Source organism: Paucibacter aquatile, from assembly GCF_002885975.1.
GTDB classification, from domain to species: Bacteria; Pseudomonadota; Gammaproteobacteria; order Burkholderiales; family Burkholderiaceae_C; genus Paucibacter_A; species Paucibacter_A aquatilis.
On sequence record NZ_POSP01000001.1, the window covers coordinates 166,617 to 279,650 of the forward strand.

Below are 113,034 nucleotides of genomic sequence, written 5' to 3' on the forward strand. Positions count from 1 at the left end.
GCAGGGTCAGGTCGCCCGAGCTGATGGCCTCGGCGGCTTCCTGGGCGCGGCGGGCCGGCAGCACGATGGAGCGGGCAATCACCAGGCCGCCGCCGACGCCGATGACCACGGCCACCGCCACCAGCACACCGGTCAGCAGCACCGCGTTGCGGGCCATTTCGCCGCCGCTGACGGCCAGATCACGCGCACTCTCGAACTGCAGCTCGACCAGGCCCTTCAAGCCATCTTGGTAGGCCTGCTGGGCCGGGCGCACATCGGTGATCAGGCTCTCGCGGGCCTCGTCCGGGCTGCCGTCCTTCTGGATCTTCTGGAACTTGGCCACGGCCGCCACGAAGGCGGTCTTGCGCTCGCGCACCTGGGCCACCAGCTGCTTTTCCTTGTCGCCATCGAGGGCGGCCTCGACGGCCTCGATCTGCTTGTCGCTCTCGGCCAGGGCGGCTTCGATGGCGGCCTTTTGCTTCTTGATCTGACGCGCTTCGTCGAGCAGCAGCAGATCGCGCGAGGCGCGGGCGATCACATTGACTTGTTCTTCCAGGGCGTTCGCCGAGGCGATCTTGACCAGGCTGGAGTTGGCCGTCAGGTCCAGGTCCTTGGCCAGATGGCTGGCGGTGCGGGCGCCGTAGCTGCCGATGGCGATGAGCAGCAGGATCAACAGACCGTAACTCACGGCCAGGCGCTGGCTGATGCGCAGCTGGGTCAGAAAGTTCATGGATGAATCCCTCGTCTTCAAGAACTGGTTGTTGTGGCGGCCGGGCTGGCCTCGTGGACTGCCATCGGGCGCTTTGCCGCGCCTGGGAGGCTTTCGGCGCCAGCGCTGAAGTTCTTGATGCGGGATTTCATCGATTCCTGACCGGCTTGTGACATATGTCGCAGTGGCGGGTCGGGGCCGGAGGGGCCGGTCCAAAAAGGCGATCCGCACGGAAACTGCGGACGCCAGTCTGCCGCCGCGGCTGCCTCTCGGCACAGCGCGGCGCCAGGGTGCCGTGAAGAATTGCGCGGGCTCGCCGCGCATCTGCGCCCCAGCCCCTGGAACAGGGGCTTGTCGTCGGCACGGAAGCGACAGCCGGGCGGTCAAGCCCGTGGCTGAGCGCCGTGCCCTGACGCCGAATTCAGGCGGCGGTGCGGAACTGCCGCATATTGGCGGCCAGTCCGTGGGCCTGGTGGTGCAGGGCCGCGGAGGCGGCGGTGGACTGCTCGACCAGGGCGGCGTTCTGCTCGGTCATCTGCTCCAGGGCCTGCATGGCCTGTTCGACCTGGTCGACATGCTGGCTTTGTTCCTGCGCGGCGGTCTGCATGCTGTGCATGAGATCGCGCACCTCGAACACGCCGGCGACGATGGCGGCCATCTGCGTGCCGGCGCCGGCTGCGCGCGCCGCGCCGGCTTCGGCTTTGTCCACCGAGGTGGCAATCAGCTGCTTGATCTCCTGCGCGGCCTGGCTGCTGCGCTGGGCCAGCTGGCGCACCTCGGCGGCCACGACGGCAAAGCCCTTGCCCTGGGCACCGGCGCGTGCGGCTTCGATGGCGGCGTTGAGGGCCAGGATGTTGGTCTGGCGGGCGATGCCGTCGATCACGCCGGTGATCTCGCCGATCTGGTGGGCGGTGGCGCGGATCTCGCCCATGTCCTGCACCATCTGCTGCACGGCGCTGCCGCCGGCCTCGGCCTGGGCGGCGGCGGCGGCGCTCATGCGTGCGGCGGTGGCCGCGCTGCCCTGGCTCTGGCGCAGGCTGGCGGCCATGGCGCTCATGCGCAAGGTGGTGGCGTGCAGGCGCTCGGCCGAGCTTTCGGTGCGGCGCGACAGGTCCTGGTTGCCGCTGGAGATCTGGGTCGAGGTGATGCTGACCGTCTCCACGCCCTGGCGCACGGCTTCGACCATGTCGCGCAGGCGCAGGGTCATGGTGGCCAGGGCGCGGTTCATGCGGCCCAGCTCGGTGTTGTGCGCCTCGGCGCCGGCCGGCGTGCTGCGGCTCAGATTGCCCGCCGCCACATCGCTGGCCAGCTGCACCACATCGCGCAACGGCCGGGTGATTGCACGCGTGACCCGCCAGCCGAGCAGGGTGGCCGTGAGCACCAGGGCGGCAATCAGCCCCAGCATCTGGCGCCGGCTTTGCTGGTAGGTGGCATGGGCCTGGGCGGCCTCGGACTGCGCTGCCTGCAGGTTGAGATCGGTTAGCTGCAGCAGCAGGCTGCGCGCATCGGCAAAACGGCGCGCGCCTTCGCTGCTGATCAGGTCGATGGCCGCGCCGCTGGCGCCCATCTTGGCAAAGGCCTGCACGCCCTGGCGCAAGCTGCCGTAGTGGCGCAAGGCCTGCTCAGCATCGGCCAGGATGCGGCGCTCCGGGTGCTCGGGGGTCAGGTCTTGCTTCTGTGCGGCGTAGCGGCTGCGCAGCTGTTCCAGCTCGGCATCCACGGCGTGCAGCTGCGCCTCCACTTCGGGCAGGCGTTCGCGCTCGCTCATGGCCATCAGGTAGTCGAGGGAGTGCCGGCGCGTGGCCAGCTCGGCCAGACGCAGGCTGTCGGCCACGCCTTGCAGGTGCACGGCGCTGATGGCCTGGGCTTTGGCATCGATCTCCTGCTGGCGCAGGATGGACAGGGCGCCCAGGCCGGCCAGGGCCATTACCAGCAGGCCGAAGGACAGGGCCAGGCTGTGGGCAATCGACAGGCCGGCCCAGAACTTCAGGGCGGGCAGGCGGGACAAAAAGGCCGATCGCGAGGATCGAACCGGGGGCCGGGGATGCGGCATCACAACTCCAAGACGGGCAGCAGGCATCGGCTTGATGCCTGGAAACGCCGCGCAGTCTGAAGTTGCCGTGTGACGCTGCGGTTACGCGCAGGCCGGGCACGCGAGGCGAGCCGGCCTCGCGTGAAGAACTACCGTTTCGCGGGCCGCTCCGTCAGTCGACCCGCTGGTCCTTGGCCTGCAGCACATCGAGCGGCCGCACATCGGGCGCGCCCTGGGGCTGGTTGCCCCAGGCGGTGCGCACATAGCTGGCCACCGCCGCCAGCTCGGTGTCGCTGAGCACGCCGGCGAAAGGCGGCATGCCGAAGGGCCTCGGGTTGCCGGCGGTCGAGGGCGCGAAGCCGCCGCGCTGGATGATGCGCAGCAGATTGGCCGGGTTGGCCATCAGCAGCGCGCGGTTGCCGGCCAGGGCCGGGTAGATGCCGGGCACGCCCTGGCCCTGCCCGCCGTGGCAGCTGGCGCAGTGGTCGGCAAACAGCTGGGCGCCTTGCTCGCGCAGCTTGAGCTCGGGGCGGCGCTCCGGCGCTGCGGCGGGCTTGCTGTGCTGCGGCAGGCTTTGCAGATAACTGGCCATGGCGGACAGATCGGCATCGCTGAGGTGCTGGGTGCTGCCGCGGATCACCTCGCTCATGGGCCCGAGCGCGCTGGCCTGATCGTTGCGGCCGCTTTTCAGCCATTGCTGCAGGGCGGGTGCGCTCCAGTTGGCGACGCTGCCTTCGGCCGGATCGTGCAACGAGGGCGCGTACCAGCCCAGCGCATCGAGCATGCCGCCGGAGAAATCGTTCAGGCCAGCGGTGGCGCCCAGGCTGTTGCGGCTGGCGTGGCAGGCATTGCAGTGGCCCAGGCCCTGGCTCAGGTAGGCGCCACGGTTCCATTCGGCCGAGCGCTGCGCATCGGGCTGGAACACGGCCGGCCGGAAGTACAGCGCCCGCCAGACCGCCAGCGCCGCCTGCGTGTTGTAGGGGAAGCGCAGCTCATGTTCGCGCCGCGGCTGGGCCACGACGGGCAGGCTTTGCAGGTAGGCGAACAGCGCATCTGCGTCTTCGCGCGTGACCAGGGCGTAGTTGTCGTAGGGGAAGGCGGGCGTCAGCAAGCGGCCGTCGCGGCCACGGCCGTTGTGCAGGGCGGCCCAGAATTCATCGGCACTCCAGCGGCCCAGGCCGGTCTCGGCATCGGGTGTGAGGTTGGAGCTGAAGACGCTGCCGAAGGGCGTGGGGATGGCGCGGCCGCCGGCGTACTCGGTGCCGCCACGGGCGGTGTGGCAGCCCATGCAGTTGCCGGCGCGGGCCAGGTAGGCGCCGCGCTCGACCAGGGCCGGGCTCGATTGGAAGGGTGTGCTGCGTGGCGCGCTCTCGTCCAGGTGGTTGAGGCGCTGTACCGCCAGGGCGGCGAGCAGCAGGCCGGCAGCGAGCGTGCCCAGGAGTTTGCTGCGGAGCTTCATTTACTTCAGCCCCCCGCATTCCATGGGCAGGGGCGCGGGCAGGCTCTCGGCCGGGCGGGCACCGACGGGCATGGGCTGGCCGGCCAGCCAATGCGAGATGGCGTTGATCTCCTCTTCCTTGAGCCGCTTGGCGATCCAGGCCATGCAGTCGGGCGCCACGGCGCGGCGCTGGCCACTGCGCCAGGCGCCGAGCTGGCCGTTGAGGTAGTCGCGCGGCAGGCTCAGCAGGCCCGGGATGAAGGGCTGGACGCCGGTCAGCTGCTGGCCGTGGCATTGCACACAAGCCGGCAGCTTGCGCGCTGGGTCACCTTTGAGCACCAGCTCTTGGCCGCGGCTCAGCGCTGCAGCCGGCAGGGCCGGGGTTTGCGGCGGTGGGTAGGGCAGGTGCAGGTTGGCGAAGTAGCCCGCCAGCTCGTTCAGATAGGCATCGCTCAAGGGGTCGACCAGATCGCTCATCAGGCCGTAGTGGCGCCGGCCATCGCGGAAGTTGAGCAGCTGCTTGTAGAGATAGCCTTGCGGCTTGCCGGCCAGGCGCGGGTAGTAACCGTCGGCGGCGGCGCGGCCTTGCTGGCCATGGCATTGGGTGCAGGCCAGGGCGCGCTGGGCGATGCTGTCTTCGACGGTGGCGGCGGGAGCCGGGGAAACTGGAGCGGCGGAGGCTGAGGCGGCGCAGAACAGGCTCAGCAGCAGGCCCGCTGCGGCCAGGCGCGCACGGGCAAGAATCGGTAAGGAAGGCATGGCGGGATTATCCCCGTCACCTCCGGCCGGGCACAGGCGCAGAGCTGCCAGAAAACATATGGAGCAGCGGGTGCTCAGCGCTGCGCCAGCTGCGCTCGGGCCATGTCGCCGAGCGCGGCGATGGCAGTTTCCCAAGCCGGGCCCCAGGGGTGGCCGCAGTTCAGGCGCAGGCAGGCGGCAAACTCACCCTGCGCCGAAAACAGCGGCCCCGGCGCCAGGCTGAAGCCTTGTTCGCGCGCCCGCGGCAGCAAGGCCAGGCTGTCGCAGCCATCGGGCAGCTCCAGCCAGAGGAAGTAGCCGCCGGCCGGTTCGCTGACCCGGCTGCCGGCGGGCATGTGCTGGGCCAGGGCGGCGGCCATGCGGCGCATCTGGCGCGCCAAGGCCTCGCGCAGGCGGCGCAGATGGGCATCGAAGCTGCCGTCCTGCAGATACTCGGCCAGGGCGGCTTGCGCCGGCAGGGAGCTGCTCAGGCTGCTCATCAGCTTGCTGCGCTGCAGCTGCGGCGCCCAGCGCCCGCCCAGGGCCCAGCCGATGCGATAGCCCGGCGCCAGGCATTTGGAAAACGAGCCGCAGTGCATCACACCGCCGCGCTGCTCGAAGGCCTTGGCCGGCAGCGCCGGGTCCGCACCGTGGTGCAGCTCGGCGTAGACATCGTCCTCGATCAGGGCCACGTCTTCGGCTTCCAGCAAGGCCACCAGGGCGCGCTTCTTGTGGGGTGGCAGGGTGCAGCCCAGCGGGTTCTGGAAGCTGCTCATCAGCCAGCAGGCGCGCGGCCGGTGCTGCGCGATCAGGCGGGCCATGGCCTGCAGATCGGCGCCCTCGGCGCGGTCGGTGGGCACTTCGATGGCCTTGAGGCCAAAGCGCTCCAGCGCCTGCAGCGCGGCATAAAAACAGGGCGATTCCACCAGCACCGCATCACCCGGCCGGGTCACCGTCTGCAGGCAGAGCTGCAGGGCTTCGAGCGCGCCGTTGGTGATGACGATGTCCTCCGGCGCCACGCGCAAGCCCAGGCGCAGATAGCGCAGGGCGATCTGGCGCCTCAGGGTTTCCAGGCCCAGGGGCAGCTCGGCGCTGATCTGCCAGGGTTCCAGCTTGCGCATGCCGGCGCCCAGGGCCAGGCGCAGGCGCTCCAGCGGGAACAGCTCGGTGGCGGGAAAGGCCGAGCCCAGGGGCAGGAGCCCGCGCTCGCGGCTGCTCTGCAGCAGCTCGAAGATCTGCTCGCTGATGGTGTGAGGCGCGGCATCGCTTGCGGGCGACGGTCGCGTCGGACTTTGCGCTGAACCAGCATGGGCGCTGACGAAGTAACCCGAGCGGGCGGCCGCCTGGACCAGGCCGCGCGCTTCCAGCAGGCGGTAGGCCTGGAACACCGTGGCGGCGCTGAGGCCGCGGCTTTGGCAGGTCTGACGCACCGAGGGCAGGCGATCGCCGGCGCGCAGTGCGCCTTGCGCGATCATGCCGGCCAATTCATTGGCCAGCTGCTGGTAGCGCGGGATCACGCGGGAGTGCTGCTGCTGATGCTGGGGCTTTTGTCGGGATAGCTGCGCGCACCGAAGATGGCCGAGCCGATGCGCACCATCGTGGCACCTTCCAGCACGGCCGCCTCCAGATCAGCGCTCATGCCCATGGACAAGGTGTCCAAGCCGCCGAACAGGGGCGGGTCTTGCTGCTTCAAGTCGGCCAGCAGGCGGGCCAGGGCACGGTGCGGCTGGCGCTGTGCTTCAAAGTCTGCGGCCGCTTCCGGCACGGCCATCAGGCCGCGCAGGCGCAGGCGCGGCAAGGCGGCCACCGCACGGGCCAGCGTGGGCAGATCGGCCGGGGCGATGCCGCTCTTGCTGGCCTCGCCGCTGATATTGATTTGCAAGCAAATGTTCAGCGGCGGCAAGGTGTCCGGGCGTTGCTCCGAGAGGCGCTGCGCGGTCTTGAGCCGGTCCACGCTGTGCACCCAGTCAAAGGCCTCGGCCACCGGCCGGGTCTTGTTGCTCTGCAAGGGGCCGATCAGGTGCCAGGCCAGCTGGGATCGGAGGTCTGCGAGCTTGGCGATCTTGTTCAGGCCCTCTTGCACATAGTTCTCGCCGAAGGCGCGTTCGCCCGCGGCATGGGCCTCGCGCACCGCCGCCGCCGGGAAAGTCTTGCTGACGACCAGCAGGCTCACGCTATGCTGCGCGCGCCCTGCACGCTCGCAGGCGGCGGCGATGCGACGGTGCTGTTCTTGTATGTTGTTCGCTATCGTCGCCATAATGACCCAGGCTCTTTCTCTCAATCATGGACATCACCCAACTGCTCGCATTTTCGGTCAAGAACAAGGCCTCCGACTTGCACCTCTCGGCCGGCTTGCCACCGATGATTCGCGTGCATGGGGATGTGCGTCGCATCAATGTCGAAGCCCTGGAACACCGCCAGGTGCACGACATGGTCTACGACATCATGAACGACTCGCAGCGCAAGATCTACGAAGAGTCGCTGGAAGTGGACTTCTCGTTTGAGATCCAAGGCCTGGCGCGCTTCCGGGTCAATGCCTTCAACCAGAACCGCGGCGCCGGCGCCGTGTTCCGGACCATCCCGAGCAAGATCCTCTCGCTGGAGCAGCTCAACGCCCCCAAGATCTTTGCCGAGCTGGCCCTGCGCCCGCGCGGCCTGGTGCTGGTGACCGGCCCCACGGGCTCGGGCAAGTCCACCACCTTGGCCGGCATGGTCAACCACCTCAACGAGAACGAGTACGGCCACATCCTGACCATCGAGGACCCGATCGAGTTCGTGCACGAGTCCAAGAAGAGCCTGATCAACCAGCGTGAGGTCGGCCCGCACACCATGAGCTTTGCCAACGCGCTGAAGTCGGCGCTGCGCGAAGACCCTGACGCCGTGCTGGTCGGTGAAATGCGTGACCTGGAAACCATCCGCCTGGCCCTGACCGCGGCGGAAACCGGCCACTTGGTCTTCGGCACTTTGCACACCTCGTCCGCCGCCAAGACCGTGGACCGGATCGTCGATGTCTTCCCAGCTGCTGAAAAAGAAATGGTGCGGGCCATGGTGTCCGAATCCCTGGTGGCCGTGATCTCGCAAAGCCTGTGCAAGCTGAAGGACGGCTCGGGCCGGGTGGCGGCGCACGAGATCATGCTGGGCACCTCGGCCATTCGCAATCTGATCCGCGAGAACAAGGTCGCGCAGATGTACTCGGCCATCCAGACCGGCAACAGCGTGGGCATGCAGACCCTGGATCAGAACCTCACCGACCTGGTGCGCCGCAACATCATCTCAGCCGCCGAAGCCCGCGCCAAAGCCAAATTTCCGGAAAACTTCCCAGGATGAAATCCTGGGAAGTTTGACGTCACTCCTATGGCAAAGCCATGGGAGTGACGGCAGAACTTTCCGGGCAAATCAGCCCATCACCCGCTTGCGAGCCTGCTACATTGCCGCCGGTCAATTCAAGCAGACGGTTAGGACGACTCACTCATGGAACGCGATCAGGCCTCGAAATTCATCAACGATCTGCTGCGCCTGATGATCTCGCGCAAGGGCTCGGATCTGTTCCTCACGGCCGAGTTTCCGCCCGCCATCAAGGTCGACGGCAAGGTCACCAAGGTCTCGCCCCAGCCCCTGACCGGCCAGCACACGCTGCAGCTGGCGCGTTCCATCATGAACGACAAGCAGGCGGCCGAATTCGAGCGCAACAAGGAATGCAATTTCGCCATCTCGCCGCAAGGCATTGGCCGCTTCCGCGTCAATGCCTTTTTGCAGCAGGGCTCGGTGGGCCTGGTGCTGCGGACGATTCCAGCCGATCTGCCGACCATTGCCTCGCTGGACCTGCCACCGGTGCTGCGCGAGGTGGTGCAGTTCAAGCGCGGCCTGGTGATCGTGGTGGGCGCCACCGGCTCGGGCAAGAGCACCTCGCTGGCCGCCATGATCGATGAGCGCAACCAGACCACCTTCGGCCACATCATCACCATCGAAGACCCGATCGAGTTCGTGCACCCGCACAAGAACTGCATCGTCACCCAGCGCGAGGTTGGCATCGACACGGACAGCTGGGAGTCGGCCCTGAAGAACTCCCTGCGCCAGGCGCCCGATGTGATCCTGATGGGCGAGCTGCGCGACCGTGAGACCATGGAGCATGCCGTGGCCTTCGCCGAAACCGGCCACCTCTGCATGGCCACCCTGCACGCCAACAGCGCCAACCAGGCGCTGGACCGCATCATCAACTTCTTCCCCGAAGAGCGGCGCAGCCAGCTGCTGATGGACCTGTCTCTCAATCTGCGCGCCCTGGTTTCGCAGCGCCTGCTGCCGCGCCGCGAGGGCAAGGGCCGGGTGGCGGCGGTCGAGATCCTGCTCAACACGCCGCTGGTGTCGGACCTGATCTTCAAGGGCGAGGTCGGCGAGATCAAGGAGATCATGAAGCGCTCGCGCGAGCAGGGCATGCAGACCTTTGATCAGGCCTTGTTCGATCTCTACGAGAGCGGCAAGGTCACCTACGAAGACGCGCTGCGCAATGCCGATTCGGTCAACGACCTGCGTCTGCAGATCAAGCTCAACAGCGAGCGCGCGCGTTCCGGCGATCTGAGCACCGGCACCGAGCACTTCACCATCCTCTGAGCTCGCGGCCGACCTCGGCTGCGTTCCTGCCCTGGTTTAGAGTCGGGGCATGAACGCTGCCACCACCCACCCACATCTCCCCACCGGCGCCGCCGCGCGCGCTTACGACGACCTTCCTTCTCAGCCTGTGGCCTTCCTGGGCCTGGGTGTGATGGGCTATCCCATGGCCGGCCACCTGGCCCGCGCCGGCCACCAGGTGACGGTCTACAACCGCACGGCCAGCAAGGCCGAGGCCTGGGTCGCTCAAGAGGGGCAAGAGCGCGGCTGCGCCGCCGCCACGCCGCGCGAAGCGGCCCAAGGTGCGCGCATCGTGTTTGCCTGCGTAGGCAATGACGAGGACCTGCGCTCGGTGGTGCTGGGCGAGCAGGGCGCCTTCGCCGGCATGGCGCCGGGGGCGGTGTTTGTGGATCACACCACGGCCTCGGCCGAGGTCGCCCGTGAGCTGCATGCCGAGGCGCGCCGCCTGGGTCTGCACTTCATCGACGCGCCCGTCTCGGGCGGTCAGGCCGGTGCCGTCAACGGTGCGCTGACGGTGATGTGCGGCGGCGATGCCGAGCCCTTCGAGCAGATCCGCCCGGTGACCCTGGCCATGGCCAAGGCGGTGACACGGGTGGGCGAGTCGGGCGCGGGTCAGTTGGCCAAGATGGTCAACCAGATCTGCATTGCCGGCTTGGTGCAAGGCCTGGCTGAGGCCATCGCCTTTGGCGACAAGGCCGGCCTGGACATGAAGCAGGTGCTCGATGTCATCGGCAAGGGCGCGGCCCAGAGCTGGCAGATGGACAACCGCGGCAAGACCATGGTGGACGGCAAGTTTGACTTCGGCTTTGCCGTCGACTGGATGCGCAAGGACCTGGGTCTGGTGCTGGACGAGGCGCGTCGCAACGGTGCGCGCCTGCCGGTGACGGCCGTGGTCGACCAGTTCTATGCCGATGTGCAGGCTGCGGGCGGTGGCCGGCTGGACACGTCCAGCCTGATCCAGCGCCTGAAGTAAGCAAATCGCCGGCTTGTTGGCCGGCTCATTGGCTCGTTTACTTGCCGGTTTACTTACCGGCGCCCTCGACGCGCTTGGGCGTCAGCCGGGCCAGTTCTTCTTCGCTGATGATCTCGAAGGCGCGCACCACTTTTTGCACGCCGCTGACACCGCGGGCGATCTCGACCGCGCGGTTGGCTTCGCGTTCGGTGACGCGACCCATGATGTAGACCGTGCCGCGCTCCACCACCACGTAGAAGGCATTGGAGATCAGGTCGCGGGCGTCGACCAGGCTGAGCTTGATCTTGCTGGCCAGGGTCACGTCGCTGGCGCGGCTGCTCAGCGAGCTGTTGCCGAGCACGGCGGTTTCGTTCAACACCTGGCGCACGTTCTCGACCTCGGCGGCAATCTTCTCGACCCGGGCGCGTTCGGCTTCGCTGGCCACTTCACCCGTCAGCAGCACCATGCGGTTGTAGGCGTTGACGTTGACATGGCCTTTGTCGCCGATCTGCTCGCGGATGCGCGTGGAGGTCTTGAACTCGATGCCTTGGTCTTCGACCTGGGTGCCCGAGGTGCGGCGGTCGGTGGCGACCAGGGCGCCGCCCATCATGGCGCCACCCAGCACCAGGGGGGCGCAGGCGGTGGACATGAAGGCTGCGCCCAGCGCGAGCAGCAGGACCGAGGTTCGGGCGTTGCGGTGTTGAAGCAGTTTCATGGGCAGGGCTTGGCTGTGAGTCGGTGAAGAAGGGGCGCGGCGGGAACGGGCGGCGGAGCGTGAAGGCTCTGCCGGCTCATTCATTCACTCGCGCCCAGCAATTGCAGGTCGAGCGCATCGCACAGACAGTGCGCCAGCAGACGCTGGGCCTCGGACACGCGGGCGGCGCGGCTGTGCGGCACGCGGATCTGCACATCGGTGTCTTGCAGCAGGGCGCGCATTTCGTCGGTGGGGCTGCCGGTCAACGCGATCACGCTCATCTCCTGGGCGTGAGCGGCCTCCAGCACCGGTGCCCAGCGGGCTTGCTGATCGGGCTGGGCTTCGAAGATCAGCAGCAGATCACCGGGGTGGCCGTGGGTCTGTACCTGGCGGGTCAGGGCGGTCTCGGCGCTGCAGCCGTGGGCCTGGCCGTCCAGGGCCCAGGCGGCGAGGCCGGGGCGGTCTTGTTCAAAGCGGCCCACCAGCAGGGCGGCCATGTAGCTGGCATCCAGGGCCGACAGACCTTGGCCGCAGCAGAGCACGCGGCCACCGCTGGTGATGCCCTCGATCAGCATCTGCGCGGCGTCGGCCAGAGGGCGCGACAGGTTCTCGGCCACCTGGTACAGCAGGTCGGCGCTTTCGAAGAACTGGGTTTGGATTCTTTGCTCTAGCATGTGGCGGGATCATAAGCGAGTGCAGGCAAACCCTGGGTTCGCCGCCCAGGGCGCGCGATCCGGCACGCGGGGGCGTAGAGGCCGAGTCTTGAAGCAGGCCCCGAATTCCTCAAGCCGCATCGAAGGCCGCGACCAGCCACTCCACCTGATCGCCATCGATCGCCACCACATCGAAGCGGCAAGGCGGTGGGCTGGCATGCCGCAGCAGGTAATGCTGGGCCGCGTAAATCAGTCGGGCCTGCTTGCGGGAGGTGACGCTGGCCGCCGCGCCGCCGTGCGAGAGACCGGCCCGGGCGCGCACCTCGACAAAGACCAGGGTGCCGTCGCGGGCACGCAGAATCAGATCCACCTCGCCCGCGCGGGCGCGCGGCCCGGCGGCGACCCGATAATTGCGCTCCAGCAATTGCAGGCCCTGGGCCTGCAGATGGCGCAGGGCCGCGTCCTCGGCGGCCTGGCCCAGGCGCTGGCGCGCCGTCGGCGTGCCGCTGCTTGCTGTTGCGGCTGCCTTGCTGGCCGACGCGCCCGTCTTTTTCGGAGAAGCCCACTTGAACATCGATGCCTCCCTGCTCCTGCAGGCGGCTGCGGCCGCCGCGGGTGGCCAGCAGTATCCTGCAGCCACGCTCTATGTGGTGGCCACGCCCATCGGCAATCTGGCGGACATCAGCCTGCGGGCCGTCCATGTGCTGAGCCTGGTCGATGCGGTGGCCTGCGAGGACACCCGGGTCAGCGCCGGCCTGCTGCGCCATCTGGGCCTGCACAAGCCACTGGTCAAGCTGCACCAGCACAACGAGCATGAGGCCAGCGCCGACTTGCTGGCGCGGCTGAAGCAGGGCGAGCGCATCGCCTACATCAGCGATGCGGGCACGCCCGCCATCTCCGACCCTGGCGCGGTGCTGGTGGCGGCGGTGGCCGCGGCCGGGCTGCGCGTGCTGCCCTTGCCGGGTGCCAGCAGCACGGTCACGGCGCTCAGCGTGGCCGGTGACACGGCGGCCGAAGGTTTCGAGTTCGCGGGTTTCCTGCCCACCAAGACCGCGGAGCGCCGCAGCGCCATGCAGGCTTTGACGGGCAGCCGGCGCAGCCAGGTGCTGTTCGAGGCGCCGCACCGCATCGAGGCCCTGCTGGCGCTGCTGGCTGAGCTCTGCCCGGAACAAAGGGTGACGGTCTGCCGCGAGCTGACCAAGCAGTTCGAGACCGTGCACACCGCGCCGGCCGCCAGCCTGCCGGCCTGGCTGGCCGCCGATGCGCAGCGCGAGCGCGGCGAGTTTGTGCTGGTGCTCCACGCCGTGCGCGCCAGCCAGGCCGCAGCCGAGGACCTGCCGGCCGAGACCCTGCGCACGCTGGATCTCTTGCTGCGCGATCTGCCGCTCAAGCAAGCCGTCAGCCTGGCGGCCGAGTTGAGCGGCGCTTCGCGCAACCGCCTCTACGAGCTGGCCTTGGAACGAAAGAAGAACCCCGCTGAGGATTGATCCTGGCGGGGTGTGGGCTGGCGTCTGGCGCCAGCACGTCAGCGCTCAGGCCCTTATTGACCCGTCGCGGTCTTTTCGTTGTGCTTGGCGCGGTGGATGGCCGCGCTCTTGCGCTCCTGCATGCGGTGCAGATGGCGGCGCTCTTGCTGGGTGACGGTGCCATCGGCCTTGGCCTGGGCTTCGGCGTTCTGCACGGCGGCCTGGCCGCGCTCCAGGCGCTGGGTTTCCTGGGCGGTCAAGGCGCCCGAGGCGGCGCCCTGGGCGATGCGGGCCTGTTGGTGGGCCTGGCGCTGGTCCACGCGCGGGGTGGCCGGCGTCTGGGCCTGGGCGGTGCTGGCGATCAGGCCCAGCAGGGCCGTGCCGATCAGGGAGAGGCGGAGCTTGCGAGTCATCATCGTGGCGGCAGCGTTCATGGGGTGAAGACCTTGTGTCGATCCGGCCCGAGGGCAGGGGGTGGTGGGGTGGGATCAAGCTGCGGATGTGCGGGCTTGATGCTGTTCACAACGCCGCCTTCTCGCGCTGCGGTGACTGTTGGGCGGTAAAGATCCGTGAAGCTCTGTGTGCCACTGTGCCTGTCGGGTTCAGGGCTCAGGGCTCAGGGTTCAGGCTTCAGTCATCAGGCCTCACGCCGCAAGCGCTGCGCGGCGCTGTCGCGATGCGGCTGCACCGGTTGCAGTGCACCTGCCCGAGCCAGGCCAAAGGCCGGCATGTTCAGGTAGATGCTCTCGTGCTCGCCGGCTCGCACCGAGTAGGTCTCGTGCCAGACGCCGACGGTGCCGTTGTTGCCGACGGCCTTGTTGAAGGCCGCCCAGGCCGGCAGGTGGGCCGATTGGCGGTCTTTCGCGTAGGCCAGCAACTGGTCCATCGAGCGCCAGTACTGCACGCCGATGACGGTGCGGCTGAACCACATCTCGGCGTGCAGCAGGCCGCGCTCGGGCTGGGCGCGCAGCTCGGCCAGCATGCGTGGCATGACGGCCGCCACTGGCCACCATTTGTGCAGCAACCAGGGTTTGTTGATGCGCATGCCAATCAGGAAGACGACAAAGTCGCCGTCGATCTGGGCCGTCATTCTTTGAGCGTGGATCATGAAGGAGGGAGTCAGGGAAACATCGACAGGGCTGCAGTGTCGGCGCCGGCTTCGTGTTTCGGAACTGGCTATATTGCGACCCAGATATTCATTTTTGAATTGGGGGCCGCATGGCACTGGATTGGTCGCATGTGCAGATTTTTCTAGCCCTGGCCGAAGCCGGCTCGCTCAATCGGGCTGCGCCGCAGCTGGGTCTGAGCCAGCCCACCCTGGGCCGGCAGCTGGTGGCGCTGGAAGAGTCGCTGGGCCAGGCCTTGTTCGAGCGCCACAGCCGGGGCTTGAGCCTGACCGAGGCCGGCCAGGCCTTGCTGCCGGCCGCACGGCGCATGCGCGAGGGCGCGCAGGAGCTGGCCCTGGCCTTGGCCGCGCGCGATCAATCGCTGGCCGGCACGGTGCGCCTGACCGCCAGCGATACGGTGAGCACCTATTTTCTGCCGCCGGTCTTGCATGCCCTGCGCCAGCGCTACCCCGAGGTGCAGATCGAGCTGGTGGTCAGCAACGAGCAGGAGGATTTGCAGCAGCGCAGCGCCGACATCGCCCTGCGCATGGTGCGGCCCGAGCAGGAGATGCTGGTGGCGCGCAAGCTCAGCGAATGGCCGGTTGGCGTGTTTGCCCACCGCGACTACATCGCCCGTCGCGGCCTGCCGCAGATGGCCAATGTCCTGGAGCACGACTGGCTGGGCTACGACCGCTCGGACCGCATGTTGCGCGGCTTTGCCGCGGCCGGCATGCCGGTGCCGGTGAGCTTCTTTGGCCTGCGCTGCGACAACCAGGTGGTGGTCTGGGAGGCCATGCGCGCCGGCATGGGCCTGGCCGTCAGCGCCGTCGCCCTGGGTGAACGCGACCCGGCGCTGCAGCAGGTGCTGCATGAGCTGCCGATCGAGCCGCTGCCTCTGTGGCTGACCGCCCACCGCGAGCTGCGCGACACGCCGCGCTTGCGAGTGATCTACGACGCCCTGGCCCAGGCCTTCGCGCGGCCGTTCTGATTCAGCGGCAGGGCCAATCGGGCGCCGCCCCTGCGCGGCCGCGCCCGCTCCTACAATGGCTCGCATGATCTCGCGCGAACCCACTCTTGCCCGCCTGGTAGCAGCCCGCAGCCAATTGCTGGAGCCTTACGGCCTCAGTGAACATGTTCTGACCAAGGCCTTGCGCCTGATCACCGAACACCGGGTTGACGATGCCGACCTGTATTTCCAGACCACCCGTGCCGAGGGCTGGAGCCTGGAGGAGGGCATCGTCAAGAGCGGCTCCTTCAGCATCGACCAGGGCGTGGGTGTGCGCGCTGTGGCCGGCGAGAAGACCGCGTTTGCCTACTCCGACGATATTTCCGAAGCGGCCCTGATGGACGCCGCCCTGACCGTGCGCAGCATCGCCGCCGCCGGCCAGAGCCGCCGCGTCAAGGTGCCCAGCGTCGGCACGGTGGCGCCCAGCCGTGCGCTTTACGGCGCGGCCGACCCGATCGCCAGCCTGGACAGCACCGAGAAAGTCGCCCTGCTGGAGCGCGCCGAGCGCATGGCCCGGGCCAAGGACCCGCGTGTGGCCCAGGTCATGGCCGGCCTGGCCGCTGAGCATGATGTGGTGCTGGTGGCGCGCGCCGACGGCACCCTGGCCGCCGATGTGCGGCCCTTGGTGCGCATGTCGGTGACCGTGATTGCTGAGAGCAACGGCCGCCGCGAGGTGGGCAGCGGCGGCGGCGGCGGCCGCTTCGGCCTGGCCTATTTCACCGACGAGATGATCGCCAGCTATGTCGATCAGGCCGTCAATGCGGCCCTGACCAACCTCGACTCGCGCCCGGCCCCGGCCGGCGAGATGACCGTGGTCCTGGGCCCGGGCTGGCCCGGCGTGCTGCTGCACGAGGCCATCGGCCACGGCCTGGAAGGCGACTTCAACCGCAAGGGCTCCAGCGCCTTCGCCGGCCGCATCGGCCAGCGTGTGGCCGCCAAGGGCGTGACGGTGCTGGACGACGGCACCATCCCCGACCGCCGCGGTTCGCTCAATGTCGACGACGAGGGCTGCGCCTCGCAGCGCAATGTGCTGATCGAGGACGGCATCCTCAAGGGCTACATCCAGGACGCGATGAACGCCCGCCTGATGAAGGTGGCCCCGACCGGCAATGGCCGCCGCGAGAGCTATGCCCACCTGCCCATGCCGCGCATGACCAACACCTACATGCTCGGTGGCGACAAGGATCCGAAGGAAATCATCGCCAGCATCAAGAAGGGCCTGTACGCCACCAACTTCGGCGGTGGCCAGGTGGATATCACATCGGGCAAGTTTGTCTTCTCGGCCAGCGAAGCCTTCTGGGTGGAAAACGGCCAGATCCAGTACCCGGTCAAGGGCGCGACCATCATTGGTAACGGTCCAGATGCACTGACTCGCGTCACCATGATCGGCAATGACATGCAGCTGGACACGGGCGTGGGCGTCTGCGGCAAGGAAGGCCAGAGCGTGCCCGTGGGCGTGGGCCAGCCGACCCTGCGCATCGATGGCCTGACCGTAGGCGGCACCGCCTGAGACCTGTTGTGCCAAGACCTCAGTGCCCCGATCGGCGCTGAGCGTTTGTCAAAAGCTGCGTGCTACATTCCAGCCCATGCACTCGCCGAAGACCTATTTCTTTAGCTTTTTTTGGTTCTCTGACCGCACCGGCGGCCGAGAGGTGAGCGCGTAAGCCAAGCACGACAAGCAAGCACAGCGCACAAATCTCAAGAAACCGCCGGGTCCACCACCCGGCGGTTTTTTTTCGTCTCTTGAGCCGCGCTGCATCGAACACAGACCACGGAAAGTGAGAGTCACGCCCATGAATGCCAAGTCCGCCAAACCGGAGATTCAGGCTGAACGCTGGTACTCGCAAGAGGACAAGACCAGCGCGACCGATGACGAGCGCATCGTCGACATCACGCCGCTGCCGCCGCCGGAGCACTTGATCCGTTTCTTCCCGATCCGCGGCACGCCGATGGAGCAGCTGATCGCCGGCACGCGCCAGAGCATCCGCAAGATCATGCAGCGCAAGGATGACCGCCTGCTGGTCATCATCGGCCCCTGCTCCATCCACGACCCGGCCGCGGCGCTGGAGTACGCGCGCCGCCTGTTGCTCGAGCGCGAGAAGTACGCCGACACGCTGGAGATCGTCATGCGCGTCTACTTCGAGAAGCCGCGCACCACGGTGGGCTGGAAGGGCTTGATCAACGACCCCTACCTCGACGAGAGCTACCGCATCGACGAAGGCCTGCGCATCGCCCGCCAGCTGCTGCTGGAGATCAACCGCCTGGGCGTGCCGGCCGGCTCGGAGTTCCTCGACGTGATCTCGCCCCAGTACATCGGCGACCTGATCTCCTGGGGCGCCATCGGCGCACGCACGACCGAGAGCCAGGTGCACCGCGAGCTGGCCTCGGGTCTTTCAGCACCGATCGGTTTCAAGAACGGCACCGACGGAAATATCAAGATCGCCACCGACGCCATCCAGGCGGCCGCCCGCGGCCACCATTTCCTCTCGGTGCACAAGAACGGCCAGGTCGCCATCGTCGAGACCAAGGGCAACAAGGACTGCCATGTGATCCTGCGCGGTGGCAAGGCGCCCAATTACGACGCCGAGAACGTGGCTGCTGCCTGCAAGGACCTGGCCGCCTCCAAGCTGGACACCACGTTGATGGTGGACTGCTCGCATGCCAACAGCTCCAAGCAGCACCTGCGTCAGCTCGAAGTGGCGCGCGATGTGGCGGCGCAGATCCGCGCCGGCAGCCAGAGCATCTTCGGCGTGATGGTGGAAAGCCATCTCCACGACGGCGCCCAGAAGTTCACGCCGGGCAAAGACGATGCCCGCAAGCTTGAGTACGGCAAGAGCATCACCGACGCCTGCCTGGGCTGGGACGATTCGATCGAGGTGCTGGAGGTGCTCAGCGCTGCGGTGAAGGCGGCGCGCGCGTGATTTGAGTCCCTGCCCGGCGGCCCGGTTCTGAGCCAGAATCGGGCCGTTCCAGCCCCGAAAGGCCCGCGATGCGCAGTGAAGTGAAGGTCGTGTTCAGCCCGCTCCAGCAGTTCGATCTGGTGGTGGATGCCGAGGAAGTCTTGAGCTTTGAGGCCGCCCGCAAGTGGCTGGATGAGCAGTACGTCAAGAACGAGTGCGAGCCCATGCGCGGCTCGGGCAAGGTCTTGCTGGCCGACAAGATTCTCGGCGTGGCCGCGGCCGTGGGCCCGGCGGCCTTTAGCGACCCGGCCTGGGCCATGGACTACGCCCGTGCCACCAGCGGGGCCTTGAGCAAGGCCTTGCTCAAGGTCGACGTGGCCAAGCGCACGCTGTCTTACTGAAGCTGCGGCGCCGGCAGCTGCCAGCCCAGCTGCAGTGAAGCCAGGCGCAGCGCCGCCACCACCAGCATGCCGCTGAAGAAGGCGATCTGGCGCGGCAGGCCCAGGGCCCGCAGCAGCAGATAGGCCGCAATGCCGCCGATGGCCGCGCTGGCGTAGATGTCCCGGCGCAGCAGCAGGGGCACCTGGCCGGTCAGCAGATCACGCAGCACACCGCCGCCGCTGGCGGTGATGGTGCCCAGCAGCACCACGACCAGACGTGGCTTGCCGGCCTCTTCGGCGATTTCGGCGCCGCACAAGGCGAACAAGGCCAGGCCCAGGGTGTCGGCCAGCACCAGGGCGACATGGCCGCTGGCCAGGGCCTGGCTCCAGCGGCTGGCGGCCAGGGCGGTCAGCAGGGCGGTGAGGCCGATCACCTTGATGTAGCGCGTGTCCGTCATCCAGAAAATGGGGTGGCGACCGAGCAGCAGGTCGCGCAGGGTGCCGCCGCCGATGGCGGTGATGGCGGCCAGCACCAGCACGCCGAACAGGTCCAGCCCGGCCTGCATGGCGGCCAGGGCGCCGCTGCTGGCGAACACGGCCACGCCTGCGAGATCCATCCAGTACAGGATGGCGCGGGCGCGCGGGGTCAGGGATTCTTTGTCGTCGGCAGCAGCGGGATTCATGGGGCCGGATTTTCGCAGCCCCACCCGGCCGCCCGGCAAAACTTGCAGCCCGGGCTCTTGAAGCCCCGGGCTGCGTCCCCACATCCCGCTCACCAGCGCGGGCGGCAAGCCGTTCCGCGCCCATCGTCTTTTTGTTTGTCTTTTGTTTTTCAAAGATCCACGGGCACGCCATGACACAAAAACAAACCCATGCCTTCCAGGCCGAGGTCAAGCAGATCCTGCACCTCGTCACCCATTCGCTGTATTCCAACAAGGAGATCTTCCTGCGCGAGCTGGTCTCCAATGCCTCGGACGCCTGCGACAAGCTGCGCTTCGAGGCGCTGGACCATGCCGAGCTCTTCGAGGACACGCCGAACCTGGAAGTTCGGGTCTCGTTTGACGAGGCTGCCCGCACCGTCACCATCAGCGACAACGGCATCGGCATGAGCGCCGAGGAAGCCATCGCCCACCTGGGCACCATCGCCAAGAGTGGCACGCGCGAGTTCATGGCCAAGCTGGAGGGCGACCAGAAGAAGGATGCCAACCTGATCGGCCAGTTCGGCGTGGGCTTCTACTCGGGCTTCATCGTCGCCGACCGCATCACCGTCGAAACCCGTCGCGCCGGCCTGAAGGCCGAAGAGGGCGTGCGCTGGACGTCGGAAGGCACGGGCGACTACGAGGTGGAGACCGTCACCAAGGCCGGCCGCGGCACCGATGTGATCCTGCATCTGCGCGAGGGCGAGGATGAGTTCCTCAAGACCTGGCGCCTGAAGTCGGTCATCAGCAAGTACTCCGACCACATCTCCCTGCCCATCCTGATGAGGAAGGAAGAGTGGGACGCCGAGGCCGCCAAACAGGTGCTCAAGGACGAGTGGGAGTCGGTCAACAAGGCCTCGGCCCTGTGGTCGCGCTCCAAGAGCGAGATCACGCAAGAGCAGTACGACGAGTTCTACAAGCAGATCAGCTACGACACCGAGGCGCCGCTGGCCCACACCCACAACCGCGTGGAAGGCCGCAGCGAGTACACCCAGCTGCTCTACATCCCCAAGAAGGCGCCGTTTGACCTGTGGAACCGCGACAAGCGCGGTGGCGTCAAGCTCTACGTCAAGCGCGTCTTCATCATGGATGACGCCGAGGCGTTGATGCCGGTCTATCTGCGCTTCGTCAAGGGCGTGATCGACTCGGCCGACCTGCCGCTCAACGTCAGCCGTGAGCTGCTGCAGGAAAGCCGCGATGTGAAGGCCATCCGCGAGGGTTCGACCAAGCGTGTGCTGGGCATGCTGGAATCGCTGGCCGACAGCGAGGATGCAGCCGATCGCGCCAAGTACGCCGATTTCTGGAAGGACTTCGGCCAGGTGCTCAAGGAAGGCATCGGCGAAGACCACCAGAACCAGGAGCGCCTGGCCAAGCTGCTGCGCTTCGCCTCCACCCAGGCCGACGAAGGCGTGTCCCTGGCCGACTACCTGAAGCGCGCCAAGGAAGACCAGGAGGCGATTTACTACATCACCGCCGACAGCTTGAGCGCCGCCAAGAACAGCCCGCAGCTGGAGATCTTCCGCAAGAAGGGCATCGAGGTGCTGCTGCTGACCGATCGTGTGGACGAGTGGATGCTCTCCCACCTGTTCGAGTTCGAAGGCAAGCCGCTGCAATCGGTGGCCAAGGGCGCCATCGACCTGGGCAAGTTGCAGGACGAAGAGGAAAAGAAGAAGGCCGAGGAAGCCGCCGAAACCTTCAAGCCCCTGCTGGACCGCCTGAAGGAAGCGCTGAAGGCCCGTGCCAAGGATGTGCGCGTGTCCACCCGTCTGGTCGATTCGCCCGCCTGCATCGTGGTGGAAGAGGGCGATATGAGCGGCCATCTGGCCCGCCTGCTCAAGCAAGCCGGTCAAGCCGCGCCCACCTCGCTGCCGACCCTGGAGATCAACGCCGAGCACGTCCTGATCAAGAAGCTGGACGGCGCCGCCCAGTTCGACGATCTGGCCCAGGTGATCTTCGACCAGGCCGTGCTGGCCGAGGGCGGTCATCTGGAGGACCCGGCCGCTTACGTGCGTCGTGTCAACGCCATGCTCTTGGGCTGATGTTTCCTCAACGTCCTGCTCGATGAAAAAAGCCCGCCATCTGGCGGGCTTTTTCATGCGGAGCGCGCGCTCAGACTGAGCGGCGACGGCCGGCGCAAACGCCCAGCAAGGCCAGGGCCACCAGCGACAGCGTCGCGGGCTCTGGCACGTGGTTGGATGCGGGGGCAGCGCCAGTCAAGGAGATCGAATCGACTCCAAAGTCGTTGCCGTAGCCCCAGTCGAGCCAGCCGCCGCCTTGGTAGTAGCCCGACAGTTGGTATTCGTTCTTCAGTGTGATTTGAGCTGTTGTGGCAGCGCCAGAATTCCAGCTCAAGCTGATTAGGTTCCAGCCGCCTGTGGCAGCCTTGACGATGCCACCGACATTGCTGCCGTTGATCTGCGCTTGGATGGGCACGTTGTAGGGTGCATAGCCTGCGTAGTCGTCCTGCACGTAGAACTGGAGCGTGTAATCGCTGTTGGCGGCAATGTCGAAGACGGAGCTGATGAAGAAGCGATGGTCGGGTTCCGGGCCTGTGCGGGTGCCCAGGTTGAAGTAGGCGCCACTCTGCCCGCCGGAGCCGACAACGCAATTGCCTTGGCCTTGGCAGTCCGACCAGTAGGCATCACCGCGAGTCCAGCCGTTGAAACCGTTGTCAAAGCCTTCGCTATAGACAACGCCAGCTTGTGCGCCACCGGTGAAGAGGCCCCCAACGAAGGCCAGAGTCATGGCGCTGAAGAGTTTTTTGGATTGCATAAGTTGCTCATTCAAAGAGGTTTGAACCAGAACCCGACAGCTCAGCGCCACGTCCCGCGCAGCGCCTGAGCGCTGGCTTGACATGGCCTCCGTTCCATGGGGAGAAGGCAACATTCAGTTACAAGTTCCGTGCCAGCTTGATACAGCTCAATGAATCAAGGAGTTAGGGCCCGGAGCTTGTTGGGCTGCGGGATTCTGTAAAGCTGACCGACAGATCCTGGATGCCAGGGGGCTCGAAAGACGCGCACCTTCCTAGCGGAAACCCTCATCGAACTGAACCCCGCCTTCATCGAGGAAGTCATCCACGGGGCGTTCGTCCTTGGGCGTCATGGCCTCCAGTTGCTCGCCCAGTTTGGCGACCTGGTCATGCCAGTAGTTGGACGTACCGAACCAGGGGAAGGCGAGCGGAAAGGCCGGGTCGTTCCAGCGTTTGGCCAGCCAGGCGCTGTGGTGAATCATGCGCAGGGTGCGCAGCGGTTCGATCAGGCGCAGTTCGCGGCGGTCGAACTCGGCCACCGTCTCGTAACCGTCCAGCACCCAGGAAAGCTGCTGGCGCGCCGCCACTTCGTCGCCGGAGAGCAGCATCCACAAGTCCTGCACCGCCGGGCCGGTGACGGCGTCGTCCAGGTCCACAAAATGCGGCCCATGGTCGGGCGTCCAGAGGATGTTGCCGGGGTGGCAGTCGCCGTGCAGGCGCAGCACCTTCAGCTCCGGGATGCTGTCGAAGATGTGCTGGATGCGGCTCAGGCAGGCCTGCACCACCGCGTCCCAGGCGGGGAAGACTTCGATGGGCACGCAGTCCAGGGCGACCAGCAGATCGCGGGCCATGCGGCCGGGCTCGGCACCGGCCCAGCGCAGGCGGTGCTCGAAAGGGCGCTGCCGGCCGACCGTGTGCAACCGGGCCAGCAGGCGGCCGATCCAGCGCAGCACCTCAGGGTCTTCCAGCTCGGGCGCCCGCCCACCTTGGCGCGGGGTGACGGCAAAGCGCTGGTCGCCGAAATGCGCCAGCGTCGCCGGTGTGCCGGCCAGGTGCAGCTGGCCCTTGATGTCTTGCAGCGCCCAGGGCGCGGCCACGGGCACCTCGGCCTCGGCCAGCTCGCGCGCGAACTGGTGCTCTTCGAGGATCTGCGCGTCGCTCCAGCGCCCGGGCCGGTAGAACTTGGCCACCGCAATGCGCCCATCCTCCAGGTGCAGCTGCAGCACCCGGTTCTCGTAGGAGTTCAGCTGCAGCATGCGGCCGTCGCCGTAGAGGCCGGCGGCGTCCAGCGCATCCAGCATGAATTCGGGGGTCAGGGAGCCGAAGCTGCGGTCCAGGTCTGGGTTCATGGGTGGGGAAAAGAAAAAGCGGCGCCGGACCTCGTTCGGTCCGGCGCCGCAGTATCGCCTGGGCGCTGTTGGGGCTGTGGGGGCTGAGGCTTTGGCCGAAGGGCCTGCGCCTTCAGCGGGGCAGCCGGCCGCCGTAGCGCGGCGAGTCGACCACCAGGCCGACGATGTCGTTGGGCGCCTCGTCCGGGTATTGCGCGTCGGCGTTCAGCGGCTCACCGAAAGGCACCGAGTTCTGGAAGGCCGGGCCGCCACGGTGGCTGCTGTGTCCGCGGGGCGGGGCATCGACCATGCCGTTGTTGTCGAAGCGGCTGTCGGGCGCGAAGAAGGAGTCGTGGAACACGGCCGAGTCTTGCCACAAGCCTTTGCGGCTGGCGCGGCGCGGGGTGCTGCCGTTGAGGCTGGGGCGCGAGGGCGACACAGCGCCAGGCATTGGCGCGGCCTGCGGGCCACGCGAGTTGCTGTTGCTGAAGGGCACCAGGAGTTGCAGCTCGGCCGCGCTGGGCAGGTTGTCGATGGCGCAGCGCAGGTAGCGCACGCGGCAGGCGCCCAGCACCGACTGCTTGATCTGCAGGCCGCGGCCCGAAATGCCGCGTTCGCTGTCCAGGTCGACGGCCGCCAGCACGCGGCCGTTGGGGCTGCAGATGGCGAAGGTGACGTTGATGGCGCCCAGCAGGTCGAACCAGTAGCGCACTTCCTGCGCCTCGGTCGGCTGGCAAAAGCGCACCAGGGGCAGCTTGGACAGGATCACATGGTGGGGCAGGGCTTCCTTGAGCAGGCGGTAGACGCGCCGCTCATCGCTGCTGAACACCGGCCGGGCCGTCAGCGACCATTCGGTCGGCAATGGCTTGGTCGGCGGCGCCGAGCGCCGCAGCACCCACAGCAGGGCCAGCGCCAACAGGCCGAAGCCCGAGGCGAGCGCGATGATCCACGGAATGGTGCTTTGCATGCCCTCGACAGCCCCAATGGGTTTGAATTCTTTGCGCCTGTGATCAGGTGCTTATTCACCAAATGTAGCGCAGGAAGATGACATGTAACTGGGTGTATCCCCTGGTTCAGGGGCGCCAGTTCGCGGGGTCGGTGGGTGAAGCGAAAGGGTGTGCGAAACGCGACTTTCGCTGTTCCTCAGGCGGCGCCGTTCGGGCCGGTGAGCGGCCCTGGCCATGCTCAGAGCTTGGCGCCCTTGCCGGCGTCGCCGATCTTGGCCTTGACCTCGGCCACGCCATCGAGGATGTCGCCAATCACCCGCACATGGCGCTTGAACTGGAAGTCCAGCTCGGCCAGGTGGCGCTCGATCGCTTCGTCCACATGCGAGGACACGGTGTCGGGCGGCAGGCGCAGCCAGGCTTCCGATTCCGAGCCATCACGCTCCACGGTCGCGCCGGCATTGCGGGCGATCTTGAGCATGGCGGCGTTCTCGCTCAAGGCGTGGATGAACAAGGTGTCGATACCGCGGTTGCGGGCATGCAGGGCCGCGCATTCAAACAGTCGCGCGCCAAAACCCCGGCCGCGCACCTGGCTCAGCACCGAGACGCCGAATTCGGCCATGGCGGCCTTGCCCGGGCGCTGCGGTCGCGGCGCGTAGGCGAGGTGGGCCATGGCCACCAGCTCCAGTTTGCGGTTGAAGATGCCCAGCACCTCGTCGCGCTCGAAATCCAGCGACATGGCGTAGCGGCTGATCTGCTCGTCCGAAGCGGGGTAGCCGAAGCGCAGATAGCGGTCGCGCTCGCTCAAGGTCAGCAGATGCTGGGCGATGCGGTGGCGGTGGCGGCGGGCCAGCGAGCGGATGGGCACCCAGCTGGACATGCGGCGCAAGGCGGCGACCGGATTCCAGGCGGATGATTCCTCGGCGGCGGCGGGCGCGGTCTTCAGATCCTTGTCGGTGCTGTCAACGTCGGGTTTCATGGCTGGACCCTGGGGATCGTACGTAATAACCCGGATGGTAACCCGGGATCTGGCAGCCCGCCTCCCCTTGATCGGTGGATCAGCCTTTCCTTTTTGGGTCAGCTGCTGCTACAATCGTGGGCTTCCCCTGATTTGGCTGTGGGGAAGAAACCCATGCGCCTTGTGTGAGAGGTCGCGAGATGCGTTCAGGCTTGGAGGCAGCTTCAGGCCGGCAGCATCCCGATAAGCGGCACCGAATGTAGCGCGTGTGGGTATGAATCAGCCATCCGACCGCCGGGCAGATGTTCTGCCGGGCATTCGAAAGAAACTCATGAAGACCTTCAGCGCCAAGCCGGCAGAAGTGACGCACGAGTGGTTTGTGATTGACGCCACCGACAAGGTGCTCGGACGTGTTGCCAGCGAAGTGGCACTCCGTTTGCGCGGCAAGCACAAGGCCATTTACACGCCTCACGTGGACACCGGCGATTTCATCGTCATCATCAACGCAGACAAGCTGCGCGTCACTGGCAACAAGGCCAATGACAAGGTGTACTACCGTCACTCGGGTTTCCCGGGCGGTATCTACGCCACCAAGTTCAAGGACATGCAAGCCAAGCACCCGGGCCGCGCCCTGGAGAAGGCTGTCAAGGGCATGCTGCCCAAGGGTCCTCTGGGCTACGCCATGGTGAAGAAGCTGAAGGTCTATGCCGGTGACACCCACCCGCACGCCGCTCAGCAGCCCAAGGCTCTCGAAATCTAAGGAGCGGTGATGATCGGAAACTGGAACTATGGTACCGGCCGCCGCAAGTCGTCGGTCGCACGTGTCTTCATCAAGAAGGGCACGGGCCAAATCGTCGTCAACGGCAAGCCTGTCGAGAACTACTTCGGCCGTCAAACCTCGATCATGATTGCCAAGCAGCCCCTGCTGCTGACCAACCATGGCGAAACCTTTGACATCAAGGTCAACGTTCACGGTGGTGGTGAGTCGGGTCAAGCCGGTGCTGTGCGCCACGGCATCACCCGCGCTCTGATCGACTACGACGCGACCCTGAAGCCCGAACTGAGCCGCGCCGGCTTCGTCACGCGTGATGCGCGTGAAGTCGAGCGTAAGAAGGTCGGTCTGCACGGTGCTCGTCGCCGGAAGCAGTTCAGCAAGCGCTGATCGACTCTCAGATGGGCTGGCTTTCGAGCGGGCTCATCACACAACAAGGCCGCTTTTCAGCGGCCTTGTTTGTTTCTGGAAGAGATAGAGAAGACCCCAGTGTTGCGCCCTGGCGCGATTGCCTGCACCTGGCATGGGGTCTTGCTGCCGCGACCGCGGTCCCGCAGGCTTTTGCATGGACAATGCGGCGTATAACGCCAACATCAGGAATACACATGAGCGCAGTGCTTGAAAATCCCGCCACCGGTGCCGACGAGATGCCCGTGCCGCTGGTCTTCACCGACAGCGCGGCCGAAAAGGTGCGCGATCTGGTGGCCGAGGAAGGCAACCCCGATCTGAAGCTGCGCGTGTTTGTGCAAGGCGGTGGCTGCTCGGGCTTCCAGTACGGTTTCACCTTCGATGAAGCCGTCAATGAAGACGACACCCAGATGAACAAGAACGGCGTGACGCTCTTGATCGACGCCATGAGCCTGCAATACTTGGTTGGTGCCGAGATCGACTACAAGGAAGATCTGCAAGGCGCGCAGTTCGTGATCAAGAACCCGAACGCGACCACCACCTGCGGCTGCGGTTCCAGCTTCTCGGTCTGATCGACGTGCGCGCGTATCGCGCAAGATAAAAGCCGCCTTCGAGGCGGCTTTTTCATGGGCGCTTTCCTGGGCTTGAGCCGGGATCAGGCCGGATGCAGGGCGCCCAGAATCCGCGGCCCGGCCGCACCGGTGACGGCGGGCAGATTGCCGGGCAGGCCGCGCACAAAACGCATGGCCAGCCAGGCGAAGGCGGCGGCCTCGACCTCCATCACCGGCAAGCCTGCCTCGTCGCTGCGCGCCACCTGGGTGCCAGGCAACAAGGCTTGCAAGCGCTGCATCAGCTGGCGGTTGAGTGCGCCGCCGCCGCAGACCAGCAAGCGGCTCAAGACCTGCTCCTCGCTCCGAAGACTGTCGGCGACGGCTCGTGCGCTCAGTTCCAGCAAGGTTGCTTGCACATCCTCGGCCCGTGGTGTGGTGCTCAAGCGATCCAGGTGTTGCTGCAGCCAGGCGCGATGGAATAGGTCGCGCCCTGTGCTGCGTGGTGGTGGCTTGGCGAAGAAGGGCTCGGCCAGCAGGGCGAGCAAGAGCTCGGGCACGACCTGACCCTGGGCGGCCCAGCTGCCCTCGGCGTCGTAGTCCTGACCTTGGTGCTCGGCGATCCAGGCGTCCATCAGGCAGTTGCCGGGGCCGCAGTCGAAACCGAGGGTGCGGCCGTCCGCAGGCAAGAGGCTGATATTGCTGATGCCGCCGATATTGAGCACCGCAAGGCTTTCGTCGGCGCGCCCGAAAACCGCGCGGTGGAAGGCGGGCACCAGGGGCGCGCCCTGGCCGCCGGCGGCCACATCGCGGCTGCGCAGGTCGCAAACCACGGAGATGCCGCTTTGCTCGGCCAGCAGGGCGCCGTTGAGCAGCTGGCTGGTGTAGCCGATGCCGTCAAATTCTCCCGGGCGATGGCGCACGGTTTGGCCATGGGCGCCAAGTGCCCGGATGTCCTGAGGGCGCAGTGCGCATCGCTCCAGGAGCTGGGCCACCAGATCCGCATAGCTGCGCGCCAGCGCATTGGCAGCCAGCGCGGCACGGTGAAGCTCGTCGGGCCCGCTCTGGTTCAGGCTCAGCAGCTCCTCGCGCAAGGCTTTGGAAAAAGGCTGGTGGGCGTGGCCCAGGCTTTGCATGGCGCCGCCGGCCTCGGGAAAGCGGGCCAACACCGCATCGACCCCGTCCAGCGAGGTGCCGGACATCAGGCCGATGAAGAGATCGCTCATGGGGTGTGCGGCGTGAGATGCTCGCGGCGAGGTTTGCAGGCGAGGTGCGCAGGTGAGTTGCGAGATCAGTCGGCGCCGAGCACGCCCGATTCCATGCTCTGCGCGACGCTCAGCTGCGTTTTCACGCTGGCCACGGTTTGCTGGAACTGGTTGCGCGCGTAGTTGGGCAGGGTGACCGCTTCCGAGGCCCGGGCAATGATGCGCGGATCCTGGTGCGAGCCCTTGACGCGGAACTCGAAATGCAGATGCGGGCCGGTGGCCCAGCCGGTGGCGCCCACGGCGCCGACGCGCTGGCCTTGTTCGACGCGCTGACCCTTCTTGACGTCGATGCGGCTCAGGTGGGCATAGACCGTGGTGCGGTCGCCGCTGTGGCGGATGTGAACGACGTTGCCAAAACCGTTCTGCCAGCCAGCAAACTCGACCTGACCATCACCCACCGTGCGAACCGGCGTGCCTGTGGGCGCGCCGTAGTCCACGCCCAGATGACGGCGCCAGGTTTGATGGATCGGGTGGAAGCGCATCGCGAAACCCGAGGTCACGCGCGAGAACTCCATGGGGCTGGCCAGGAAGGCGCGGCGCTTGCTCTGGCCGTCGAAGGCGTAGAAATTGCCCTTGCCGGTGGCGCTGTCCTTGAACCACACGGCCGTGTGGCTGCGGCCGTTGTTGACGAACTCGCCGGCGATGACACGGCCGGCGGCGCCGTTCCAGTTGATGGGCTCGCCGTCGGCGGTCAGGCTCTCGTAGACGATGGAGAAGCGGTCGCCCTTGCGCAGTTCGCGGTGAAAGTCGATCTCGCCCGAGAACATATCCGCCATCTGGGTGGCGATGGCGTCGGGGATGCGGGCTTCGTCGGTGGCGGCGAACAGCGAGCTCTGGATGGTGCCGCTGCCGAGGCGAATCTGCGCTTGCAGCGGCGCGGTCTCCAGCTTGGCGCTGAACTGGCCATCGGCGCCGCGGCTGATGCTCAGGCGGCTGAAATGGGTGCTTTGCTGATCGCTGGAGTCGGCCGGAAAGCGGGCCACCAGGGTTTGGACCGTGCCCGAGGCATCGGCCGTCAGCTGCACCATCTTGCCGGCGCGGCCTTGCAGCAGGCGCTTGGCCAGGGGATCTTTGCGCAGGAACTGGGCAGCTTCAGGGTCGAAGGCGCCCAGGCGCTTGAACAGGCTTTCGACCGTGTCGCTGCTGCGGGTCAGCTCATTGCGGCTGAGCGCGATCGAGTGGCTGGCCAGGGCGCTGAGCTGCGCATCCAGGTCGTCGATCTGGATCTGTTCGGTCAGCGTGCGCTGGGGCAGGTCGGCGGCATTGGGCGCCAGCGGCGCGATACCGAAGGCGGTGATGGCAAAGCCGCTCAGCAGGGTGACCACACCGCCGGTCAGCGCACGCGGGTGGCGCGCGGCAAAGGCTTCGGCTCGCGCCAGAGCCATCTTCACGTCGTTCAACCGGAATTTCACGCTGTCGCTTCCCAGGGTCTTCTTGTAGAGGTCACCGGGGCCGCTTGCACAAACGCTGCCGGTGCCGTTCGAGAAGGATCACAGTGCGCCCGCAGGCCTGTCCACTAGAATCCGCCGCTGTGCCGCCCCCTCCTCAAGGGTGAGCCGTCACAAAACCAGGCGCGAGTATAACGAGCCCATCCCCGCGTCAACGCCACGAAAACCCGATAAATCAGGGCTTTACCCAGGCCCCACTCGCTCCCATGTCCGATCCGCGAACAAACGCCACGCCTGCCGCAAAAACGCAGTTCCCCATCACCGATCGCGTGCGTGAGGCCTTGGCGATCTCCCAGCGTGGCTGCGATGAGCTGCTGCCCGAGTCCGACTGGGTGCAAAAACTGGCCCGCTCCGAGGCCACCGGCGTGCCGCTGCGCATCAAGCTGGGCCTGGACCCGACGGCGCCCGACATCCACATCGGCCACACCGTGGTGCTGAACAAGATGCGCCAGTTGCAGGACCTGGGCCACCAGGTGATCTTTCTGATCGGCGACTTCACCTCCATGATCGGTGATCCGTCCGGCCGCAACGCCACCCGGCCGCCGCTGACGGCCGAGCAGATCAAGGCCAATGCCGAGACCTACTACGCCCAGGCCAAGCTGGTGCTGGACGAAAGCAAGACCGAGATCCGCTACAACTCCGAGTGGAGCGACCCGCTGGGCGCGCGCGGCATGATCCAGCTGGCGGCCAAGTACACCGTGGCCCGCATGATGGAGCGTGACGATTTCACCAAGCGCTTCGCCGCGCAGACCCCGATCTCGGTGCACGAGTTCCTCTACCCGCTGATGCAGGGTTACGACTCGGTGGCGCTGAAGAGCGATCTGGAGCTGGGCGGCACCGATCAGAAGTTCAATCTGCTGATGGGCCGCCATCTGCAGCAGGAGTACGGCCAGGAGCCGCAGTGCATCCTGACCATGCCGCTGCTGGAAGGCCTGGACGGCGTCGAAAAGATGTCCAAGTCCAAGAACAACTATGTGGGCATCAGCGAGCCGGCCAACTCCATGTTCGCCAAGATCCTGTCCATCAGCGATGAGCAGATGTGGAAATGGTTCAAGCTCTTGAGCTTCAAGAGCCTGGCCGAGATCGCCGCCCTGCAGGGCGAGGTCAGCGCCGGCCGCAACCCCAAGGAAGCGAAAGTGCTGCTGGCCAAGGAACTGACGGCGCGCTTCCACAGCGCCGCGGCGGCCGAAGCGGCCGAGGCCGATTTCAACAACCGCGCCAAGGGCGGCATCCCGGACGAGATCCCCGAAGTCAGCCTCAGCGGCGCGCCGCTGGGCCTGGCCCATGTGCTGAAGTCCGCCGGCCTGGTGGCTTCGAACAGCGAAGGCATGCGCATGATCGAGCAAGGCGGCGTGCGCATCGACGGCACGGTCGTCAGCGACAAGGGCTTGAAGCTGGAGGCCGGCACCGTGGTCGTGCAAGTGGGCAAGCGCAAGTTCGCGCGCGTCAGTCTCGCCTGAGTTTTTAGACTCAGCCCCAGGCAACAAGGGGAGGCCCGGTGTATCACCGGACCTCCCCTTGGTCTTTCAGCGGCGCGGCAAGCCTGCCCGCTGCGTCAGCTCTTACTTCAGACTCACGGGCCGCGGATAGGCGCCGGGCTTGGGTTCGGCGCGCGGCTTCTCGGCCATGGCCTTGTTGAGCGTGGCAATCGCGGCATCAAGCTGGGCATCAGCACCCATGAAGCTGGCGCGAGGCAGGTTGTCGACCTCCAGGTCCGGCTTGACGCCGATGCCTTCCACCAGGAAGCGGCCATCGGGCGCGATCTGTCCGGTTTCGGCCGCGCGCATGATGCCGTTGTCCATCAAGCGGTTCTGGTCCGACAGCCACACGCCCGCACCCGAGGTGGTGGTGCCGATCAGCGGGCCCAGGCCCAAGCGCTTGAAGCCCTCGGCAAAGGTTTCGCCGTCGGAGTAGGTGTGCTCGTTTTGCAGCACCACGACCTGGCCGCGGAAGGTCTGCTGCATGTTGGAGCGCACCGGCGCGCCGCCCGGCGAGCGGGGCTGCCAGTAGGCCCAGGCGCGGCGCAGGAGCTTTTCCAGGATCCAGCTGTCGATGCTGCCGCCACCGTTGAAGCGCACGTCGATGATCAGGCCTTCGCGGTCCACATGGGTGTAGAACTCGCGAGCGAAATCGGCGATGTCGGCCGGTCCCATGGCACGCAGATGCACATAGCCGATGCGGCCGTTGGAGGCCTTCTCCACCGCCTGCGCGCGGCCAAAACGCCAGTCGGCATAACGCAGCTGTTGCTCGCGCTGGCGCGTCACCGGCGTGACGATGCGTTGCAGTTCGGGCCCGCCATGGGCCGGTTTGATCTGCAGCAGCACCTGCTTGCCGGCCTGGCCGCGCAGCAGCTCCACCTCATGTGCCACTTCATTGGCCTTGCGGCCGTTGATGTGGGTGATCAGGTCGCCGTCCTTCAGGCCCAGCTCGGTGCGGGCCAAGGGGCCCAGCTCGCTGGGCAGCTCCGGGTCGGCGCGGTAGATGCGCTCGATGCGCAGGCCCTCGGCCGTGCGGGCCAGTTGGGCGCCCAGGCCGGCCAGGCCGGGTTCTTCGGGCGCCTGGCGCTGGTCACCGGCATTGACCTGGCTGTGCAGGGCGCCCAGCTCACCGATCATCTGCGCCATCAGCTCGGCCAGTTCGGCGCGGTCACTGACGCGCTCGACCAGGGGCTCGTACTTGGCGCGCATGGCGGGCCAGTCGACGCCGTGCATGGCCTTGTCGTAGAAGTAGTCGCGGTGCATGCGCCAGCCATCGGCGAACATCTGGCGCCATTCGGCGCGCGGGTCGGTGGCGATCTGCCAGTCGCTCCAGCGCACCTGGAACTTGGCCAGCTCGGCCGGCAGCTTGGGGCCGGCGTCGCCGAGGATCAGCTCGGGCGCCGCGCCCGGCGCGCCATTGCGCACCACCAGCATCTTCTTGCCATCGGCGCTGAGCTCGATGCTGCGCACATCGCTCGCCACGGTTTCGATGTTGCCGCCCTGGTTGTCGATGGCCGCGGTCTTGAGCACCGATTTGCGCTCGCCGCCGTTGATCTCGGCGTCGAGGAACCACAGGCGCTTGCCGTCGGTCGTCAGGCCGCTGTAGTTGCCGGCGGGCAGAGGCAGCTCGAAGAGGCGCTCGCGCAGGCCGGCGAAGTGAATGGGTGGCTTGGGCTTGGCTTCAGGTTTCGCCTCGGGCTTGATTTCGGCCTTGGTGGGCTCGGCTTTGCCGTCAACCTTGGCGGCATCGGCACGTTGCTCGGGTTTCAACTCGGGCTTGAGTTCGGGCTTGGGCTCCGGCGGCTCCAACTCGTCCTTGGGTGCGAAGGGGAAGCGCAGGCCCGGCTGCAGGGCCAGGGCGAAGAGCTTGCTGCCGCGGTCGAAGTAGGGGCCCATATTGCGGTCGCCCCAGGGCGAGCCGCGGCCGGTGGCCGTGAACTGGCGGTTGGAGACGAAGTAGAGCCAGCGTCCGTCGGGCGAGAAGGCCGGCGAGTCGCTGTCATAACGCTCACTGCTGACGGTGTGGATCTTGTTGTCGGCCAGGTTGAAGAGTTGCAGCTGATCGCGGTTGATGTCGCTCAGGGCTTGGGTGAAGGCCAGGCTGCGGCTGTCTGGTGACCAGGTCAGATTGGCGATGCTGGCGTTGCGACTGTCTCGCGTGATCAGACGGCCGCTGTTGCCCTTGAGGTCGCTCAAGTACAGATGGCCCTCCTTGTCGGTGTGGGCCAGGTAGCGACCATCGGGTGAGAGGGCCATGTCCTTGCGCTGGGCGCGCGCGTCACGGGTGATCTGCTCGGGCTTGCCCAGGCCATTGGCGGCGAAGCGCCAGACCTCGCGCTCACCGCTGAAATCGCACAGGGCCAGCACCTGCTTGCTGTCGGCGCTGAAGAGGCCTTTCAGGCAGCGGCTGTCGGGTGCCTGCGGCAGCTCGGCGCGGCGCAGCTGGCCCAGGCCCTGGGTGGCCAGGCGGCCACGGCTGGCCAGCAACACGCGCTCGCCATTGGGTGCCAGGGCCACCGAGGTGAGAAAGTCCTGTGGCTTCTTGACCCAGCGCTGGCGCTGCTGTTCAAAGTCGCCGCTGAGCTGGATGGCGATTGGAGTGGGCGCGGCACTGGTGGTGTTGGCGTTCAGGTCGACCCGGTAGAGATCGGCGCCGAGGGCATAGACGGCCACGCCGCCGTCCACCGAGGCGTGGCGGATGTCCCAGCCCTTGTGCGTGGTGTGCTGCCGCAGGTCCTGGCCCTGGGCATTGACCGACCAGAGGTTGATCGTGCCGTCGCGGTCCGAGAGGAAGGCGATGCGTTCGCCGGCTGCCGTGCGGTAGGGCATGGGCAGGCGATCGTTGGCGCCCTCCGTGACCAGGGGGCGGGCCTCGGCCGTGCCCGTCAGGTCCAGGGTCCAGAGCCGGGCCAGGGCGCCGCCGCGGTACTGGCGGGCGTTGTCGCCGCGCAGGCCGTTGCGGGTGAAGAAGAGCTGGCGGCCATCGCTGCTGATGGCGCCGTCACTGGCCTGGGCCACGGGCAGGGCGCGGCGCGTCTGCGTGACCGGGTCCACGGCATAGAGCTGGGTCACCGGCTGGCCGCTCTGCGAGGGGCCGGAGTAAATCACTTCGCCCAGGGCGCTGAAGCCCCAGACGCGCTGGCCGGCATTGCCCTCCCAGCTCAGGCGCTGCGGCAGGCCGCCCTGCACAGGCATCAGGTAGACATCGCCCGGGCCGTCGTACTGGGCGGTGTAGGCCAGCCAGCGGCCATCGCGCGACAGCACCGGCGAGCCTTCCTGGCCGGCGTGGGTGGTGATCCGCTCGGCGCGGCCGCCCCGGGCGTTGACGCGCCAGAGGTCGCCTTCGGCGACGAAGACCAGGTTCTCACCCTGCAGGGTGGGCTGGCGGAAGAAACCGGGGTTGGGCGTGTTGCCGCCAGACGCGGCGGTGGTGGCGGCCAGGCTGCTCAGGGCGGCGCAGCTGATGGCGGCGGCCAGGGTCAGGCGGTGCAGCCGAAGCGGGGTGCGAGGGTTCATGCGCATGAGGCTCGGATCGCGAGCGCTGAAAGTGAGCGCCGATTATCTCGGCCGCCCGCGCGTCTTCAGACCCGTGTAAGCCCCGTGGCCGTCCAGGCTTGTGCGCAGAGCGCGTGCCCGGTTCGCGGGGCGCTCAGTGGTTGGTGATGCCGGCGCTGACATGGCCTGCCGGCACATGGGCGGCGGCACTGGCGATGTGGCCGGCCTGGTCGTCAAAGAAGAAGTCGGGCTCGAATTCGCGCAGGAATTCGCCCTTGGCCAGGCCGCCCAGGAACATGGCTTCGTCCACCTCAATGCGCCAGTCCATCAGGGTGCGAATGGCGCGCTCATGGGCCGGTGCGCTGCGTGCGGTGACCAGGGCGGTGCGCACCTTCATGCCGCCGCCACCCTCCTGTTGCAGCCGGTGCAGGGCTTGCAGCACGGGCTTGAAGGGGCCAGCCGGCAGGGGCGTCTTGGCATGGGTGATCTCATGGCTCTGGAAGGCATCCAGACCCTCGCGCTGGAACACCTGCTCGGCCTCGTCGGAGAACAGCACGGCGTCGCCGTCGAAGGCGATGCGCAGCTCCTGCGGGTGGGCGCTGGAAGCATGGGCCGAGAGCGGCAGCACGCGCGCCGCAGCCACGCCGGCCTGCAGGGCGCTTCGCACATCGGCCTCATTGGCCGAGAGGAAGAGCTGGGCCTTGAGCGGGCGCAGATAGCGCCAGGGCGATTCGCCACGGGTGAACACGCCGCGCTGGATGTTGAGGCCGTAATGCGTGGCCGAGCGGAACACCCGCATGCCCGAGATCGGGTCGTTGCGCGAGAGCACCACCACCTCGACCTTGGGCGCGCCTTCGCTGTTGAAAGCCAGCAGCTTGCGCACCAGGGAGAAGGCCACGCCGGGCTTGGCCGGCTGGTCCAGGCGCGTTTGCTGCAAGGCCATGTAGTCGCGGTCGTTGCCGGCCTCGAAGAACTGGTTCTCTTCCTCGAAGTCGAACAGCGCCCGCGAGGAAATCGCCACCACCAGCTGTCCGTCGAGATTGGCCGGCATGTCTTCGCCTACGTCTTTGTTTACTTCACAAAGCTGTTCATCTGGATGATGGGCAGCAGCACCGCCATCACGATCAGCAGCACCACCGCGCCCATGCCGACGATCAGCAGCGGCTCCAGCAAGGTGGCAGCCGCCAGGGCACGGCGCTGCACTTCGACGCTGAGCTGTTTGGCCGCGCGCTCCAGCATCTGCGGCAGCTGACCCGTCTGCTCACCGAGGCGGGCGAACATGGCCAGGATGCCGGGGAAACGCTTCTTGCCGGCCAGGGCCGAGCCCACCGGCGCGCCCTCGCGCACCTGTACCAGGGCATCGAGCGCGTCGGCGCGCATGGCGTGGTTGGACAGGGTCTCGGCCGCCGCCTGCAAGGCCTTCAGGATGGGCACGCCCGAGCCGGCCAGCATGGCCAGGGTGCCGGCAAAACGGGCCGCGTTGTAGCCGCGGGCCAGGCGGCCCAGCAGCGGCACCTTGAGGAAGGCCGCGTCGAAGCGCAGGCGGAAGGCCGGGCGCTTGAGTGCCCAGGACAGGCCGCTGCCGCCGCCGACGGCCGCCAGCAGCATCAGCCAGCCCCATTCGCGCACGAAGTCGCTGGTGCCCAGCATGGCCACGGTCAGCCAGGGCAGGGCGCGCTTGGAACTGGTGAAGGTGGCGGCGATCTGCGGCACCACATAGGTCACCAGGAAGATGATGATCATGAAGGCGATCAGCGAGACGATGGTCGGGTAGGCCATGGCGCCGATCAGCTTGGACTTGAGGTCCTGGCGTTCTTCCAGATCGTCGGCCAACTTTTCCAGCACCGGCCCGAGTGCGCCGCTCTGCTCACCGGCCGCGACCACACCGCGGTAGACCTCGTCGAACTCGCGCGGCGCCGTGCCCAGGGCGCGGGCAAAGCTGGCGCCGGCATTGACCTCGGCCTTGAGCTGGGACAGCAGCTCGCGCTGGCGCGGGTCTTCGCATTCATCGGCCAGGGCCGTCAGCGCCCGCTCCAGCGGCAGGCCCGAGCCGACCAGGCCGGCCAGCTGTCGCGTCCAGACAGCCAGGGCCGTGGGGCTGAACACGCGGCGGGCAAAGCGGCTGCCGCCGTCCTGCCCCTGCTGTTGCACCGGCTCCAGGCTCAGCGGCACCAGGCTCTGGGCGCGCAGCTGGGCGCGCGCGGCGCGCGGGTTGTCGGCCTCGATCAGGCCGCTGCTGGAGCGGCCCGCCGGGTTCAGGGCTTCGAATTTATAGGCCGGCATGGCAGCGGGGCACTCAGGATTCGCGCGTCACGCGCAGCACTTCTTCGACCGAGGTGATGCCGGCGTCGATCAGGCGCTGGCCGTCCTCACGCATGGAGCGCAGGCCACCTTTTTGCGCCGCCGCCTGCAGCTCGCTCTCGGCCGCGCGCTGGTGCATGAGGTGGCGTACTTCTTCGTCGGCCACCATCAGCTCGTAGACGCCGGTGCGGCCCTTGTAGCCGGTGCGGCTGCAGGCTTCGCAACCGACCGGATGCCAGCGGCCTTCGCCGTCCTGGCGCTTGCACACCGGGCAGAGCTTGCGCACCAGGCGCTGGGCCAGCACGCCCAGCAGCGAGCTGCTGAGCAGGAAGGGCTCGACGCCCATGTCCGTCAGTCGAGTGACGGCGCTAGGGGCGTCATTGGTGTGCAAGGTGGCCAGCACCAGGTGGCCGGTCAGCGAGGCCTGGATGGCGATCTGCGCGGTTTCGTAATCGCGGATTTCGCCGATCATGATCACGTCCGGGTCCTGGCGCAGGATGGCGCGCAGGGCCTTGGCAAAGGTCAGATCGATCTTGGCATTGACTTGCGTCTGGCCGACGCCGGCCAGCTCGTACTCGATCGGGTCCTCCACCGTCAGCACATTGGTGGTGCTGGTGTCCACGGTCTGCAGCGAGGCATACAGGCTGGTGGTCTTGCCCGAACCGGTAGGCCCGGTGACCAGCACGATGCCGTGCGGCTGCTGCACCAGGCGCTTGAAGGCCTCCAGCACATCGCCGCTCATGCCTAAGCCTTCGAGCGTGAACTTCGATTCGGTCTTGTCCAGCAGACGCAGCACGGCGCGCTCGCCGTGGGCGCTGGGCAGGGTGGAGACGCGCACATCGATGGCACGGCCGCCGATGCGCAGGGAAATGCGGCCGTCCTGCGGCAGGCGCTTTTCGGCGATATCCAGCTCGGCCATGATCTTCAGGCGCGAGATCAGGGCGGCGTGCAGACCGCGGTTGGGCTGCACCACCTCGCGCAGCGTGCCGTCGACGCGGAAACGCACCGAGCTGGCGCGCTCGTAGGGCTCGATGTGGATGTCGCTGGCGCCGTCCTTGGCCGCCTGCGTCAGCAGCGCGTTGAGCATGCGGATGATGGGCGCGTCATTGGCCGCTTCCAGCAGGTCTTCCACAGCGGGCAGGTCCTGCATCATGCGACTCAGGTCCACCGCGCTCTCGACCTCGCCGATCACCACGGCCGCGCTCGATTCGCTGCCGGCATAGGCGGCATTGATGCGCTCGGCCAGGCTGGCCGCGGCCTCCTGCTCGAAGCGGTCGATCAGGTAAAGGCGTTGCACCTCGGACAAGGTGGCCAGGCTGATCTCGGCCGGGGCCCAGAGCACGAGGCTGGCGCCGTCGTCCTCCAGCAGCACCGAGTTGGCCTTGGCGTAGGCGTAGGGCAGCGGGTGGCGCATGGCGCTCACGGGCCCACCTTTTCAGCAGCACCCGCGGGCGGCTTCGTTGCGCCCATGGGTGACTCCTTGGCCGCGCCGATGGGTGCGGTGGGATTGGCCGGCAGCAGCGGCGTGCCGGTGTCCGGCAGGGCGAATTTGGGCTCGGGCTTGACCGATTCCTGCAAGGTGCGGAAGTGGTCGTAGCGGTCCATGGTGATGCGGTCGGCCGCGTCTTGGCTGCGCATGATGACCGGGCGCAGGAACACCATCAGATTGGTCTTGACGCGGCTGCGGCCGGTGTTCTTGAACAGATTGCCAATCAGGGGGATGCTGCCCAGGCCGGGCACGCGGCCCTCGCTGTCGGCGAACTCGTCCTTCAGCAGGCCACCCAGAACCAGGATCTGACCATCGTCCACCGAGACCGTGGTTTCAATCGAGCTCTTCTCGGTCGAGGGGCCGCTGGTGTCGGCCTTGGTGGTCGGGTCCACCGAGGAGTTTTCCTGGTAGACCGTCATGCGCACCGTGCCGCCCTCGCCAATCTGGCTGCGGATGCGCAAGGTGATGCCCACGTCCTTGCGGTCGTAGGTCTGGAAGGGGTTGACCGCGCCAGTGCTGCTGCCGCTGCCGGTGTTGGTGTAGGAGCCGGTCACAAAAGGCACCGAGCGGCCGACCACGATTTTGGCTTCCTCGTTGTCCAGGGCCACCAGATTCGGCGTCGACAGCACATTGGCGCCGGCCTCGGCTTCCAGGAAGTTGGCGATGGCGCCCAGGGTGTAGCGTTCGCCGAACTTCTTCAGCACGCCGACATTGAGGCCGGTGGGCACATCCTTGACCACGCTGGCGATGGCGTTGGTGCCGCCGAAGAGGGCGGCCGTGCCCTGGATGATGTTGCCCGGGCCGCTGCCGAAATTGGTGCCGGCGCCGGTGATGTTGCTGTCGCCCTTGTTGCCGAACAGGTTCTGCCACTGCACGCCGAAGTTGCCGCTCTTGCTGGCGTCGACCTTGACGATCAGGGTCTCGACATAGACCTGAGCACGGCGGCCGTCGAGCTGGTCGATGACCTGACGGATCTGGCGGTAGAGCGGATCGGGTGCGGTGATGATCAGCGCGTTGGTGGACGGGTCGGCCTGCACAAAGCCGCCGGTCGAGGGGCCGGCCGAGGCGCTGACCGGCGTGGTGGCCGCAGCCGACGCGGTGTTGCCGCTGCTGTTGCCCATGCCAGCCTGCTGCGCACCGCTGAGGTTGCCAGCGCCCAGGCCACCGGCGCCGCCGAGGCCGCTCAAGCCACCGCTGGCGCCGCTGCTGCCGCTGGCATTGCCGCTCGCTCCGCCGCCATTGGCTGCAAAGGCGGCGCGCAGCACGGTGGCCAGCTTCGTGGCATCGGCATTCTTGAGATAAACAACGCGGATATTGCCGGCCGGATTGTTGTCCAGCGAGGGTTGGTCCAGCTTGGCGATGATGCCCTTGGTGTAGGCCAGGCGGGCCGGGTTGGCAGCGCGCACGATCAGGGCATTGCTGCGCGGGTCCACCACCACATTGACGTTGCCGCTGCCGCCCTGTCCCGGGGCGCCGGCGGCAGCATTGCCGCCCTCGGTCAGACGCAGCACCAGGGGCGCCAGATCGGCGGCCACGGCATGCTTGAGCGGCACCAGCTCGATGTCGGTGGCGCCGGCCGTGTCCATGGCCGCAATGATGCGGCCCAGGCGCTGCAGGTTGTCAGCGTAGTCGGTGATGACCAGGCTGTTGTTGCCCGGGTTGGCGTTGATGGTGTTGTTGGGGCTGATCAGCGGGCGCAGCACCGCCACCAGGTTGTTGGCGTTCTCGAAGTTGAGGCGGTAGACCTGGGTCAGGATCTGGTCGCCGCGCTCCTTGCTGCTGTCCACGGCCACCGAGCCGGCTTGCAGCTTGGCATCGGCCTCGGGCACGACCTTCCACAGCCCGGCGCTTTCCACCACGGTGAAGCCCAGGCCGCGCAGGGCGGCCAGGTAGTTGAGGTAGGCCTCGCGCGGCGTCACCGGCTGCTCGCTGTAGACCGTGATCTGGCCCTTGACGCGCGGGTCGATGATGAACTGGCGGTTCATCATCACGCCCATGGCCCGGGTCACGGCCTCGATGTCGGCGTTGACGAAGTTCAGGGTCACCGGCGTCGGCGCCTTGACGGCCGGGCCGCTGCCGCGCGGCTTCTGGGTCGCTGCGGGGCTCAGGGTCGGTGTGCTCAGCAGGGCCAGGGTCAGAAGGGAGACGCCAGCTTGCCGTCCCCGGGACGCGATGCGCGCTCGCTTGTCGTCGTTCATGCTCATCCGATCGAAAAGACGGACCGTGCGCCTTGGCGCCGGCCGATGATGTTCAGGAGGTTGTTCAGTGCCGCTTCGCGGCCCGGGGCGGCGGTCGCCTCCAGGGTGAAGCGCGGCTTGCCGGCCGTCAGCGTGCCCTGGCCGTTCAGCATCAGCGCGCCTTCCAGCGTGCTCAAGCTCATCTGGCTGGTGCCGCCGCCGGTTTCGCCGGGTGCCACCGGCTGGGCGCTGAGCGAAAAGCGGTAGCTGCCCAGCGGCGCCAGGGTCGAGACGCGGGAGGACAGGTTCAGCAGATCCAGGTCCAGCTGGCCGAACTGGCGCCAGCGCCCGCCCACCCATTCCAGGCGCAGATCGCGTGCGCTCAGGCGCAGCGAGCCGCCCAGCTGCAAGGTGTTCCAGGGTGTGCCCAGGCCCGAGAGCAGGCCGGCCGGCAGGCGCGCCAGCCAGTCGCCGCCACTGGCCACGGCCAGCTCGAAGCGGCCCCAACCCGGGCGCAGCAGCAGCTGCAGCTCGCCGTTCAGGCAGCAGTCCTGGCGCGCGTTCAGGGCCAGGCCCAGGCCTTTGAAGCCCATGGTCCAGCGCAGGCGGCCGGGCAGGATGGCGGCGTCGCGGCTGCCCGCGCCACCGCTGAGCACCAGCACGCCGCTGCCGTTCCAGATGCTGCCGCGGCTGTCGGTGATCAGCACATGGTCGTTGCTCGCCGCGGCCAGGCCGCGCGCCAGCCAGCTGGCCGGCGCGAAGGCCACCAGGGCCAGGCTGGCGCCGAGCAGGGCGCCGGCCAGGCTCCAGCGCCGGGGCAGGCCTTGGCGGTTGCGCTTGTTCAGCAAGTCCTGGCTGGGGCTGTCCTGCCAGTGGCTCAGCGGGCCGCTGGCGGAAGCGGCCTCGCTGTTCGCAGCGCTGGCCTTGTCGCGGCCGAATTTCAGCGAGAGGCTCATGGCGCCGAGCCTCCTTGCAAGCTCAGCACGATGCTGCCGTTGAAGCCCTGCGGGCCGCGTTGCAGCTTGGCCTCCAGCGGCCGGGCGCGGGCGGCGCTGCGCGCCTCACCGAGCCAGGCTTGCAGGGCCTCGCTGCTGACGCCGTTGAGCATCAGCACGGCGCGGTCGCCGTTGATCTGCAGGCGGGCGGCCGGGCCCAGGTGCTCGCTGGCGGCTTGCAAGGCTTGTGTGGCCTGGGCGGCGGGCACGGCCGGGGCGGCGCGCAGCTCTTGCGCTTCTTGCGCCAGGGCTTGCATCTCCTGCAACTGGCGCTCCAGGCTCTCGGCCTGGGCCGGCGCCTGGCTGAGGGTGCGCCAGGCGGGCTGCACGGCCACAAACCAGAGCAGGGCCAGGCCCAGCAGCAGGGCGATCAGCTGCGCGGCATGGCGCTCGCGCTCGCCCATCTGCTGCCACTGCGCCTGGGCCTGGGCTTGCAGGCCGGCGAGGGCGGAGGGTTTCTTGTCGAAGCTCATGTCTTGGATCCGGGCACGGCCTGGGTGGAGAGGGCGTTGCGAACCGCCGCCGGGTTGCTGGGTGCATCGGCAGGCAGGCGGCTCAGGGTCAGCTGGCCTTCACCGCTTTCCAGCTGCCAGCCTTCGCTGCGCAGCTGGCTGCGGAACTGCTGGATCTGGGCCTCGCTCCAGCCGGCGCTGGACAGCTGCAGGCGGCCGGCTTCAAAGCTCAGGCTGTCCAGCGGGCCGCGGTCTTGCGGCCAGGCGGTGGCGGCGGCGGCCAGCAGGGTTTCGAAATCCTTGTCGCCGCTGCGGCCGGCCAGGGCACGCAGGCCGTCGATCTCCCGCTGCATCTGCGCCGGCGCGTCGAGTACCGCGCGCACATGCGGGAAGGTCTGGGTCAGGGTCTGGGTGATGGCGGCGCGCCGGGCCTTGAGCTGGGCGTTCTGCTGCCAGGCCACCAGGTTCAGGCCCAGCAGCTGCACGGCCACCAGGCCGGCCAGGCCGATGCGTACCGGCCTCCAGTTGCGCCGCATCAGGCCGCGCGAGAACTGGCGCAGGGCACGGATGCCGCGGGTGCGCGGGGCCAGCTCGAACTGGCGCAGGTTCCAGGGGCAGTCGATCACGGCCAGGGCGCGTTGCGCCGGGCTCAGCGGGGTGACGGCCGTGCCCAGCCAATGCTCGGCGGCGGCGGCCACCTCGGGCGCGGCGCTCCACTGCGAGCTTTGCACCAGGGTGGCGGGGAAGAGCTGGCGCGACAGGCTGCCTTCCAGCGGCAGATTGGTCACGCCCTCGGGGTGGTTCCAGCGCAGGGCCACGGGGCTGAACTCCTGGCCGGTGCTGTAGAAATGGCCGCGCGGCGGGCTGTCGGGCCAGCTCAGCGGGCAGATGCGGTCGACCACGATCTGCGCCGCGTCCAGCACGGCCAGCTGTTGCTGCAGCCAGGCGCGCGAGCACACGGCCACCCAGGCGAGGTCACCGCCCTGGGCGTCGGCCTCGATGGCGAAATGCAGGCTCTCGGCCTCGTCCAGCAGGCTTTCTTCCAGCAGGCCGGCCAGGGCGCTGCGCATCTGCCGACCGGCGCGCGGCAGGGTGACACGCTGCCAGGAGACATCCGATTCGGCCGGGATGGCGATCACGGTGTCGGCATGGGGCAGCTGCGCCGCCGGCAGGCTGCCTTGTTCGCTGAGCTCGCGGCCATCGCTGCTGAGCACGTAGTCGAAGTCGCGGCCGGCGGCGCTGGCGCCATGGCCGAGGGTGGCCGCGCGGCCCAAACCGTCCACGGTCGTGGCCGGGCGGCCTTGGGCGTGCAAGCGGCTGCGCGGGGGCAGAAACAGGAGCAGGGTACTCATGGAGTCAGGGTGGCCTGGCGCATTCTAGGTGGCGTATTTTGCGGGATCATGTGGAATCAATCAGTTAGCGCTTATCTCTATAAAACCTGAGGTTCTGAGGCCTGCATCGCCTGGGCTCGGGAGCTGCGCCCTGGCGCTCGTTTTCAGGCGCCGCGCCCCTTGTTCGCCGTGGCCGAAGTGACTTGATTGACGCGCTGCCGCTCGACCACCAGCATGTCCAGATTGCGCCGCTGCACCAGGGCGCGTTCCTCCAGCACCCGCTCGTCCAGGCGCAGCCGGCCCTTGACCAGAAAGTAGGACGATTTCACATCGACCCGCTCCGAGCTCAGCGTGACGGTGCCGGGGAAGAAGCTGCTGGCGTCCTGCACCTTTTTCAGCGGCTGGTTCTGGCGGCTGCGCACCAGGCGCTCGGCCGAGGCCAGGTCCATGCCGTCGAACAGGGCGGCGATCACCTCGCGCGGCGCGGTGTTCAGATTGACCGGGGTGTTCTGGGGCAGCAGGGTCAGCACCGGGCGCAGGCGCTCGATGGTTTCCGGCGTCAGGCCGAACCAGGCCAGCTGCTCGAGGTTGCGCGGTGGCAGCGGCGGGTTCTTGCTGTCGGCGCTGGCGGTCTTGCTGGCATCCTTGTTGCTGGCATCGGCCGCCAGTCGCAGTTTGCGAATCAGGGTCTGCGCGGTGCCGGGCGGGGCGCCGACGTTGTCACACAAGCGTTCCAGCACGCGTTGCTCCTGCGCCGGCACCTCCGTGCCACCGAGCAGGTGGCGCAGGTTGTACTGGGCCTGGGCATCGTGCAGGCTGCCGGAGAGAAAGGCTTCGGGGCCGCTGTCTTCGGCATTGTTGGCATCGGCCGCGAGGAAGGTGGACAGGCGGGCCTCGGCCAGGGGCACGGCCCAGACCTCGCCCAGGTGGTCGACCGGCTCGTTGAGGTTGGCGCGTGCATCCTCGCGCAGGATCAGGCGGGCCCAGTCGAGCACGCCTTGCAGAATCCAGGCCGATTGCGCGCGTGCGCGCTCGGCCGCCTCGATCTGCACCGCGCGGTACTGGCGCCAGACCATGGCCGAGGCCAGGCTGGCCACCAGGGTCACGATCAACATGGCGGTCAGCAAGGCGGCACCGCCTTGCCGTGTCGTGCGGGGGCGACTCATGACTGCGGCCCCAGGATGATTTGCCGGGTCAGCTTGCCGTTGAAGCCGCTGTCGGGCGCGAAGTCCAGCACCATGCGCACGCCGCTGGGCAGAATTTGTCGTTTGGGGCCGCTGTCGTCCTTGTTGGCCCCGTCACCCTTTCCGTCAGCTTTGCCCTCGCCCTTGCCATTGCCGTTCCCCGATGCCGGCGGGGCGACAGGGGGCGCAGCTTCGCTGCTGAAGTCATCGCTGGACTGGGCATTGCTCCAGCCATTGCCGCGGTAGAAATACAGCTGCCAGCCGCCGACGCCTTCCAGGGTGCGCAACTGGCCGCGGTCTTGCGGCTGCAGGCGTGCGCTGCGCTCGAAGCTGTCGCCCAGCTCGGTGCTGCTCTGCACCACCGGGCCTTCCCAGCGCAGCAGGCGGCCCTCGCGCAAGCTCCACACCACCACCTGCATGCCCAGGGGCTGCTGGCGGGTCATGCGCAGGGCGGCGCCGTCGAAGGTCAGGGCCGGGGCAGCGCCGCTGTCCTGTACGGCGCGCAGATCGGCCTCCCACTGTGCCATCACGGTTTGCAGGCGGGCGCTGTGGTCGAGGTGGGCTTGGGCGATCTCGCGGCTTTTGAGCAGGCCGTTGATGCCGCTCCAGGCCATCACCGACATCAGGCTCATGATCAGAAGTGCGACCATGACTTCGATGAGGGTGAAGCCGCGTCCGCTCAGGCTTGGCGTCAGGCGCGGCATCAGAAGCGCCCCATGATGGTGGAGATGGTCAGCAGGTTGTGCTCGCCATCGGCGCTGACCAGGGCATCGACGCGCCGGAAGTTGGGGTTGGGCGTGGGCCGCACGACCAGCCGGCCGCGGTAGCTCTGGCCGAACTGTTCGCAAGCAAACTCGCTGTCGCCGATGCCGGGGAATTGCTTGCCCAGGCGCAGCTCGGTCAGCTGGTTCTCGGCACACCACTGGGCGGCGCTCATCTCGCGCAGTCGGCTGGCGTTGTCGGTCAGCGCGCCGGCAGCTTTGACGCCGGCTGCCAGGGCGATGGCGACGATGACCAGGGCCACCATCACCTCGATCAGGGTGAATCCGGCATTGCGGCCGAATTGGCTACGCTGGAGGCGCTGCTTCATGGCGCTGGCGCCGGGCTGACGGTGAAGGGCGCCAGGCCGTCGGTGCTCAGCAGCAGACGTTTGGAGCCCAGGGTCAGCAGCAACTGCTGCGGCCCGATCATGGGCTCAGGGCCCAGGCGCACGCTGCGGGCATTGGCGATCTGCACCGCCACGCCTTCCCCCAGCCAGCGGCGCGGCAGCTGGATGGTGGGGGGCAGGCCGGCGAAGCGGAAATGGTCGCGGGCGTCCTGCTGCAAGGGCGCCCATTGCACGTCGATGCCGGCAGTGCGGCTTTCGGCCCGCGCGGTTTCAAACAGGGCGACCAGGCGCTCCGCTTCGCGCTCGAGCTGGGCCTCGGCCGGGTCGCGCACGGCCATGCTGACGGCGGCCGAGGCGATGGCCACCATGGCCACCACCACCAGCAACTCGATCAGCGTGAAGCCGTGCTGCAGCCGGGTGCGCAACGAGGGCTGCTTATTGCCAGGAGCCGATGTCGGCGTCATTGCCTTCGCCACCCGGGCGGCCGTCGGCGCCGAAGCTGTAGATGTCGATCTCGTTCTTCACGCCGGGGTTGGCGTACTGGTAGGGGTTCTTCCAGGGATCGAGCGGCAGCTTGTCGATGTAGGGCTTCCAGTTGGCCGGCGGCGTGCCGGTGGTGGGCTTGCGCACCAGGGACTCCAGGCCCTGCTCGCCGCTGGGGTAGCGGCCGTTGTCGATCTTGTAGAGCTTGAGCTGCTGCATCAGATCGTTGATGGTGGCGCGGGCGGCCGTGACCTTGGCTTCATGCAGGCGGTCCATCACATTGGGCACGATCAGGGCACCCATCAGCCCGATGATGAGGAACACGACCATGATCTCGATCAGGGTGAAGCCCCGGGCGAGGCGGCGAGAGTTCGTTGTATTCATGTGTGAACGTGACGGGCTGCGTGGTGAAGAGAAGGGTTAGCACCGGGGCGCGGGGCCTCGGCTCGTCAAAGCGCTTGAATCATAATCGCCTCATGCTTGCACGAATGATGGCTTTTCTGGTCTGGGGTTTGCTGGCTTGCGCCGCGGTCTATTGGCTGATCCAGCTGATGGCAAAACCCTTGTCGGCGCCGGCGCACGCTCTGGCGGTGGTCGAGCAGCGCAGCGCTGGTGCGGACCTGACCCGTTTGCTCGGCGCTGCCCCGGCGGCGGCGGCCGAAGCGCCGCCGGTGGCCGAGAGCCGCTTCAGCCTGCTCGGCGTGGTGGCACCCAAGAGCCTGCAAGCCAGCCAGGCCGGCGAGGGCGTGGCCCTGATCGCCGTGGACGGTGTGCCGCGCACGGTGCGCATCGGTGCGGTGCTGGAGGGTGAATTGCGCTTGCTCGCCGTCGACGCGCGCTCGGCCCAGCTGGGGCAGGGCGGGGCGGTCACCTTGACCTTGAATCTCGCCCCGCCTCTGCCGGCTGCCACCGGCAGCCTGCCAACCGCCCAGGTGTCGCCCACCGTCATCGGGGGGCAGCCACATGTCCTGGGCGAGAACAGCCAGCCCGGTCAGCCGCCTTACCGACCGACACCGCCTCCGCCGGGCTCTCCGCAGCCATTGCAGCAGCACAATGGCGTGGACGCGAACGGTCTGCCGACGCGCTGAGCGCCGGCCACGGGCCGTTTCACATCATGCGCTGAGGCGCGGATCGCCGCCGCTGTCGCGGTAGACACCGCCGCTCAATGAATCGACGCCGCTGCCGGTGTTTGGCGGGCGCGCTTCGGCCAGATCGTGCAGATCGGTCAGCAAGGCCGCCGCGGCGCGGATCATGGGCCAGGCCAGGGTGGCCCCGGTGCCATCGGCGCTGTCCATGCCCAGCTCGAGCAGGGCCGAGGCATGGAAGGTGGCCAAGGCTTCGTCCAGGCCGCGGTGCACATGGCTGCGGCAGAACACGGCGTAATCGGTCACCGGTGCGGCGATGCGCGCGGCCAGTTTTAGCGCGGCGCAGGCGGTGATGCCGTCGACGATGATCAGGTGGCGCTTGGACGCGGCCACCAGCATGGCGCCCATCATCACCGCCAGCTCGAAGCCGCCGAAAGCCGCCAGCACCTCCATCGGATCGCTGACCTCGCGGTGCCGCGCCTGCGCGGCATGCAGCACGCCGAGGATGTGGTTGAGCTCGTCCTGGCGCATGTCGGGGCCGGAGACCACGAACTCACGCACGGGCAGGTCCATCAGCCGCGACAGCACCAGGGCGGCGCTTTCCGCCGAGCCCTGGCCCATGCTGGCGCAGGCCAGCACATTGCCGGGCAGGTTGTCCGAGATTTCCATGCCCACGCGCACGCCGGCATGGGCTTGCTCCAGCGTCATGGCCGGGCCGGTGCGGGTGTTGCGGGTGCCGTGGGCGATCTTGCGTGCCATCAGCCGGGCGTGCGGCGGCAGCGATTCGGCAATGCCGCAGTCGACCACGGCCAGTTGCAAGCCCTGCAGGCGCGCGAACACCGAAACCGGCAGGCGGTTCTGCAGGGCCAGCTGGGCTTGCTCGCGCGTGCTGCGGCCCCATTGTTGGCCGATGCGGTCCACCACCAGGCCATGGTCGGCGGCAAACAGGGCCAGCACCGGGTCGCGGAAACGCGGGGTCAGGGAGTTCTGCACCAGGCCCAGGCGCACCGCCAAAGGCTCCAACTCGCCCAGGCCGCCGGCAATGGCGGCATGCCGGTCGACGCGGTCGCGCAAGGCCTTTTCCAGCTCGGGATTGGCGGTGGGCGAGATCAGGGACTGGTTCAGGGACATGGGCAGTGTTCAGCTCACCCGGGGCGGGTGCGGGCGCTGGATTGTCGGGCCTGCGGGCCGGCCGGGGCATCCGCACTTGCCCTGCGCCTTTTTGGGGCGCCAGGGCCGGGGTGGGGCGGCCCCGCGTCAACGCAGGAAGAGCTGATAGACCGGGTTGTTGCTCTCGTCTTCGAAAGGGTAGTTCAGCGACGCCAGGAAGTCGCGCAGCGCCGCATTGTCGCCGCGCGGCACCTGGATGCCGACCAGGATGCGGCCGTAGTCGGCGCCCTGGTTGCGGTAGTGGAAGAGGCTGATGTTCCAGTCCGGGTGCATGGTGGACAGAAAGCGCATCAGGGCGCCCGGTCGCTCGGGGAAGATGAAGCGGTAGAGCCGCTCGTTGCGGGCCAGCTCGGAGCGGCCGCCGACCATATGGCGCACATGCTGCTTGGCCAGCTCGTTGTCGGTCAGGTCCAGGGCGTCGAAGCCTCCCTTGGCGAAGGCGCGTGCCAGCTTGGCCGCTTCCTCGCGCTTTTGCGTGGCCACGCCGACCAGGATGTGAGCCTGGGCCGAATCCGAGATGCGGTAATTGAACTCGGTCACGCTGCGCGGCCCCAGCAGCTCGCAAAAGCGCTTGAAGCTGCCGCGTTCCTCAGGGATGGTGACGGCAAACAGGGCCTCGCGGTGCTCGCCCACCTCGGCCCGCTCGGCGACAAAGCGCAGGCGGTCGAAGTTCATATTGGCGCCGCAGGTGATGGCGATGAAGGTCTGGCCCTTGCAGCCGTGGCTGGCCGTGTACTGTTTGACGGCGGCCACACCCAGGGCGCCGGCAGGTTCCAGAATGCTGCGGGTGTCTTCGAACACGTCCTTGATGGCGGCGCAGACCGCATCGGTGTCCACCAGCACGAAGTCGTCAACCAGGGCGCGGGTGATGCGAAAGGTTTCTTCTCCGACCAGCTTCACGGCCGTGCCATCCGAGAACAGGCCGACATCGCTGAGCTGCACCCGCTTGCCGGCGCGCACCGAGCGCACCATGGCGTCGGAATCCTTGGTTTGCACGCCGATGACCTTGATCTCCGGGCGCACCGCCTTGATGTAGGCCGCCACGCCGGAGATCAGGCCTCCGCCGCCGATGGCGACAAAGATGGCGTCGATCGGGCCGGGGTGCTGGCGCAGCAACTCCATGGCGATGGTGCCCTGGCCGGCGATCACGTCGGGGTCGTCGAAGGGGTGAACAAAGGTCAGGCCCTGGGCCTGCTCCAGCTCCAGGGCGTGGCCGTAGGCGTCGCTGAAGCTGTCGCCGAAGAGCACCACCTCGCCGCCATGGCCTTGCACCGCGTCGATCTTGACCTTGGGCGTGGTGACCGGCATCACGATCACGGCGCGGCAGCCCAGCTTCTTGGCCGACAGCGCCACGCCCTGGGCATGGTTGCCGGCCGAGGCGCAGATCACGCCTTGCGCCAGTTGCTCGGCGCTCAGGTGCGCCATCTTGTTGTAGGCGCCGCGCAGCTTGAAGCTGAACACCGGCTGCTCGTCCTCGCGCTTGAGGTAGACCTTGTTGCCCAGGCGCTTGCTCAGGTTCTTGGCCGGGGTGAGCGAGGTTTCCTTGGCAATCTCGTAGACCCGCGCATTGAGAATGCGCTGCAAATAGCTGTTGTCGGAGGGAATCAGGTCGGGCATGCCGGCCGCGGCCATGGTCTTGGCGGCGGGTTTGCGGGCGTGGCGGGTGCCACTTTTGAGCGTGCGGGCGGGGCCGGCCATGAGGTCTCCGATACAAATCTGTTGCGGCGCAACATGATAAGCGAGGGTCAGCCCCAGCCCGGTTCAGGCGGGTTTCAGCATCATTTCGGCGCTGTTTGGCTCGCAAGAGGCCAAAAAAAACCCGAGCTTTTGCAAGCTCGGGTTGAATCCACCATGGAGGCGGTGGAGGAGACAAACGGTGCGAGAGCCCGAGGCTTGAATCTGCAGCAGGCCAGGGTTTTGACGCCGGGCGGCTGCGCGCAAGGGGATCGCGTGGCTAGAATTTTAGCTGCAGCAATTGCTGCGGTGCAATATTTCTGGCGCCTTTAATTAGTCCAAGAGCTCTAGTGCAAAGTCGGCTGGGCTCGCCACTTTCGTTTGGAGCACACACAAGATGGAATGCACGATCAACTGGATGGGCGCCGATGGCATGGCCTTTGTGGCACAGACCGGCAGCGGTCACATGCTGACCATGGACGGCGCGCCGCAAGGCGGTGGTCACAACCTGGCGCCGCGCCCGATGGAAACCGTGCTGGCCGGCACCGGCGGTTGCACGGCCTACGATGTGGTGCTGATCCTCAAGCGCGGCCGCCACGATGTGCGGGGCTGCCAGGTGCAGCTCAAGGCCGAGCGGGCTGAAGAGGACCCCAAGGTCTTCACCGCCATCCACATGCACTTCGTGGTCAGCGGCCGGGGTTTGAAGCAGGAGGCGGTAGAGCGGGCTGTCGCCCTGTCGCACGAAAAGTACTGCTCGGCCAGCATCATGCTGGGCAAGACGGCGGCCATGACCACCTCGGTGGAGCTCGTCGAGGTCTGAGCCGGCACGGGAGCTCTGGAACGACATCCTGGCGTCGCCTTGGCTCCCGAACCTGGGCGGGGCCGATTTCAGAGCCTCACGGATCCGAATGGATCAGATGTGGTGGGCCGTGCGGGTCATGACGCGCGCGGCCAGGCGCATCAGCTGCTGAACCGGCGCCGGCAAGGGCAGCGCGCCTGCGGCCTGGGCTTCATCGGCATGGCGGGCCTCTTCCAGCTTCATTTGCGCGACGATGGCGCGAGAAGCGTGATCCGCCTCCGGCAGATCTTCCAGATGTGAGGCCAGGTGCTGCTCGACCTGGCGTTCGGTCTCGACCACGAATCCCAGGCTGACGCGATCGCCGATCAGGCCGGCAAGACTGCCGATGGCAAAGGCGCCGCCGTACCAGAGCGGGTTGAGGTGGCTGCGGCGGCTGCCCAACTCGTCCAGGCGCTGCTGGGTCCAGGCCAGGTGATCGACTTCCTCCTGAGCTGCGGCCTTGAAGTGCTCGCGCAGCGCCGGGTCGCGGCTGAACAGGGCTTGCGATTGGTACAGCGCTTGGGCGCAGACCTCGCCGACATGGTTGACCCGCATCAGGGCGCCCGCGAGCCGGGTCTCTTCGGGGCTCAGTGCCCTTGGTTCGCAGTCACGGGCGGGCGATGGGCGACCGGCGCGCGCCTGGGCAAACACCGTGCGCATGCCATGGTCGACGCTGACCAGCAAGCGGTCCAGCGGCGAGAGGCGGTCGGCGGCGGATGAAGAGCGTGACGAAGCGGACATGGAATCTCTGGGGAGCGGACCCGCAGTTTAATGAGGAGTGGCACAGACTGATCCTTCGGGGCTTGTCAGAAAGCATTTATGAATAGTTTGTGAACAGCCTTTCTCGTTGTGTGTCAACAACGCAAACCCTGAATATGACAGTCCGAGGTGTTCCGGGGATCTCAAGGTCTTGTGTAATACGGCAACTTCCGCTGCAGGGGGTTGGCGCAGCGGGCTTTTTCGGAGCGCACGACTTGAATATGGAGTCGGAAGCTCCAGATCCCACGCGAGGAGGTTGGCAGGTCCAACCTGGAGGCGTCTTTTTAGCGAGGCCGAGCTCTCAAGCAAGGCCTGACTTATTTTTTGTGGAGTATCGAATGAAGAAATCAATCGTTGCACTGGCAGTCCTGGGTTCGTTCGCGAGCGTGGCATCGGCCCAATCGTCGGTGACCCTGTTCGGCGTGATCGACGTGGCCGCTCGCTACACCAAGGCCAACGGCCAAACCCTGAAGAGCCTGGCCACCGATGGCAACACCAGCAGCCGCCTGGGCGTGCGCGGTGAAGAAGCCCTGGGCGGCGGCCTGAAGGCTGGTTTCTGGCTGGAAGGCGCCGTGAACGCTGATGCTGGTACCGCTGACACCAGCAAGTTCTGGGGCCGTCGCGCCACCGTGAGCCTGGCTGGCGAATTCGGTGAAGTGCGTCTGGGTCGCAACAAGTCGGTCGCTCAACTGCACATCGAAGCCTTCGACCCGACCTCGACCACCGGCCTGGGCAAGGCCAACCAGCTGTACAGCACCTTGGGCAGCGGCGTGAGCGTGGCTCGTTTCGACAATATGGTGTCGTACTCGCTGCCGGGCAATCTGGGTGGCTTCTACGGCGCTGCTGATGTGGCTGCTGGTGAAGGCAACAGCGCTGGTAAGGCATTCAGCGGCCGTGCTGGTTATGCCGCTGGCCCTCTGCATGTCAGCGCTGCATTCCTGCAAGCTGGCGTGGGCACCAAGTACAAGCTGAGCTCGTTTGGTGGTTCGTACGACCTGGGCGTCGCCAAGCCTTCGCTGACCTTCTCGACCAACAAGTTCGGCGCCGCCAAGCAGACCATCATCACTGCTGCTGTGACCGCTCCTCTGGGTGCCGGCAATGTCTGGGCTTCGTGGACCAAGGCTGATGCCAACGGCGCTGCTGAAACACTGAAGGCTGCATACGATGCAACCCATCTGTCGGCTGGCTACATCCACAACCTGTCCAAGCGCACTGCGCTGTACACCACGGTGTCCAAGATTGAGAACAAGGGTGCTGGCAAGATTGGCGTGCTGAACACCCCGACCGTGGCTGCTGGCGGTGGCTCGGGTGGCTTCGACGTCGGCGTGCGTCACAACTTCTGATCCCGGCCTGCGAAAGCACGCTTGGTTTGAAAGCCGCCTTCGGGCGGCTTTTTTGTTTTCGAACGCAGTCAAACTTGCTTGCGCCTGACGCGTGATGGGAGGGTTTGCGCTTGTAGGAGGGTCGCAACAGCAGGCTCGCTTGGTGGGTGTCATTCGCACAGAATGGTTTTGTCGTCACATGACGTTCACTACAAGGAGACAACGATGATGAAGAAGAAGACTGCGGTGGTCCTGGGCCTGCTGGCCGCTTTCTCGTCCTCTGGCTGGGCTCAATCCAGCGTGAGCCTGTATGGCATCCTCGATGTGGGTGTTCGCTACACGACCAACTCAGGGACCACGGCTGCCAGCAAGGGGGATTCCTTGTCGCAAGTGATTCCCGGCGGTATGTCCAACAGCCGACTTGGCATCAACGTCACCGAAGACATGGGTGGCGGCCTGAAGGCCATTGCCAATTTGGAGCATCGTCTCAATTCCGACACCGGCACGCAGACGGCTGCTGAATTCTGGCGTCAGTCCTGGGTGGGCTTGGAGTCCAAGGACTATGGTCGCTTGACCTTGGGGCGTCAGTACAACGTGCTGTTCGATGTCTACACCAGCACGTATTCCTCATTCAAGTACTCGCCCTATATTGAAATCTTCCGCCCTGAGACCGTGATGGCCATGGCTGGACGCCAGAGCAATATGGTCAAGTACCTGGCGGAGGCGGGCCCGTTCCGAGGCGAACTTCAGATCGGCGCCGGGGAAGGTGCCTCGCCGGACAAGACCCTGGGCGGCATGTTGCGCTATGCCAAGGATGAGTTGGCTTTGGGCGCCGGTGTGCTGGAGGTCAAGGACACGGCTGGGCGCAAGGTGCGTGGCTTGACGGTGGGCGGCGCCTACACCGCCGGGCCCTTGTACTTCAATCTGTCCTTCGGACAGAACAAGTTCGACTTCGGGACCGACGCCTTGCAGGCGGCCTACACCGCCAACTACACCGTCAGCCCGAGCAGCCGCCTGAATGCGGCAGGCCTGGATGTGAAGAAGCGCGACATGATGGCCGCCGGCTTCACCTACCAGATGAGCAAGGAGCTGAATCTGGGCTTGCAAGCCTGGTACGCCAAGCAAAGCCACCATCGCCTGAGTGGCGAGAGCAAGGCTGGCTTTGTGGCAGCCGTGGCGGATTACGCCTTCTCCAAGCGTACCGATGTGTACTTCGAGGCGGATTACTCAAAGCTGGGCGGCGCTGTGGCCTTTGACAACACGGCCAAGACACGTGTGGGCCTCAGCAGTGGCATCCGTCACCGTTTCTGAGTCCGATCTGTGTTTGAATCCAGGCCGCCTCGTGCGGCCTTTTTTCTTTTTCAGCGGCCGTGGGTGGCAGGATCGTTGAGAAAAAGGTGCGGTGATGGCGACGGAAATCATGGGTGAGCGATCGACCTGGCAGTTGCGGGCATGCAGTGCTGCTTTGGCTGTGGTGATGGCTGGCTGTGCTCACAGCCCGTCGATGGAGTCGGAGCGGTCAGAAGCGGTGGAGGCCGCAGCCGCCGCCATGCCCGAGCTGCTTGCCGACTGGTCGCCGCGCCCCCTGCCGGGCAAGCGGTCCACGGCCTACTCCTTTGTTCAACGTGATGGTCGTGATTGCGTGTTGGCCCAGGCTCGCCAGTCGGTCAGCCTCTGGCGTCGAAGTCTCGACCTGGCGCCAGAACATGTGGAGCAGTTGAAGTTTGATGTCTGGATTGGTGAACATTCGCCCAAGGCCACGGTCCAGGCTCCCGAAACCGATGACGCACCGGCGCGCCTCTTGCTCGGGTTTGCGGGGGACGAGTCTCGGCTCTCGCTGGCGAACCGCATGCAATTCGAGTTGGTTCGCACCCTGACCGGCGAGGCTCCGCCCTACGCCACTTTGATGTACGTCTGGGATGCCAGTGCCGCACCGGAGACCGTGGTTGTCAGTGCGCGCAGCGACCGCATTCGCAAGATCGTGGTGGGCTCGGGTGGCTTCAAGCGCGCGCCCGCTTGGCAACACTTGCGCCGTGATCTGCGCGCCGATTTTCAGCGCGCCTTTGGCGAGGCCCCCGGCCGTTTGGTGTCCATGGCCATGATGACCGACGCCGACAACACGCGCAGCCGTTCCGAGGCCTGCTACGGCGATATCTTGCTTCTGGGGGCTGAGCAACAGCCATTGGCGGGCAGCTTGCAGTTCTGAGCGCCTCTACAAAGCGCAATGCGGCGGGACGCCGCATGCACGGCGCATCGGGACTTTCCCCTTTGTGGTCTGATGCGCTCTTCGCCATGATGGCGCGACCTTGAGGCCGCAACTGCCCCGGTGGCGGGTGGTGGCTTCATCGGTATTCATTCCAATCACAGACCGAACCGGGGCAGGGTGTGCCCGGAAGAGGCCGATTCATGCATGGGGGAGCGCCAAGCGCTTGACAGACCGTGTCGGGGTCCGCCTTTGCCAAGGCCGCCAACCGAACCTACCGACATGCTAGTTTTCATCCTCCGCCGCCTGGTCCAGTCTCTCATCGTGATGCTCACGGTGGCCTGCGTGTCCTTCATGCTGTTCCAGTATGTGGGCGATCCCGTCACCAACCTGCTGGGCCAGGATGCCACGCAAGAGCAACGCGAGGCCTTGCGCCGCGACCTGGGCCTGGATGCGCCGTTTCCCGTGCAGTTCGCCCGCTTTGTGGGCAATGCGGTGCAGGGCGAGTTTGGCTTGAGCCTGCGCCAGGGCCGCAAGGTGTCGGACCTGATCGCCGAGCGCCTGCCGGCCACGCTGGAGCTGGCCCTGGTGGCCGGCTTGATTGCGCTGTCGGTGGGCATCCCGCTCGGGGTCTATGCCGCTTTGCGGCGCGGCAAGGCCAGCTCTCAGCTACTGATGATGCTGTCCTTGCTGGGGGTGTCCCTGCCGACTTTTCTCATCGGCATCCTGCTGATCCTGGTGTTCGCGGTCTGGCTCAAATGGCTGCCCAGCTTTGGGCGCGGCGATGTGCTTGCGATCGGCAGCTGGACCACGGGCTTGTTGACGGCCGACGGCCTGCGCCATGTGCTGCTGCCAGCCATCACCTTGTCGGTGTTCCAGCTGACCCTGATCATGCGCCTGGTGCGGGCCGAGATGCTCGAGGTGCTGCGCACCGACTACATCAAGTTCGCCCGCGCCCGCGGCCTGAGCAACCAGGCCGTGTATTTCGGCCATGCGCTCAAGAACACCTTGGTGCCGGTGATCACCATCACCGGCCTGCAGCTGGGCCAGCTGATTGCTTTCGCCATCATCACCGAGACGGTGTTCCAGTGGCCGGGCATGGGCTTGCTCTTCATCCAGGCCGTGCAGTTCGCCGACATCCCGGTCATGGCTGCCTACCTGTGCCTGATCTCCTTCATTTTCGTCAGCATCAATCTGCTGGTGGATCTGCTGTACTTCGCCGTCGACCCGCGCCTGCGCACCCAGGGCAAAGCACATTGAACCGGCCCTGCCGCCCTGCTTGACCTTTGATTTCAGAGAAGACTCGACCCGATGAGCCAAGCTTCCATCCCGCCCGTGCCTGCCGCGCCGAATGCGCTGCAGCGCTTTTTTGATGGCGATGTCTGGTACTCCTTCCGCAGTTCGCCGGTGGCGATGGCTGCGGCCGTGATCGCCTTGATCTGCGTGTTCTGCGCCGTCTTAGCCGAGTTCGTCGCGCCGCACAACCCCTTCGATCTGGCCACGCTGGAGCTGATGGATTCACGCCTGCCACCGGCCTGGATGGAAGGCGGCAGCAGCAAGTACCTGCTCGGTACCGACGACCAGGGCCGCGACATCCTCTCGGCCCTGATGTACGGCGCCCGCATCTCTCTCTTCGTCGGCCTGGCCTCGGTGATGTTGAGCATGGTGATGGGCGTGGGCCTGGGCTTGCTGGCGGGCTTTGTTGGCGGCAAGGTCGATGCGCTGATCATGCGCGTGTGCGACGTCATGCTGTCCTTCCCCTCCATTCTGATCGCGCTGCTGATTGATGGTGTGGGCCGGGCCATGTTCCCGAATGCCCATGACACTTTGGCGTTTTTGGTACTGATTCTGGCCATCTCGCTGACCGGCTGGGTGCAGTACGCCCGCACGGTGCGCGGCACCACCATGGTGGAGCGCAACAAGGAGTATGTGCAGGCGGCCCGCGTCATCGGCGTCACGCCGCTGCGCATCATGCGTCGACATGTGCTGCCCAATGTGTTGGGCCCGGTGTTGGTGCTGGCCACCATCCAGGTGGCCTCGGCCATCATCACCGAAGCGACCCTGTCCTTCCTCGGCGTCGGCGTGCCGCCGACCAGCCCCTCGCTGGGCACCTTGATCCGTGTGGGCAACGACTTTTTGTTCTCCGGCCAATGGTGGATCACCATCTGGCCCGGCGCCATGCTGGTGCTGATCGCCCTGTCGGTGAACCTGCTGGGGGACTGGTTGCGCGATGCGCTCAATCCCCGCCTGCGTTGAATTGCAAACCTCTCCTGCCCATGAGCACACCCTTGCTTGAGGTCCGCCATCTGCGGGTCGAATTCCCCACCCGGCGCGGCACCTTGCTGGCGCTGGACGACATCAATTTCGACATCGCGCCGGGAGAGATCCTGGGCGTGGTGGGCGAGTCCGGTGCCGGCAAATCCCTGACCGGCGCGGCCATCATCGGCCTGCTGGACCCACCGGGGCGCATTGCCTCGGGCGAGATCCTGCTCGAAGGCCAGCGCATCGACAACCTGCCCTACGAGCAGATGCGCAAGATCCGCGGCCGCCAGATCGGTGCGATCTTTCAGGACCCGCTGACCTCGCTGAACCCGCTCTACACCGTGGGCCAGCAGCTGATCGAAACCATCACCACCCATCTGGATCTGAGCCAGGCGCAGGCGCGCGCGCGGGCCATCGATCTGCTCGAGCAGACCGGCATCCCGGCGGCTGCCGAGCGCATCGATCAGTACCCGCACCAGTTCTCGGGCGGCATGCGCCAGCGTGTGGTGATCGCCCTGGCCCTGGCGGCCAGCCCGAAGCTGATCGTGGCGGATGAACCGACCACAGCGCTCGATGTCTCCATCCAGGCGCAGATCATTTCCCTGCTCAAGCGCATCTGCAAGGAGCAGGGCGCAGCGGTGATGTTGGTCACCCACGACATGGGTGTGATCGCCGAAACCTGCGACCGCGTGGCCGTGTTGTATGCCGGCCGCGTGGCCGAGATCGGGCCGGTGCACGATGTGATTCACAAGCCCGCCCATCCCTATACCGCGGGGCTGATGGGCTCCATCCCGGCCATGGACGAAGACCGTGAGCGCCTGCTGCAGATCGACGGCGCCATGCCGCGCCTGAACGCCATTCCCAAGGGCTGCGCCTTCAACCCGCGCTGCACGCAGGTGTTTGACCGTTGCCGCAGCGAGCGACCGGAGTTGGTGCCGGTGGGCGCCGGTCGTGCGGCCTGCTGGCTGCATGCCGCAACTCAAGCGGAGGCCGCACGATGAGCCGCCCCTTGGTGGAGGTGAAAGACCTCGCAAAAATCTTCGACGTGTCCCCGCCCTGGCTGAACCGGGTGGTGGAGCGCAAGCCGCGCCAGTTCGTCCATGCGGTGGACGGCGTCAGCTTCTCGATCGAGCGCGGCAAGACCCTGGCTCTGGTGGGCGAGTCGGGCTGCGGAAAAAGCACGGTGGCACGCCTGCTGGTGGGCTTGTACGAGCCCACCCGCGGCAGCGTGGAATTCGACGGTGCCGACACGGCCAAGACCCTGGCGTCCAGCGGCGCCCTGGCGCTGCGCCGGCGCATGCAGATGATTTTCCAGGACCCGTATGCCTCGCTGAACCCGCGCTGGAAGGTGCAGGACATCATTGCTGAGCCGCTGCGCGAGCACGGGTTGATTGATGGCGTCGATGCCCAGCGCGCGCGCGTGGCCGAGTTGCTGCAATCGGTGGGCCTGACGGCGGCGGACCGCGAAAAGTTCCCGCACCAGTTCTCGGGCGGCCAGCGGCAGCGCATCTCGATCGCGCGCGCCTTGGCCACGCAGCCGGAGTTTCTGGTCTGCGACGAGCCGACCTCGGCCCTGGACGTCTCGGTCCAGGCCCAGGTGCTCAACATCATGAAGGAGCTGCAGCGCGAGCGCGGCCTGACCTACCTTTTCATCTCCCACAACCTGGCGGTGGTACGCCATGTCTCGGACCAGGTGGGGGTGATGTATCTGGGCCGCCTGGTCGAGCTGGCCGACAAGGCCGAGCTCTTCGCCCGGCCGCGCCATCCCTACACGCGCATGTTGCTGGATGCGATTCCCGACATCCACATGACGGGCCGTTCACGCACCCCGGTGCAGGGCGAGGTACCGAATCCGCTCAACCCGCCCAGCGGCTGCAGCTTCCACCCGCGCTGCCCACATGCCAGTGCCCGCTGCAAGAGCGAGCGCCCGGCCATGCTGGAGTTCAAGGGCGTTCGCGTGGCCTGCCACGCGGTGGAGGAAGGCCGGATCTGAGGCCTCGGCTGGCGAGGCTCGGCAGGGCTCGCGGGGTTCGGCTTCAGGGCCGGGCGGCGCTGGCAGTCGGGCTGGGCGCCTTGGCCGCTTGGCCTTGGGTGGAAGGAGCGGGCGCCTGGGACTGAGCTTGGGCTTGTGGCTGGGGCAAGTAGAGCGGCCCTTTCTGGCCGCAGGCGCCGAGCAAACTCAGGCTCAGGCATAGCGTGAGGCTTGCACCCGCGCGGCGCAAAGACCCTGGCATCTGCGGGCCCGCGGCCCGCGGGCCTACACTGCGAAGCTGTTCGTTGTTTGCTTTCATGGCCGCAGTTTATCGCTGCCTGCCTGGAGCGCTTTCCCCTTCCGCATCACCATGTCCCAGCCTGCCGAATCCTCCAGCCCGTCTGCCGTTCCTGCCGCCACGCCGCTCAGCGATGTCGACTACCAGGCGCGCACCCGCGCCGTGTTGGACCGGATCGAGGCGACGGTGGACGCCTGGCTCGATGGTGATGTGATCGACATCGACAGCCACCGCAGTGGCGGGTTGCTGGAGCTGAGCTTTCCCGGTGGCAGCAAGATCATCCTGAACACGCAGGCGCCGCTGCAAGAGATCTGGTTGGCGGCGCGTGCCGGCGGCTACCACTTCCGGTTTGTGAATGGCCACTGGCTGGACACGCGCAGCGGTGTCGAGTTGCACCAGCTGCTGTCCGAGCAGGCCAGTGCTCAGGGCGGCAAGGCCTTGCAGTTCACGCCGAACTGAGTGGTGCCTTGAAGCGCAGGCGCAAAAGGGCGTGTAGTGCGCCCGCGCTTCAGCGCTTGAACAGGTCGAGGATGCTCTTCTTCTCGTCCTCGCTGGCAGCGCCCGGCAGCTTGCCTTCGGACTGACTCAGCTCGCGCACGCCGGCAGTGCCGGTGTACTCGTCGTAGTACCACTCACCGTTGCGATTGACCACGCCCTCGGGCACCGCCATTTCACTGACCGGCACGCCCTTGAGGGCCTGGCTCATGTACTCGATCCAGATCGGTAGCGACAGCCCGCCGCCGGTTTCACGGTCGCCCAGCTTCTTGGGCTGGTCGTAACCCATCCAGACAACGGCCACCACCTCCTGCTGGTAGCCGGCGAACCAGGCGTCCATCGAGTCGTTGGTGGTGCCGGTCTTGCCGTAGATGTCAGGTCGCTTGAGCTGGGCTTGAGCTCGGGCGGCCGTGCCGCTGCGCGTCACCTCTTGCAAGAGGCTGGTCATCAGGAAGGCATTGCGCGCTTCGATCACACGGCTGTCTTCGCCCACTTCCAGCTGCGGAGCTTCGTACAGCAGGCGGCCCTTGTTGTCGGTCAGCTTGGCGATCAGCTGGGGCGTGACGCGGTGACCGCCGTTGGCGAAGACGGCATAGCCCTGTGCCATCTGCATGGGCGTCACCGAGCCGGCGCCGAGCGCCATGGTCAGGTAGGCCGGGTGCTTCTCGGCCTCGAAGCCAAAGCGGGTGATCCACTCCTGCGCGTAATGGACGCCGATGGAGTTGAGCACGCGGATGGACACCATGTTCTTGGACTTGGCCAGCGCCCTGCGCAAGGGCAGGGGGCCGTCGAAGGTGCCGTCGTAGTTCTTGGGCTCCCAGGGCTGGCTGCCGGTGGTGGAGGCGTCGAAGAACAGTGGCGCGTCGTTGACGATGGTGCTGGGGGTGAAGCCTTTTTCCAGCGCGGCCGAGTAGATGAAGGGCTTGAAGCTGGAGCCGGGTTGACGCCAGGCCTGGGTCACATGGTTGAATTTGCTCTTGGCGTAGTCAAAACCGCCCACCATGGCGCGCACGCGGCCATTGCGTGGGTCGAGCGAGACGAAAGCGCCTTCCACCACGGGCAGCTGGGTGATGGTCCATTCCTCCTGGCTGGGCTTGGCGGCCAGCGGTGCCTTCACCACGCGGATGATGGCGCCGCGGCGCACGCGGGTCTTGGGGTTGCCGTTTTCGGCCAAGCCCGAGGTGGCCGGCTTCAGGCCTTCGCCGGTGATGGTCACGGTTTCGCCGCTTTGCAGGGCCGCCACCACCTTTTTCGGGCTGGCTTCCAGCACCACGGCGGCCAGCAACTCGTCGTTGGCGGGATGGTCGTTCAGCGCCTCTGCGATGCGGCTGTCCAGGTCGGCCGGGTTGCCCGGCAGGTCGGCATAGGCTTCGGGGCCGCGGTAGACCTGGCGGCGCTCGAAGTTGAGGATGCCGCGGCGCAGGGCGCGGTAGGCCACGTTCTGTTCTTCGGCCTTGAGGGTCAGGTAGACATTCAGGCCTCGGGTGTAGGCCTCATCGCCGTACTGGTTGTAAATCAGCTGCCGTGCCGCTTCGGTTACGAACTCGGCGTGGCTGGGCGTTTCGTTCACCGGGCGCAGGCGCAGCTTTTGGGCCTTGGCCGCGTCGCGTTGTTCCTCGGTGATGTAGCCGTTTTCCAACATGCGCTCGATGATGTACTGCTGGCGGATGGTGGCCCGGCGCGGGTTGTTGATCGGGTTGTAAGCGGAAGGCGCCTTCGGCAGACCGGCCAACATGGCCGCCTCGGCGATGGTGATTTCCTGAATAGGCCTGCCGAAATACACCTCGCAGGCAGCGGCAAATCCATAGGCCCGGTGGCCCAGGAAAATCTGGTTCATATAGATCTCGAGGATCTGCTCCTTGCTCAGCGCGTTCTCGATCTTCAGGGCGAGCAGGATCTCGTAGATCTTGCGGGTCAGAGTCTTCTCGGTCGAGAGGTAGAAGTTGCGCGCCACCTGCATGGTGATGGTGGAGGCGCCCTGGCTGCGGGACTCGCTCACATTCGCCAGGCCGGCGCGGATCACGCCCAGATAGTCCACGCCGCCATGCTGGTAGAAGCGGGCGTCTTCGATCGCCAGCACCGCGTCCTGCATGACCTTCGGAATTTCCCTGATCGGCAGAAAATTTCGTCTTTCATCGCCAAATTCAGCCAAAAGTTGGCCTTCGGCCGACAAGACCCGCAAAGGCAGCTTGGGGCGGTAGTCGGTCAAGCCGCTGATGTCCGGCAAGTTTGGGTAGGCCATGGCCAGCGCCAAGGCCACCAGCATGAGTATGGCAACGCCACCCGCCGCGGCCAGGCCCAACAGCCAAGCCAGCATCCGAACGAGGCCTTGCATGGCGCCGGAGGGAGGGGCGTTTCGGGACTCAGACGCTGCGGACTGAGAGGTGTTCTTTTTGGCGTCGCTCATGGGCCTCCGGATGGGTCGGCGCATTATAGGAATGGCTTTTTGGCCGTGAAGCCTGCGCCAAGACGGGCGCTAACGCGCGCCAGAAGAGATGCGCACCGGGCTTCGCCGATGCCGGATGGTTTAACTCGCCTTGTTTCGGCTTTGCCCCGTTCCGTATTTCGGGAAAATTAGGTCTGGCTTTGAATCAAAGGCCTCAGCGATGATTTGAATGCGACGTCTTCTCGGTGTTTTTCGGGGCATCCGCGGCCTTCTTGCTCGTGTATGTTACGCAACGAGCTGTTACCAGCTGTGACCGCTTTTCCTTGGGCGGTCAAGGCCTTTGCTGCTAGCATTCAAGTAACTTATTAACAGTCCGGCGCAAAAACGTTGGGGGATTCGCGTCATGGGCATACTTGACGTTTTGTTGGGGCGCAAGCACCCGCCGATGATTGGGCTTGATATCAGTTCTTCGAGCGTCAAGCTGGTCGAGCTGGGTCAGACCGCCAGTGGTGAATTTGTGTTGGAGCGTTTTGCCACCGAGTCCTTCGAAAAGGGCTGGATCACCGACGGCCAAATCGAGAAATTCGACGAAGTGGCTGATGCCGTGCGCCGTGTGGTGGCGCGCAGCGGCAGCCGCACCCGCGACGCCGTGCTGGCCATGCCGCAATCGGCCGTCATCACCAAGAAGATCATGCTGCCCGCCGGCCTGCGCGAGGAAGAGTTGGAGATCCAGGTCGAAGCCGAGGCCAACCAGTACATTCCCTTCTCCCTCGACGAGGTGAGCCTCGATTTCTGCGTGATCGGTCCCAGTCCGACCTCGGTCGGCGATGTGGAAGTGCTGATTGCAGCTTCGCGCAAGGACCGCGTTCAAGACCGTCAAGGTCTGGCTGAAGCGGCCGGCTTGCGGCCAGTGGTGCTGGACATTGAATCGCATGCCTCGCGCATGGCCATGGGTCGCCTGATTGCCAACCTGCCCAATGCCGGCAAGGATGCGCTGGTCGCGCTGTTTGAGATCGGGGCCGACACCACCAGCCTCAAGGTGCTGCGCGACGACGAGATGCTTTACGACCGCGACCAGGCGTTTGGCGGTTCGCAACTGACCCAGTTGATTTCGCGCCAATACGGCTTCTCTTTCGAAGAGGCGGAGCAGAAGAAGCTCTCCAATGACCTGCCCGAAGATTTCGAAGTGGCGGTGCTGAACCCCTTTGTGGACAGCCTGTCCCAGGAGATCGGCCGCGCGCTGCAGTACTTCTTCACCAGCACACCCCACCACAAGGTGCACTACGTGATGCTGGCCGGGGGTACGGCCACCTTGCCGGGACTGAAGGAGCGCGTGACCGAGCTGACGGGCTTTGCCTGCATGGTGGTGAACCCCTTCGAGAACATGGAGCTGGGTTCGGCCGTGCGTGAGCAGAAGCTGCGCCGCGAAGCTCCGGCCTACCTGACCGCTTGCGGCCTGGCGATGCGGAGGTTCTACCAGTGATTTTGATCAATCTGCTTCCCCACCGGGAAGAGAAGCGCAAGCGCCGCAAGAACGCGTTCTTCGCCGGCCTGGGCTTGGCAGCCCTGATTGGGGTGGGCGCCGTCATGGCAGGCTACGCCTTGATCCAGCACATGACCAACGATCAGCGGACGCGCAACCAATTTTTGAGCGACCAGATCGCCAAGCTGGATGAGCAGATCAAGGACATTGCCAACCTCAAGGCTGAGATTGAGTCCTTGAAGTCGCGCCAGCGTGCGGTGGAAGACCTGCAAAGCGATCGCAACACGCCTGTGCAACTGCTCAACGAGCTGGCACGTCACACGCCAGAAGGGGTTTACCTGACCGCCATCCGTCAGGCCGACAAGGTGGTGACCATCAGCGGCATTGCACAGACCAACGAGCGGGTGTCGGAGTTCATCCGCAACACCTCGCGCAGCTCGGATTGGCTGGAGCGGCCCGATCTGGTGGAAATCAAGGTGGCCAATCTGACCACCAGCAGCCGTGACCAGAAGCGTTTGTTCGACTTCTCCATGCGGGTGTCGATCAAGGAGCCCGTGCGGGAAGCCGCACCCGGTGCACCGGCCAAGCCGGCCTCGGCACCCAAGTCTTGATGAAGGCAAGCATGGCCAGCACGTCTTTGAATCTGAAATTCGACCTCAACGCCTGGGGCGCCCAGGTGGCGGACCAGTTCCGAGGTCTCAATCCCAATGAGCCGGGTCAGTGGCCGGTGTTGCCCAAGCTGGCGGCCTCGCTGGCCGTCACGCTGATTGTGATGGTGTTGGGCTGGTTTTTACTTCTGTCCGACGAGCAGGCCTTGCTCGACGCCGAAGTGGCGCGCGAACCGAATCTGCGCCAGGACTACACCGCCAAGTTGGCGCAGGCGGTCAACCTGCCTGAACTGCGCAAGCAAAAGAGCCAGGTCGAGGAATACGTGACCCAGCTGGAAAAGCAGCTGCCGGGCAAGGCTGAGATGGACGCCCTGCTGTCCGACATCACCCAAGCCGGCGTGGGTCGCAGCCTGCAGTTCGAGCTGTTCCGCCCCGGCCAGGTGGTCGTCAAGGACTATTACGCCGAGTTGCCGATTTCATTGCGGGTGTCAGGGCGCTACCATGACATCGGCTCGTTTGCGGCGGATGTGTCCAACCTGTCCCGCATCGTGACATTGCACAACCTCAATGTGCTGGCATCGACTGGCAAAGACGCGGGCAGCGGCACGCTGAGCATGGAGGCCACCGCCCGCACGTACCGCTATCTGGATGCCATTGAAGTGGCCGAGCAGAAAAAGGCTGCGGCCAAGGCGGCTGCAGGAGCGAAGAAGCCATGAACGCGGCGATGAATCTGAACCCGTGGTTGCTGCGTGCTGCGGCACTGGCCGTCTGCGCCAGCTTGGCCGCCTGTTCGACCGATATGGATGAGCTGCAGCAGTGGATGGAGCAGCAGCGCAAGGAAGCGCGGGCGACCATTGCGCCCCTGGTGCCGCCCAAGAAATTTCAGCCTCAGCCCTATGAGGCGAGCTTGGGTGTCGAGCCTTTCAGTCCTCAGAAGTTGAGCGTGGCCGTCAAGCAGGAAGCGTCCCTGCCCAATTCCTTGCTGGCCAAGGAAATGAGCCGGCGTCGCGAGCCGTTGGAGGCTTACCCGCTGGACAGCATGACCATGGTCGGCAGTCTGACCCGACAGAACCAGCGGTATGCCTTGCTGCGGGTGGACAACCTGCTCTATCAGGTCAAGAGCGGGGACTACCTCGGTTTGAACTTTGGACGGGTGATGAAGATCAGCGAAACCGAAATCGGATTGCGAGAAGTCGTCCAGGACGCTGCGGGCGAGTGGATTGAACGCACCAGTACCCTCCAGCTGCAGGAGAAGGGACGATGAAAAATTTCCAGGAGACATCGAGGATGACGAGCCAATGGCGCAAGTGGGCGACGGCCTCGGCCCTAGTTCTGGCCACGGCGGCCACGGCCGCGCCGGCCTGGGCGCAGACCGCCATTCGCTCCATCAACAGCACGCAGCAAGCGGGCGTCGAAGTGGTGCGCATCGAGTTGAGCCAGCCGCTGACGGAGATCCCGCGCGGCTTCACCGTGCAGACGCCCCCGCGCATCGCCATCGACTTGCCAGGCGTGGTGAACGGCATCGGCCGCTCGATGGTGGAGATCAACCAGGGCAATCTGCGCTCGGCCAATGTGGCCCAGGCGGGTGAGCGTTCGCGCGTGGTCCTGAACCTGCGCACGCCCTCGGGTTACCGGGCCGAGCTGCAAGACAGCGCGCTGCTCTTGATTCTTGAGTCCACTTCCGCGCAGGCACCGGCGCCCAATGAACCGGTGCACTTTGCCCAGAGTCTCAACTCCGAGGCGCAGTCCATTCGTGACATCGACTTCCGCCGCGGACAGGACAACTCCGGCCGCGTGATCGTCAACCTGCCGAGCAACCAGGTCGGCGTGGACATTCAGCAGCAGGGCCAGAATCTGGTGGTGGAGTTCCTGCGCTCGACCGTGCCCGAGGGCCTGCGTCGCAAGCTGGACGTGGCTGACTTTGGCAGCCCGGTGCAGTCGGTGGTGACCACACAGAACGGCGACCGCGTGCGCATGGTCATCGAGCCCAAGGGAGCCTGGGAGCACAGCGCCTACCAGAGCGACAACCAGTTTGTGCTGGAAGTGCGCCACCAGAAGCAGGATCCCAACAAGCTGACCACAGGCCCCGGCTATGCGGGCGACAAACTGTCGCTGAACTTCCAGAACATCGAAGTTCGTGCGTTGCTGCAGGTGATTGCGGATTTCACCAACTTCAATGTGGTGACCAGCGATACCGTGACCGGCAATGTGACCTTGCGCCTCAAGGATGTGCCTTGGGACCAAGCTCTGGACATCATCATGCAGGCCAAGGGCCTGGGCCTGAAGAAGTCCGGCAATGTGCTCTGGATTGCACCCAAGGATGAACTCTCGGCCAAGGAGAAGCTGGATCTCGAGTCCAAGGCGCAAATTGCCAACCTCGAGCCCCTGCGCACACAGTCTTTTCAGCTCAATTACACCAAGGCCGAAGAAGTCTTCAAAGGCTTGACGGGGCAGAACAACTCCGGCGGCAGCGGTGGCTCAGGCGGTCAGAACGCTTCTCGCATCTTGACCCCGCGAGGCAGTGCGATCTCGGAGAGCCGTACCAACCAGCTCTTCGTCACCGACATTCCTTCCAAGCTGGAGGAAATTCAAGCGTTGATCGCCAAGATCGACGTTCCGGTGCGCCAGGTCCTGATCGAGGCCCGCATTGTGGAAGCGGACGACAAGTTCGGCCGCGCGCTCGGTGTGAAGCTGGGCAGTGCCGATTTGCGCGGCACCCGCGGTGGCATTCCGGGCTACTCGGTCGGTGGCAACAACTACCTGACCCTGGGCGGCAACCTCAACGGCATCGCAGGCCAGACCTTGCAGCCCGGCGGCAGTGTTGGCGCTGGTGGCACCGGCCCGGATGGCAAGCCCGTCTTCAATACGCAGTTCGTCAATCTGCCGGCCAATGTGTCTTCGGACAGTTTCGGTGGATCCAATGTGGCGAACTTCGCGCTGTCCTTGTTCAATGCCACGGCCAACCGATTCCTGAACCTGGAACTTTCGGCCCTGGAAGCCGATGGCAAGGGCAAGATTGTGTCCAGCCCGCGCGTCATCACGGCCGACCAGGTCAAGGCCTTGATCGAGCAAGGTGAAGAACTGCCTTACCAGGTCGCCACCTCCAGCGGCGCCACGTCCATCCAGTTCAAGAAGGCCGTTCTGAAGCTGGAAGTGACGCCGCAAATCACGCCCGAGGGCAATGTGATCCTGGACGTGGATGTCAACAAGGACAGCCGCGGCACGCTGACGCCCCAGGGCTACGCCATCAACAACAAGCATGTGAAAACCATGGTCTTGGTGGAGAACGGTGGCACCGTGGTGATCGGCGGCATCTTCACTCAGGATGAACGTGAAGACGAATCCAAGGTCCCGGTGCTGGGTGACATTCCCTACCTGGGCAATTTGTTCAAGAACAAGAGCCGCACCACGAGCAAGACCGAACTCTTGATCTTCCTGACCCCCAAAGTGGTCAGCGAGCGTGCGCCGGTCCGGTGATGGACATGTTGGTGGGAACTTAATCAATCGGGAGAAGGTAGCGTCCGCCGTGGCGGCGCTGCCATGCAGGAGTTTGCAGAGATGAGTACATCCATGGTGTGGGCGCGACCTTCCTGGCGCCAAGCGTGGCGAGCGGCGGGTGCGATGGTGCTGGGCTTGGCCTTGGCTGCCTGCGGCGGCGGCGGCGGTGGTGCCGGCACGTCGGTTTTCGATCCGGGCACGGGCACCAACCCGAATACACCCAGCACCTTGGCTGATCTGGCCGTGGTGGCGGACAAGACCTCGGTTCCCAACTCCGGTGCTGAAGTGGTCACTTTCACCATCACCGCCCTGACTTCGGGCAACGCCGCTTTGACGGGCGTGGAAACACCCGTCACCGTGGAAGTCGAAAGTGGTGCCATCGTCACGCCCTCGGCCAAGGTGACCAGCAAGGACACCGGCAAGATCACGGCGGTGGTGCAGATCACCGACAAGACCAGCCGCACCGTGAAGCTGAATGTCAGTTCGGGTTCAGTCAAGAAAACGGCCAGCTTCGAAGTGGTGGACAGTGTGAACGGCAGCAAGGTGGCTGATTTGCGCCTGGTTGTGGACAAGGTCACGCTGCCCAATGACGGCACTCAAGTCGCCAAGTTGAGCGTGACTTCGGTGGATGCGTTCAACAGCGCCATCGGCGGTTCGCCGGTTTCCCTGGCTTTGATCGACCCGGTCGCCGGGGGATCCATCATCAACGCTTTTGGCAAAACGTCGACCGATGACACCTCAGGCGTGCTGGCGGCTGACATCAGCCTGGTGACCAGCAAGGGCAAGACCAATCGTTCCATCACGGTTCAGGCCACCAGCGGCACGGTGGTGCGAACCATCAGCTTTGACGTGGTCGAGGCGGTGTCCATCGTGCCCAAGGCCAGCGATCTGACCATCGGCTTGAGCAAAAACACGGTGGGTAATGCCGGCAGTGAGACCGTGGACGTGGTGGTCACCGCTGTAGATACTTTGCGAAATGCAGTTCCCGGCATCAAGGTGACTTTCACGGTGGACAGTAACGCGATTCTCGTACCGGGAAATTTGGTCACCGATGCAAATGGTGTAGCAAAGGCCTCGGTTTTGGTTGGGGCTGATCGCTCCAATCGCACGGTGACTGTGACTGCTACGAGCGATGCATTGGTCCGCCGGGCCTCATTCAAGGTCACCGGTGCAAAGCTTCAGGCCCAGCTTTTGCCCGCGACACTTCGTGCAGGGGATCTGGGAGCGGTGGAATACACGCTGACCGATGTCAATCTCAGCCCGATGGTCGGCGTGGCGGTCGCTGTTGGTGGCAGCCAAGGTGCTGCGGTGGCCTGCGTCGGCAGCGCTACTCCATCTGAAGCAGTAACGGACAGCAAAGGCAAATACACCTATTGCTACAAGGCGACAGGCAGTGGCCCTACTGAAATTTCGGCGATGGCTGGCGGTACTTCGGTTAAGAGCACGGTGCAGATAGATGCCACTGTATCTGACGTCCCTGCGGCAACGCCCATCGGCTCTGCAACGTTCACGGCCTCGCCCGCAGTTGTCGCGGTCAATTTGGTTGGAAGCAGCGAAAATCGCGTTGAACTGCGCCTCCTGTTCCGCAGTGACAAGAACGAGCCTATTCCGAATGTCCGCGCACGTATCGGCTTGGGCGGCAATAATTCCGGCACCGATGGCTCAATCAGTTCCGGCAACGACAAAATCATCATTTCGGATGCGACAGGTATTGCCGTGACCAGTTTTGTGGCCGGCCAAAGGCCGAGCCCGCCGGACCAGGTTAAGGTTTATGCTTGCTTCTCCAAGACCGATGCGGTCGAGACTATTGCCGCATGCCCTACGGACCGACTTCGCACGGTCTCGCTAACTGTGGTGGAGCAGCCTGTCTCGGTGACCATCGGCACCAATGGCCTGATCGGGACTGGCACCAATAAGCTGACCTACTACCAGGAGTTCACGGTATTGGTGGTCGATTCAGCCGGCAAGCCCAAATCCGATGTTCAGATCGCTCCTCTGATCGACTTGCCGAGTTACCTCAAAGGCTATTACCGCTGGGACGAGGGCTTGAAGAAGTGGATTCAAGTCGTGAGACAGCATTGTTTGGCTGAGGACATTTCACCGGGCAAGGGTTTTCGGAATGGCACCATTGAAGTCGGTGAAGATCTCAATGACAACAATCAGCTTGACCCCAGGCAGTCAGATGTTGCTGTCACATTGATTGGCAGCACACGCACCGATTCGAATGGACTTGCAGTGATACGTATTGAGTATCCGCAGAACTACGGCAGTTGGACGGAGTACTCAATTAGAGTCAGCGCCTCTGGTGTGGTCAGTCCTCCGGCATTTTTCGGCCGCATCGCCTCTGAAGGGGATACTCTTCAAACGCTGAAGGGTACCTCGCGATTCACGGCTGTGCCGGTCGACGTGATCAAGGCGGAAGGCGACCCGCCATTTGGCCTTAGCCCATACGGTCAAATTGCGAACTGCTCCAGCCCAAACTGATGTTTGTGTCGTTGGCATGAGCGCAGCTCGCCTTGTGATCTCCCTTGTCGGCATGCCCGGCGGTGGCAAGTCCACCGTCGGCCGTCAGCTGGCGCGGCAGCTGGGTGTGCGCTTTGTTGACAGCGACACGGAAATCGAAGCGCGAATCGGGGAGCCGATTCGCGCTTTTTTTGATCGCTCGGGTGAAGCTGCGTTTCGAGACATCGAGTCGCAGGTGCTGAACGAGTTGCTGGCACGTGAGGGGGAATTCGTGCTGGCCACCGGCGGTGGCATCGTGCTGCGAGAGGCCAATCGCCACCTTTTGCATCAAGCCAGCACCGTGCTCTACCTCCGCTCCACGCCGGAAGAGCTGTTCCGACGTTTGCGCCACGACACGCAGCGCCCACTGCTCCAGGTGCGAGATCCTCTGCAAAAGCTGCGCGAGCTGTATTTGCAGCGCAATCCGCTGTATCGAAGCGTGGCGCATTACGTGCTCGAGACAGGTCGTCCGTCTGTGCACGGCCTGGTCAATATGGCGCTGATGCAGCTCGAATTGGCCGGCATCATCGATCCGGCCCGGGTTGCGGCCACCGTTGGTGCTGAGCCCGCCGCTTGTTGATTCCGAGCGGATCGGTCCGTCGGTTCCATCCCTTGCGCGATGCTGAGTCGGGCGCGAGCGGCCCTTACACTTGACGCATGACTTCCTCGACGGCCCCGACTTCCGCCTCCATCGCCTCATCGGCCACTGCCGCACCGGCCTTGCATTGCGTGCCGATCGCCCTCGATCAGCGCAGCTACGACATCCACATCGGCCCCGGTCTGTTGGACTCGGCGCAAAGCTGGCAAGGCCTGCCCAAAGCGGCGTGCGCACTGATCGTCAGCAACGAGGTGGTGGCGCCGCTCTATCTCGAACGCCTGCGTTTGCAACTGGCCGCTCATTACCGTCGGGTCGAGTTCGTCCAGCTCCCCGATGGCGAGAGCCACAAGGATTGGGCCAGCCTCAACCTCGTGTTTGATCACCTGCTGGCCCAGGCGGCCGATCGCAAGACCGTGCTGTTCGCGCTGGGCGGCGGCGTCATTGGTGACATGACAGGTTTTGCCGCTTCGATCTATATGCGCGGTGTGCCCTTTGTCCAGGTCCCGACGACCTTGTTGGCCCAAGTCGACTCGTCAGTGGGCGGCAAGACCGCCATCAACCATCCCCTGGGCAAGAACATGATTGGCGCGTTCTACCAGCCCGAGCGGGTGGTTGCCGACCTCGACACGCTGGATACCTTGCCGCAGCGTGAGCTGGCGGCTGGCTTGGCCGAAGTCATCAAATACGGCCCGATCGCGGACGCTGAATTTCTGGCCTGGATCGAGGCCAATTTGGACGCTTTGCTTGCCCGCGACAAGCGGGCCTTGGCCTATGCCGTCAAGCGCTGCTGCGAGATCAAGGCCTGGGTGGTGGGCCAGGATGAACGTGAACAGGGCTTGCGTGCCATCCTGAATTTTGGCCACACCTTCGGACACGCCATCGAAACCGGCATGGGCTATGGCGCCTGGCTCCACGGCGAAGCGGTGGGTTGCGGCATGGTCCTGGCGGCCGATTTGTCGGTCCGAAAGGGGCTGATGCCGCCCGAGTTCTTGCCTCGCCTGCGCCGCCTGATCGAGCGTGCGGGCCTGCCGGTGCAAGCGCCGCGTTTGGGTGCCGAGCGCTATCTGGAATTGATGCGGGTGGACAAAAAGGCCGAGGCGGGCGAGATCCGCTTCGTGCTGATCGAAAGCCTGGGCCGCGCCGGCATGCACGGGGCCCCCGATGAACTGGTCGCCGCTGTGCTGAGCGATCACTGCGGCTGAGTCGCAATCACTCGGTCACGGTCTCCTCAGTGCAGCAGCCCCAGCTTTTCTTCTGAACCCGGACGGTGTCGCGATATGGCTGTTGAGTTTTTGTCAGGGCTGCACCCGGTGACCTCTTCGGGGCTGGCACCTTACGCTTGCCACCCGAATCAAACGCGGGGCCGGCGTTTCCCCGAGCCATCAGCGCCCACGCGAAGCGAGTACCAACGCGACCGAGACCGCATCATCCACAGCAGCGCCTTTCGCCGCCTGGTCTACAAGACCCAGGTCTTCATGAACCATGAGGGCGATCTGTTTCGAACCCGGCTGACGCACTCGCTGGAGGTGGCCCAGCTGGGCCGTTCCATCGGCCGCAGCCTCGGCTTGAACGAGGATTTGATCGAGGCCGTCGCACTGGCTCATGACCTCGGTCACACGCCCTTCGGTCATGCGGGGCAGGATGTGCTTGATGAATGCATGAAGCCCCACGGCGGCTTCGAGCACAACTTGCAGTCCTTGCGGGTGGTCGACAAGCTGGAGCTGCGTTACCCCGCGTTCGACGGCCTCAATCTGTGCTTCGAAACCCGTGAAGGCATCCTCAAGCACTGTGCGCGCCGCAATGCCGAGTTGCTGGAGGCGGCTGAGCCCGATGGCGTGGCTCGCCGCTTTCTTCATGGCGGTCAGCCCAGCCTGGAGGCGCAGCTCTGCAATCTGGCGGACGAGGTGGCCTACAACGCCCATGACATCGATGACGGCGTGCGCTCGGGGCTGCTCGCCCTGGAACAGTTGGAAGAAGTGCCCCTGGTGCACCGCTATCTGCGAGAAGCTCTGAGCGAGTTTCCGCAGCTGGACAGCAAACGGCTTTTGTTCGAGACCATCCGGCGCATGCTTTCGGCCCAGGTCTACGACATCATCGACGCGACCCGCGCTGCCTTGCAGCAGGGGCAGGGCGTGCAGGACCTGGCTGCCGTGCGGGCAGCGCCGGCCCTGGTGCGTTTCAGCCCCGAGATGCGCGCGGCAAGCACCGAGCTCAAACGCTTTCTGTTCGCCAAACTCTACCGTCACCCACAGGTCCAGCAGACCCGCCAGCGCGCCGACCAGGTGCTTCGTGACCTGTTCCGGATCTACACCAGCGAGCCGGCTCAACTTCCGCCAGATTTCGCTGGTGCTGCCGATGCACCGCGTGCCTGCGCCGATTACATCGCCGGCATGACCGACCGATTTGCCCTGCGCGAGCATCAGCGACTGACAGGCTTCAGCTTGTTCTGAGAATCACGCGCGGCTCGGCAGGTCCGTGGGCGATCTGGCGCTCCCGGACTTGCCTCGCGCCTGAATCACTCTCAAACTAGGGTCAGTGTCATTTTGAGAGTGGATTCCTGTATGGCTCGCCTACCTCGCTTGGTTCTGCCAGGCCAAGCTCACCACCTGATGTTGCGCGGCAACAACCGCCAACCCATCGTCCATGAGGATGCGGACCGTCGCCAGTTCTTGGATCTGCTGCGTGACTGCGCCCGCACCCACCGCGTTGCCGTGCATGCCTACGTCTTGATGGACAACCACCTCCATGTGCTGGCCACGCCCGAGGACGAGCCCGGCCTTGGCAAACTCGTTCAGTCCATCGGCCGACGCTATGTGGCCTGGTTCAATCACAAGTACGGCCGCAGCGGCACGCTCTGGGAAGGGCGCTATCGCGCGACCGTGATCGACAGCGAGCGCTACTTCCTGGCCTGCATGCGCTACATCGAGCTGAATCCGGTCCGTGCCGGGCTGTGCAGCTCGCCCGAAGAGTTCCCTTGGTCCAGCTGCGCCAGTCACTTGGGCCGCCGAAGCGACAGCCTTCTCAGCGAACACCTGCTGTACTGGACCCTGGGCAACACACCCTTCGAGCGTGAGGCCGCGTACCGCGAGTTGTTGGCGGAAGGTTGTGCAGATGCGGAGCGCCTACGCTTCACCGATGCGACTTTGAAGGGCTGGCCGCTGGGCTCCGAAGGCTTTCTGCGAGCCTTGGCAGACCAGACCCAGCGCAGGCTGGAGCCATTGCCGCGAGGGCGTCCTCGCAGAAAACTGGAGGCGTCCGATCCTTCAGGCGATTCTTGATTTGGCAAGCGAAAACTCACTCTGACCCTATTTAAATCATATTGAAGCTACAGGTGTTTGATTAATAGACTCTGACCCTATTTAGTTTTTCTTGAGCGTTTTGCTGCGCCGCAGTAACCTCCGTCTCCGTAACTGAATTACGTCGGAGAGCGCCATGAGCCACAACGCAGCAGAACATCAGGCCGAGATCCAGGATTTGGCCGCCCACGGGCTCTACCGTCCGCAAAACGAGAAGGACGCCTGCGGCCTGGGTTTTGTGGCGCACATCAAGGGTCAGAAGGCGCATTCCATCGTTCAGCAGGGTCTGAAGATCCTTGAGAACCTCGACCATCGCGGTGCCGTCGGTGCTGACAAGCTGATGGGCGACGGCGCCGGCATCCTGATCCAGATTCCCGACGAGTACTTCCGGGCCGAGATGGCCAAGCAGGGCGTGGAGCTGCCCCCGCCCGGCGAGTACGGCGTGGGCATGATCTTCATGCCCAAGGAACATGCCTCGCGTCTGGCTTGCGAGCAGGAGCTGGCCCGTGCGATCAAGGCCGAGGGTCAGGTCTTGCTGGGTTGGCGCGATGTGCCGGTGGATTCGGAGATGCCCATGTCGCCCACGGTGCGCGACAAAGAGCCCATCATTCGCCAGATCTTCATCGGTCGCGGCCCGGACATCATCGTGCCTGATGCCCTGGAGCGAAAGCTCTACGTCATCCGCAAGACCGCGTCGAGCGCCATCCAGGCGCTCAAGCTGACTCACAGCCGCGAGTACTACGTGCCCAGCATGAGCTGCCGCACCATCATTTACAAAGGCCTGCTGCTGGCCGACCAGGTGGGCAGCTACTACAAGGATCTGGCCGATCCGCGTGTGGTGTCCGCCATCGCCCTGGTGCACCAGCGTTTCTCGACCAACACTTTCCCAGAATGGCCGCTGGCCCACCCCTACCGCATGGTCGCCCACAACGGCGAGATCAACACGGTCAAGGGCAACTTCAACTGGATGCGCGCCCGCGAAGGCGTGATGAAGTCGCCGGTGCTGGGCGATGACCTGAACAAGCTCTATCCGATCAGCTTCGAGCACCAGTCCGACACGGCCACCTTCGATAACGCCATCGAACTGCTGACCATGGCCGGCTATCCCTTGGCGCACGCCGCCATGATGATGATCCCGGAAGCCTGGGAGCAGCACGAGCAGATGGACACGCGTCGCCGGGCGTTCTACGAGTACCACGCCGCCATGATGGAGCCCTGGGATGGCCCGGCCGCCATGGTCTTCACCGACGGCCGCCAGGTCTGTGCCGCGCTGGACCGCAACGGTCTGCGCCCGGCGCGCTACTGCGTCACCGACGACGACCTCGTCATCCTCGCCTCCGAGTCCGGCGTGCTGCCGGTGCCGGAAAACAAGATCGTCAAGAAGTGGCGCCTCCAGCCAGGCAAGATGTTCCTGATCGACCTGGAGCAGGGCCGCATCATCGATGACGAAGAGCTCAAGAACCAGTACGCCAACGCCCGTCCTTATCGCCAGTGGATCGAGAACGTGCGCGTCAAGCTCGACGATATCGAGGTGGCCGAGGCGCCTGCGGCGCCCTTCAGTGCCAGCCTGCTCGATCGCCAGCAAGCCTTCGGATTCACCCAGGAAGACATCAAGTTCCTGATGGCGCCCATGGCCGTCACTGGCGAGGAAGCCCTGGGTTCCATGGGCAATGACTCGCCCCTGGCCGTGCTGTCCAGCAAGGACAAGCCGCTGTTCAACTATTTCAAGCAGCTGTTCGCCCAGGTGACCAACCCGCCGATCGACCCGATCCGCGAGGCCATCGTGATGTCGCTCAACAGCTTCATCGGGCCCAAGCCCAATCTGCTGGACATCAACGCGGTCAATCCGCCCATGCGCCTGGAAGTCTCGCAGCCGGTGCTGGACTTCAAGGACATGGCCCGTCTGCGCCAGATCGAAGCCCACACCCACGGCAAGTTCAAGCCCTACGAGCTGGACATCACCTATCCGCTGGCCTGGGGTCATGAAGGTGTGGAGGCCCAGCTGGCCTCGCTGTGCGCCGAATCGGTGGATGCGATCAAGAGCGGCCACAACATCCTCATCATCACCGACCGCGGCCTGAGCGACAGCCGCGTGGCCATCCCTGCCTTGCTGGCGCTGTCCGCCATCCACCACCATCTGGTGCGCGAGGGCCGCCGCACCACCGCCGGTCTGGTGGTGGAAACCGGCAGCGCCCGTGAGGTGCACCACTTCGCCGTGCTGGCCGGCTTTGGCGCCGAGGCGGTGCACCCCTATCTGGCCCTGGAAACGCTGACGGACATCGCAGCCGGCCTGCCAGGCCAGCTGTCTGCCGACAAGGCCATCTACAACTACATCAAGGGCATCGGCAAAGGCCTGTCCAAGATCATGTCCAAGATGGGCATCTCCACTTATATGTCCTACTGCGGCGCGCAGATCTTCGAGGCCATCGGCCTGAAGACGGACTTTGTGGAGAAGTACTTCCGCGGCACGCCCACGCAGGTTGGTGGCATCGGTGTCTTCGAGGTGGCCGAAGAGGCCATCCGCCTGCACCGCGCGGCCTTCGGCGACGATCCGGTGCTGCACACCATGCTGGATGCCGGCGGCGAATACGCCTGGCGCGCCCGCGGTGAAGAGCATATGTGGACGCCGGACGCGATTGCCAAGCTGCAGCACAGCGCGCGCAGCGGCAAGTTCGACAGCTACAAGGAATACGCGCAAATCATCAACGACCAGAGCAAGCGCCACATGACGCTGCGTGGTCTGTTCGAGTTCAAGTTCGATCCCAGCAAGGCGATCCCGCTCGATGAGGTCGAGCCCGCGGCAGAGATCGTCAAGCGTTTCGCCACCGGCGCCATGTCGCTCGGCTCCATCTCGACCGAGGCCCATGCCACCCTGGCCGTGGCCATGAACCGCATCGGCGGCAAGAGCAACACCGGCGAAGGTGGCGAGGATCCCGCGCGTTATCGCAACGAGCTCAAGGGCATCAAGATCACGGCAGGCACCAAGGTGTCTGATGTGATTGGCAACAAGGTCATCGCCGTCGACTACGAGCTCAAGGAAGGCGACTCCCTGCGTTCTAAGATCAAGCAGGTGGCCTCGGGCCGCTTCGGCGTCACCACCGAGTACCTGGTCAGCGCCGATCAGATCCAGATCAAGATGGCCCAGGGCGCCAAGCCCGGTGAAGGCGGCCAGCTGCCCGGCGGCAAGGTCAGCGAGTACATCGGTTTCCTGCGTTACTCGGTGCCGGGTGTGGGCTTGATCTCGCCGCCGCCGCACCATGACATCTACTCCATCGAAGACCTGGCCCAGCTGATCCACGACCTCAAGAACGTGAATCCCAAGGCCGATGTGTCGGTCAAGCTGGTCTCGGAAGTCGGCGTGGGCACCATCGCTGCGGGCGTCACCAAGGCCAAGGCCGACCACCTGGTCATCGCCGGCCATGATGGTGGCACGGGCGCCTCACCCTGGAGCTCGATCAAGCATGCCGGCACACCCTGGGAGCTGGGCCTGGCCGAGGCGCAGCAGACCTTGGTGCTGAACCGCCTGCGCGGCCGCGTGCGCGTTCAGGCCGACGGCCAGATGAAGACCGGTCGCGATGTGGTCATCGGTGCGCTGCTGGGCGCGGATGAATTCGGCTTCGCCACGGCGCCGCTGGTGGCCGAGGGCTGCATCATGATGCGCAAATGCCACCTCAACACCTGCCCGGTGGGCGTGGCCACGCAAGACCCACTACTCCGCGCCAAGTTCACCGGCAAGCCCGAGCATGTGGTGAATTACTTCTTCTTCGTGGCCGAGGAGGCGCGCCAGATCATGGCCCAGCTGGGCATTCGCAAGTTCGAGGATCTGGTCGGCCGCAGCGATCTGCTGGACACCAAGAAAGGCATCACCCACTGGAAAGCCAAGGGCCTGGATTTCAGTCGTGTCTTCCACCGCCCGGCCTTGCCCGCCGAAGTGGCCCGCACCCATGTCGATGTGCAAGACCATGGCCTGGATCGCGCACTCGATGTGAAGCTGATCGAGAAGTGCCTGCCCGCTTTTGAGAAGGGCGAGAAGGTGCAGTTCATGCAGGAAGTCAGCAATGTGCGCCGCACCGTGGGCGCCATGCTGTCCGGTGAGCTGATCCGCCGCCGCCCCGAGGGCTTGCCCGACCACACCATCTTCATCCAGATGGAGGGCACGGGCGGCCAGAGCTTCGGTGCCTTTCTGGCCCAGGGCATCACTTTCTACCTGATCGGAGACGCCAACGACTACACCGGCAAGGGCCTGTCCGGCGGCCGCGTGGTGGTGCGCCCCAGCATCGATTTCCGTGGCGACGCGACGCAGAACATCATCGTCGGCAACACCGTGCTTTACGGTGCCACGCGCGGCGAGGCCTTCTTCCGCGGCGTGGCCGGTGAGCGCTTTGCGGTGCGGCTCTCTGGCGCCTCGGCCGTGGTCGAGGGCACGGGTGACCATGGTTGCGAATACATGACCGGCGGCACCGTGGCCGTGCTGGGCAAGACCGGACGCAATTTCGCGGCCGGCATGAGCGGCGGCATCGCCTACGTCTACGACGAGGACGGTCAGTTCGCCAAGCGCTGCAACACAAGCATGGTTGCGCTGGACAAGCTGCTGCCCGTACACGAGCAGGAAGCCACCGTGGACCGCGCCATCTGGCACCACCTCGGTGACGCCGAGGCGCAGACCGACGAAGCCATCCTCAAGAAGATGCTGGAAGACCACCACCGCTGGACCGGCAGTGCCCGTGCCCGCCACATCCTGGACCATTGGGCCGACTCGCGCGCCAAGTTCGTCAAGGTCTTCCCGCACGAATACCGCCGCGCACTCGGCGAGATCCATGCGGCCAAGGAAGCGGCCTCGACCATCGAGCAGGCCAAGGCTCCCGCTGCGCCCAAAGCGGCGCTCAAGGCCTGAGCGGAACGAGCACGGAAACCGTGATCACCGGGTCAGAAGAATGAATCTGAATCTGACCCTATTAAATGAATTTCTTCGGGTTGAGTTTGCAAAATGACTCTGACCCCAATAAAGAGTTTTAGGAGCGAAGCATGGGCAAGGTTACGGGCTTCATGGAGTACCAGCGGCTGGAAGAGGGCTACGAGCCGGTTGGCACGCGGGTCAAGAATTACAAGGAATTCGTGATTGGCTTGAACGCCGAGCAGTCCAAGCAGCAGGCCGCCCGCTGCATGGACTGCGGCACGCCGTTCTGCAACAACGGCTGCCCGGTCAACAACATCATTCCGGATTTCAACGATCTGGTGTACCGCGGGGATTGGGCCAATGCCATCACCATCCTGCACAGCACCAACAACTTCCCGGAGTTCACCGGCCGCATCTGCCCCGCGCCCTGTGAAGCAGCTTGTACGCTGAACGTCAACGATGACGCCGTGGGCATCAAGTCCATCGAGCACGCCATCATCGACCGCGCCTGGTCCGAGGGCTGGGTCCAGCCGCAAGTCGCCAAGCGCAAGACCGGCAAGACCGTGGCCGTCGTCGGCTCCGGCCCGGCCGGCTTGGCGGCTGCGCAGCAACTCGCCCGCGCGGGCCACAGCGTGACCGTGTTCGAAAAGAACGACCGTGTCGGCGGCCTGCTGCGTTACGGCATCCCCGACTTCAAGATGGAGAAGTCGCACATCGACCGCCGCGTGGCGCAGATGGAAGCCGAGGGCGTGGTCTTCCGCACGGGCGTGCTGGTCGCCTCCCTGCCGGAAGGCTCCAAGGTCACCAACTGGGCCAAGGACAGCATCAGTCCGGACGAGCTCAAGGCACAGTTCGACGCCGTCTTGCTCAGCGGTGGCGCCGAATCCAGCCGTGACCTGCCGGTGCCGGGCCGTGATCTGGCCGGCATCCATTTCGCGATGGAATTCCTGCCGCAGCAGAACAAGGTCAACGCCGGGGACAAGCTCAAGGGCCAGATCCGTGCCGACGGCAAGCATGTGGTCGTCATCGGCGGCGGCGACACCGGCAGCGATTGCGTCGGTACCAGCAACCGCCACGGTGCCAAGAGCGTCACCCAATTCGAGCTCATGCCCCAGCCGCCCGAGGTGGAAGACCGCCCGCTGACCTGGCCTTACTGGCCGCTCAAGCTGCGCACCTCCAGCAGCCACGAGGAAGGCTGCGAGCGCGAGTTCGCCATCTCGACCAAGGAATTCCTCGGCGAAAAGGGCAAGCTGACCGGTGTGAAAACCGTGCGCGTGGAATGGCAGGGCGGCAAGATGGTCGAGGTGCCGGGTTCCGAGCAGATCATCAAGGCCGATCTGGTCTTCCTGGCCATGGGCTTTGTGGCGCCCGTCGCCACCGTGCTCGACGCTTTCGGTGTAGCCAAGGATGCGCGCGGCAACGCCAAGGCCAGCACCGATTTCAACGGTGGTTACAAGACCAATGTCGACAATGTCTTCGCCGCCGGTGACATGCGCCGCGGCCAGTCGCTCGTCGTCTGGGCCATCCGTGAAGGCCGCCAGGCGGCGCGCGCGGTGGATGAATTCCTGATGGGCAGCAGCGACCTACCGCGCTGAAGCTGAGGGGGTGCAGCTGGCCAGGGCGTTCTCGGCAGTCACGACCCGGTCTGCCCAGCCGGCTGGGCTGGGGCGAAACTCCCAACGGGGCGGCTCGCCTTCCTGAAACTGAACCGCAAGGCACAGCCGTGCGGCCTGTTCCTGCCCGCCCATCCGTCCCGGCTGGAAGCTCTGGGCTTCAAACGCCTTCTGGATCGCCCGAACAAAACGGCGAGGCAGTTGCTCGGCCGAAACCAGCACGGCATCCACGTTTCCTTGTGCATTGATCAGCAAGGCTGCTGTCGCTTGGCCTTGCCCATCCGGCAGGCTGTCATCGGGGTGTTGGATCATGGGAGCCGCCTGAGGCTGGAGTCGTGGACTCTCATCCAGGGTCACCTCGGCAAGGTATGGCCAGGCAGTGGTTGACTCTGCTCGGAAGGCAGTCTGATCCTCCGTCATGCCTTTGGGGGGGGAGTTATTCAATGCCTTTGAGGCCTTCACCTCAGTGGATGACGCTGAATAGTTCGCCGCCGGCTCGGAGGGTTTCGAGCTGGGTTCGGCTTGTTTTGCCCCGTCCGGGGCGTATTGGGCACTCCCTTTCGCGGCATTCTCCGGCTCGAGGCGTGTACTTGCCGTGGTCGCAGTCCTCTCGGGCGCTGCGCGTTCGAGCAGGCGCAATTCCAGTGGTCGCGATTTCAAGGCCGAAGTGACTGCCGATCCTGATGGCGAGGGTGGGTTCGTCAGGCATACAGCGTGCAAGCTCAAAGCAATCACAAGACACGCCCACAAGCGCTTCGACTCGCGGCCGCCAAAGTTCGGGCGCGGGCTTCGCTTGGCTTCAAGAGATGCCCAGGCATTCCTGCCGACATAACCTGAACTCGTCATGTCGGCAGGCATGAACGCGCTGGAAAGTTCACGATGATGCCGCAGCGCTCCCATCCTTCGTAGGTCAGCCAATCACTCTGTGAGTTCGCGCCAGGACAAGCGACGAGTGTTGGTCGCGCTTGAGCCTTGTGGGCGTAGTTGAGAAATCAGCGATCCATCGCCATTGGGGAACTGGTCGTATAGCTTTCCATTGGGAAGCACCACGGGTTCGGGAGCGCTGAACAGTGAATTCCCCAACAAAATGCTGACAATGTTTTGTGCGCTGGTGACCGCGCCACCGGTGCGGTAATCAAAGTAGTTGATCCAGCTCGAGCCGCCGACGCTGCAGATGCCCGAAGCGTTGATGACGTTCGATGTGACGGCGAGCACACCACCCACCAGCACGGCACTTGTCGTCACCCGTTCTCGAGCTCCAGGAAGGTCGACATACCAGCCGTTCTTGACGCTCAGGTCCACCGCCGCAGGGCTGCCATTGGTGCGAATTGGGGCACCTGGCGTGCAAATGGTGGCGTCATCCGGGCAAGTGCTATTGCTCAAAGTTTGTTGAACGAAATTATTGGCGACCAGACGGGGATTGCCGAAGTCGGCGTCGGTCAGCCGGTCCTTGATGGCGTATATGGTTTGTTGGGTGGCATCGCTCAAGTCGCTGACGCCCAGGTAGCGTCCGGTGCCCAAGTAGATCATTACGTGGTTGCCCACTTGACCCAACTCCGGACGGGAAGTGATGGGCTGAGCCACAGTCCCGCTCGCAGAGGTTTTCAACGTTGCCAATCGTTGCGCTTCGTAACCGCTTGCGCCGACATTGTTGTTGATGTCAAAGCGCCAGAGATTGCCGAGGTTGTCGCCGCCATAGACGCGCAGTGCGGTATTGTCCTTGGTGGTGTTGTCGGCCCAGGCGCTGATGTGGCCCAGGCCGCTGGGAGTCCCGGTCGTTCCCACAGCCTGCCCGCCAGCCAAGGTTGGAATGCCATTGGGCAGGGCCGAGATCGGTTGGCCCGTGGCAATGTCCAGAACGAAGAGTCGGCCATTCCCGTCACCTGGTGAAACGTTGTTGTAGCCCGAAGGCACGATGGCCACCCAACTGCCGTCGGTCAGCTTGCTGATTTCGGCCTTGCCGAAGGTGTAGCCCAAGTTGTCGTGCGTGAACTCCCACAGCGGCTTCGGATCTGTGGGAGAGGTGATGTCGATGGCGAAGTAGGCCCGGCCCCCTGCGCCCAGGCCGCTGACCAGCACGGTGCGCCACTCGCTGCCGATCTTGACTTCCTGAACAACAGGGCTGCCGTCGACGTAGTACTCGTGCTTGTTGCCGTAGCTCTTGTCAGCCAGCTTGTAGAGCTTTGGGATTACTGCAGTTGGCACATAGGCCCAAATCTCAGCGCCGGTTCCAGCATGGAATGCATGCAACATGCCGTCGTTGGCGCCCACGTAGACCATGCCATCGCGCGAGGCCATGGTGGCCTTGTGTGCAGCGAAGCCTTCATCGTTGTAGTTGACCAAGGGTTTCTTCACGTACACCGCTTCGGAGTTGACGATGTCCCCCAGCAGATTCACACGCTGCCGGAAGAACTTGTTGGGTTCGGACAAAGGGCCCTCGTCGCCGCGAGCGCCGCGCAAATAGTCCACCAGACGCTGACCTGCTGCGGTGCTTTGATCGCTGCTGCTCAGGCAATAGTCACCCGAGGTGCAGAACTGGATCAGGTTGTTACCAGAGGCGGTCAAAGTGGCCAGGTTGAAGTAGGCCTTTTGGCTGGTACTGAGATTGCTCCAGTTGAACTCAGCGCGACGGTTGTCGCTGGCAGCGCTGAACATGTAGATGTTGCGGCTGCTGTTGCTGTCGAGTTGGCTCGCGGCCGTCCAGTCAACAGTGCTGGTCGTTCCGTCGGACAGGTCAATTCGCCTGGACCAAATCTGCCCCGTCCATTGTCCAGACATGAAGTTGGAGACAAAGATCTGGTTGTCACCGGAGGAGACATTGGGGTTGCTGGCTGTCGCTGCGGCGGATGAGCTTGCTTGAGCAGCAATATTGCTGAGTGCCGACTGCAAGCCGCTGTACAAGGCTTGCGGATTGCTGGCGCTGAAGTAAGTTCCACCGCCATTGACCGCAGCGTGCCAGAGGTCATCGATGGTGGTCAGGGTATTGCTGACCGGGGTTGGCCATGTGCATTCGCCACCGGATTGCCAGGTGCAGACACCGCCGGCGGCATTGGGGCTGCTGCCTTGTGCGACCGAGAAATAGTCGCCATTGGTAGCGCGCAGATAGTCGGACTGGTACTGCATATAGCCCGAGGCGCCCAGTCCTAGGGTGAAGGTCACCATTCGTTGTTGAGCGTTGACGGTGCCATTGCCGCAAACATCGGCGTTGGTGCCGGAGCCACTGGTGCAATCGGCGGAACCGTCGGTGCCGGTTCGGAGGTCAGCCTTGTAGTAGTAGGCCGCCACATCAGCCAGGGTGTTGGAGACGGCATTGCCGTCCTTTTGCGGGCGTGCCAAGCTGCCATCCTGGTCACCCAAAGCCGTGCCATCCAATTGGGTGAGGGTGACGCTTTCGTTCCAGAAACCGTCGGTGGACAGCACCGTGTAATTGCGTTGGCAGGAGTATTGGACTGGATCAACCACAGTGGTACCGTTCAAACTGCCCGTTTGCTTGCCGGCATAGAGGCGCCCGACTGTGTTCAGGGCTCGACGCAAAGGTGTGGAGTAGTAGGGGTACGCATTGAACAGTCGGGAGTACCAGTCGGACTTGGCCGTGCCGCTGAACGTGGCCTGATTTAGGTAGGCATTGCCCTGGCTGTTGTTGATGCTCAGATAGCCAACGCGGAAGTTGCTTGACACAGCAGAGAAGGCTTGGCTGGTCGAGGACTTCATCATTTGCATGCGGGTGCGGTAGTAGGTCCACCAGTTGGCGAAGTTGGTCATCTCTTCGGCATAGCTGCAGCTCGTGGCACCCGCGCAGTCGCTGCGACTGTTGGATAGCTTGGGGTAGCTGGTACGGCCCGGCACGATATCAACGCGCTCGAAGCTGCCCGGGTATCCGCCGGGTACTCCAGGGGTTCCCGCTACAGGGGCTTGATAGCCTGAAAAGGTGGGTGTGCCGGGGCTGATCGTCAGGTTGCAAGTGCTGGGCGTTTTGCTCCAGGTGATCACACCTGGTGAGGTGACACCAGCTGGCGCCGTGATGGTGACGGTCCGGTTGGTTTGGCTGGCGTAGTAGCCTGAACTGCCGGCATTGATTCGTGCAGTCAGTGAAGCGGCCAGGTTGCCGCGATTCGATTCCGAGCTAGTGGCTGCCGAGAGGAGTTGGATCGACCCCGCGCGAAGTGAGGTGATCGAAACAAGGCAGTTGTTGCCACCATTGGTGGAAATGGTGTTGATCGTCAAGGATGTACTTGCTCGTACCTCAGGTGTGGCTGGGGTGCCGTTGGTGCCCGCGGTAAAAAACTTGGTTGGATAACGAGCTTCGGGATAATTGTTGCTGCGCACGGCTTGACATGAACCCACAGCTGGCGTGGCTGCGCGCGCGTTGGCGTCACTGTCACACCAGCGCACAGGTGCTGGGTGCTTGAAGATGGCGGTTGCCGTGTTTTGGCAATTTCGCAGATTGATATGGTCGCAGTACTCAGCTGCATTGATCAAGTAATAGTGCGGCCCCCAGGTTTGTGCTGCCGTACCGGGGTTGTCAGGCGCACCTGTGGCTTTAAAACCGTTGCCTGAAGCTGTCGTGGCGTTGAAAACGGTGTAGCTCTTGTTGTTCACCATGCCTGGCAGTACATAGTTGCCGTTGCGCAGGCAATCAGAGTAGCTGGTGTCGGTGCACCATTCCGTATCGGGGAACTGCGTGAGTAGATTGATGTTGTAAGTGTTTTGGATGCCGAATCCATCGTTGGCCACTGAGGTCCAACCCGAGGTGTTGGCCGAAGTCATGCTGGCCCAGCTGATGCCGTTGGCGCCCATGGGCGGCGTGTAGCGAATGGCAGGGTTGTACGCCATGCTGTTGAAGCTCGCACTCAAGAATGGAGGGTGGCCGCGGCGGGTCCCAAACGGTGGAGCATCTCGCCAGCAGGCCTCACCGCTATCCCCACCTTGGCAACACGTGTTGCCGAAGCTGCCGCTGTTGGTGGGACTCGCCCCGGCGGAACGGCACAGCTGCGGATCAGGGTTGTTGTCTCCGTTGACATGATCTGGCATGAAGTCAAAGCCCATGGAGCCAGAGTCATCCAGCACAAACATAAGGTTGGGCTGCACCGCATTTGGCGAGGCTACGACCAGCGGGGTGCTTGCAATATCAGTGACAGCCGCTTGCACAGCTGAGGACAGCTGCAGTGCGGCCGTGCCGAGCCAAAGGGCGAAAAGGCGGTGCTTGCTGTTCATGGGGAACTCCAGATTTGTACTCAGATGAAGTGCCGGCGTAGCCACGCCCACCTCAAAGCGCCACGATGGCTTGGACAAAGCCAATCGTGCTGCGGGGGCCTACAACACGGACAGTGATCCGGTAGTAACGTTGGTTGGGTATGCCGATGGGCGTTCCGCCTGCAGCTTGCTTGCTGGTGCCTTCGCCAGGGTCTGTGGAGGGGGGGGACTCGCAGCTGATGCCGGATGTCGGCGCTCCCTGGCCGTTGCATAAACGTTGAATCACAAAGGAGACCGTGTTGCCGGCTGTGTCGGCGGCCAAGGTGGTCACAGTGTTGCTGGGGATCAGTACAGCATTCCAAAAGATCTCCCAGCTCTGATTGGCGGCCGGGTCCTGGCGCAGAGCGAGGTAGCCGACGGGGCGGCCGGCAGCGATGGTGATGTTGTTGTGCAGATTGGTGCCGAAGTTGTTTTGCTCCAACCAGGCTACGGCGCTTTCGATGCCGATGTCTGCCGATTGGATGGCTGACTGTTGAAATGCCAGGTTGCCTGCGACCTTGTTGCTGCTCAGCATGGAGCGCATCAAGCCGACCGCAGCCAGGGACATGATGACCAGGACCACGATGGCCAGCATCAGGACAATGCCTTGCTGGTGCCTGCCGCGCCCTGGCGCGTAGCGCGGGGCAGGGGCAGCAATGAGGCGGCGAGGCTTCAACATGTTGCGACCGCTCCTTGCCAGGCCAGATTGCGCAGCGGCACGATGGCCTCGAACACCTTGTAGCGGTAGTACTGCCACAGGTTCTCGGCGGAAAGGTCGATGGGCGCCTCTTCAGTTCCCGCCCAGCGGGGGGCGTTGCCACTGTCGGTCACGATGGTCTTTTCACGTTGACCGCTGACCGTGGTGATGGCCAGGCGGACCGCTGACATCCGGGCCCATTGGCACGCAGTGGCTGGCGTGGTTTGATCGAAAAGGTCCACGATCCCGTCCATGGGCGCCGCGGAAGTGTCGCGACCATACTGGGCGCGCAGATTGACCACGTTGTCGATGATCTCCACCCAGACTTGGGCGGCCTCGCTGCTGCAGTCGTTGACCATGTAGTCGCACTGGGTCAGCCGACCGTTGCGCACGGCATAGGCCAATACCTTGGGCGCCAAGCCCCAGTTGAACAAGGTGTCTTGCAAGCCGACTGCGCCAACGGCGACCGTGACGTTGGCGCCGACAGGCGCGGCGCTGACACGGTCCAGTAGCAAGTTGCAAGGTGTGGGGCGAACTTGGTTGGCTGCGATCACCATGTCGTTGATGTTGAAAGCAGTGGCGTTGGCGACGGTGTAGGTCAGAGCGTTCGGCTCTGCGATGATGCGGTCGCCTTCGGGTGCCCCGTTGCCATTGCTGAACACCACGAGCAGGGTGTCACTGCCACTGTCGCCTGCAGGGATGCTGGCGTGGTTGATGGTGACCGGGCCCAGTCCCGAGAGCACCCGTCCGCCTGGCAAAGTCAGGCTGCATCCGGCCAGCAACAGATTGGCAGCGCCGTGCCCGCTCTGGCGAATATTGCGTTGAAGTTCGGTGGCCGCGATGGCGCCATTGGTCTGCGCTTCGTCGCCGCTGGTGGCGCTGCGCTGGCCCCGCTCGGACAGGGAGAACACTTGCATCACCACGATCACGGCGATCATGCCCAGCACCACGCCCACCAAGAGCTCGATGAGGCTGAAGCCGTTCTGCGGATGGCCCACCGGGCGCTGAAGGTTTGTCGATTTCATAAGGGTTCCGATCACTTCAGCTGGCTGATCATGACCAGGTTGTGGGGGGTGCTGCCCAGGTTCTCGCCGGGCGCCGCCCACTTGACGGTGATGGTGACCCGCAGGCTGGGTGTCAGGACCGGGCCACCGGCCGGCCGGCCGGCCAAGGCCGGCAGAGGATTGACTTGCGTGAAGGTGACGGTCGGCGGGTGGTCAGCCACACCGGGCAGGGTGGCGCTGACCTTTTCCAGCCAGAGCTTGTAGCCGGCGCCTTCGTCGGCGCTGCTGTACTCGGCCTGCAGCTCGGCCAAATTGCGATTGCCCACCCACATGCTGCCGATCAGCTGATTGGCCAGCAGGGCAGCATCCGAGCGGTACTTGGCCTGCCCGGCCTGTTTGACCGCCGTGGCTTGCAGGCCGACCAAGCCCAGGACTCCGAGCGCGAACACGAGCAAGGCAACCAGCACCTCCAGCATCATGAAGCCTCGGAGCCCATGAGGGCGGCCCGGACTGCGTGCTCTGGACTTTGGGCTCGGGGTCTGGAAGACAGTCATGGGGGACTCCCGTTCAGCAGGCCTGAACATCGCCGCTGGGAAGGCTGGGGTTGCACATGCGTACCTGTCCCGAAGGCGTGATCACGATGCGCAGGCAAACGGCGTCACCGTCGGTGCCGCAGGAGCCCGCAGCGCTGTTGCTGACGTCCAGAACGATGGCAGCGTTGGGCGTGGGGGTGGGCTTGCCCAGGCTGTTGAAGGTGACCGAACTCGCGTTGGCGGCAATCTGAACGGTGCCATTGCCATCGTTGCTCGGCTTGGTGTGCAGGATGCGGGGCTGGACCGTGTCCGAAGGCGCTGAAGCGCAGCGGTTGGCCACCGAGTCGGCCGCCGTGTTGGCGCCGATCACGTTGATCACCCAGTTAGTGCCGCTGGTGCTCAGGGCGCAGGTATTGGTCAAGCTGGTGGTGAGCTGGAAGCGCACCGCCGTGTTGCGTGCCACCGCTTCGGCTTTGGCCAGTTGAATGCCTGTGCTCAAGGAGGTGGCGGTGTTGCGAATCCGACTGTTCTGCAGCCAGGTGGAGAAGCTCGGCGCTGCCATGGCCAGAAAGATACCGACCAAGACCAAGCTCACGATCAGTTCGATCAGCGTCACGCCGGCCTGCAGCGAGGCTCGGTCCCCGAGCGCCGAAGGCTTTGTCAGCATGATCCGTCCTTCTTGGTCGCCCAGCAGGTGTTGGGGCTGGGTGTGGTCCAGCCTGTGGGCAGGGCCGCACTGGTCTTCACTCCGGCTTCGTTGATGGTGTAGGTGAAGCCGGCCATGCTGTCTTTGCCCACGGCGCGCAGAGTGAAGGCCGTGGCACTGGACGCAGAGCAAGAGAAGGTGAAGTACTTGCTGCTGGTGGCGTCGGAGTTGCAATCCGGTGCGCCCACATAGGTGCGGCGGTCCAGAAAGAACTGCTCCAGACGCACCTGCCGCGTGGCCAGGCCGGCGGTGGCTTCGGGGATCTTGCCGCGCACCACATAGGCCTGGTAGGACGGCAGGGCCACGGCCGCAAGGATGCCGATGATGGCCACGGTCACCATCACTTCAATCAGGGTGAAGCCCTGAGCTGGACGTGATTGGGAAGGGGTGACGCGTGCTGGCATGGTGGGGTGCTCCTGGTTGGAATGAATTCTCGGCCGCTGGTTTTCGCTTGTGTAGCCGCCTATCAGACTGTCCCTCGCGCTGGTCGGGCTCAGGCCCGGAAATGTGAAGTATTTGGGGCTCTTCTCGGCGGCTCGGTGCGCGATCGGTGTTTCCCCTATGATGTGATCTTTGTCAAAAACGGGCCCTGGCCCGCCCTGCCAAGGCTCATGGCCCCATATTCATCCACTTCCATTGCCGCGTCCGAAACGCCTCTGATTGAATTGCGCGATGTCAGCTGCGGTTATGGCGACCGGGTGATCCTGGAGCGCGTGAATCTGCGCATCCCGCGCGGCAAGGTGCTGGCCCTGATCGGCACCAGCGGCGGTGGCAAGACCACGGTCTTGCGCTTGCTGGGCCGGCAGATCAAGCCGATTTCGGGCCAGGTGCTGTTTGACGGCGTTGATCTCGCCGGCCTGGATCTCGATGGGCTCTACGCCGTGCGGCGTCGCATGGGCATGCTCTTCCAGTTCGGCGCCTTGTTCACCGATCTGAGTGTGTTCGAGAACGTGGCCTTCCCGCTGCGCGAGCACACGAAACTGCCCGAAGCCATGATCCGCGATCTGGTGCTGATGAAGCTCAACGCGGTGGGCCTGCGTGGCGCACGCGACCTGCTGCCCTCCGAGATCTCTGGCGGCATGGCGCGCCGGGTGGCCTTGGCGCGCGCCATTGCGCTGGACCCGGACCTGGTTTTGTACGACGAGCCCTTTGCGGGCTTGGACCCCATATCCCTGGGTGTAGCTGCGCGCTTGATCCGCGACCTGAACGATGCGCTCGGATTGAGCAGCATCATCGTGTCCCATGATCTGCATGAAACCTTTACCATCGCCGACGAGGTGGCCATGATTGCCAATGGCCGCGTGGTCGCCCAGGGCACGCCGGACGACTTGCGCCACAGCAGCGACCCGCTGGTGCAGCAGTTCGTCGGTGCCCATGCCGATGGTCCCGTGCGTTTCCATCAGCCAGCTTGCCCGGTGAACCAGGATTTCGGTCTGGGGGTGTCGGCATGATGGCGACCCTGACGCAGTTCTCCGCCCGACTGGGCCGCACATTGCGACAGCAGTTGGTGGATTTGGGGTCCAGCACCCGGCTGTTTTTCCAGCTTCTGGCCCGCACGCCGGCCGCCCTGCTGCGTTTCTCGCTGGTGCGCGAGCAAATCTATTTCCTGGGCAATCGATCCTTGTCTCTGATCGGCGTCTCGGGCTTGTTCGTTGGCTTTGTGCTGGCGCTGCAGGGCTATTACACCTTGCAACGCTATGGTTCGGCCGAGGCCGTGGGCTTGCTGGTGGCGCTGAGCTTGGTGCGCGAGTTGGGTCCGGTGGTTTCTGCCCTCTTGTTTGCGGGCCGTGCCGGTACCTCTTTGACGGCAGAGATCGGCTTGATGAAGGCCGGCGAGCAACTGACCGCGATGGAAATGATGGCGGTCGATCCGTTGACCCGGGTGCTGGCGCCGCGTTTCTGGGGTGGCTTCATCGCCATGCCGCTGCTGGCGGCGCTGTTCTCGGCCATTGGCATCATCGGAGGCTGGCTGGTGGCCGTGCCCCTGATCGGCATTGATGCGGGCGCTTTCTGGTCGCAGATGCAGGGCGGCGTGGACGTCTGGGCCGATGTCGGCAATGGCGTCATCAAGAGTTTGGTCTTTGGTATCACCGTGACCTTTGTGGCTTTGCTGCAAGGCTATGCCTGCAAGCCCACGCCCGATGGCGTGGCGCAGGCGACCACGCGCACGGTGGTGATGTCGTCGTTGGCGGTGCTGGCACTGGACTTTGTGCTGACCGCGATGATGTTCTCGATTTGATTTGTAGGGGTAGAGGATGCAAGCCTCAAGGCATGACGCATGGGTGGGTTTCTTTGTGCTGCTGGGCGGCGCCGCGCTGCTGTTCCTGGCCCTCAAAGCCGGCAACCTGCTGAGCCTGAACTTTGACGAGACCTACCAGGTCACGGCCAAGTTCGACAATATCGGTGGCCTCAAGGCCCGCGCCGCGGTCAAGAGTGCCGGCGTGGTGATCGGCCGGGTGGAATCCATCACCTTCGATGACAAGAGCTTCCAGGCCAAGGTGGTGATGAAGCTCTACAAAAACGTGGCCTTTCCCAAGGACAGCTCTGCCAAGATCCTGACCGCCGGCCTGCTGGGTGAGCAGTACATCGGTCTTGAGGCCGGTGCGGACGAGAAGAACTTGGCTGCAGGCGACAACATCAGCCAGACGCAATCGGCCGTGGTGCTGGAAAACCTGATTGGCCAATTCCTTTACAACAAGGCCGCCGATTCCGGCACGCCGGCCGGCGGGGCCAAACCATGAGAGCCCGAATGGACCGCTCCTGGCGCCGTGTCGCACTGGTGCTGAGCATCCTCGTGCTGAGCGGATGCGCCAGCCTGCGTGGCCCGGGTGCGCCGGGCCAGAAACTCGACCCCTGGGAAAACTGGAACCGCAAGGTCTTCAACTTCAACGAGTCTTTGGACACCCATGTGCTCAAGCCCGTGGCCACCGTGTACAGCGACATCGTGCCCGCACCGGTGCGCCTGGCCGCGGACAATTTTTTTAGCAATGTGGCGGACGCCTGGTCGGCGGTGAATCTCTTGCTGCAGGGCCGCTTCAAGGCCAGCGTGGAGCAGGGCATGCGCTTTGCGGTGAACTCCACCCTGGGTTTCGGTGGCTTGATCGACATCTCCACCGAAGTGGGCCTGGAGCGCAAGAGCGAAGACCTGGGCAAGACCTTTGGTGTCTGGGGCACGGGTACGGGCGCCTACATCGTTTGGCCCCTGTTTGGCCCATCGTCCGTGCGTGACACCTTGGCGCTGCCCTTCGACCGCATCGCCACATCGCCTTCGCTCGTTGTCAAGGATGGCTACAGCAAGACGGCGCTGTCGGCCTTGCAACTGGTCAACGCTCGAGCCAACTTCTTGCGTGCAGGGGAGATGCTGGATGGCATTGCATTGGACAAGTACACCTTCATCCGTGATGCCTATCTGCAGCGCCGCGGCAGCTTTGGCAGCGATGACGAGTACGAAGTGCTGACGCCCGAAGCGCCTGCCGTTCCCGCGTCCAGCCCGCAAGCCGGGCCCTGAACGGGCTTGCGCTTGCTCGCCCCGAACGTTGACGCGCCTTGGGGTGGTGAACCGAATTTCGGCTCGCGCGTTGTGTATGACTGAGCCCCTCCGAGATTGAAAGGAACCGCAAGAATGATCGCCACCAAACGCCTGGTTCTGCGCAGCCTGCTGGCTGCCGCGTGTGCTTTTTCCGCCGCCCTGCCGCTGCAAACCGCCTGGGCGGCCGATGCCAGCGCGCCGGACACCTTGATCCGCCAGCTCTCGCTGGAGACTCTGGAGACGGTCAAGAGCGACAAGGCCATCCAGGCCGGCGATCTGCAGAAGATCATCAATCTGGTCGATGGCAAGGTCATGCCGCATGTCAATTTCCAGCGCATGACCTCGTCGGCCGTGGGTCGCTTCTGGCGCCAGGCCACGCCCGAGCAGCAGCAGCGCCTGCAGGATGAATTCAAGACTTTGCTGGTGCGCACCTACGCCGGCGCGCTGACCCAGGTCAAGGACCAGACCATCGCCCTGCGTCCGCTGCGCGCTTCGCCCAGCGACACCGAGGTGGTGGTCAAGACCGAGATCCGCGGCAAGGGCGATCCGATCCAGCTCGACTACCGCCTGGAAAAATCCGGCGCCGTCTGGAAGATCTACGACGTCAACGTGCTCGGCATCTGGCTGGCCGATCAATACCGCAACAGCTTCTCGCAAGAGATTGGCGCCAACGGCATCGACGGCCTGATCAAGGCCTTGACCGAGCGCAACCAGAAGGCTGCGGCCGCTGGCGGCAAGGCCTGAGGCGCGGAACGGTGAGCTCCATGCCCTCCATGCTCAAGCTGCCCGCTTCGGTGGGTTTGAGCGAAGCGGGTTTGCTGTGGCCCGGCCTGCAGCAGAGCCTGCGCGCCGAGTGCGCGCAGCTGCGCAGCGCGGCGGCCCGCGAGCTGAACCTCAGCCTCGCCGACTTGCAACATTTCGATTCGGCCGTGCTGACTCTGCTGATCAGCGCCGCACGCCTGTGCCAGGCTGAAGGCCTGAAGTTGCGCCTGCATGAGGTGCCGGCCAAGCTGCAGGAGCTGGCCCGGGTCTACGGCGTGGCCGAGCTGCTCTGGCCTGAGTTGGTGCCCGCCACCGCCGCTTGACGATGCCCAATGGCGCGCTGGGCTCCCGTCCGGCGTCTCTGTCGTTCAGCTGATGTAGCGTTTGCCGCGCAGATTGCGCTTGATCTCCTGCAGCATGGGCCGCAGGTCGGCGCCCAGGCGCAGGGCCACGCCGGTGGTCAGGATGTCCACCGCCGTCAGGTGCAGCAGGCGCGACACCATGGGGCTGTAACGGTCATAGTCCTCGGGGTGGTCCACCGCCAGCAAGACCTGGCCCGGGCTCAGGCCCAGCTGCGCCAGGGGCGAGCCACTGGCGGTGATGATGATGGTGGTCGCGCCTTTTTTGCGCGCGATCTCGGCCGCGTCCAGCAGGTCACGGCTGCGGCCGGAATTGCTGATGATGACGGCGCAATCGCCCGGCTGCAGCATGGTGGCACTCATCAGCTGCACATGGCCGTCGCTGCAGGCAGCGGTGTTGATGCCCAGGCGGAAGAACTTGTGCTGGGCATCCTGGGCCACGATGCCGGAGTTGCCCACGCCGTAGAACTCGATGCGGCGTTGGTTGCGCGCCGCTTCGGCCAAGGCATTGATGGCGCATTCAAACGCATGGCTGGCCGCGTCGTTGCGGTAGTGCAGCAAGGCAGCGACCGCGTTGTCCACCACCTTGACGATCAGGTCGCCGGGCTTCTCGTCCTCGTCCACCGCGCGGTGCACAAAGGGCACGCCTTCGTTGACGCTGCCGGCCAGCTTGCGCTTGAAATCGGTCAGGCCGTCATAGCCCACGCTGCGGCAAAAGCGCACCACGGTGGGCTTGGACACATGGGCCCGATCGGCCAGCTCGCTGACGGGCAGATTGGCAAAAGCCCGTGCATCGCCGAGCAAGAGCTTGGCCACCCGCTGCTCGGCCGGCGGCAGGGCCGGTAGCGCGGCCTTGACGCGTTCAAGAATGCTCATGTTTCTTCTGACCAGGCAAAGCCATCGCGCGCCACCAATGCGCTGGCGGCGGCCGGGCCCCAGGAGCCTGCGGTGTAGGGGCGGGGGCCGGCGCTGTCTTGCTTCCAGGCGTCGAGGATGGGCTCGACCCAGCGCCAAGCCTGCTCTTGCTCATCGCTGCGCACGAACAGGTTCAGTCGGCCGGCGATGGCGTCCAGCAGCAGGCGTTCGTAGGCGCCGACGCGGTTGCTGGCGAAGGCCTTGTCAAAGTCCAGGTCCAGCGACACGGGCGACAGGGCCTCGCCATGGGCGCCGCCCTTGGCGGCCAGCAGTTGCAGCTCCAGGCCGTCTTCCGGTTGTAGCTTGATCACCAGGCGGTTGGCCTGGTTGGTGCCCGGGAAAATCGGGTGCGGCACGGGGCGGAAGTTGATGACGATTTGCGCGTCACGGGCCGCCAGGCGTTTGCCGGTGCGCAGGTAGAAGGGCACGCCGGCCCAGCGCCAGTTCTGCACCTCGGTGCGCAGGGCGACAAAGGTTTCGCAGGGGCTGTCGGCCGGCACCTTGGCTTCGTCGAGATAACCTGGTACGGCCACGCCGCCCACCGTGCCGGCGCGGTACTGGCCGCGCACCACATCGCGGGCCACGCTCTCCGGCGTGAAGGGCTTGAGCGAGCGCAGCACCTTGAGCTTTTCGTCGCGGATGGCGTCGGCGTCGTTGGTCGAGGGCGGCTCCATGGCAATCATGGTCAGCAGCTGCAGGGCATGGTTCTGGATCATGTCGCGCAGCGCGCCGGTGCCGTCGTAGAAGGCGCCCCGTGTGCCCACGCCCAGCTCTTCGGCCAGGGTGATCTGGATGTTGGCGATGCTCTCGCGGCGCCACAGCGGTTCGAACAAGGCGTTGCCAAAGCGCAGGGCCGAGAGGTTCTGCACCGAGGGCTTGCCGAGGTAGTGGTCGATGCGGAAGGCCTGGCTTTCCTTGAAGACCGAGCGCACCACGGTGTTGATCTCTTGGGCGCTGGCCAAGTCGTGGCCCAGGGGTTTCTCCAGCACCACGCGCACGCGCTCGTGGTTCAGGCCAGCTTCGCCGAGCTGCTGGCAGATCTGGGTGAAGAGATGCGGGCTGGTGGCCAGGTACAGCACCACGGTGTCGGCACTGCGCTCGTCCAGCCAGTCCTTGAGGCGCTGGTAATGCTCGGGCTGGGACAGGTCCATGCGGCGGTAGTGCAGCAGGGCGGCGAAGCGTTCGAACTCTTCCTCATTGGGGCGCTTGGAGCCGTCCACCTCACGGAAGCGCTCCTTGAGCCATTCGCGGTAACGCTCGTCACTCATCTCGTCACGGGCCACGGCCAGAATGCGGCCGCCGGCCGGCAGCTTGCCGTGGCGGAAGGCCTGGAACAGGGCGGGCATGAGCTTGCGCCAGGTCAGGTCGCCAGTGCCGCCGAAGAAAACGAGATCGAAAGACATGAGATGGGCCCTGTTGCGGTTCATCGAAAAAATGAACCCTTGATGTAACAAAGTTTCTGGAATTATGATGCATGAGTTTCGTAATTCGGTCAATGCGGCCGGCCTTTTTTGCGGCGCTCATGGGGGTTTGCTCTCAAGCGCGGCTGTAACCGAGGCTCAGGCTTGCGGCGACAGGGACTGCGCAAGAGCGGTTCTAATGGAGGTTTGAACCGCTTTTTGGAGTGCCCCGTGAACCAGCTCGATCAACTCAAGTCCCTGACCACCGTCGTCGCCGACACCGGCAACTTTCTGCAGCTGGCCCAGTTCGCACCGCGCGACGCGACCACCAACCCCTCGCTGATCCTGAAAGCAGTGCAGTCGGCCGATTACGCGCCCCTGCTCAAGGACACCGTGGCTGCCCATCAAGGCAAGCCGCTGGACGAGATCGTCGACCAGGTGCTGGTGCGTTTCGGTCTGGAGATCCTCAAGGTCGTGCCGGGCCGTGTGTCGACCGAAGTCGATGCCCGCCTGAGCTTTGACCGCGCCGCCACCGTGGCCCGCGCGCGCCGCATCATGGCCTTGTACGAAGCCGCCGGCATCGGCCGTGAGCGCGTGCTGATCAAGATCGCCGCCACCTGGGAAGGCATCCAGGCCGCCGCTGAACTTGAGCGCGAAGGCATCCACTGCAATCTGACCCTGCTGTTCTCCTTCTGCCAGGCCGTGGCCTGCGGCGCCGCTGGCATCCAGCTGATCTCGCCCTTCGTCGGCCGCATTTACGACTGGTACAAGAAGAGCGCCGGTGCCGCCTGGGACGAAGCCGCCCAGGCCGGTGCCAACGATCCGGGCGTCAAGTCGGTCGCTCAGATCTACAACTACTTCAAGAAGCACGGCATCCAGACCGAGGTCATGGGTGCGAGCTTCCGCAATGTGGGCCAGATCCAGGCCCTGGCCGGCTGCGATCTGCTGACCATCAGCCCCGATCTGTTGAGCCAGCTGCAGGCCCTGGACGCGCCCCTGCCGCGCGCCCTGGATGCCGAGGCCGCGCGCGCCGCCGACATTGCTGCTGTTTCCTACGATGAAGCGGGTTTCCGCTTTGCCCTCAACCAGGATGCCATGGCCACCGAGAAGCTGGCCGAAGGCATCCGCCTGTTTGCCATTGACTCGGCCAAACTGGATCAGATGATCGCGAGTTGAAGATGTCCCCAGCACCGCATCTGCGTTGTGACCAAAGCCCGGCCTGGGCCGCTCTGACTGAGCGTTATCAGGCGAGCGGCCAGCATTTCGATCTGCGCCAGGCCTTTGCGGCCGAGCCGGCGCGTTTCGAGACCTGGTCGCTGCAAGCACCCGAGGTGTTTGCCGATCTGTCCAAGAACCGCATCGACACGCCGACTTTGCAGCTGCTGCTGCAGCTGGCGCGCGATTGCGGTCTGGAGGCTCAACGCGATGCGCTGCTGGCCGGCGCTCCGGTCAATCTGACCGAAGGCCGCGCGGTGCTGCACACGGCCCTGCGTGCGCCTGCGGGCCAGGGCTTGCACAGCGAGGACGTGCAGTCCTCGCTGAACCGCATGCTGGCTTTTGCCGAAGGCGTGCGTGACACGGCCACCAGCGGCATCCGCGATGTGGTGCACATCGGCATCGGCGGCAGCGACCTCGGCCCAGCCATGGTGGTGGGCGCCTTGCAGGCCTACACCCAGCCGGGGCTGAAGCTGCATTTTGTCTCCAATGTCGACGGCCATGATCTCGCGCCGCTGCTGCCCCAGCTGAACCCGGCGACCACGCTGTTCGTGATCGCCTCCAAGACCTTCACCACCCAAGAGACTCTGGCCAATGCCCTGGCGGCGCGGACCTGGTTCCTGGCCGCCGGTGGAACGGACGTGGCGCGCCACTTCGTTGCCACCAGCAGCAACACCGCGGCCGCTGCGGCTTTCGGCATCACCACGGCCTTCGGCTTCTGGGATTGGGTCGGCGGCCGCTATTCGCTGTGGTCGGTGATCGGCCTGCCGATCGCCATCGCCATCGGCGCGGAGAACTTCCGCGCCCTGCTGGCTGGTGCCCATGCCATGGACCGCCACTTCGCCGAGGCACCGCTGGAGCGCAATCTGCCAGTGCTGCTCGGTGTGCTGGATCTTTGGTACCGCAATTTCCACGGCTTCAGCAGCCGCAGCGTGGCGCCCTATCACCAGGGCCTGCGCCGCCTGCCGGCGTACCTGCAGCAGCTGGAGATGGAGAGCAATGGCAAGGGCGTGGACCTGCAGGGTCAGGCCTTGCCCTACGGCACCAGCCCGGTGGTCTGGGGCGAGGCGGGCACCAATGGCCAGCACGCCTACTTCCAGATGCTGCACCAGGGCACGGATGTGATTCCGGTCGAGTTCATTGCGGTGAAGCACCCGAACTTCGGCGCCCATGTGGCCGGTGATCTGGAGGCCTGCCTGCAAGACCAGCACCGCAAGCTGCTGGCCAACTGCCTGGCCCAGTCCCAGGCCCTGATGCAGGGCAAGCGCTTCGAGGAAGCCCTGGGCGAGAAGGCGCCCACCGCCTCGGCCGAGCTCGACCCCGGCACCGTGGCCCGCCACCGCAGCTTCCCCGGCAACCGTCCCAGCACCACCCTGGTATTGGATCGCCTGACGCCGTCATCGCTGGGCGCCTTGATCGCCCTCTACGAGCACCGTGTCTTCGTCAGCGGTGCGCTCTGGGGCATCAACAGCTTCGATCAGTGGGGCGTGGAACTGGGCAAGGCTCTGTGCAACAGCCTGCTGCCGCGCCTGAGCAGCGGCGACGCTGCCGGGCTGGATGGCTCGACCGCCGGCCTGCTGAACCATCTCTTGTCCGAGTGAACGCGTGAATATTGTTTTTGACTTCGGCGGTGTCCTGTTCCGCTGGCACCCGCCGAGCCTGCTGGCCCGCGTCTGGCCCCACCGCGTGGCCGACGCCGCCCAAGGCGAGGCCCTGGCGGCCGAGTTTTTTGAGAACTACGCTGGCGCCTGGGGCGCCTTCGACCAAGGCCTGATCGACGCGCCGACCGTGATCGAGCGCATTTCGGCGCGCACCGGCTGGCCGCCTGAAGAGGTGGCCCAGGTCGTGGCCGCCGTGCCCGATGAGTTGCAGCTTCAGCCCGGTACCGTGGCCTTGATCGAGGGCTTGAAGCAGGCGGGTCACCGCCTGTTCTTTCTCTCGAACATGCCCGCACCACTGGCCGATCATCTGGAGCGCAGCCACCCGCTGCATCAATGGTTCGAGCAGGGCGTGTTTTCGGGCCGGGTCCAGGTGGTCAAGCCTGGGGTGGAGATTTTTGAGCTGGCCTGCCGTCAGTTTGGCGTCGAGCCCGAGAGCTGCCTGTTCCTCGATGACCATCCGGTCAATATCGCCGCGGCCCAGGCCCTGGGTTGGCAAACCTTGTTGTTCCGTTCGGCCGAGCAGGCCAGTCAGGAATTGCGGGCGCGAGGCCTGCTGAGCGCGGCGCCTCAGTCAGTGAGGCAGTGAGTCGTCCTCGACGGGCGGGCTGGCTTCGACCCGGAAGTCTTCATTGGCCCAGGCCCCCAGATCGATCTGTCGGCAACGCTGGCTGCAAAACGGCCGCCAGCTGTTGCTGGGGGCGAAGATCGAATCGCCGCCACAAGTAGGGCAGGGCACGATGCGGGGCTGAGCGGGGGAGTCCATGGCGGATCAATCAGAAAACAAGTGGGGTGTCGCGGCCTGATCAGGCGCAGAGCGTCAGCTCGAAGCTGGCGTCCTGGTGGGCGGGCTTGAGCCGGCCTTCCTCGTCCTGACGCATCAGGCGGATGGACACCATCAGGCGGTGGCCGGTGATCTCGGGCACCAGGCCCAGGCTGGGGTCCAGGCGCATGCGCAGCAGCTGGTAGCTGCGGCCGGCACCCAGGCTTTGCTGGAACTGGCCGGCCACGGCCGCCACCTTGTGCGGCGAGCCGCTGTCGCGCAGCAGACCCAGCAGCACCTGCAGGGCCTCGGCCAGCGGCATCAGGCTTTGCGTCCACTGCATCAGGTCGTTACGGCGCCGGGCCGGCAGGAACTGCTGCCAGGTGTAGTAGGCGGGCAGATCGAACTCGCAGGTGCCGCCCGGGATGCTGATACGGCTGCGGATGCTCATCAGCCATTCATTGCTGGTCAGCACATGGCCGGCCTTGCCGGAGAGCTTGTTGAGGCCGTCGAAGGCATGGTCGATGCGGGCAATGACTTCATCGAGCACGCTCTCGGCAATCGCCGGATTGCCGCGGTAGCTGTTGAGCTGCACCTTGTGGCGCTCCAGCTCCTTGAGCAGGTCGGATTTGAGATCGGCCCGAGAGGCCACATCCATGATCTCGAAAATGGTGACCAGGGCGAAATGGTGATCGAGCGGGGTTTCGCGCGCCATCAGCTGTCCGAGCCGGTCGAACAGATGCTCCAGGCGCAGCATCGTGCGGATGCTCTCGTTGAATGGGTACTCGTAAAGGACCAAGGCGGCCATCCCTGTCGGTCAGCGTTGCTCGCAAGCGGGGCGCGGCTGCGCACCCGAGGCCGTGATTGTTTCACAGCCCATCGCTGCTCGACGCTTCATCGCGCCTGCAAGCGTCCTATTTTGTGCGGCGCCAGCGGGCGGCGAGGGTCAGGACTTGCGCCCGCAGCTCGCTCAAGCCGAGATCCTGGTTGTGGATCACGGCATCGGCACAGGCGCGGCGCTGGGACCTGCTGGCCTGGGCGTTCAGCACGGCCTGCACGGCCTCGCGGCTCAAGCCCGAGCGTTGCGTGACGCGCTCGATTTGCAGAGCCTCGGCGCAATCCACCACCAGCACCCGGTCGACGCGTTGACGCCAGCGGCCCGACTCCACCAGCAGGGGCACATCAAAGACGATCAGATCACTGGCGGCCGCAGCAGCGGCACGCGCGGTCTCGGCGCTGATCATGGGGTGAAGGATGGCTTCCAGGCGCTGGCGCGCGGCCGGATCGGCGAACACCAGCTCGCGCATGACGCTGCGCACCAGGCCTTCATCGGCATTCACCACATGCGGGCCAAAGGCGGCGGCAATGGCGGGCAGGGCCGCACCACCGGGCGCGGTCAAGGCGCGCGAGATGGCGTCGGTGTCGATCAGTGCGGCGCCGGCCTCGACCCAGAAGCCGGCCACCGTGCTCTTGCCGCTGCCGATGCCACCGGTCAGGCCGATGCGCACAGGCGGCTGCGGCACGTTCACGCCCAGCCCAGCCAGCCCAGCACGCGCTCCTGGCCCGCAAACAGCACGACCAGGCCGCCGCCGGCCAGGAAGGGGCCGAAGGGCACGTAGCGGCCTTCACGCAGCTGGGCATTGAGCTTCATGGCAATGCCGACGATGGCACCGATCAGCGAGGCACCCAGCACGATGGGCAGAATCATCTGCCAACCCAGCCAGGCACCGAGGGCGGCCAGCAGCTTGAAGTCGCCATAGCCCATGCCCTCCTTGCCTGTGGCCAGCTTGAACAGCCAGTAGATGGACCAGAGCGAGAGATAGCCCACCAAGGCGCCGGTCAAGGCCGAGTTCAAGGGCAGGGCGGTCAAGCCCAGCAGGGAAGCCGCCAGGCCGGCCCAGAGCAAGGGCTGGTTCAGCGAATCGGGCAGCAGGGTGGTGTCCCAGTCGATGGCCGCCAGGGCCAGCAAGGTGGCACCGAAGCCGCACCAGAGCAGGGTCTCGGGCCGGGCGCCGAAGCGCCAGGACAGGGCGGCGAACAGCAGGCCGGTGGCCAGCTCGATCAGCGGGTAGCGCTTGGAGATGGTGGCCTTGCAGGCCGCGCATTTGCCGCCCAGACGCAGCCAGCCGATCAGTGGCAGGTTCTCATGCCAGGCCAGCTGATGGCCGCAATGCGGGCAGCGCGAGCGCGGCGTGGCGATGCCCAGGTGAGGCAGCTTGTCGAGCTGCTGACTCAGGGACTGAGCGGAGCGGGCCAGTGTGTCGGCCTCGACGGACTTCCAGGCGGCGGCCTTTTTCAGCTCGGCGGCATCACTGAGCTGGGCGGCCGAATCCATCAGCCATTGGCGCTCCATCATCAGGGGCAGGCGGTGGATCACCACGTTCAAAAAGCTGCCGATGCACAGGCCCAGCAGGCCCAGCATGGCCGGGCTCAACAACCATTCGTAATCAGGAGTCATGTCGTAGGCTGGTCAGACCACTTGGCCGAGCTTGAAGATGGGCAGGTACATGGACACGACGATGCCGCCGATGATGCCGCCCAGGATCACGATGATGAAGGGCTCCATCAGGCTGGACAGAGCGGCCACGGCCTCGTCGACCTCGTCCTCGAAGAACTCGGCGGCCTTGCCCAGCATATGGTCCAGCGAGCCGGACTCTTCGCCAATGGCGGCCATCTGGATCACCATGGTCGGGAAGATGCCGGTGGTCTGCATCGAGGTGGTCAGTGCCGTGCCGGTGGAGACATCGCGCTGGATTTTCTCGGTCGCCTCGGCAAAGACAGCATTGCCGGCCGCGCCACCGACCGAATCCAGCGCTTCCACCAAGGGCACGCCAGCGGCAAACATGGTGGACAGGGTGCGTGTCCAGCGGGCCACGGCCGATTTGTAGAGCAGATCGCCAAAGACCGGAATCTTCAGCAGCAGTCGGTCCATGGTGTGCTGCATCTTGACCGAGCGTTTCCAGCTCTGGAAGAAGAAGTACAGCCCGCCACCGATGCTGCCAAAGATCAGCCACCAATAGGACACAAAAAACTCGGACATCGCGATCACGGCCAGCGTCGGCGCGGGCAGGTCGGCACCAAAGCTCTTGAACACGTCCTTGAAGGCCGGTACGACGAAGATCATGATCACGGCCACCACGACAAAGGCGACCACAAACACGGCGATCGGGTAGGTCAGGGCGGACTTGATCTTGTTCTTGATGGCGACCGTTTTTTCCTGGTAGATGGCCAGGCGGTCGAGCAGGGATTCCAGGATACCGGCGGCTTCGCCGGCCTCGACCAGGTTGCAGTAGAGTGCGTCGAAGTAAAGCGGCTGCTTGCGCAGGGCGTTGGACAGGCTGGTACCCGTCTCAACGTCCTGCTTGATGTCGTTGAGCAAGCGGGTCAGGCGCGGGTTGGTGCTGCCGCGGCCGACGATCTCGAAGGACTGCAGCAGCGGCACGCCGGCACGCATCATGGTGGCCAGCTGGCGGGTGAAGATGGCGATGTCTTTTTGCTTGATGGCCTTGCCGCCGCTCATGCGGCGCTTCTTGACCTTGCTGACCAGGATGCCCTGGCGGCGCAGGGTGGCGCTGACCATGGCCTCGCCCCCGGCACGCAACTCACCTCGCACGATCTTGCCGTTGCGGTCCTTGCCTTCCCACTCGAACACGAACTCCGCCGTGTTCTTGGCTGCCGCACTAGTCGCCATACCACCTCCTGGCCTCAGGCCCTTGTCCTTGTTCCTGCCCTGCGGCAAACGGTTCTTTATTCATTGGTCGCCGCCAGCACTTCTTCGAGCGTGGTCACGCCCGAGCGGACCTTGACCAGGCCGAACTGGCGCAGATCGCGCACCCCCTCGGCCTGGGCCTGGGCGGCGATGTCCATGGCCGTGCCTTCGGCCAGGATGATGCGCTGGATGGCCTCGGTGATGGGCATCACCTGGTACAGGCCCACCCGGCCGCGGTAGCCGCTGTTGCAGCTGTTGCACCCCACGGCGCGGTACTGTTTCCAGCTGCCGTCCAGTTCTTCTTCCTTGAAGCCGGCGCGCAGCAGAGCTTCGCGCGGGTACTCGGCCGGTGCCTTGCAGTTTTCGCACAAGCGCCGCACCAGGCGCTGGGCCGTGATGAGCAGCACGCTGGACGCGATGTTGAACGGGGCCACGCCCATGTTCAAGAGCCGGGTCAGGGTCTTGGGCGCGTCATTGGTGTGCAGGGTGGACATCACCATATGGCCGGTCTGGGCGGCCTTGATGGCGATGTCGGCGGTTTCCAGGTCGCGGATTTCGCCGACCATGATGATGTCGGGATCCTGGCGCAGGAAAGACTTCAGCGCGGCCGAGAAGCTCAGGCCCGCCTTGTCATTGACATTGACCTGGTTGATGCCGGGCAGGTTGATTTCGGCCGGGTCTTCCACGGTCGAAATGTTGACGCCCGGCTGGTTCAGGATGTTCAGGCAGGTGTAGAGCGACACCGTCTTGCCCGAGCCGGTCGGGCCGGTCACCAGCACCATGCCGTAGGGGCGTGAGATGGCAGCCAGCAGGCGCTCTTTCTCGATCTTTTCGTAGCCCAGGGCGTCGATGCCCAGCTTGGCCGAGGACGGGTCCAGGATACGGATCACGATCTTCTCGCCGAACAGGGTCGGCAAGGTGCTGATCCGGAAGTCGATGGCCTTGGCGCCGAACTTCAGCTTCATGCGGCCGTCTTGCGGCACGCGACGTTCGGCAATGTCCAGGCGCGACAGCACCTTGATGCGCGAAGCCAGCTTGTCCTTGATCGCGATCGGCGGCTGGGTGATTTCGCGCAGCTCGCCGTCCACGCGAAAGCGCACGCGGTAATGGAACTCGTAGGGCTCGAAATGCAGGTCGGATGCGCGCAGATTGATGGCGTCGACCAGCATCTTCTGGAGAAAACGCACCACGGGTGCGTCTTCCACATCGGCCAGTTCGGCGGCAGTCTCCTGCGGCGCGCTTTCTTCTTCGGCAATGTCGAAATCGAAATCACCGCCAGTGATGGTTTCCAGGGCCTCGCTGGCACTGGAGCTGGCGCCCGCCAGCAGCTTGGTCAGCTTGTCATGCTCGACGATCACCCATTCCGGCGTCAGCTGGGTGGCGAACTTGATGCGCTCGACCACGTCCTGGTCGGTCGGGTCGGCGCCGCCGATGAAGAGCCGGCTGCCGCGCCGCCCCAGCACCACCACCTGGTACTGCTGGGCCAGCTTGTTGTCGATGATGTTCTGCGGCATGCGCTGAACATCCATGGCGTTCAGGTCCAGCAGCGGCACGGCCAGGGCTGTGGACAGGGTGTGGGCCAGATCCACCGGACTCACCAGCCCCGCCGCGATCACCGAATTGACGAAGCTGGTCTTCTTCTCGCGCGCCTGGCGCATCAGGTCTTCGGCCGCTTTGGGCTGCAGCTTGCCGGCATGCACCAGCATGCGCGCCACGCCCGAAAGGGCGGACTGAGGCGGCTCGGCCAGGGTGGGTTCCACGGTGTAGATCAGGCTCGCAGGTCGATGAGTGGGGCGTCCATCCCACGGAGGCAGGATGGACAAGGCGTATCAATCAGGACTGTAAACCGAGCGAGGCCGCAGAGCGCGCGGGCCGATGTGCCGGAGCACACGATTTCACCCCGGGGAAGCCCTTGGTGAAGCCCTGAAAAGCCGGGCGAAGCCCTGGCCGCCGAGGGCTTGTGAGGATGCGTGCGGTCGACGCGGAGCCCCTTGGCCATCGAAGCCAGCGCCTTTCAAACCGAGACCTGCGCCAAACGCCGGGCAGGCCGGGCCCGGACCCTGGCCTGCAGTCAACGGGTTTGGTGAGGATTTGTAAAAGTTCGCAAGCAAAACCTACCGGGCTGGGTTCACAGGGATTCGGCGGGTTCCGCTGCGAGCAAGGGCAGGCGCACCGTGGCCGTGGTTCCGACCCCCGGGGCGCTGGCCAGCAGCAGCTGGCCGCCGTGCAGTTCGACAATTTCCTTGACGATGCTCATGCCCAGGCCGGTGCCGAGGATGGCGCCCGACTTGTCGGCTCGATAGAAGCGCTCGGTGACGTGCGAGAGCTGCTCCTCGGTCATGCCGATGCCGTGGTCCTGCACCGCCAGCACGGCCATGGCCGATCCATCGCTGCTGGCGCCGGCCATGCTCAGGCTCAGCTCGACCGGGCCACCGGCCGGCGAGTATTTGTAGGCGTTGGACAGCAGATTGCGCAGCACCTGCTGCAGCTTCTGCCGATCGGCATGGATGCGGCAGCCTTGGCTGGGCAGGCTCAGTGCGGGCAGGGCGCGTGCGTCAGGCGGGATGAAGTCGTCGACCACTTCCTGAACCAAGGCCTGGAGGTCCAGCACTTCGAGCTCGAAGTCCTGGCCGCGTCGGGCCTCGATGCGAGCCAGGTCCAGCAGCTGGTTGAGGATGGCGATCATGGACTGGCATTGCCGGTGGATGCGGCCCAGCATCTCCTTCTGTCGCTCGGGGGGCTGTTCACGCATCAGCAGCAGCTCGGTGAAACCGTAGATGCTGGCCATGGGGGTGCGCAGCTCGTGGGCGGCGGTGCTCAGGAACTCGCTCTTCATCTGCTCCACCTCGACCTGGTGGGTCACATCGCTGAGGTGCAGCAGCTGCGCGGCAGCGGCGCCGTCGCTGCTCACGCCTTCGTGCAAGGCCAGCTCCAGCACACGGCGTGTCGGTCGCTCCAGCTCGATGCGCAGCTTGCCGCTGCGCAGCTCCTGGAAGCTGATGGCGCGCGCGTCGGCGGCACGCAGGCTCAGCACGGCCTCCAGCAGCTCGTCCTCATGCCGGCCCAGTGCCCGCTCGGGCGGCAAGGCGGCCAGCCGTGCAAAGGCCGGGCTGACATAACGGCAGATGTGCTGGGCGTCGAAGGACACAAAGCCGTCCGGGCTGAGGGCGAAGATGGCGGCCAGTTGCTCGCCCCGTTCGCGCAGCCTTTGGATCAGCTCCTGCACCAGCTGCAAGAGGGCGGCGCTTTCCTCGCTGCTGCCACTGCCGACCAGGGCACGGCTGGCGCCGGTCTGGTCTTGCGCCGGTGTCGCCGCAAAGTCCTGCAGCATGCGGCGCATGGTCTGCATGGCCTGGGCGCGGGCCTGCAGCTCTTCCTGCAAGCGGTCGTCCAGGGCCTGTTGCTGGCTGATGTCGCGGAAGGCGTAGACCCAGCCGCCGCCTGCAATGGGCGTGCGGCTCAGGTCCAACACCACGGCGTCGCAGCCTTCAGGGTTCAGCCGCAGCCGCGCCTTCCAATGGCCTTCGCGCGCTGCATCGAGGGCCGGGTCGAGGTCGCGGCTCAGATCGGGCAGCAGCTCCTGGATGCGCTCGCCCAGCAGGCGCTCGGGCGCCCGTTCCAGCAATTGGCCAAGCACCGGATTGGCCAGCAGGATGCGGCCCTCGGCGTCGGTGCTGGCAATGCCATCACCAATGGCCGACAAGGTTACGGCGGCACGCTCACGCTCGAGCTGCAGCGAACTGGCGGCCTGGTTCAAGACCTCGAAGGTCTGGCGAAATTCCAGCGGCGCGTCTTCCGTTTGCATGGGGCTGAGCGCCCCGCCCGAAACCTGCAGTTGCTCGCCGAAGGCGCGGATCTGGCCCAGATTGCCCAACCAACGGTTGAGCGGCCACCAGACCAGACCGAGGCCGGCCAGCAAGCTCAGCAGCCCCAGACCCACCGCCACCAGGCTTTGCTGCCAGAAGCTGTTGGCAATGTGGGCGGTGTTGAAGCGCAGGCGCAGGACGCCGTAGTCCTTGCCGCCGGCTGTCACGGCCATATTGAGTTCGGGCAGTTGCTCGGCGATCGCCTTGCTGAGCCAACTGGGCGCACGCAGTTCCGGGTCCTGGTGAGCATGACGCTCAATGCGACCTCCTTTGAGATCGATGAACAGAGCGGCACTGATATCGCTGTGCTTGGAGGCGCGGGCCAGGGCGCGTTCGATGGTGTCGTAGTCGCCGATCACGGCCGATTCACTGACCACTGGGCCCAGCAGGCTGATCAAGGTGTCTGCCGAATCTTGTGCACCGTTGATGCTGTCGACATAGCTGCGCGATGCGAACCAACCGATCGCCCCGCTCAAGGCCAGGAGCAAGGATGTCAGATAGAGGAGAAACACTCGCCCTATCAGGCTGGAGGGCAAAAAGCGCGAGGCGGTCATGGCAAGCATTGGGCCGCCTTAGCTTGCCAGTTCAACGCAATTGAGCCGGGGCGCTTTGATAAAAGCGTCGGTAGGGCTCGTACTCGCTTCCATCCGAGAGAATGAAATAGGCCTCCTCGGAGAGCCCGATATGCTTGGAGACCTCGGACAGAATGGCTCGCCCCTTGGGATCTTTGTGCATGCCGGCGAAAGCCTTGGCCACAGCCTGTACGTCCTTGGCTGGAACTTTGGCTGCGGCCATCAGAGCAAGATCGTGCATGGGCTCCGAGCTCCAAAGCACTCGGTATTTCTTGCTTTCACGCCGACCATAGTTCTCTGCCAACTGCGAATTCACACCGGCGGCGCTGGCCTTTCCGCTGAAAAGCTGGGCCAAGGCGCCATCAGCATTGCCGGCGAACACCACCTTGGTGTCGATTTTCTTGCTCAACAAGAAGGCATACGGCAGTTTGTAGGACACCAGCGCCTCCGGGCCCGGATAGACCACATCCTTGCCGGCCAGTTGACTCAGATCGGTGACTGTGGAGTCGGCAGGAACAATGATCTGCCCGTGGATGGGGGGCGTGAGTCGTCGGCCAATGACTTTCCAGCCGAGCTTCTCGCGCTCCGGGCTGAACAAATGGTTGCTGAAGACGAACTCGACCTCCTGGGCTAGAACATAACTTGTCGTGTCGGCGGATGTTCGGCCGATTTTCAGGGTCAGCTTCACACCGCTGCGTTCCGAGACGTAGGCCATGATCGGGTTCCAATAGTCCGCGGTCAACGCGATATTGGCCTGGTTGACCGGTGAGAAGCGGTACAGCGGCTCCTCCGCCTGCGCTCTGGCCGCCTGCAGACCCAGGGCCATCGTGAGAGCGACGAGGACCTGCCTGATGAGGGCGATTGTTCGGCACATGGTGAAGGCTCCTATCTTTCTGAAAACGCGGCCATCAGAAAAAGTCAATATTGGAGTTGCCGTCGGGGTTGTTGCTTGCTTGGCTCTGAACTTGACTGCGGCGTTGAATCAGCGAGGCTTGCGCTTGGCTGGAGGCCAAGGCAGATTGCTGAGCTGTTTTCAAGAGCTCCGCCACGGCCTTGTCATCGCCGAGCCGGAACGTAGTCAGCACTTCGGCCAAGCTCACTGCCTGCTGCAGCAGTTCGTCGGCAATCTGCCCAGATCGTTCGGCCACATGGACGTTCTGTCGGGTGATGGCATCAAGCTCCTTGACCGAAGCCGCCACGACCTCAATGCCCTGGGCATGTTCAGCGTTGTCGGCGGTCAGGCTGTCGAACACCGTGCTGACGCTTTTGACCGAACTGACCAAGTCCATCATCGTGCTGCTGGCAAGGCTGGCTTGTTGGGTGCCGCGCGCCACGGTTTCGGTGGAGGCTGTGATCAGCTGCTTGATCTCCTTGGCTGCTTCGGCGGAGCGGCCCGCCAGCATGCGCACTTCGCTGGCGACGACGGCAAAGCCACGCCCTTGCTCGCCTGCCCGTGCTGCCTCCACGGCTGCATTGAGTGCCAAGATATTGGTCTGGAAAGCGATGGCATCAATCACCGCAATGATGTCGGTGATGCGGCGTGAGGACTGATCGATTTCCTGCATGGTGCTGACCATCTGCTGCACCACTTCACCGCCTTTGCTTGCCATAGCCGACGAGGCTTGCGAATGTGCCAAAGCCTCCTTCGAGGCGCGGGCACTTTCTTTCACGATTACCGTGATCTGCTCCAAGGACATGGTTGCGTCGTTCAGGCCTGTTGCAGTGCGATTGGTGCGTTCCATCAGCTCGGAGCTGCTCTCGCCGACTTCGTGTGCCGCGGCATGAACCTTGAAAATGGCGTCGCGCACCAGTCGAAGTGCCGCAGCCATGCGTTGCTGGACATGCTTGAGGCGGGAGCCGACGTTGGAGTCGGTACGCACCGCGTCCAGATTCAATCGGATCGGCCCGTCCTGTCCCATGGCCTTGACCAGGAACTCCATTTCAAAGCGCTCGTTGGCTTGTTGGCGCATCTGTCGCGCCGAGAAAATCAAGAAGGCGCTGAGGACCAGCAAGAAGCCCCAGTCTGCAACCAGTGACCACGATCCGCTGGTCTCGTGCACATACAGCGGCATGCTGCTCGAGTTGAAGAAATGGAAGGCCAGGCTATGGACGCAGAACAAGCCGGTCATGTAGGCGATAACTATCCAGTCGCCATAGGGCAGTAGCAAACACAGGGAGATGTAAACATTGGCGTGGATGCTGTTGGCCCCCTGAGTCAGCTGCAACTGCAAGGCCACGAGAATCATCAGCAGGGTGGCGAAACCCAGGCGGCCCAATTCGGTTCCGCCTCGGAAGCGGTAGATCAAGCCCGCCAGCACCAGGCAGGGCAGCGTCCATTGCAGCGCCATGCCCGAGGATTCACGGCCGAAGCCCAGGGCCACGGCAAGCAAGGCGTTGCTGGCGATGATGGCCAGCATGGTTCGATCATGGCTTGAATTCGGGTTCATGCAGTCTCCAACGCCGGCGCAGGCTCAAGCCGTGCTTTCGGCCAGCTGCAGCGTAATCTTGAGGGGCCAAGCAACGCCACTGTGGGGCCGTGAAGTAGTGCCAGCAATTCCCGGGTTCTTGCACGATGGCTGCGGGTTTGAGGCATCATTCCGGAACACTTGTCATCGACCCGGAGCCGGTTCATGAAGAAGATACTGATTGTTGAAGATCAGGAAGAGATCCGTGAGTTGATTCGTGTCACGCTGGAGTTTGACGACTACGAGATCGACGAAGCCGCTGATGGCCATGAAGGACTGAGCAAGCTCGGTAGTTTCAAGCCCGATTTGATACTGCTGGACGTGATGATGCCCGGCGGAATGAGCGGTTTGGAGGTTTGCCGCCGCGTCAAAGCGGATCCTGTTTTGAAGCGCATCCGAGTGATTCTCTTGACTGCGCGAGGGCAGGAAGCCGACAAGCAAGAAGGGTTGCGGGTCGGGGCGGACGAGTATCTGATCAAGCCCTTCAGCCCGATGGAGTTGATGAAAGTCATCGACAAGGTCTTGCGCTGAGAGTCCCCGCCATTGGGAGCGTCTGCAAGCTGTCGATGAGGCGCTTCTGAGGAAGTGGCGTGGGTGTGCGTTGCTGCGACCCGCAGCCGGGCAGCGCCTTTGGGGCCGCCTGGGATCGTGTGGTCGCCATGCGGATCAGTCGGCTTGGCGATTCAGGCCGGCAACTACGCCATTGAGCCGCAGCAGGGTGGGTGCAATGTCCGAGAGCGGCAGGACTTGCTGTGCCGCACCCAACTCAGCAGCCGCCTTCGGCATGCCGTACACGACACAGCTGGCTTCGTCCTGAGCCAGGGTGGCCGCGCCAGACTTGCGCATTTCCAGCAGGCCGCGCGCACCGTCGTCGCCCATGCCCGTGAAGATGACGCCAATCGCATTGCGTCCCGCGCAATGTGCAACCGACTTGAACAAGACGTCGACCGATGGTTTGTGATGATTGACCAAGGGGCCATCACGCACCTCGACCACGTACTGGGCCCCACTGCGTTTGAGTTGCATATGGCGCCCGCCCGGTGCCACCAGGACACGTCCATTGATGACCCGGTCGCCGTCCTTGGCCTCCAACACTTCCAGTTCCGTGATGCTGTTGAGGCGGGACGCAAAGGGATGGGTGAATCGTTCGGGCATGTGCTGAACCAGGACGATGCCGGGCGTGGTGCGCGGCAGTTGTCTGAGCACGGTTTCAATGGTTTGAACGCCCCCGGTGGAACTGCCGAAGGCGATCACCCGGTCGGTGGTCTCGGACATGGCGGAGGTGCTCGCGAGTGCCCCGGGCGCGAGCCGATCGCGCGGTGCAGAAGCACCCAGGGGAACTGCTGAGTTGACCCGAGTCATGGGCTGGCTTGCGCCGGAACTCAAATTGGACTGCGCCGCGATCTGGCTGGGAAGCGCGTGGACGTTTGCCCGCGCAGCTGCGCGTACCGCGCCCACCAGGCCGTTGCCTGGCCCCTCCAGAAAATCCCGCAAGCCGAGCTTGGGTTTGGTCACGAAACCGATGGCTCCGGCAGCCAGCGCTTGCATGGTGGTCTCGCAGCCGGCTTCGGTCAGGGTTGAGCACATCACCACCGGTGTCGGGTGTTCGGCCATCAAACGCTTGAGGAAGCTGATGCCGTCCATGCGTGGCATTTCTACATCGAGCACGATGACGTCAGGCCAGTTGGCTTCCAGCTTGGGCCAGGCAAACAGAGGATCGCTGGCGGTGATCGTGACTTGAATGCCTGCCGCCTCAAGCACTTGGCTGAGGTGCTTGCGCACGATGGCCGAGTCATCAATGATGGCCACACGCAAACGCGCATTCACTTCTTGGCTCCGATCAAGGCATGTCCGGTGCTGCGTTTGACCTCGACTCGGCCGCTGGGCAAATCGAGTGAGACCGTGCGTGGAACGCTGTCGCCGACATCGACGTCCTGCATCTGAAAGCCATACTTGTCGATCAAGCTCCACCCCATTTCGATATTGCGCTCGCCGACGTTGAACTTGATGTTGACGCCGTCGGGCATGGTGTCGGCGCCGCCATAGAGATGCGCCAAGTACTCCGAAGGCGCGGTGCCACTGCGTTTGATCGCTTGCAGCAACAGTTCCACGGCTTCATCCCCATAGCGCCCATCCAAGGGGGCTGTGCCTCGTGTGGTTCTGCTGGGCAGTAGAAAGTGACACATGCCGCCGATTTTCTTGACGGGGTGCCACAAGGTGATGGCCACGCAGGACCCCAGAAGCGTTCTCAACAACGCCCCCTGGCCAAAATGCCACTGACCAGGCATCAAGGTGATGGTGCTTGGGCTGCCCGGCGCGACTGGCTTGCTGGCCGGACTGCGCGGGGGCGGGATTCGGCTGGGATCTTGCTTATGCATGTTGGTAGATCGCCGGAGCAAT

At 65.1% G+C, this 113,034-nt stretch carries 102 protein-coding genes (2 of these 102 running past the window's edge); 45 read left to right on the forward strand and 57 right to left on the reverse strand.

Annotated features, from left to right (window positions below):
• From C1O66_RS00805 to C1O66_RS00830, 6 genes are all read right to left on the reverse strand, one after another.
• Positions 1–709 carry the 5' end (the start) of a methyl-accepting chemotaxis protein gene (locus tag C1O66_RS00805; protein ID WP_165794409.1) on the reverse strand. 845 nt of this gene lie to the left of the window's left edge, so only the first 709 of its 1,554 coding nucleotides appear in the window; it begins with the start codon at positions 707–709; its stop codon lies off the left edge, out of view.
• A gap of 400 nt (positions 710–1,109) precedes the next feature.
• Entirely contained in the window at positions 1,110–2,696 is a 1,587-nt protein-coding gene (locus C1O66_RS00810) for a methyl-accepting chemotaxis protein (RefSeq protein ID WP_165794410.1), read from the reverse strand.
• Positions 2,697–2,892: 196 nt separating this feature from the next.
• Positions 2,893–4,179, reverse strand: coding sequence for a c-type cytochrome (locus C1O66_RS00815; protein ID WP_102766113.1), 1,287 nt, complete (start codon positions 4,177–4,179; stop codon positions 2,893–2,895).
• Positions 4,180–4,917 carry a c-type cytochrome gene (locus C1O66_RS00820; RefSeq protein WP_108724332.1) on the reverse strand — a complete coding sequence of 246 codons (738 nt, stop codon included), beginning with the start codon at positions 4,915–4,917 and terminating at the stop codon, positions 4,180–4,182.
• Between the two features lie 74 nt (positions 4,918–4,991).
• Positions 4,992–6,413, reverse strand: a complete 1,422-nt coding sequence (locus tag C1O66_RS00825; protein ID WP_341476776.1) for an aminotransferase-like domain-containing protein — start codon at positions 6,411–6,413, stop codon at positions 4,992–4,994.
• Complete coding sequence (locus C1O66_RS00830; protein WP_102766114.1) at positions 6,410–7,153, reverse strand: YggS family pyridoxal phosphate-dependent enzyme; 744 nt, start codon at positions 7,151–7,153, stop codon at positions 6,410–6,412. Before C1O66_RS00830 ends, C1O66_RS00825 begins: the two co-directional genes overlap by 4 nt.
• Positions 7,154–7,179: 26 nt before the next feature.
• Between C1O66_RS00830 and C1O66_RS00835 the strand changes: the two genes are divergently transcribed.
• The 3 genes from C1O66_RS00835 to C1O66_RS00845 all read left to right on the forward strand — a co-directional run bounded on the left by C1O66_RS00835 (position 7,180) and on the right by C1O66_RS00845 (position 10,495).
• A complete protein-coding gene (locus C1O66_RS00835; protein WP_102766115.1) occupies positions 7,180–8,223 on the forward strand; it encodes a type IV pilus twitching motility protein PilT in 1,044 nt (347 codons plus the stop codon).
• Positions 8,224–8,367: 144 nt separating this feature from the next.
• The gene (locus C1O66_RS00840) at positions 8,368–9,504 is read left to right on the forward strand and encodes a PilT/PilU family type 4a pilus ATPase (protein ID WP_102766116.1); all 1,137 of its coding nucleotides are present in this window, start codon (positions 8,368–8,370) and stop codon (positions 9,502–9,504) included.
• Positions 9,505–9,553: 49 nt separating this feature from the next.
• The gene (locus C1O66_RS00845) at positions 9,554–10,495 is read left to right on the forward strand and encodes an NAD(P)-dependent oxidoreductase (protein WP_102766117.1); all 942 of its coding nucleotides are present in this window, start codon (positions 9,554–9,556) and stop codon (positions 10,493–10,495) included.
• A 49-nt stretch (positions 10,496–10,544) separates the two neighbouring features.
• On the opposite strand, the gene C1O66_RS00850 is transcribed toward C1O66_RS00845, so the two are convergent.
• The 3 genes from C1O66_RS00850 to C1O66_RS00860 all read right to left on the reverse strand — a co-directional run bounded on the left by C1O66_RS00850 (position 10,545) and on the right by C1O66_RS00860 (position 12,395).
• Positions 10,545–11,189 (reverse strand): BON domain-containing protein, encoded by a 645-nt coding sequence (locus C1O66_RS00850; RefSeq protein ID WP_243392656.1) that lies wholly within the window; start codon positions 11,187–11,189, stop codon positions 10,545–10,547.
• Positions 11,190–11,269: 80 nt separating this feature from the next.
• Positions 11,270–11,842, reverse strand: coding sequence for an SIS domain-containing protein (locus tag C1O66_RS00855; protein WP_102766119.1), 573 nt, complete (start codon positions 11,840–11,842; stop codon positions 11,270–11,272).
• 109 nt (positions 11,843–11,951) lie between these two features.
• Positions 11,952–12,395, reverse strand: coding sequence for a YraN family protein (locus C1O66_RS00860; RefSeq protein ID WP_102766577.1), 444 nt, complete (start codon positions 12,393–12,395; stop codon positions 11,952–11,954).
• Here C1O66_RS00860 and rsmI point away from each other — a divergent pair.
• The gene (gene rsmI / locus C1O66_RS00865; protein WP_102766578.1) at positions 12,388–13,308 is read left to right on the forward strand and encodes a 16S rRNA (cytidine(1402)-2'-O)-methyltransferase; all 921 of its coding nucleotides are present in this window, start codon (positions 12,388–12,390) and stop codon (positions 13,306–13,308) included. The genes C1O66_RS00860 and rsmI overlap by 8 nt on opposite strands.
• A 53-nt stretch (positions 13,309–13,361) precedes the next feature.
• Here rsmI and C1O66_RS00870 read toward each other — a convergent pair whose 3' ends face one another.
• Both C1O66_RS00870 and C1O66_RS00875 read right to left on the reverse strand, forming a co-directional pair.
• Positions 13,362–13,721, reverse strand: a complete 360-nt coding sequence (locus tag C1O66_RS00870; protein WP_102766120.1) for a hypothetical protein — start codon at positions 13,719–13,721, stop codon at positions 13,362–13,364.
• Between the two features lie 203 nt (positions 13,722–13,924).
• Positions 13,925–14,395 carry a DUF4188 domain-containing protein gene (locus tag C1O66_RS00875; protein WP_102766121.1) on the reverse strand — a complete coding sequence of 157 codons (471 nt, stop codon included), beginning with the start codon at positions 14,393–14,395 and terminating at the stop codon, positions 13,925–13,927.
• A gap of 110 nt (positions 14,396–14,505) precedes the next feature.
• Between C1O66_RS00875 and C1O66_RS00880 the strand changes: the two genes are divergently transcribed.
• The 4 genes from C1O66_RS00880 (at position 14,506) to C1O66_RS00895 (ending at position 18,700) form a co-directional block, all read left to right on the forward strand.
• Positions 14,506–15,381: a LysR family transcriptional regulator gene (locus C1O66_RS00880; RefSeq protein ID WP_102766122.1), complete on the forward strand. Its 876-nt coding sequence runs from the start codon at positions 14,506–14,508 to the stop codon at positions 15,379–15,381.
• Between the two features lie 64 nt (positions 15,382–15,445).
• A complete protein-coding gene (tldD, locus tag C1O66_RS00885) occupies positions 15,446–16,909 on the forward strand; it encodes a metalloprotease TldD (protein WP_102766123.1) in 1,464 nt (487 codons plus the stop codon).
• Positions 16,910–17,192: 283 nt separating this feature from the next.
• Complete coding sequence (locus C1O66_RS00890; RefSeq protein ID WP_102766124.1) at positions 17,193–18,320, forward strand: 3-deoxy-7-phosphoheptulonate synthase; 1,128 nt, start codon at positions 17,193–17,195, stop codon at positions 18,318–18,320.
• 68 nt (positions 18,321–18,388) lie between these two features.
• The gene (locus C1O66_RS00895; protein WP_102766125.1) at positions 18,389–18,700 is read left to right on the forward strand and encodes a hypothetical protein; all 312 of its coding nucleotides are present in this window, start codon (positions 18,389–18,391) and stop codon (positions 18,698–18,700) included.
• Here the strand turns inward: C1O66_RS00895 and C1O66_RS00900 are convergent.
• Entirely contained in the window at positions 18,694–19,362 is a 669-nt protein-coding gene (locus C1O66_RS00900) for a trimeric intracellular cation channel family protein (RefSeq protein WP_102766126.1), read from the reverse strand. The two genes, C1O66_RS00895 and C1O66_RS00900, sit on opposite strands and share 7 nt — an antisense overlap.
• 170 nt (positions 19,363–19,532) lie before the next feature.
• Here C1O66_RS00900 and htpG point away from each other — a divergent pair, with 170 nt between their 5' ends.
• The gene (htpG, locus tag C1O66_RS00905; RefSeq protein WP_102766127.1) at positions 19,533–21,416 is read left to right on the forward strand and encodes a molecular chaperone HtpG; all 1,884 of its coding nucleotides are present in this window, start codon (positions 19,533–19,535) and stop codon (positions 21,414–21,416) included.
• A gap of 70 nt (positions 21,417–21,486) precedes the next feature.
• On the opposite strand, the gene C1O66_RS00910 is transcribed toward htpG, so the two are convergent.
• The 4 genes from C1O66_RS00910 to C1O66_RS00925 form a co-directional block, all read right to left on the reverse strand.
• Positions 21,487–22,233, reverse strand: coding sequence for a PEP-CTERM sorting domain-containing protein (locus C1O66_RS00910; RefSeq protein WP_165794411.1), 747 nt, complete (start codon positions 22,231–22,233; stop codon positions 21,487–21,489).
• Between the two features lie 168 nt (positions 22,234–22,401).
• Positions 22,402–23,475, reverse strand: a complete 1,074-nt coding sequence (locus C1O66_RS00915) for a serine/threonine protein kinase (RefSeq protein ID WP_102766129.1) — start codon at positions 23,473–23,475, stop codon at positions 22,402–22,404.
• A 112-nt stretch (positions 23,476–23,587) separates the two neighbouring features.
• On the reverse strand, positions 23,588–24,421 hold the full coding sequence (locus C1O66_RS00920; RefSeq protein ID WP_102766130.1) for a DUF2726 domain-containing protein: 834 nt from the start codon (positions 24,419–24,421) through the stop codon (positions 23,588–23,590).
• A 218-nt stretch (positions 24,422–24,639) separates the two neighbouring features.
• Complete coding sequence (locus C1O66_RS00925; protein ID WP_108724333.1) at positions 24,640–25,377, reverse strand: GNAT family N-acetyltransferase; 738 nt, start codon at positions 25,375–25,377, stop codon at positions 24,640–24,642.
• A 310-nt stretch (positions 25,378–25,687) separates the two neighbouring features.
• On the opposite strand from C1O66_RS00925, the gene rplM reads away from it, so the two are divergent.
• The 3 genes from rplM (at position 25,688) to erpA (ending at position 27,108) form a co-directional block, all read left to right on the forward strand.
• Positions 25,688–26,116 (forward strand): 50S ribosomal protein L13, encoded by a 429-nt coding sequence (rplM, locus tag C1O66_RS00930; RefSeq protein WP_102766131.1) that lies wholly within the window; start codon positions 25,688–25,690, stop codon positions 26,114–26,116.
• A gap of 9 nt (positions 26,117–26,125) precedes the next feature.
• Positions 26,126–26,518, forward strand: a complete 393-nt coding sequence (rpsI, locus tag C1O66_RS00935) for a 30S ribosomal protein S9 (RefSeq protein WP_102766132.1) — start codon at positions 26,126–26,128, stop codon at positions 26,516–26,518.
• 215 nt (positions 26,519–26,733) lie between these two features.
• A complete protein-coding gene (erpA, locus tag C1O66_RS00940) occupies positions 26,734–27,108 on the forward strand; it encodes an iron-sulfur cluster insertion protein ErpA (RefSeq protein ID WP_102766133.1) in 375 nt (124 codons plus the stop codon).
• An 83-nt stretch (positions 27,109–27,191) separates the two neighbouring features.
• Here the strand turns inward: erpA and C1O66_RS00945 are convergent, their stop codons facing one another.
• Together C1O66_RS00945 and C1O66_RS00950 are read right to left on the reverse strand one after the other, a co-directional pair.
• Entirely contained in the window at positions 27,192–28,310 is a 1,119-nt protein-coding gene (locus tag C1O66_RS00945) for an anhydro-N-acetylmuramic acid kinase (protein WP_102766134.1), read from the reverse strand.
• 65 nt (positions 28,311–28,375) lie between these two features.
• Positions 28,376–29,734, reverse strand: coding sequence for a M23 family metallopeptidase (locus C1O66_RS00950; RefSeq protein WP_102766580.1), 1,359 nt, complete (start codon positions 29,732–29,734; stop codon positions 28,376–28,378).
• A gap of 269 nt (positions 29,735–30,003) precedes the next feature.
• Between C1O66_RS00950 and tyrS the strand changes: the two genes are divergently transcribed.
• Positions 30,004–31,257 carry a tyrosine--tRNA ligase gene (gene tyrS, locus C1O66_RS00955; protein ID WP_102766135.1) on the forward strand — a complete coding sequence of 418 codons (1,254 nt, stop codon included), beginning with the start codon at positions 30,004–30,006 and terminating at the stop codon, positions 31,255–31,257.
• Positions 31,258–31,359: 102 nt separating this feature from the next.
• On the opposite strand, the gene C1O66_RS00960 is transcribed toward tyrS, so the two are convergent.
• The 13 genes from C1O66_RS00960 to gspG all read right to left on the reverse strand — a co-directional run bounded on the left by C1O66_RS00960 (position 31,360) and on the right by gspG (position 46,674).
• Positions 31,360–34,791, reverse strand: coding sequence for a S41 family peptidase (locus tag C1O66_RS00960; RefSeq protein WP_102766581.1), 3,432 nt, complete (start codon positions 34,789–34,791; stop codon positions 31,360–31,362).
• A 133-nt stretch (positions 34,792–34,924) separates the two neighbouring features.
• The gene (locus tag C1O66_RS00965; RefSeq protein WP_102766136.1) at positions 34,925–35,821 is read right to left on the reverse strand and encodes a 5'-nucleotidase; all 897 of its coding nucleotides are present in this window, start codon (positions 35,819–35,821) and stop codon (positions 34,925–34,927) included.
• A 20-nt stretch (positions 35,822–35,841) separates the two neighbouring features.
• Positions 35,842–37,053 carry a type II secretion system inner membrane protein GspF gene (gspF, locus tag C1O66_RS00970; RefSeq protein WP_102766137.1) on the reverse strand — a complete coding sequence of 404 codons (1,212 nt, stop codon included), beginning with the start codon at positions 37,051–37,053 and terminating at the stop codon, positions 35,842–35,844.
• Positions 37,054–37,066: 13 nt separating this feature from the next.
• Complete coding sequence (gene gspE, locus C1O66_RS00975) at positions 37,067–38,485, reverse strand: type II secretion system ATPase GspE (RefSeq protein WP_102766582.1); 1,419 nt, start codon at positions 38,483–38,485, stop codon at positions 37,067–37,069.
• 5 nt (positions 38,486–38,490) lie between these two features.
• The gene (gene gspD / locus C1O66_RS00980) at positions 38,491–40,758 is read right to left on the reverse strand and encodes a type II secretion system secretin GspD (protein ID WP_102766138.1); all 2,268 of its coding nucleotides are present in this window, start codon (positions 40,756–40,758) and stop codon (positions 38,491–38,493) included.
• A 2-nt stretch (positions 40,759–40,760) separates the two neighbouring features.
• Positions 40,761–41,693 (reverse strand): type II secretion system protein N, encoded by a 933-nt coding sequence (locus tag C1O66_RS00985; protein ID WP_243392657.1) that lies wholly within the window; start codon positions 41,691–41,693, stop codon positions 40,761–40,763.
• Positions 41,690–42,205 (reverse strand): type II secretion system protein GspM, encoded by a 516-nt coding sequence (gene gspM / locus C1O66_RS00990; RefSeq protein WP_102766139.1) that lies wholly within the window; start codon positions 42,203–42,205, stop codon positions 41,690–41,692. Before gspM ends, C1O66_RS00985 begins: the two co-directional genes overlap by 4 nt.
• The gene (gene gspL, locus C1O66_RS00995) at positions 42,202–43,536 is read right to left on the reverse strand and encodes a type II secretion system protein GspL (protein WP_102766140.1); all 1,335 of its coding nucleotides are present in this window, start codon (positions 43,534–43,536) and stop codon (positions 42,202–42,204) included. Before gspL ends, gspM begins: the two co-directional genes overlap by 4 nt.
• 143 nt (positions 43,537–43,679) lie before the next feature.
• The gene (gene gspK / locus C1O66_RS01000; protein WP_102766141.1) at positions 43,680–44,681 is read right to left on the reverse strand and encodes a type II secretion system minor pseudopilin GspK; all 1,002 of its coding nucleotides are present in this window, start codon (positions 44,679–44,681) and stop codon (positions 43,680–43,682) included.
• The gene (locus C1O66_RS01005; RefSeq protein WP_102766142.1) at positions 44,678–45,403 is read right to left on the reverse strand and encodes a prepilin-type N-terminal cleavage/methylation domain-containing protein; all 726 of its coding nucleotides are present in this window, start codon (positions 45,401–45,403) and stop codon (positions 44,678–44,680) included. The genes gspK and C1O66_RS01005 overlap by 4 nt, the downstream gene beginning before the upstream one ends.
• Complete coding sequence (gene gspI, locus C1O66_RS01010) at positions 45,403–45,789, reverse strand: type II secretion system minor pseudopilin GspI (protein WP_102766143.1); 387 nt, start codon at positions 45,787–45,789, stop codon at positions 45,403–45,405. The genes C1O66_RS01005 and gspI overlap by 1 nt, the downstream gene beginning before the upstream one ends.
• On the reverse strand, positions 45,786–46,232 hold the full coding sequence (locus C1O66_RS01015) for a pilus assembly FimT family protein (protein ID WP_243392659.1): 447 nt from the start codon (positions 46,230–46,232) through the stop codon (positions 45,786–45,788). The genes gspI and C1O66_RS01015 overlap by 4 nt, the downstream gene beginning before the upstream one ends.
• Before the next feature lie 10 nt (positions 46,233–46,242).
• Positions 46,243–46,674, reverse strand: a complete 432-nt coding sequence (gspG, locus tag C1O66_RS01020) for a type II secretion system major pseudopilin GspG (RefSeq protein ID WP_102766145.1) — start codon at positions 46,672–46,674, stop codon at positions 46,243–46,245.
• Positions 46,675–46,766: 92 nt separating this feature from the next.
• On the opposite strand from gspG, the gene C1O66_RS01025 reads away from it, so the two are divergent.
• Positions 46,767–47,378, forward strand: coding sequence for a hypothetical protein (locus tag C1O66_RS01025; RefSeq protein ID WP_133155054.1), 612 nt, complete (start codon positions 46,767–46,769; stop codon positions 47,376–47,378).
• Positions 47,379–47,402: 24 nt separating this feature from the next.
• Here the strand turns inward: C1O66_RS01025 and C1O66_RS01030 are convergent, their stop codons facing one another.
• Together C1O66_RS01030 and ilvA are read right to left on the reverse strand one after the other, a co-directional pair.
• On the reverse strand, positions 47,403–48,506 hold the full coding sequence (locus tag C1O66_RS01030; protein ID WP_102766147.1) for a nicotinate-nucleotide--dimethylbenzimidazole phosphoribosyltransferase: 1,104 nt from the start codon (positions 48,504–48,506) through the stop codon (positions 47,403–47,405).
• Between the two features lie 126 nt (positions 48,507–48,632).
• Positions 48,633–50,177: a threonine ammonia-lyase, biosynthetic gene (ilvA, locus tag C1O66_RS01035; protein WP_243392686.1), complete on the reverse strand. Its 1,545-nt coding sequence runs from the start codon at positions 50,175–50,177 to the stop codon at positions 48,633–48,635.
• Between the two features lie 439 nt (positions 50,178–50,616).
• Between ilvA and C1O66_RS01040 the strand changes: the two genes are divergently transcribed.
• Positions 50,617–51,039 carry an OsmC family protein gene (locus tag C1O66_RS01040; RefSeq protein ID WP_102766149.1) on the forward strand — a complete coding sequence of 141 codons (423 nt, stop codon included), beginning with the start codon at positions 50,617–50,619 and terminating at the stop codon, positions 51,037–51,039.
• 93 nt (positions 51,040–51,132) lie between these two features.
• Here C1O66_RS01040 and coq7 read toward each other — a convergent pair whose 3' ends face one another.
• A complete protein-coding gene (coq7, locus tag C1O66_RS01045; RefSeq protein WP_102766584.1) occupies positions 51,133–51,750 on the reverse strand; it encodes a 2-polyprenyl-3-methyl-6-methoxy-1,4-benzoquinone monooxygenase in 618 nt (205 codons plus the stop codon).
• A 404-nt stretch (positions 51,751–52,154) separates the two neighbouring features.
• On the opposite strand from coq7, the gene C1O66_RS01050 reads away from it, so the two are divergent.
• From C1O66_RS01050 to C1O66_RS01080, 7 genes are all read left to right on the forward strand, one after another.
• Entirely contained in the window at positions 52,155–53,159 is a 1,005-nt protein-coding gene (locus C1O66_RS01050; RefSeq protein ID WP_165794412.1) for a porin, read from the forward strand.
• A gap of 204 nt (positions 53,160–53,363) precedes the next feature.
• Positions 53,364–54,449 (forward strand): porin, encoded by a 1,086-nt coding sequence (locus tag C1O66_RS01055; RefSeq protein ID WP_102766151.1) that lies wholly within the window; start codon positions 53,364–53,366, stop codon positions 54,447–54,449.
• Between the two features lie 238 nt (positions 54,450–54,687).
• Positions 54,688–55,344 (forward strand): DUF3047 domain-containing protein, encoded by a 657-nt coding sequence (locus tag C1O66_RS01060; protein ID WP_165794413.1) that lies wholly within the window; start codon positions 54,688–54,690, stop codon positions 55,342–55,344.
• A gap of 279 nt (positions 55,345–55,623) precedes the next feature.
• Positions 55,624–56,601 (forward strand): ABC transporter permease, encoded by a 978-nt coding sequence (locus C1O66_RS01065; protein ID WP_102766153.1) that lies wholly within the window; start codon positions 55,624–55,626, stop codon positions 56,599–56,601.
• 51 nt (positions 56,602–56,652) lie between these two features.
• Positions 56,653–57,597 (forward strand): ABC transporter permease, encoded by a 945-nt coding sequence (locus tag C1O66_RS01070; RefSeq protein ID WP_102766154.1) that lies wholly within the window; start codon positions 56,653–56,655, stop codon positions 57,595–57,597.
• 20 nt (positions 57,598–57,617) lie between these two features.
• Positions 57,618–58,604: an ABC transporter ATP-binding protein gene (locus C1O66_RS01075; RefSeq protein ID WP_102766155.1), complete on the forward strand. Its 987-nt coding sequence runs from the start codon at positions 57,618–57,620 to the stop codon at positions 58,602–58,604.
• On the forward strand, positions 58,601–59,596 hold the full coding sequence (locus C1O66_RS01080) for an ABC transporter ATP-binding protein (RefSeq protein ID WP_102766156.1): 996 nt from the start codon (positions 58,601–58,603) through the stop codon (positions 59,594–59,596). Before C1O66_RS01075 ends, C1O66_RS01080 begins: the two co-directional genes overlap by 4 nt.
• Before the next feature lie 43 nt (positions 59,597–59,639).
• Here C1O66_RS01080 and lptM read toward each other — a convergent pair whose 3' ends face one another.
• Complete coding sequence (lptM, locus tag C1O66_RS24690; RefSeq protein WP_394341013.1) at positions 59,640–59,894, reverse strand: LPS translocon maturation chaperone LptM; 255 nt, start codon at positions 59,892–59,894, stop codon at positions 59,640–59,642.
• A gap of 51 nt (positions 59,895–59,945) precedes the next feature.
• Here lptM and cyaY point away from each other — a divergent pair, with 51 nt between their 5' ends.
• A complete protein-coding gene (gene cyaY, locus C1O66_RS01090) occupies positions 59,946–60,332 on the forward strand; it encodes an iron donor protein CyaY (protein WP_102766158.1) in 387 nt (128 codons plus the stop codon).
• A gap of 49 nt (positions 60,333–60,381) precedes the next feature.
• Here cyaY and C1O66_RS01095 read toward each other — a convergent pair whose 3' ends face one another.
• Positions 60,382–62,775 carry a penicillin-binding protein 1A gene (locus tag C1O66_RS01095; protein ID WP_165794414.1) on the reverse strand — a complete coding sequence of 798 codons (2,394 nt, stop codon included), beginning with the start codon at positions 62,773–62,775 and terminating at the stop codon, positions 60,382–60,384.
• A gap of 382 nt (positions 62,776–63,157) precedes the next feature.
• Here C1O66_RS01095 and C1O66_RS01100 point away from each other — a divergent pair, with 382 nt between their 5' ends.
• From C1O66_RS01100 to C1O66_RS01155, 12 genes are all read left to right on the forward strand, one after another.
• The gene (locus C1O66_RS01100) at positions 63,158–64,237 is read left to right on the forward strand and encodes a pilus assembly protein PilM (RefSeq protein ID WP_102766160.1); all 1,080 of its coding nucleotides are present in this window, start codon (positions 63,158–63,160) and stop codon (positions 64,235–64,237) included.
• The gene (locus C1O66_RS01105) at positions 64,234–64,848 is read left to right on the forward strand and encodes a PilN domain-containing protein (protein ID WP_102766161.1); all 615 of its coding nucleotides are present in this window, start codon (positions 64,234–64,236) and stop codon (positions 64,846–64,848) included. The genes C1O66_RS01100 and C1O66_RS01105 overlap by 4 nt, the downstream gene beginning before the upstream one ends.
• Positions 64,849–64,859: 11 nt before the next feature.
• The gene (locus C1O66_RS01110) at positions 64,860–65,561 is read left to right on the forward strand and encodes a type IV pilus inner membrane component PilO (RefSeq protein ID WP_102766162.1); all 702 of its coding nucleotides are present in this window, start codon (positions 64,860–64,862) and stop codon (positions 65,559–65,561) included.
• Positions 65,558–66,109, forward strand: a complete 552-nt coding sequence (locus C1O66_RS01115; RefSeq protein WP_243392661.1) for a pilus assembly protein PilP — start codon at positions 65,558–65,560, stop codon at positions 66,107–66,109. Before C1O66_RS01110 ends, C1O66_RS01115 begins: the two co-directional genes overlap by 4 nt.
• 23 nt (positions 66,110–66,132) lie before the next feature.
• Entirely contained in the window at positions 66,133–68,322 is a 2,190-nt protein-coding gene (gene pilQ / locus C1O66_RS01120; RefSeq protein ID WP_243392662.1) for a type IV pilus secretin PilQ, read from the forward strand.
• 81 nt (positions 68,323–68,403) lie between these two features.
• A complete protein-coding gene (locus C1O66_RS01125; protein ID WP_133155056.1) occupies positions 68,404–70,827 on the forward strand; it encodes a hypothetical protein in 2,424 nt (807 codons plus the stop codon).
• A 16-nt stretch (positions 70,828–70,843) separates the two neighbouring features.
• The gene (locus C1O66_RS01130; protein WP_102766166.1) at positions 70,844–71,425 is read left to right on the forward strand and encodes a shikimate kinase; all 582 of its coding nucleotides are present in this window, start codon (positions 70,844–70,846) and stop codon (positions 71,423–71,425) included.
• A 77-nt stretch (positions 71,426–71,502) separates the two neighbouring features.
• The gene (gene aroB / locus C1O66_RS01135) at positions 71,503–72,645 is read left to right on the forward strand and encodes a 3-dehydroquinate synthase (RefSeq protein WP_102766167.1); all 1,143 of its coding nucleotides are present in this window, start codon (positions 71,503–71,505) and stop codon (positions 72,643–72,645) included.
• A gap of 75 nt (positions 72,646–72,720) precedes the next feature.
• A complete protein-coding gene (locus C1O66_RS01140) occupies positions 72,721–73,893 on the forward strand; it encodes a deoxyguanosinetriphosphate triphosphohydrolase (RefSeq protein WP_102766168.1) in 1,173 nt (390 codons plus the stop codon).
• A 111-nt stretch (positions 73,894–74,004) separates the two neighbouring features.
• Positions 74,005–74,721: an REP-associated tyrosine transposase gene (locus C1O66_RS01145; RefSeq protein ID WP_102766169.1), complete on the forward strand. Its 717-nt coding sequence runs from the start codon at positions 74,005–74,007 to the stop codon at positions 74,719–74,721.
• Positions 74,722–74,875: 154 nt separating this feature from the next.
• Complete coding sequence (locus C1O66_RS01150; protein ID WP_102766170.1) at positions 74,876–79,633, forward strand: glutamate synthase-related protein; 4,758 nt, start codon at positions 74,876–74,878, stop codon at positions 79,631–79,633.
• A gap of 131 nt (positions 79,634–79,764) precedes the next feature.
• Positions 79,765–81,231: a glutamate synthase subunit beta gene (locus tag C1O66_RS01155; protein WP_102766171.1), complete on the forward strand. Its 1,467-nt coding sequence runs from the start codon at positions 79,765–79,767 to the stop codon at positions 81,229–81,231.
• Here the strand turns inward: C1O66_RS01155 and C1O66_RS23475 are convergent.
• Genes C1O66_RS23475 through C1O66_RS01190 form a run of 7 tightly spaced genes read right to left on the reverse strand, consistent with a single transcriptional unit; the run spans position 81,220 to position 89,825 of the window.
• A complete protein-coding gene (locus tag C1O66_RS23475) occupies positions 81,220–82,149 on the reverse strand; it encodes a hypothetical protein (RefSeq protein WP_133155057.1) in 930 nt (309 codons plus the stop codon). The genes C1O66_RS01155 and C1O66_RS23475 overlap by 12 nt on opposite strands.
• 18 nt (positions 82,150–82,167) lie before the next feature.
• Positions 82,168–86,463 carry a pilus assembly protein gene (locus tag C1O66_RS01165; RefSeq protein ID WP_102766173.1) on the reverse strand — a complete coding sequence of 1,432 codons (4,296 nt, stop codon included), beginning with the start codon at positions 86,461–86,463 and terminating at the stop codon, positions 82,168–82,170.
• A 52-nt stretch (positions 86,464–86,515) separates the two neighbouring features.
• Complete coding sequence (locus C1O66_RS01170) at positions 86,516–87,160, reverse strand: pilus assembly PilX family protein (protein WP_102766174.1); 645 nt, start codon at positions 87,158–87,160, stop codon at positions 86,516–86,518.
• On the reverse strand, positions 87,154–88,203 hold the full coding sequence (locus C1O66_RS01175) for a PilW family protein (protein ID WP_102766175.1): 1,050 nt from the start codon (positions 88,201–88,203) through the stop codon (positions 87,154–87,156). The genes C1O66_RS01170 and C1O66_RS01175 overlap by 7 nt, the downstream gene beginning before the upstream one ends.
• Before the next feature lie 11 nt (positions 88,204–88,214).
• Positions 88,215–88,736, reverse strand: a complete 522-nt coding sequence (gene pilV, locus C1O66_RS01180) for a type IV pilus modification protein PilV (protein ID WP_165794415.1) — start codon at positions 88,734–88,736, stop codon at positions 88,215–88,217.
• A 13-nt stretch (positions 88,737–88,749) separates the two neighbouring features.
• Positions 88,750–89,382, reverse strand: coding sequence for a GspH/FimT family pseudopilin (locus C1O66_RS01185; protein ID WP_102766177.1), 633 nt, complete (start codon positions 89,380–89,382; stop codon positions 88,750–88,752).
• Positions 89,376–89,825, reverse strand: coding sequence for a type IV pilin protein (locus C1O66_RS01190; protein WP_102766178.1), 450 nt, complete (start codon positions 89,823–89,825; stop codon positions 89,376–89,378). The genes C1O66_RS01185 and C1O66_RS01190 overlap by 7 nt, the downstream gene beginning before the upstream one ends.
• Positions 89,826–90,032: 207 nt before the next feature.
• Between C1O66_RS01190 and C1O66_RS01195 the strand changes: the two genes are divergently transcribed.
• The 6 genes from C1O66_RS01195 to C1O66_RS01220 all read left to right on the forward strand — a co-directional run bounded on the left by C1O66_RS01195 (position 90,033) and on the right by C1O66_RS01220 (position 94,035).
• Positions 90,033–90,872, forward strand: a complete 840-nt coding sequence (locus C1O66_RS01195; RefSeq protein ID WP_102766179.1) for an ABC transporter ATP-binding protein — start codon at positions 90,033–90,035, stop codon at positions 90,870–90,872.
• Complete coding sequence (gene mlaE, locus C1O66_RS01200) at positions 90,869–91,660, forward strand: lipid asymmetry maintenance ABC transporter permease subunit MlaE (protein WP_223696752.1); 792 nt, start codon at positions 90,869–90,871, stop codon at positions 91,658–91,660. Before C1O66_RS01195 ends, mlaE begins: the two co-directional genes overlap by 4 nt.
• 16 nt (positions 91,661–91,676) lie before the next feature.
• Positions 91,677–92,162, forward strand: a complete 486-nt coding sequence (gene mlaD, locus C1O66_RS01205; RefSeq protein ID WP_102766180.1) for an outer membrane lipid asymmetry maintenance protein MlaD — start codon at positions 91,677–91,679, stop codon at positions 92,160–92,162.
• Positions 92,163–92,170: 8 nt separating this feature from the next.
• A complete protein-coding gene (locus C1O66_RS01210; protein ID WP_243392663.1) occupies positions 92,171–92,929 on the forward strand; it encodes an MlaA family lipoprotein in 759 nt (252 codons plus the stop codon).
• A gap of 114 nt (positions 92,930–93,043) precedes the next feature.
• The gene (locus tag C1O66_RS01215) at positions 93,044–93,694 is read left to right on the forward strand and encodes an MlaC/ttg2D family ABC transporter substrate-binding protein (RefSeq protein ID WP_102766182.1); all 651 of its coding nucleotides are present in this window, start codon (positions 93,044–93,046) and stop codon (positions 93,692–93,694) included.
• A 20-nt stretch (positions 93,695–93,714) separates the two neighbouring features.
• Positions 93,715–94,035: an STAS domain-containing protein gene (locus C1O66_RS01220; RefSeq protein WP_102766183.1), complete on the forward strand. Its 321-nt coding sequence runs from the start codon at positions 93,715–93,717 to the stop codon at positions 94,033–94,035.
• A 45-nt stretch (positions 94,036–94,080) separates the two neighbouring features.
• On the opposite strand, the gene C1O66_RS01225 is transcribed toward C1O66_RS01220, so the two are convergent.
• Complete coding sequence (locus C1O66_RS01225; protein WP_102766586.1) at positions 94,081–94,941, reverse strand: MurR/RpiR family transcriptional regulator; 861 nt, start codon at positions 94,939–94,941, stop codon at positions 94,081–94,083.
• Between the two features lie 2 nt (positions 94,942–94,943).
• On the reverse strand, positions 94,944–96,389 hold the full coding sequence (gene zwf / locus C1O66_RS01230; RefSeq protein WP_102766587.1) for a glucose-6-phosphate dehydrogenase: 1,446 nt from the start codon (positions 96,387–96,389) through the stop codon (positions 94,944–94,946).
• 228 nt (positions 96,390–96,617) lie between these two features.
• On the opposite strand from zwf, the gene tal reads away from it, so the two are divergent.
• From tal to C1O66_RS01245, 3 genes are read left to right on the forward strand one after another with little or no spacing between them, the layout of a single operon-like run.
• Positions 96,618–97,562 (forward strand): transaldolase, encoded by a 945-nt coding sequence (gene tal, locus C1O66_RS01235; RefSeq protein ID WP_102766184.1) that lies wholly within the window; start codon positions 96,618–96,620, stop codon positions 97,560–97,562.
• Between the two features lie 2 nt (positions 97,563–97,564).
• Positions 97,565–99,202: a glucose-6-phosphate isomerase gene (gene pgi, locus C1O66_RS01240; protein ID WP_102766588.1), complete on the forward strand. Its 1,638-nt coding sequence runs from the start codon at positions 97,565–97,567 to the stop codon at positions 99,200–99,202.
• A 4-nt stretch (positions 99,203–99,206) separates the two neighbouring features.
• A complete protein-coding gene (locus C1O66_RS01245) occupies positions 99,207–99,848 on the forward strand; it encodes an HAD family hydrolase (RefSeq protein ID WP_102766185.1) in 642 nt (213 codons plus the stop codon).
• Here C1O66_RS01245 and C1O66_RS01250 read toward each other — a convergent pair.
• The 9 genes from C1O66_RS01250 to C1O66_RS01290 all read right to left on the reverse strand — a co-directional run bounded on the left by C1O66_RS01250 (position 99,834) and on the right by C1O66_RS01290 (position 110,517).
• Entirely contained in the window at positions 99,834–100,025 is a 192-nt protein-coding gene (locus C1O66_RS01250; RefSeq protein ID WP_102766186.1) for a DNA gyrase inhibitor YacG, read from the reverse strand. The two genes, C1O66_RS01245 and C1O66_RS01250, sit on opposite strands and share 15 nt — an antisense overlap.
• Positions 100,026–100,065: 40 nt before the next feature.
• Positions 100,066–100,821 carry a cell division protein ZapD gene (gene zapD, locus C1O66_RS01255; protein ID WP_102766589.1) on the reverse strand — a complete coding sequence of 252 codons (756 nt, stop codon included), beginning with the start codon at positions 100,819–100,821 and terminating at the stop codon, positions 100,066–100,068.
• A gap of 115 nt (positions 100,822–100,936) precedes the next feature.
• Positions 100,937–101,557 (reverse strand): dephospho-CoA kinase, encoded by a 621-nt coding sequence (gene coaE / locus C1O66_RS01260; protein ID WP_394341018.1) that lies wholly within the window; start codon positions 101,555–101,557, stop codon positions 100,937–100,939.
• A complete protein-coding gene (locus tag C1O66_RS01265; protein ID WP_102766188.1) occupies positions 101,548–102,480 on the reverse strand; it encodes a prepilin peptidase in 933 nt (310 codons plus the stop codon). The genes coaE and C1O66_RS01265 overlap by 10 nt, the downstream gene beginning before the upstream one ends.
• 12 nt (positions 102,481–102,492) lie before the next feature.
• Positions 102,493–103,713, reverse strand: coding sequence for a type II secretion system F family protein (locus C1O66_RS01270; protein WP_102766189.1), 1,221 nt, complete (start codon positions 103,711–103,713; stop codon positions 102,493–102,495).
• Positions 103,714–103,769: 56 nt separating this feature from the next.
• Entirely contained in the window at positions 103,770–105,437 is a 1,668-nt protein-coding gene (pilB, locus tag C1O66_RS01275) for a type IV-A pilus assembly ATPase PilB (RefSeq protein ID WP_102766590.1), read from the reverse strand.
• A gap of 422 nt (positions 105,438–105,859) precedes the next feature.
• Positions 105,860–108,160, reverse strand: coding sequence for a PAS domain-containing sensor histidine kinase (locus C1O66_RS01280; RefSeq protein ID WP_102766190.1), 2,301 nt, complete (start codon positions 108,158–108,160; stop codon positions 105,860–105,862).
• 22 nt (positions 108,161–108,182) lie between these two features.
• Positions 108,183–109,043: a phosphate/phosphite/phosphonate ABC transporter substrate-binding protein gene (locus tag C1O66_RS01285; protein WP_207795874.1), complete on the reverse strand. Its 861-nt coding sequence runs from the start codon at positions 109,041–109,043 to the stop codon at positions 108,183–108,185.
• Between the two features lie 34 nt (positions 109,044–109,077).
• On the reverse strand, positions 109,078–110,517 hold the full coding sequence (locus C1O66_RS01290; RefSeq protein WP_207795875.1) for a methyl-accepting chemotaxis protein: 1,440 nt from the start codon (positions 110,515–110,517) through the stop codon (positions 109,078–109,080).
• Between the two features lie 282 nt (positions 110,518–110,799).
• On the opposite strand from C1O66_RS01290, the gene C1O66_RS01295 reads away from it, so the two are divergent.
• Positions 110,800–111,165 carry a response regulator transcription factor gene (locus tag C1O66_RS01295; protein ID WP_102766193.1) on the forward strand — a complete coding sequence of 122 codons (366 nt, stop codon included), beginning with the start codon at positions 110,800–110,802 and terminating at the stop codon, positions 111,163–111,165.
• Between the two features lie 135 nt (positions 111,166–111,300).
• On the opposite strand, the gene C1O66_RS01300 is transcribed toward C1O66_RS01295, so the two are convergent.
• The 3 genes from C1O66_RS01300 to C1O66_RS01310 form a co-directional block, all read right to left on the reverse strand.
• Positions 111,301–112,449 (reverse strand): protein-glutamate methylesterase/protein-glutamine glutaminase, encoded by a 1,149-nt coding sequence (locus C1O66_RS01300; protein ID WP_243392664.1) that lies wholly within the window; start codon positions 112,447–112,449, stop codon positions 111,301–111,303.
• 8 nt (positions 112,450–112,457) lie between these two features.
• Positions 112,458–112,862, reverse strand: coding sequence for a chemotaxis protein CheD (locus tag C1O66_RS01305; RefSeq protein ID WP_223696747.1), 405 nt, complete (start codon positions 112,860–112,862; stop codon positions 112,458–112,460).
• A 142-nt stretch (positions 112,863–113,004) separates the two neighbouring features.
• On the reverse strand, positions 113,005–113,034 hold the 3' end of the coding sequence (locus C1O66_RS01310; RefSeq protein ID WP_102766196.1) for a CheR family methyltransferase. The gene runs 783 nt beyond the window's last position; the window shows 30 of its 813 coding nt (coding positions 784–813); its start codon lies off the right edge, out of view; the stop codon is at positions 113,005–113,007.

Bases quoted from the DNA above. Each gene is read 5' to 3' on its own strand.
- C1O66_RS00815 (WP_102766113.1), bottom strand. From the start codon at position 4,179: ATGAAGCTCCGCAGCAAACTCCTGGGCACGCTCGCTGCCGGCCTGCTG.
- C1O66_RS00820 (WP_108724332.1), bottom strand. From the start codon at position 4,917: ATGCCTTCCTTACCGATTCTTGCCCGTGCGCGCCTGGCCGCAGCGGGC.
- C1O66_RS00830 (WP_102766114.1), bottom strand. From the start codon at position 7,153: ATGGCGACGATAGCGAACAACATACAAGAACAGCACCGTCGCATCGCC.
- C1O66_RS00835 (WP_102766115.1), top strand. From the start codon at position 7,180: ATGGACATCACCCAACTGCTCGCATTTTCGGTCAAGAACAAGGCCTCC.
- C1O66_RS00840 (WP_102766116.1), top strand. From the start codon at position 8,368: ATGGAACGCGATCAGGCCTCGAAATTCATCAACGATCTGCTGCGCCTG.
- C1O66_RS00845 (WP_102766117.1), top strand. From the start codon at position 9,554: ATGAACGCTGCCACCACCCACCCACATCTCCCCACCGGCGCCGCCGCG.
- C1O66_RS00850 (WP_243392656.1), bottom strand. From the start codon at position 11,189: ATGAAACTGCTTCAACACCGCAACGCCCGAACCTCGGTCCTGCTGCTC.
- C1O66_RS00855 (WP_102766119.1), bottom strand. From the start codon at position 11,842: ATGCTAGAGCAAAGAATCCAAACCCAGTTCTTCGAAAGCGCCGACCTG.
- C1O66_RS00860 (WP_102766577.1), bottom strand. From the start codon at position 12,395: ATGTTCAAGTGGGCTTCTCCGAAAAAGACGGGCGCGTCGGCCAGCAAG.
- C1O66_RS00870 (WP_102766120.1), bottom strand. From the start codon at position 13,721: ATGAACGCTGCCGCCACGATGATGACTCGCAAGCTCCGCCTCTCCCTG.
- C1O66_RS00875 (WP_102766121.1), bottom strand. From the start codon at position 14,395: ATGATCCACGCTCAAAGAATGACGGCCCAGATCGACGGCGACTTTGTC.
- C1O66_RS00880 (WP_102766122.1), top strand. From the start codon at position 14,506: ATGGCACTGGATTGGTCGCATGTGCAGATTTTTCTAGCCCTGGCCGAA.
- tldD (WP_102766123.1), top strand. From the start codon at position 15,446: ATGATCTCGCGCGAACCCACTCTTGCCCGCCTGGTAGCAGCCCGCAGC.
- C1O66_RS00890 (WP_102766124.1), top strand. From the start codon at position 17,193: ATGAATGCCAAGTCCGCCAAACCGGAGATTCAGGCTGAACGCTGGTAC.
- C1O66_RS00895 (WP_102766125.1), top strand. From the start codon at position 18,389: ATGCGCAGTGAAGTGAAGGTCGTGTTCAGCCCGCTCCAGCAGTTCGAT.
- C1O66_RS00900 (WP_102766126.1), bottom strand. From the start codon at position 19,362: ATGAATCCCGCTGCTGCCGACGACAAAGAATCCCTGACCCCGCGCGCC.
- htpG (WP_102766127.1), top strand. From the start codon at position 19,533: ATGACACAAAAACAAACCCATGCCTTCCAGGCCGAGGTCAAGCAGATC.
- C1O66_RS00910 (WP_165794411.1), bottom strand. From the start codon at position 22,233: ATGTCAAGCCAGCGCTCAGGCGCTGCGCGGGACGTGGCGCTGAGCTGT.
- C1O66_RS00915 (WP_102766129.1), bottom strand. From the start codon at position 23,475: ATGAACCCAGACCTGGACCGCAGCTTCGGCTCCCTGACCCCCGAATTC.
- C1O66_RS00920 (WP_102766130.1), bottom strand. From the start codon at position 24,421: ATGCAAAGCACCATTCCGTGGATCATCGCGCTCGCCTCGGGCTTCGGC.
- C1O66_RS00925 (WP_108724333.1), bottom strand. From the start codon at position 25,377: ATGAAACCCGACGTTGACAGCACCGACAAGGATCTGAAGACCGCGCCC.
- rplM (WP_102766131.1), top strand. From the start codon at position 25,688: ATGAAGACCTTCAGCGCCAAGCCGGCAGAAGTGACGCACGAGTGGTTT.
- rpsI (WP_102766132.1), top strand. From the start codon at position 26,126: ATGATCGGAAACTGGAACTATGGTACCGGCCGCCGCAAGTCGTCGGTC.
- erpA (WP_102766133.1), top strand. From the start codon at position 26,734: ATGAGCGCAGTGCTTGAAAATCCCGCCACCGGTGCCGACGAGATGCCC.
- C1O66_RS00945 (WP_102766134.1), bottom strand. From the start codon at position 28,310: ATGAGCGATCTCTTCATCGGCCTGATGTCCGGCACCTCGCTGGACGGG.
- C1O66_RS00950 (WP_102766580.1), bottom strand. From the start codon at position 29,734: ATGGCTCTGGCGCGAGCCGAAGCCTTTGCCGCGCGCCACCCGCGTGCG.
- tyrS (WP_102766135.1), top strand. From the start codon at position 30,004: ATGTCCGATCCGCGAACAAACGCCACGCCTGCCGCAAAAACGCAGTTC.
- C1O66_RS00960 (WP_102766581.1), bottom strand. From the start codon at position 34,791: ATGAACCCTCGCACCCCGCTTCGGCTGCACCGCCTGACCCTGGCCGCC.
- C1O66_RS00965 (WP_102766136.1), bottom strand. From the start codon at position 35,821: ATGCCGGCCAATCTCGACGGACAGCTGGTGGTGGCGATTTCCTCGCGG.
- gspF (WP_102766137.1), bottom strand. From the start codon at position 37,053: ATGCCGGCCTATAAATTCGAAGCCCTGAACCCGGCGGGCCGCTCCAGC.
- gspE (WP_102766582.1), bottom strand. From the start codon at position 38,485: ATGCGCCACCCGCTGCCCTACGCCTACGCCAAGGCCAACTCGGTGCTG.
- gspD (WP_102766138.1), bottom strand. From the start codon at position 40,758: ATGAACGACGACAAGCGAGCGCGCATCGCGTCCCGGGGACGGCAAGCT.
- C1O66_RS00985 (WP_243392657.1), bottom strand. From the start codon at position 41,693: ATGAGCCTCTCGCTGAAATTCGGCCGCGACAAGGCCAGCGCTGCGAAC.
- gspM (WP_102766139.1), bottom strand. From the start codon at position 42,205: ATGAGCTTCGACAAGAAACCCTCCGCCCTCGCCGGCCTGCAAGCCCAG.
- gspL (WP_102766140.1), bottom strand. From the start codon at position 43,536: ATGAGTACCCTGCTCCTGTTTCTGCCCCCGCGCAGCCGCTTGCACGCC.
- gspK (WP_102766141.1), bottom strand. From the start codon at position 44,681: ATGAGTCGCCCCCGCACGACACGGCAAGGCGGTGCCGCCTTGCTGACC.
- C1O66_RS01005 (WP_102766142.1), bottom strand. From the start codon at position 45,403: ATGCCGCGCCTGACGCCAAGCCTGAGCGGACGCGGCTTCACCCTCATC.
- gspI (WP_102766143.1), bottom strand. From the start codon at position 45,789: ATGAAGCAGCGCCTCCAGCGTAGCCAATTCGGCCGCAATGCCGGATTC.
- gspG (WP_102766145.1), bottom strand. From the start codon at position 46,674: ATGAATACAACGAACTCTCGCCGCCTCGCCCGGGGCTTCACCCTGATC.
- C1O66_RS01025 (WP_133155054.1), top strand. From the start codon at position 46,767: ATGCTTGCACGAATGATGGCTTTTCTGGTCTGGGGTTTGCTGGCTTGC.
- C1O66_RS01030 (WP_102766147.1), bottom strand. From the start codon at position 48,506: ATGTCCCTGAACCAGTCCCTGATCTCGCCCACCGCCAATCCCGAGCTG.
- ilvA (WP_243392686.1), bottom strand. From the start codon at position 50,177: ATGGCCGCGGCCGGCATGCCCGACCTGATTCCCTCCGACAACAGCTAT.
- C1O66_RS01040 (WP_102766149.1), top strand. From the start codon at position 50,617: ATGGAATGCACGATCAACTGGATGGGCGCCGATGGCATGGCCTTTGTG.
- C1O66_RS01050 (WP_165794412.1), top strand. From the start codon at position 52,155: ATGAAGAAATCAATCGTTGCACTGGCAGTCCTGGGTTCGTTCGCGAGC.
- C1O66_RS01055 (WP_102766151.1), top strand. From the start codon at position 53,364: ATGATGAAGAAGAAGACTGCGGTGGTCCTGGGCCTGCTGGCCGCTTTC.
- C1O66_RS01060 (WP_165794413.1), top strand. From the start codon at position 54,688: ATGCCCGAGCTGCTTGCCGACTGGTCGCCGCGCCCCCTGCCGGGCAAG.
- C1O66_RS01065 (WP_102766153.1), top strand. From the start codon at position 55,624: ATGCTAGTTTTCATCCTCCGCCGCCTGGTCCAGTCTCTCATCGTGATG.
- C1O66_RS01070 (WP_102766154.1), top strand. From the start codon at position 56,653: ATGAGCCAAGCTTCCATCCCGCCCGTGCCTGCCGCGCCGAATGCGCTG.
- C1O66_RS01075 (WP_102766155.1), top strand. From the start codon at position 57,618: ATGAGCACACCCTTGCTTGAGGTCCGCCATCTGCGGGTCGAATTCCCC.
- C1O66_RS01080 (WP_102766156.1), top strand. From the start codon at position 58,601: ATGAGCCGCCCCTTGGTGGAGGTGAAAGACCTCGCAAAAATCTTCGAC.
- lptM (WP_394341013.1), bottom strand. From the start codon at position 59,894: ATGAAAGCAAACAACGAACAGCTTCGCAGTGTAGGCCCGCGGGCCGCG.
- cyaY (WP_102766158.1), top strand. From the start codon at position 59,946: ATGTCCCAGCCTGCCGAATCCTCCAGCCCGTCTGCCGTTCCTGCCGCC.
- C1O66_RS01095 (WP_165794414.1), bottom strand. From the start codon at position 62,775: ATGAGCGACGCCAAAAAGAACACCTCTCAGTCCGCAGCGTCTGAGTCC.
- C1O66_RS01100 (WP_102766160.1), top strand. From the start codon at position 63,158: ATGGGCATACTTGACGTTTTGTTGGGGCGCAAGCACCCGCCGATGATT.
- C1O66_RS01110 (WP_102766162.1), top strand. From the start codon at position 64,860: ATGGCCAGCACGTCTTTGAATCTGAAATTCGACCTCAACGCCTGGGGC.
- C1O66_RS01115 (WP_243392661.1), top strand. From the start codon at position 65,558: ATGAACGCGGCGATGAATCTGAACCCGTGGTTGCTGCGTGCTGCGGCA.
- pilQ (WP_243392662.1), top strand. From the start codon at position 66,133: ATGACGAGCCAATGGCGCAAGTGGGCGACGGCCTCGGCCCTAGTTCTG.
- C1O66_RS01125 (WP_133155056.1), top strand. From the start codon at position 68,404: ATGAGTACATCCATGGTGTGGGCGCGACCTTCCTGGCGCCAAGCGTGG.
- C1O66_RS01130 (WP_102766166.1), top strand. From the start codon at position 70,844: ATGAGCGCAGCTCGCCTTGTGATCTCCCTTGTCGGCATGCCCGGCGGT.
- aroB (WP_102766167.1), top strand. From the start codon at position 71,503: ATGACTTCCTCGACGGCCCCGACTTCCGCCTCCATCGCCTCATCGGCC.
- C1O66_RS01140 (WP_102766168.1), top strand. From the start codon at position 72,721: ATGGCTGTTGAGTTTTTGTCAGGGCTGCACCCGGTGACCTCTTCGGGG.
- C1O66_RS01145 (WP_102766169.1), top strand. From the start codon at position 74,005: ATGGCTCGCCTACCTCGCTTGGTTCTGCCAGGCCAAGCTCACCACCTG.
- C1O66_RS01150 (WP_102766170.1), top strand. From the start codon at position 74,876: ATGAGCCACAACGCAGCAGAACATCAGGCCGAGATCCAGGATTTGGCC.
- C1O66_RS01155 (WP_102766171.1), top strand. From the start codon at position 79,765: ATGGGCAAGGTTACGGGCTTCATGGAGTACCAGCGGCTGGAAGAGGGC.
- C1O66_RS23475 (WP_133155057.1), bottom strand. From the start codon at position 82,149: ATGGGAGCGCTGCGGCATCATCGTGAACTTTCCAGCGCGTTCATGCCT.
- C1O66_RS01165 (WP_102766173.1), bottom strand. From the start codon at position 86,463: ATGAACAGCAAGCACCGCCTTTTCGCCCTTTGGCTCGGCACGGCCGCA.
- C1O66_RS01170 (WP_102766174.1), bottom strand. From the start codon at position 87,160: ATGTTGAAGCCTCGCCGCCTCATTGCTGCCCCTGCCCCGCGCTACGCG.
- C1O66_RS01175 (WP_102766175.1), bottom strand. From the start codon at position 88,203: ATGAAATCGACAAACCTTCAGCGCCCGGTGGGCCATCCGCAGAACGGC.
- pilV (WP_165794415.1), bottom strand. From the start codon at position 88,736: ATGACTGTCTTCCAGACCCCGAGCCCAAAGTCCAGAGCACGCAGTCCG.
- C1O66_RS01185 (WP_102766177.1), bottom strand. From the start codon at position 89,382: ATGCTGACAAAGCCTTCGGCGCTCGGGGACCGAGCCTCGCTGCAGGCC.
- C1O66_RS01190 (WP_102766178.1), bottom strand. From the start codon at position 89,825: ATGCCAGCACGCGTCACCCCTTCCCAATCACGTCCAGCTCAGGGCTTC.
- C1O66_RS01195 (WP_102766179.1), top strand. From the start codon at position 90,033: ATGGCCCCATATTCATCCACTTCCATTGCCGCGTCCGAAACGCCTCTG.
- mlaE (WP_223696752.1), top strand. From the start codon at position 90,869: ATGATGGCGACCCTGACGCAGTTCTCCGCCCGACTGGGCCGCACATTG.
- mlaD (WP_102766180.1), top strand. From the start codon at position 91,677: ATGCAAGCCTCAAGGCATGACGCATGGGTGGGTTTCTTTGTGCTGCTG.
- C1O66_RS01210 (WP_243392663.1), top strand. From the start codon at position 92,171: ATGGACCGCTCCTGGCGCCGTGTCGCACTGGTGCTGAGCATCCTCGTG.
- C1O66_RS01215 (WP_102766182.1), top strand. From the start codon at position 93,044: ATGATCGCCACCAAACGCCTGGTTCTGCGCAGCCTGCTGGCTGCCGCG.
- C1O66_RS01220 (WP_102766183.1), top strand. From the start codon at position 93,715: ATGCCCTCCATGCTCAAGCTGCCCGCTTCGGTGGGTTTGAGCGAAGCG.
- zwf (WP_102766587.1), bottom strand. From the start codon at position 96,389: ATGTCTTTCGATCTCGTTTTCTTCGGCGGCACTGGCGACCTGACCTGG.
- pgi (WP_102766588.1), top strand. From the start codon at position 97,565: ATGTCCCCAGCACCGCATCTGCGTTGTGACCAAAGCCCGGCCTGGGCC.
- C1O66_RS01250 (WP_102766186.1), bottom strand. From the start codon at position 100,025: ATGGACTCCCCCGCTCAGCCCCGCATCGTGCCCTGCCCTACTTGTGGC.
- C1O66_RS01265 (WP_102766188.1), bottom strand. From the start codon at position 102,480: ATGACTCCTGATTACGAATGGTTGTTGAGCCCGGCCATGCTGGGCCTG.
- C1O66_RS01270 (WP_102766189.1), bottom strand. From the start codon at position 103,713: ATGGCGACTAGTGCGGCAGCCAAGAACACGGCGGAGTTCGTGTTCGAG.
- pilB (WP_102766590.1), bottom strand. From the start codon at position 105,437: ATGCTGGTGCATGCCGGCAAGCTGCAGCCCAAAGCGGCCGAAGACCTG.
- C1O66_RS01280 (WP_102766190.1), bottom strand. From the start codon at position 108,160: ATGCTTGCCATGACCGCCTCGCGCTTTTTGCCCTCCAGCCTGATAGGG.
- C1O66_RS01285 (WP_207795874.1), bottom strand. From the start codon at position 109,043: ATGTGCCGAACAATCGCCCTCATCAGGCAGGTCCTCGTCGCTCTCACG.
- C1O66_RS01290 (WP_207795875.1), bottom strand. From the start codon at position 110,517: ATGGCGCTGCAATGGACGCTGCCCTGCCTGGTGCTGGCGGGCTTGATC.
- C1O66_RS01295 (WP_102766193.1), top strand. From the start codon at position 110,800: ATGAAGAAGATACTGATTGTTGAAGATCAGGAAGAGATCCGTGAGTTG.